Consider the following 114,905-nt stretch of genomic DNA (forward strand, 5'->3'; position numbering starts at 1 on the left):
GGGGGGGCCCCCCCCCCCGGGGGGGGGGGGGGCCCCCCCCCCCCCCCCCCCCGCCACACCGCTTCCGAGCACATGCACCGCGACCTCCGGAGGACACCGTGAGCACCATCGACCTCAACGCAGACCTGGGCGAGGGCCTGGGCGCCTGGACCATGGGCGACGACGAGGCCCTGCTGGGAGTCGTCTCCAGCGCCAACGTCGCGACCGGCTTCCACGCCGGCGACCCGACGATCATGCGGCGCACCTGCGCGGCCGCCGCCGAGCGCGGCGTCGCCGTCGGCGCCCACGTGGCCTACCGCGACCTGCACGGCTTCGGACGGCGGGCGATGGCCGTGGCGCCGGAGGACCTGACCGCCGACGTGCTCTACCAGGTCTCCGCGCTGGAGGGCATCGCCCGTGCCGCGGGCACGCAGGTGGCCTACTGCAAGCCCCACGGGGCGCTGTACAACACCATCGCGAAGGACGCCGGACAGGCCGCTGCGACCGCCGAGGCGCTGGCGGCCTTCCGTCCGGGGCTCACCGTGCTGGGCCTGCCGGGCACCCCCTGGCAGGAGGCGGCGGAGGCGGCCGGGCTGCGCTTCGTGGCCGAGGCCTTCGCAGACCGCGCGTACACACCCGAGGGTCAGCTCGTCCCCCGCTCTCAGCCGGGCTCGGTGCTGCACGAGGTGGAGGAGATCACCGCCCGCTGCATCGCGATGGCGCGCGGTGAGGCCGTGACCGACGTCGAGGGCGGCGAGCTGGTGCTGACCCCCGGGTCGATCTGCGTGCACGGCGACACCCCCGGAGCGGTCGAGATCGCGCGGGCGGTCCGGGCCGCCCTGGAGGACGCCGGCATCACCCTGTCCCCGTTCACGGCGGAGGCCTGATGCGCCTGCTGCCGTCCGGGACCCGGGCCCTGTTGCTGGAGCTCGACGACCTCGACACCGTCCGCGCCTGGCACACCGAACTGGCCCGTCGGGCGCGCTCCGGTGCCCTGACGGGGGTGGCCGACGTGGTGCCGGCCGCCCGCACCGTGCTCGTCGTGGCGCAGCACGAGGAGGCGCTGCCGGGGCTGCGCACCGCGGTGCAGGGGCTGCTGGAGGCCGGGGCACCTGCGGGTGCGTCCGGCGCGAACGGGACCACCGCGACCGGCGCCGGTGCAGGTGCTGGCGCTGGTACCCGCGGCACCACCGGAGCGGGCACGACCACCTCGGCGGGCACGGACGACGGCGTCGTCACCGTCCCGGTGGTCTACGACGGGGAGGACCTGACCGACGCGGCCGCGGCCCTCGGCATCGAGCCCGACGAGCTGGTGCGCCGTCACACGAGCGAGGAGTGGACGGTCGCCTTCGCCGGCTTCGCGCCCGGTTTCGGCTACTGCGTGGGGCGCGAGTTCGCCTGGGACGTGCCGCGACGCGCCGAGCCGCGCACCCGCGTGCCGTCGGGCTCGGTGGCGCTGGCCGGCGAGTTCACCGCGGTCTACCCGCAGGACTCCCCCGGTGGCTGGCAGCTCATCGGTCGCACCGACATGACCCTGTTCGACCCCGCGGCCACCCCGCCGGCCCCGATGCGGGCGGGCGTGCGGGTCCGTTTCGAGGAGGTGGCCCGATGAGCCTGCTGGTGCACGCCACCGGACCGCTGACGACCGTGCAGGACCTCGGGCGACCGGGGCTGTCCGACATCGGGGTGGGCCCCTCCGGTGCCGCCGACCGGGCCGCCGCCGCGCTGGCCAACCGGCTGGTCGGCAACGAGCCGGGCGCGGCCGTGCTGGAGGTGACCTTCGGCGGTCTCGTCGTCGAGACCACGCGCGACCTGGTCGTCGCCGTCACCGGCGCTCCCTGCCCCGGCGCGCCGATGCACTCGACCACACGGCTGCGCGCCGGCGAGGTGCTGCGGCTGGGCCCGCCCTCGGTGGGTCTGCGCACCTACCTGGCGGTGCGCGGCGGCATCGGGGTGGAGCCGGTGCTGAGCTCCCGGAGCACCGACGTGCTCGCCCGGCTCGGGCCCCCTGCGGTGGCCGAGGGTGACGAGCTGCCGCTGGGCGACGAGCGGCACCCGGACCTGTACGGCGTCGACCACGCGCCGGCCCGGACGCCGGCCAGCGGCACCGTGCACCTGCCCCTGGTGCGCGGGCCGCGCGACGACTGGTTCGGCGACGCCGGCTGGGCGGACCTCACCGGGCGCACGTGGACGGCCTCGAGCCGCAGCAACCGGGTAGGGCTGCGGCTGGAGGGTGACCCGTTGCAGCGGGTGCACTCCGGCGAGCTGCCGAGCGAGGGCATGACGCGCGGGGCGGTGCAGGTGCCGCCGAGCGGTGAGCCGGTGGTGTTCCTGGCCGACCACCCGATCACGGGTGGCTACCCGGTCATCGGGTACGTGCGCGACGAGGCGGTCGACCTGGCCGCCCAGGTGCGGCCCGGGCAGGCGGTGCGCTTCAGCGGGTGAGGCGGGTGCGGGGCGGTTGAACGGGTGTGGGCCCGCCCGGGTGAGTCGGGGGTCACTCACCGCACTGTGGGTCCCAGCCGGGTCAGGTGCGGTCGCCTCAGCGGGTGAACACCACGAAGACGAGCTCCCAGCATGACGAAGAAGGCACCCCCGCCGGCGAGCAGCCAGTAGGCGCTCCCCCGAGGAGAGACCGTGGGCCAGGCAGAAGTCGGTGGGGTCCTCCGGGTTCACCAGCACCTCGGCGTCGAAGGGCACGGTGCGCAGCGGCGTACCGGAGCTCCCGACCTCGGACTCGGTCTCGTGCCGCACTCCCCGGTCGTCGGTGTAGGCCACCACCCAGAAGTGGTGGGCCGAGTCCCGGGCGGACCCGCCGACCACCTGGCCGGGACGGTGCAGCCACGTGCGCAGGCGGCGGCCGTGGATCAGGGCGTGCCAGATGGCCCACACCATCAGCAGCAGACCGAAGGCCACGGCCACCAGCCCGCCCACCAGCAGGTCGCGCGCGATCTCCGCGGAGCGCTCCTCGTAGGAACTGGTCAGCAGGGCTGATCATCCCGGCTCCTTCCGTCAATCAGTGCTGGCCGCGGGCGGTCACGTCGACCGGGCGCCGGTGTACAGGTCTGCAGACCGACTCAGCGGGCACCGGTGCGCAGGACGTCTCAGCGGGCGTCAGCGTGCAACTCGCCTCAGCGGGCGCAGTGACCCGGCCGCCTCAGCGGGCGTCGGTGCGCAGCTGCTCGGCGACCTTCTCGACCGACGCGGGCCAGTCCTCACCGGTCAGGCGGCCGAGGAAGCGCACCATCATCGCGAAGTAGGCGTGCAGGCGGCCGAACGCGACGCCGTAGCCGAGCTCGGCCCCGAGCTGCGCGAGCCGCTGCTGGCCCGGCTTGCCTCCGAGCGCTGCACCCAGCAGGGCCAGCGACTCGGCCTGGTGGGTGGCACGCTGGCGCTCCTGCTGGTCGTCGGACTCGAGCATGCGCGCCGTGAGCTGGCCGAACATGTCGTGCACCGCGCCGGCCACCTGCATGGCGTCCGGCGCCTCGCCGAGGGCCTTGCCCAGGGAGACGGGGTCCGGCAGCCAGCCGCGCTGCTCGTCGGTGAGGCTGTCCTGGCGGTCCACCAGCTCCCGGCCGACACGGAGCTGCGCGGCGTGGGCGGCCATCGCGGTGAGGAACAGGACGGCAGGCTGCCCGAGCCGGTCGCCCAGCGCGAGGACCTGCTCGTGGCTGAGGTCCGGGTTGCCCAGGACGTGCACGACGTCCTGCACCAGCTCCGCGGTGCTGGCGCGGTCGGTGGAGGATCCGGGCGTGCTCTGACTGCCGGAGGTGGCGGCGTCGGCGGCGGTGTGCGTGGCCGCGTCCTCGGCCCCTGCGTTCATGGGGCTCTGGTCGCCGGGGGTGGCGGCGTTCTCGTCGGGCTGGCTCATGTCCGGAGCCTAGCCCGGACGGCGAGGGCGGCACTGGCGGCAACGGCACCGAGGGCGCGGGCCTGGGGCCGGGCCGGGGGCCGGGCCGGGACCGCAGCACGGGGCCAGGGCAGGGCAAGGCCCCGGCTTGTGCTGACCATGGCCCGCACCGCGAGCACCGCCGACAGCAGGGCCTGGACCACAACCGTCACCCGGACCAGGAACAGCACCGGCCATGGACACCGGTGCCAGCACCTAACGCGCTCAAGGTGGGGGTAACTCGCCGTCGACGGCGAGTTACCCCCACCTTGAGCGCGTTAGGTTCGGATCGTCCGTCGTTCCCATCGCTGCACCTGCCCACGGCCCCGACGGCACCCCACTCGTCACACCACACCAGCGACCAGCGACCAGCGACCAGCGACCAGCGACCAGCGACCAGCGACCAGCGACCAGCGACCAGCGACCAGCGACCAGCGACCAGCGACCAGCGACCCTAGGCCACCCGTCGGGCACGGGCCCGGGCGTGCTCCACCATCGTGCGGACTGCCTCGGCCTGCCCCAGGTGTCGCCACTGCAGCCGCACGACCTCGAACCCGGCCTGCTGCATGGCGACGTCCCTCCTCTTGTCGCCCGCCGCCGTCTGGCCGTACCGCGTGTACTTGACCTCACCATCGAACTCGATGACGACCGGTTCCCCCTCCACGACGAAGTCCGCCCGCCCGAGGCTGCGTCCCACGGCGTCGTGGATCTCCACCTGCGAGCGCACGCGGTAGCCGAGCCTTCTCAGCAGCAGGCGGGTCCGCGTCTCCCCGACCGACTCGCAGGAAGGGTCGACCAACTCGATCGCCGCGCGGAAGCGTGCCGCCCCCGCGTGATGGCGGCGCTTCTCCACGACCGCTGCGAGGTCCGCCTCCGTGGCGCACCCGGTGGGCTCCTCACCGGGCAGGGGAACCACCACCCGACGGCGATGGAGAGCGGCATCGAGTACCACCACCGCTGCATCGATGCCGTGGAGACTCGCAACACCGAAAGCCGCGTCAGCCGCCGAGACCACCGCGCACCCGCGCAGCTGCTCCGTCGGCAGTGCCGACCCGCCCGCATGGATGCTGGCGTACGAGCTCACACGATGCGGCCCGGGCACCATGCGGGTGCCACGGATGCGTGTCGGGACCTCCAGAACCGGCAGACCGTGCAGAACCACGGCGGAGTCGTGGCTCACCGCGGTTCCGGTGGGCCAGGTGCGGGCGACCGCGACCGTCCGCAGGGCGTGCGCCTCCTCCGGCCCGGCGTCACGCAGACGCCGACCGTCAACGAAGGCCGCCCGAGCAACGCGCGTGATGACCCCGAGGGCGAGGAGCCGGTCCCGCATGTCGCGGCGCATCCCGAGGGAGCGCAGGTCGGCGGCGGTGAGGGTTCCGTGGTGGGCGTCGAGCAGGGTCAGGACCTCAGGCGGCACGGAGGGCATGAGTGCAGCGTGCCCGGGCCCCGGGCCAGCGGGCCGTCCGTCGTCCACAGGAAGGTGGGCGGGGCGGGATCAATGGGGCGGGTGGCTCGGAGCCCGGGCACGGGACATGGCCCCGAGCTGGGCACGCTTCGAGGACCGAGTTCCCGGCGATCATGCAGGCTGGTGCCGGCCGGATCCATCACCTGGGAGGTCGACGCCGGCCGGATCCGGCCCCGAACAGAGGCTGGTCCCGGCCCGTCCTGGTATCCCGCGGAGGCTGATACGGGCCGAAGCCTGCGCGCGAAGGCTCAGATCTCTCGCACCAAACGCGGCCAAGGTGAGGCGGACGCGGTGAAGGTGGGGGCAACTCGCCGTCGAGACCGCGTTGCCCCCACCTTGACCGCGTTGGGTTGTGCAAGGCAAGGCCGGACCGGGCCGTGCTGCGCTGAGGTGGGCCAGGCCAGACCGTGCTGCGCCAGACCGGGCCGGGCCGTGGTCTGGCCCCTCAGCCGCGAGCGCGGCGGGGGCCCTGCGACCGACCGCGGCCGCCAGCCGAGGCGCCACCCCGGCTGCCCGACCCGCCGGAACCGCCCGAGCCACCACGGCCACCCTGCCCGCGCTCACCGCGCACAGGACGGGAGCCGCCCTGGCCGCGGGCCGGGCGACCGCTGTCCCCACGCTCCGGGCGGGCACCCGGCGCGGAGGTGTGGCGACGCTCGCGCGGCGCACGCTCGGAACGCGGCGAGGACTCGGAGGTCCAGCGCACCGAGCCCGCGTCGCTCCCACCGCGCTGACCACGCTGACCGTCGGAACGCCCACCACGCCCGGCCCCGCCAGACCCGGCGCCGCGTCCGCGACCCTTGCCCCGCCCGGAACGGCTCTGCTGCTGGGGCGGCGCGGTCGCGGCTACCAGCTCGTCCGCCTCGCGGTACACGCGCTCCCCGGGAGCGATCTGCTGCAGCACCTCGGCCCCGGGCGCCGCGGTCGTCTGGGTCTCCGGCCGGATCTTCGCGGCCCGCATCAGCGTGCGCACCTCACCGCGCTGGTCGGGCATCATCAGCGTCACGACGGTGCCCTCGGCCCCGGCGCGCGCGGTGCGTCCCGAGCGGTGCAGGTACGCCTTGTGCTCCGCGGGCGGGTCCGCGTGCACCACCAGCGCGATGTCGTCCACGTGGATGCCGCGCGCCGCGATGTCCGTGGCCACCATGGTCGATGCGGTGCCCGCCGAGAAGGCGGCCAGGTTCCGCTGCCGCGCGTTCTGCGACAGGTTGCCGTGCAGGTCCACGCTCGGCACGCCGTTCTGGGTCAGCTGCTTGGCCAGCTTCTTGGCGCCGTACTTGGTGCGGGTGAACACCACGGTCCGCCCGGGCGCGGCCGCGAGCTCCTTGAGCACGGCCAGCTTGGCGTCCTTCTCCACCTCGAGCACGTGGTGGGTCATGGTCGCGACCGGCGACTGGGCCGAGTCCGCCTCGTGGGTGACCGGGTTGCGCAGGAACCGGTCGGCGATCACCTTGATGCCACCGTCCAGCGTCGCGGAGAAGAGCAGCTTCTGCCCGTCGCGCGGGGTCGCGGCCAGCAGGCGCTTCACGCCCGGCAGGAAGCCGAGGTCGGCCATGTGGTCGGCCTCGTCGAGGATCGCGATGCCGGCGTCGCGCAGGTCGCAGTGCCCCTGCCCGATGAGGTCCTCCAGCCGCCCGGGGCAGGCGATGAGCACGTCCACGCCCTTGCGCAGCGCGTTGACCTGCGGGTTCTGGCTGACGCCGCCGAACACGACCGCGGCGCTCAGCCGCTCGGCGCGGGCCAGCGGCTCGATGGCGCGCTCGATCTGCGAGGCGAGCTCACGCGTCGGTGCGAGCACCAGCGAGCGGGGCCGCCCGGCCACGGGACGGCGACGGTCGGCGGCCAGCCGGGCCACCAGCGGCAGCCCGAACGCGAGCGTCTTGCCCGAGCCGGTGCGGCCGCGGCCGAGCACGTCGCGACCGGACAGCGAGTCCGGCAGGGTCGCGGTCTGGATGGGGGTGGGACTGGTGATCCCGTCGTTCTCCAGCACGGAGACGAGGGAAGCGGGCACGCCGAGGTCGGCGAAGGTCTGGGGCACGGGGCACCGTCGATTCTTCTGGTTGGTCACGCAGGTCCCGGTCCGGGACAGGCGGCGTCTCGCGCGGCACGCGGCTCCGGGCACACCCGGCCACACGGGACCGGACTCAGCGGGGCCCTCTCGCAGGGCCGTGGGAGCAACGCGGCAAGTGCGTCAACCCGACAGGGGCTTGGACGTCATCGCCGAAGGGCCCGCGGCAAGACGGGGCGGGCCAGATGACGAGCAGTCTACGCCCTGCCGGGGTCCCACCGGTCCGGAGACGCTGAGACACCGCCCACGCCCCCTCACCCGAGCCCGCGCTGCGCCCGGGCGAGCCGCAGCAGCACGTGCAGCGCGAGCGCACGCCCGGCCCGTCGCCAGTCCTCCCCGAGCACCCGGTCCACCACCGTCAGCCGCTGGTACACGGTGTTCACGTGCACGCCCAGTGTCGCGGCCGCCGCCCGCGGGCTGCCGCCGGCGTCCAGGTAGGCGGTCATCGTCTCCAGCAGCGGGATGCCGCGGCGGGCCTCCTCGGCCTCCACCTCGCCGAGCGAGTGCGCGAAGGCCTCGCGCATCCGCCCGCGCCCGGCGTCCCCGAGCAGCAGCCGGTGCAGCCCCACCTCGTCGGCCGGGACGACCGCGCAGGTCTCCCCCAGCGCCCGCAGCGCCTTCATGGTCTCCACCGCCTCGGTGTACGCCCGGCGCAGCCCGGTGAGCGGCGACACCGGTGTGCTCAAGGAGGCCAGCAGGCGCGCCTCGCGCAGCAGGTCCGCCACCCGGGCCGGATCGCCGGGGCAGACCAGGATGGCGTCCTGCCGGTGCCCGAGCACGGCCGTCCCGCGGGGCAGCCGCTGCATCCACCCCGGCGGGTCGTCCACCGCGTGCGCCTGGTCGTCCACGATGACGACGACGTGCTCTCGCGAGGGGTCGAGCCCGGCCAGCCGGATCTCCGAGGACGGGGCACGGTCGTCCTCGCGCGTGGTGAGCAGCTCCAGCAGGTGCAGGTTGCGGGCCTGCCCGGCGGCCTGTGCGGTGGCCCGGTGCGCGAGCACGGTGAGCGCCACGGTGGGCGCGGCCCGGTCCAGCGTCCAGGCGGTGCCTGAACCCTCCAGCGGCCCGGCCGGTACCAGCCACCCGAGCAGCCGGCCGGCGGCCTCCACCGGTCGCACCGGGGCGCCCTCGGGGACGCGGGAGGGGTCCGGCTCGTCCCGGTTGCCCTCCGCGGTCACGAACGACACCGAGGTGCCCACGGCCTCCCCCACCTCGGCCAGCAGCTCGTCCACCCCGCCGCCCCGCAGCACCACCTCGCGCAGCCGCTCGTCCCAGGACAGGCTGCGGGCCAGGTGCTCGGAGCGCTCGTCCAGCTGGTCGCGCGCCTCGGCCAGCCGCTCCATGCGGTCGGCGTTGTCCAGGGCGACCGCCGCGTGCAGCGCCAGCGCGCTGAGCAGGGTCACCTCGGCCTCGGAGAAGTCCCGCGGGCTGCGCACCCCGGCGAACAGGGCGCCGATCACCCGTCCGCGCACCGTCAGGGGCGCCCCGAGGGTGGCGTGCATGTTCTCCGCGCTGGCGGCCGCGTCGGCCGAGGGCGAGTGGGTGAACCCCGGGTCCCGCTGGTAGTTGCTGCTCCAGCGGGGGCGTCCGTGGGCGATCACCCAGCCGACCACCCCGTGGTCCATCGCCAGCTCGACCCCCACCAGCTCGGGTGTGATGGCTCCGTCGGTCACCTCGATGCGCAGCAGCTCACCACCCCGGCCGTCGTCGCGGACGAGCGCCAGGTAGGCCAGGTCCACCCGCAGCAGGTGGTGGGCGTGGGACACGATCTCCGGCAGCAGGTCGGTGGGGCTGTGCACGCTCGACAGCCGACCCGCGACGTCGCTCAGCGCCCCGAGCTCACCGGCCCGCCGGGCGCGCTCCTGCAGCCGCGCCTTGAGCTCCAGCGCCTGCACGGTCTGCCGGCTCCCGTCGGGTCCGAGACCGCGGCCGTGGACCATGAGCGCGTCCACCGGGGCGTCGCGCAGCAGCAGGTCCAGCCATCCACCGTCCCCACTGGAGGGATCGCCCATCGCAGGGGTTGCAGAGTGGTCCATCCGACCATTGTGCGCCCTGCGGCGCCGGCCTAGCGTTCTCGCCAACCCGCGCCGGTCGGCGCACCGGCACACACAGGAGACCCCCATGACCCCACCGGCTCCCGCGGACACGCTCCGCCCGCCCGTGACCGACGACGCGCTGCAGCGCCGCACCATGCGCAAGGTCACCGCGCGACTCATCCCGTTCCTCATCGCGCTGTACTTCGTCAACTACCTGGACCGCACCAACATCGGCTTCGCCGGCCCCAACGGCATGAACGAGGAGCTGGGGCTCACGGCCACGATGTTCGGCCTGGCCTCGGGCATCTTCTTCGCCGGCTACCTGCTGCTGGAGGTGCCCAGCAACCTGGCGCTGCACCGCTTCGGAGCGCGCCGCTGGCTCGCGCGCATCATCTTCTCCTGGGGTGTGCTCGCCTCCCTGCTGGCCTTCGTGCCCAACGCCACCTGGCTGTACGTGGTGCGCTTCCTGCTCGGCATCGCCGAGGCCGGCTTCTTCCCCGGCATCATCCTGTACCTGACCTACTGGTTCCCGGCCCACGAGCGCGCCCGCGCCACGGCCCTGTTCCTGCTGGCCATCCCGCTCTCCACGGTCGTGGGCGCCCCGCTCTCGGCCTGGCTGGTCAGCGCCGGTGACGGCGTCTTCGGACTGTCCGGCTGGCGCTTCATGTACCTCATGGAGGGCATCCCGGCCGTGCTGCTGGGCATCGTGTGCTGGTTCTTCCTCACCGACCGCCCCGCGCAGGCGACCTGGCTGGCACCGGACGAGCGCGACTGGCTGTCCGCCGAGATGGACCGCGAGCGGGCCAGCACCGACCAGAAGTTCCACTACCCGCTGCGCAGGACCCTGCTCAACGGGCGCGTGTGGGCGCTGGCCTTCGTGTACTTCGGCACCACCTACGGCCTGTACGCCATGAGCTTCTTCCTGCCCAGCATCATCGCCGGCTTCCAGGAGACCTTCGGCGTGGAGTACTCGGTCATGGAGATCGGCCTCATCACCGCCGTCCCGTTCGCCTTCGCCGCCGTCGCGATGGTGCTGTGGGCCCGCCACGCCGACCGCACCGGCGAGCGCGTGTGGCACCTGGTGCTGCCGCTGCTGCTGGGCGGCGTGATCATCCCGGCCGCGCTCTACCTGAACTCCCCGTTCACCGCGATGGCCGCGGTCACCTTGGTGTGCATGTGCATCTGCGCCGCCCTGCCCAACTTCTGGCCGCTGCCCACGCACTTCCTCTCCGGTGCCGCGGCGGCCGGCGGCATCGCGCTCATCAACTCGGTCGGCAACGCCAGCGGGTTCGCCGCGCCGTACATCACCGGCTGGCTGGCCGACCTGACCGGAACCCAGAACGCGAGCATGTGGGTGGTCGGCGGTGCGATGCTGGCCGCAGCCGCCATCGTGCTGGTGCTCAAGGCCGCCCCTGCCCCCGACCGCGACCCCGAGACCCCTCTGGAGGCCACCCGATGACCGTCACCCCCACCCCGACCGAGCTCGTGACCCTGCTGCAGGACGAGCTGGCCCCGGCCCTCTCCGAGGGGGCGCTGAGCCTGGACGCCGACCTGCTGGAGACCTACTCCCGCGACCTGGCGCTGTTCTGCGCGGCCGAGGGCGCCGTCGGCCTGGTGCGTGCCCGCACCGTCGAGGACGTGCAGGCCACCCTGCGCTTCGCCCACGCCCACGAGGTGCCGGTGGTACCGCAGGGCGCCCGCACCGGCATCTCCGGCGGTGCCAACGCGGTGCCCGGCTCGCTGCTGCTGAGCGTGGAGAAGATGGACCGGGTGCTCCAGGTGGACACCGCCGAGCAGACCGTGACGGTGGAGCCCGGCATCATCAACCAGACGCTCAAGGACCACCTGCGCGAGTACGGCCTGTCCTACCCGCCGGACCCGGGCTCGGTGGCCATCAGCTCCATCGGCGGCAACGTGGCCACGAACGCCGGCGGCCTGTGCTGCGTGAAGTACGGCGTCACCCGCGACTACGTCCGCCAGCTCAAGGTGGTGCTGGCCGACGGCTCGCTCACCACGCTGGGCCCGCGCACTGCCAAGGGTGTGGCGGGTCTGGACCTGCGGGGCCTGTTCATCGGCTCCGAGGGGACACTCGGCGTCGTCGTCGAGGTGACGCTGCGCCTGGTGCCGCAGCTCTCCCCGCCGCTGACGGCCGTGGCCACCTTCCCCACCGAGGCCGCCGCGGCCGCGGTGGTGGCCGAGTTCATGGCCACCGGCGCGCGGCCGAGCATGGTCGAGCTGCTCGACGGCGCGAGCCTGGCGATGCTCAACGACTACGGCGACTTCGGCCTGGACGCCGACGCCGGCGCGATGCTGCTGGTGCAGTCCGACGGCTCCGGTGACGCCGCGACCGCCCAGCGCGAGGTGGAGGGCTTCTCCGGCATCGCCGAGTCGGCCGGGGCGCTCGACGTCGGCTTCACCGACGACCCCGCAGACAGCGACGCGATGGTGGCCACCCGCCGCCTGGCCCAGCCGGCGTTCGAGAAGTACGCCCACGCCCACGGCGGCGGCCAGCTGCTGGACGACATCTGCCTGCCGCGCGGGCGCATGCAGGAGTTCTTCGAACGGCTCGCCGAGGTGCGCCGCGACTCCGGCATGACGGTCGCGGTGGTGGCGCACGCCGGCGACGGCAACCTGCACCCGTCGGTCTTCTTCGACTCCGCCGACGAGGCGCAGACGGCCCGGGCGCACGAGGTGTTCGACAGCCTCATGGAGCTGGGGCTGGAGCTCGGCGGCACCATCACCGGCGAGCACGGCGTCGGCTACCTCAAGCGCGGCTGGCTGGCCCGCGAGCTGGACCCGGCGTCCCAGCAGCTGCACCTGGCGGTCAAGCAGGCGCTGGACCCGAAGGGCATCCTCAACCCCGGCAAGATGCTGGACGCCCTCGGCGGCTGAGGCCCACCGGGATCAGCCGTGGGAACCGTTGCTCCAGTAGAGCGACTGGGACTCCCCGGTCGTCGCCCGCAGCCAGCCCAGGACGTAGAAGCCCTCCTTGCTGGGCACGCTCCACGCCACCCGGTAGGTGACGCTCTCACCGGGCGCCAGCATGCCCGAGGGCGGCCCGACGTCCTGCGCCGAGTCGTACACCTGCCAGACGTACTGGGACTCGGCCACGCCGTACAGCGAGACCACCCGCGGGCTGAAGGACGTGTGGTGGTTGTTCGTGACGGTCACGTCCTGCACCAGCACCTCGTGCCCCTCCTGCACCCCCGCCGCGCTGCCGCTCGGCGTGAAGTCCCGCGGCTCGCTCACGGTGATCTCCGCCCCGAAGGCCTGGAGGGGCTCCCCGAACCGGACCACGGGCCCCGAGCCGGTGTTCTGACCCGACGGCGAGGACGCGGTGCCCTCGCTGCCCGCCGGACGGGTCCGCTCCGACGAGGAGGGCGCGGAGGGAACGGCCGCGTCCGTGGGCTCCGTGGACGGATCCGTTCCCGGGCTCCCGCCCGCGGCGCCGTCCTCCGGCTCCGCCCCGGTCCCCTCGGTCGGACCCGTGGTCTCGGCGTCGGCGCCGTCCGCACGCTCGCCGTCCGCGTCAGCGCTCTCCGAGGCGGCGACGGTCTTCTCGGGGTCCTCGCCACCGAGGCCACCCAGGTCGAATCGACCGAACGCGAGCAGCAGGGCACCCGCCAGGCTCGCCACGACCACCAGCACCCCGATGCACCCGACGGCGGTCCAGTCCCGACCGCCGGATGCCGGGGGCGGCCCCACCGGAACGTGCGCACCCGGGTCGTACGGGTAGCTCGTGTCGGCGCACTCGTCCGCTGCCCCCGCAGGCTGTTCGTACCCCTCGTGTCCGGACTGGTCGTACCGACCCCAACCTCGGCCGGCCCCCGCATCCCACGTCGGCGCGCTCCCGACGTGGTCGTCCCCGGGCCCGCCCAGAGGTTCCTCCGGCGGCGGATACGGCGAGTCGTCCTCGGGCGGCAGCGGCTCGTTCGGCGGTGTCCCCGTCATGATCAGCTCCCCTCCAGCCTCGCTCTCATTACACCCCATCGCAGCCCGCTCCCTGAACCTGGTCCCGAACCGCTGCAGGGCCCCGGAACGACGGGAGGGGCGGTGCTGCACGTGCAGCACCGCCCCTCCCGTCGTGGGTGACTGGGATCAGCCGTTCTTCCAGTAGTACTCCTGCTCGTCCAGCCCGCCACGGTCCGAGACCCCCTTCACCTCGAGGTCCTCCTTGGAGGGCGTGTTCCACGCGACCTTGTAGGTGACGCTGTCCCCGGGCTCCAGCGGGTCACTGGGCGGCTTGACGCCGCTCTTGGAGTCGAACCCCTGGTGGGCGTACTCATCACCCACCTTGGCCGTGAAGCTGATCTTGATGGGATCGACGGGGCTGTCACCGTTGTTGGTGATGGTGACCTCCTGCACCACGTTCACCGGGAAGTCGTCGAAGCCGGCAGCGCTGTCGCTGGGCGAGAAGGACTCCAGCTCACCGGCAGTGATCTCGACACCGCCAGCACCCTCGAGGGCCTCGCCGAAGCTGCCGTTGAGAGCACCGGCGTCGCCTCCGCCGCCGTCCGTCGGGTCGGTGCCATCGGTGGTCTCGTCGTCCGTCGACTCCCCGTCGGTCGGGTCGTCCTCAGTGGACTCCTCCGTGGTCTCCCCGTCCGTGGGCTCGTCCTCGGTCGGCTCCTCCTCCGTGGTCTCCCCGTCGGTCGGCTCGTCCTCGGTCGGCTCCTCCTCCGTGGTCTCCCCGTCGGTCGGCTCGTCGTCCGTCTCGGAGCTGGTGCTCGTGTCGTCCGAGGAGTCGTTGTCCGAGTCGTCCGACCCCAGATTGCCGAGACCGAACCAGAGAGCGGCGACCAGCACCAGCACGGCCAGCAGCCCGGCGCCGAGGCACCCGATCGGCAGCCAGTCCCGACCGCCCGACTTCGGCGGCTTGCCGCCGGGGCCGTTCCCACCCGGGGCGTAGCCGTAGGCCGACGGGTTCTGCTGGCCACCGGACTGCTCGCCGTAGGCCGGGTAGGTGGACTGCTGAGGCTGCTCACCGTAGGCCGCGGAGGCCGAGTACCCCTGCTGCGGGGCCCCGAACTCCTCGGAGAATCCCTGCTGCTGGTCCTGCTGGCCCCAGGGCTGCGAGCCCTGGCCCCAGGACGGGTCGGCGGCCCCCTCCTGGCCCGGCTGGCCCTGCTGGCCGTAGGCGTCGGAGTAGGCGGGCTGGTCCTGCGAACCCTGGCCGTACGCGTCCGAGTACGGCGACTGGTCCTGCGCGCCGCCATCGCCGTAGGGCGGGTAGGGCGAGTCCCCGTACGGCGGGTACGGCGAGCTGTCGTCGGGCTGGTTCGGGCCGGGCGGCGGTGTTGCCGACATGGTGGTCTCCCCTCAGGTGGCTCCGGGCCATTACAGCCCACGAAGCCAGCGGCTCGAACCCGACTCAGGCACGAGGATTCGAGCGCCTCCACCCCTGGTAGGGGCACCGCGCAGGTCCCCGACGGCAGCGGCTCAGACCGACGGCTCCGAGGTGCCCACGTTGAAGCCCCAGTTGATGCCGAACCGGTCGGTCAGGTCGCCGTAGACGTCGCCCCACATCTGCTTCTCCATCGGCATGTTCACCCTGCCTCCCCGGGCCAGGCCGTCGAAGTACCCGCGCAGGGTCGCCTCGTCGCTGCCCCAGAGCACCAGGTTCATGCCGCCCCGGACCACCTCGTCCTCCGGGCGCGTGCCGTCGGCCGCCATGAGCACGTAGCCGCCCTCGGTCTCGAGCTGACCGTGCATGACCGCCTCGGGCGCGCCCATGCCTTCCACCCCGGCCTCGCCGAAGGTGAGGATGCGCGGGGTGCCACCCAGGACCGAGGCGTAGAACTCCAGCGCCTGACGGGCCCGGCCGTTGAACTGGATGTACGGGGAGAGCATGTTGGTGTGCTCGGTCACGGGGACCTCCTGTGTGGGGGCGGCGCTGCCGCGGTGCGGGGCGACCGATCGGCCGCCCTCCGACCCGAGCCTAGGTGTTCTCGGCCATCAGGTTGGTGACAGTCGGCTGGTGGGTGGGAGTCCTCCCAGGGCGCTGTGGCCGCGGTCAGTGTTGTAGTGCTCCAGCCAGGGTGCAAGCGCCTCGCGGCGGGCCTGGTTGCTGGTGAAGACCTGTCGGTAGGCCCACTCGCTTGCCAGGGTCCGGTTGAAGCGTTCGACTTTCCCGTTCTGCCACGGGCAGTGCGGGCGGATGAAGACCTGCCGGGCCCCCAGGACGGCCACCGCTTGGGCGAAGACCGTGCTCTTGCGGTAGGCCAGCGCGTTGTCGCTCATCACCCGCTCGATCGTGCCGATCCCGTGGGCGGCGAAGTAGGCCGCGGCCCGGGCGAGGAATCCCGCGCAGGTGGTGGCCTTCTCGTCGTCGTGGATCTCGCTGTAGGCCAACCGGGAATGGTCATCGACCATCGAGTGCACGTAGTCGTACCCCACCGGGCCCCGCCGACACTTCGCCACCTGGGTGGCCGCCCGCCCACGGGCCCGCCACCCACCACCGTCGGGGATCTTCCCGATCTTCTTCACGTCCACGTGGACCAGCTCACCGGGACGGTCCCGCTCGTAGCGGACCGTGGTGGCCTTCGATGCCCGGATGACCTGTCCGGTCAACGGGTCGCAGTCCCGCAGCAGGGCCACACCGTGACGGTGCAGGATCCGGTTGATCGTGCGCGCTGGGACACCGACCCGGGCCGCCAGGACGTCCTGCCCGACCCGGTGACGCGCCCGGGCCGCCACCACCTCGGTCTCGATGTGCGGGGCCGTACGCCGCGGCATCGAGTGCGGCCGGGAGGACCGTGTGAGCAACCCGGCCTCACCCTCGGCGGCATACCGGGCGATCCACGTCGCCACGGTCTTGCGAGAGACACCCATCGCCGCGGCGATATGAGCCTGTTTCCACCCTGCCTGGTACCGCTGAACGATCAACCGCCTGCCATGGACAGTCAGACGGGCACTACCGTGGGACACGAGAACCTCCGCTGGTTGTGGGCCCTAGACAAGCCACATCCCAGCCGGAGGTTCTCCCACGTCCAAGCCCCTACCACTGCTACCAACCTCCTGGCCGAGAACACCTAGGGCCGGGTGGCGGCGGCGGACGCGATCTCGCGGTGGGACCCTGAGCACATGCCCACGAGCCACGACGCCGCGACGGACGAGCCCGTCGACCGCCCCCTGGTCGAGCCCCGCCTGCTGCGCCGCATCGTCCTGACGGTCGCGGGGTTGAACCTGGCCTACTTCTTCGTCGAGGCCGCGGTCGCACTGTCGATCGGCTCGGTCTCGCTGCTGGCCGACAGCGCGGACTTCCTGGAGGACACCGCGGTCAACCTGCTGATCTTCCTGGCCCTGGGGTGGCCGCTGGCCCGGCGTGCGCTGGCCGGCAAGGTGATGGCGGGCATCATCCTGGTGCCGGCGCTGGCCGCCGCGTGGGGTGCCTTCCGCGAGGCGAGTGACCCGGCCGCCCCGGACGTGCTCTCCCTGGTGCTCACCGCCGGCGGCGCGGTGGTGGTCAACGGCATCTGCGCCCTGCTGCTGATGCGGGTGCGCCACCACGGCGGCTCGATGACGGCCGCGGCCTTCCTCACCGCCCGCAACGACGTGCTGGTGAACCTGGCCATCATCACGATGGGTGTGCTCACCGCCTGGGTCGGCAACGGGTGGCCGGACCTGGTGCTGGGCGTCTTCATCATCCTGCTGAACGTCGGTGCGGCCAAGGAGGTCTGGGAGGTGGCCACCGAGGAGCGACTGGCCGCCAAGGCGCTGGCCGGCGAGGACGTGGAGGACTGAGCCCGTACGACCACGGGTTCACACCGGGGTGGAGGCGGGCCACCACCCCGGCAGGGCAACCCACCGCACGGTCCCCACCATGGTGGGAAGGACCACGACAGGCACCCGCTCTACGTTGCGAGGACGCAGCAGAACACACCCGCAGCCCGGTCCGGCCGAGCGTCGTCTGTGCCGGGGCACACCTCGCACAGGAGCATCACGTGTCACAGCCCTTCCCGCCCGCTTACGGCCCCGGCGCCCACGGTCAGCCCGGCTTTCCTCCGTACGGCTACCCCGGGCCCGGTTACGGCCCGGGTTTCCCCGGGTACGGCCCCGGCCCGCTGCCCACCCCCCGTCCGTCGGATTCCTGGAGGCCGTCAAGGACTGGATCGGTCGTCTCACGCAGTTCCACGGCCGTTCGTCGCGCAGTCAGTACTGGTGGCTGACCCTGATGAGCCTCCTGATCAGCATCCCGGCGGCGATCGTGATGGCGGTGGTCGGACTGGCCACCACGGACAGCTCCGGTGAGCCGACGCCGCTGTTCGTCGCGTGCATCATCGTCTACTACGTCTTCTGCCTCGTCATCGGCCTGGCCTTCGTCCCGGTCGGCGTGCGCCGCCTGCACGACGCCGGCTTCTCCGGGTGGTGGTACCTGCTGGGTGTCATCCCGTTCGTGAACTTCGTCGGTGCCTTCGTCGTCTTCGTCATGTCGGTCATGCCCTCGACGCTCGAGGGCGCCCGCTTCGACGGACCGACCCGGACGGTGAGCCGCAACAGCCCCTGACGGCTGGTGCATCACGATTCGGCCACGAGGGGAAGAGGGGCTAGCCGGGCCGGCCGAGGGTCCGCATCATGGCCGGGTCCCCGTGACGCAGGTCTTCATGCCGGCGGCCGGCGGCTTCATCACCTCGTTCTTCCCGCTCTTCCTGGTGGGGGCGATCTTCGGTCAGCTCATGACCTCCAGCGGCTACGCCACGGCCGTGGCCGACCTGGCCATGCACGTGCTCGGACCCCGGCACGCGCTGCTGGTGACGGTGGCGGCCACCGGCCTGCTGACCTACGGCGGCGTGAACGGGTGGGTGGTCGTGTTCACGATCTTCCCCATCGCCATGACCCTCTTCCAGGCCGCCGACGTGCCCCGCCGCCTGATGCCGGGAGCGGTCGCCTTCGGCGTGTTCACCTTCGCCAGCGCGGCCCTGCCCGGCACCCCTCAGGTGCACAACATCATCCCGACCAAGTGGTTCGGCACCGACAGCTTCGCCGCACCCGGGCTGGGCCTCCTCGGCAGTGCACTGGTGTTCGGGCTGGGCATGCTCTGGCTGACCTACCGCGAGCGCTCGCTGAAGGCGGCCGGTGAGTCCTTCCACGACCTGTCGCAGGCCGAGCAACAGGGCACCACCCGCTCGGACGACCTGACGGCGAGCTGGCGCGAGAGCCAGGAGAAGGAGCCGGGTGAGAAGGCCCCGACCAGTCGCGGGCTGCTGGCGCTGCTGCCCATCCTGGTGGTCGTCGCCGTCAACGCGCTCATGACCTACGTGGTGCTCGAGCAGATGGACACCTCGTACCTGGCCGAGGAGAAGTTCGGCGGCGTCAAGCTCTCGGCGGTCGCGGCCCTGTGGTCGGTGACCACCGCGATGGTGGCCGGCTGCCTGCTCATCGTGCTGCTCAACCACCGGCAGGCGGGACAGTTCATGGGTGACCTGTCCGAGGGTGCGCGCAACGCGGTGCTGCCGATCTTCAACACCGCCTCCGAGGTGGGCTACGGCGCCACGATCGCCTCGCTGGCGGCCTTCGCCGGCATCCGCGACGCGGTCTTCGGCGTGAGCGACAACCCGGTCGTGACGGCCGGCCTGTCCACCTCGGCGGTGTCCGCCGTGACCGGATCGGCCTCGGGAGGCCTGACGATCGCACTCGAGGCGTTCGGCGAGCAGCTCGTGCAGCAGGCGCAGGACCAGGGCATCTCTATGGAGCTGATGCACCGCGTCTCCTCGATGTCCGCCGTCAGCTGGGACTCGCTGCCGCACAACGGCGCGATCGTGACCCTGCTGCTGGTCTGCGGCATGAGCCACCGCGAGTCGTACAAGGACATCTTCGTGCTGACGGTGGCCATCCCCTTCCTGGGCGCGCTCACCGTGGCCGGGCTGGGCCTGGCCGTCGGGGCCTTCTGAGGGGGTAGCGGACAGGACGTGGGCGAATCCACCCGGTCCGCACTCAGTACTCGACCGCCACCAGGTCGGTGTGCGTGAAGTCCTCCCCGACGAACAGCAGCGGCTCCCCCGTCTGCGCCGCCAGCGCGTAGGAGTAGCAGTCCCCCAGGTTGAGCCGGGCCGGTGAGCCGCTGCCCCTCCCGAAGTCGCGGTACGCCTCGCGCGCCAGGTGGGCGTGCTCCGCCGTCAGCGGCACCAGCTCGATCCCGAGCACCTCGAACAGCTCGTCGAGTCGACGCCGGGTGGCTGCCGTGGCCCGCCGGTCCACCACGACGGCGCACTCCACGAAGGTGGCGGTCGACATCGACAGGGCCGGCGCGGTGGCCATCGCACGCAGGAGCGCCTCTGCCTCGGGCTCCCCCTGCAGCACGGCGACGATCGCCGAGCTGTCCACGATCACCGCGGCAGCCCCTCGGCGTCGTAGAGGTCCGCGAGGTCGTCACTCAGGGAGGCGCCGCCGTCGAGCACGAGCCCGCCACGGATCTGCTCCACGAGCACCGTCGCCCGCTCGAGTCGGCCCTCCCCCTCGGCCCCGGTGGCACCGTGCCGGGCGAGGTACTCCTCCAGCGCCACCTCGAGCGCCCCGGTCTGCGTGGTCCCCCCGACCTGCGCGGCCCGGCGGGCGAGCTCGTGCACCCGCTCGTTCTTGATGTTCAGCGCCATGGATACACCGTACACCTCACCTCTTACACCATGGTTCCTTCTCGTTAGGATCGCCCCATGCAGACCACGACGCGCGAGTACCGCACCGGCAGTCAGGACGTCGTTCTCGACATCACCCGCGACTGTGCGGAGTTCGTCGCCGGGCAGGGTGACGGACTGCTGCAGCTGTTCGTGCCGCACGCGACGGCGGGCATCGCCGTCATCGAGACCGGCGCCGGCAGTGACGACGACCTGCTGGCCGCGCTGGGCGACCTGCTGCCCGCCGACGACCGGTGGCGCCACGCGCACGGCACACCCGGTCACGGGCGCTCCCACGTGATGCCGGCGATCGTGCCGCCGCACGCGACCGTGCCGGTGGTGGACGGGCGGATGATGCTGGGCACCTGGCAGTCGGTGTGTCTGGTGGACCTCAACGTGGACAACCCGGTGCGCACCGTGCGGTTGAGCTTCCTGGCCGGCTGAGGGGTGGGCGGGCGCAGAGCCCGCAGGCGCCCTCATGGGCACCGTCACGGCGGGAGGCCGCGGCACAGGCGAGAAATCCCTCGACATGCACCGAATCCCCCTGCAAGGGAGAGGATCCCCTGGAGGAGGGTCCGGACCCTGAGGATGGTCGGCCCGCGAGGTCAGCACCTCCCAGCGTCTGAACGGGCCCTGCCGGCCCCGGGCTCACCCACCGCCTACTCTCGAGGAGCCCCCCCCGCACTCAACCAGACGGAGACCCTCGTGGGCGACTTCCTCGCCGACCGGTGGACGGACATCGGATTCCGCTCCTTCCAGCACGTGTCGCTGGTGGTGCAGTCCGTCGCCCTCGCCACCGTGGTGGCACTGGCACTCGCAGTGCTCGTCACGCAGGTGCGCGGGCTCGCGCCGGTGGCCAACGCACTGTCCTCCATCGGACTGACCCTGCCCTCCTTCGCCCTCCTGGGCATCCTGCTGCCCCTGGTCGGCATCGGCACCCTCCCGTCCGTGCTGGCCGTCGCCTTCTACGCGACCCTGCCGATCCTCAGAAACGCCGTGGTCGGCCTGCAGCAGATCGACGGCACCCTGGTGGAGTCCGCGCACGGCCTCGGGATGGGGTGGCTGACCACCCTGTGGCGGGTCCGCCTGCCGCTCGCGTGGCCAGTGATCCTCACCGGCATCCGGGTCTCCACCCAGATGGCGATGGGTGTGGCCGCCATCGCGGCATACGCGCTGGGGCCGGGGCTCGGCGGCTACATCTTCACCGGACTCGCCCAGATCGGCGGCGTGAACGCCCTGAACTACGCACTGGTGGGCACCGTGGGCGTGGTCGCCCTGGCCCTCCTGCTGGATGCGCTGCTGTCCGGACTCGCCCGCCTCACCACCTCCAAGGGGATCTCCGTATGAACAGCAACCACACCACCGGCGCAGAGATCGTGTTCGAGGAGGTGACCAAGCGATACTCCCCCGGTTCCCAGCCGGCCGTGGACGCCCTGTCGCTGACCGTGCCCGCGGGCGAATTCGTCATGTTCGTCGGCCCGTCCGGCTGCGGCAAGACCACCTCGCTCAAGATGGTCAACCGCCTCATCGAGCCGACCGCGGGCCGCATCCTCGTCGGGGGCGAGAACGTCCGGGAGAAGAACCTCAACACCCTGCGGCGGCAGATCGGGTACGTCATCCAGGGCGGCAGCCTCTTCCCGCACATGACCGTGGCCCAGAACATCGGCCTGGTGCCTGGCCTGCTGAAGTGGGGCAAGGCACGGACCCGGCGCCGGGCGGACGAGCTGCTCGACATGGTGGGACTGGATCCGAGCCGGTACCGCGACCGCTACCCGCGGGAGCTCTCAGGGGGTCAGCAGCAGCGCGTCGGCGTGGCCCGGGGACTGGCGGCCGACCCGCCGGTGATCCTCATGGACGAGCCGTTCGGCGCGGTCGACCCCATCACCCGCCAGCGTCTGCAGGACGAGATGATCGGCATCCAGGCCGAACTCGGCAAGACGGTCGTGTGCGTCACCCACGACATCGACGAGGCCATCAAGCTGGGCGACCGGATCCTGATCCTCCGGGAGGGCGCGCGGATCGCCCAGTACGACACCCCCGAGAACGTGCTGGCCGCCCCGGCGGACGAGTTCGTGGAGGACTTCGTCGGGTCGGGCTCCGCCCTCAAGCAGCTGACGCTGACCCGGGTGGAGGACGCCCGCATGGAGCGCCGCCCCACCGCCCACGTCGGTGAACCCGTCACCGAGGTGCGGCACCGAGTCGAGTCCGCGGGTGAGCGGAGCGTGGTACTCCTCGACGAGTGGGACCGTCCGGTGGGGTGGGTGCACGTGCGGGGGCTGCGCGGGGACCACGTGGCCGCGCCCTCCGCCGACCTCACCGTGGTGGACCGACGTGCCACGCTGCACGACGCCATGGACGTGATGCTGTCGTCCTCACACGGTGGCACCATCGTGGTGGACCGGGACGGCACGTACGCCGGGGTGGCCACCTTCGACACGGTGACCGACCACCTGCGGGCGGCCCATGCCGAGGCGGAGGAGGTCGGGCGATGACGGCAGCCGACACCGAAGACCCGACGATGGCCGGCACGGACACCACCGCCTCGACCCGACGCACACTCGACCGGGAGAGCCTCGGGCTCCTGCTGGGGATGCCCCTGCTGGCGTTGGCAACCGGCGGGGCCTGGGCCGTCTGGCGCAGCACCGCCGACCTCGACAGCATCGAGGAGCGCACCCTGGCCTGGGCGAACATCTGGTCCCTCACGCAGGAGCACGTCGTGCTCACGCTGGTGTGCACCGTCCTGGTGATGCTGACCGCCGTCCCCCTGGGGGTCGCGCTGACCCGCCCCGGGGTGCGCCGGGCCGCCCCCGTGGTCCTCGGCATCGCCAACGCAGCGCAGGCGGCCCCGGTCATCGGCATCCTCGTGCTGCTGGCCATCTGGCTCGGCTTCGGCTTCTGGACGGCCGTCGGCTCACTGACCGTGTACGCGTTCCTCCCGGTGCTGCGCAACACCATCACCGGACTGGAGGGGGTGGACCCGACGCTGGTGGAGGCGGCCCGGGGCATGGGCATGTCCCGATGGGGGGTGCTCACCCGCATCGAGCTGCCGATGGCCGTACCCGTGATCGCGACCGGCCTGCGCACCGCCCTGGTGCTGCTGGTCGGCGCCGCCGCCTTCGCCACGTTCATCGACGCCGGTGGGCTGGGCACGCTCATCGCCACCGGCATCAACCTGTTCCGCCCGTCGATCCTCGTCTCCGGCGGCCTGCTCGTGGCGCTCTTGGCCCTCGTCATCGACTGGGCCGGGCGGGTCCTGGAGTACTTCGCCCGCCCGAAGGGAATGTGAGATGAGTCCTCACCGAGAGTTGCCCCGCCGCCTGGTGCTGACCGGGTTCTCCTTGGCTGCCCTCGCCCCGCTGGCCGGGTGCGGGCTGGGGACCGCTGGTGGTCACACCCCGTCCGGCGCGCTGCAGGGGAAGCTGGCCGACATCGACCTCACCGGTGCGGAGGTGGCGGTGGGGTCCAAGAACTTCACCGAGCAGGTGATCCTGGGCAAGATGACCGTGGAGATGCTCCGTTCGGCGGGAGCGAAGGTCGCGGACTACACCGACATCCCGGGGTCCACCGCTGCGCGGCAGGCCTTGGTCGAGAACCAGGTGCAGCTGCAGTGGGAGTACACCGGTACCGCCTGGATCAGCTACCTGGGTGAGACCGAGCCCATCGCCGACGAGGACGAGCAGTTCGAGGCCGTGCGCCGGGCCGACCGTGAGAACGGCCTGGTGTGGATGAACCCCGCCCCCATGAACAACACCTACGCCTTCGCCACCCGGGCCGAGACCGCCGAGAAGCTGGGCATCAAGAAGTCCAGCGAGCTCGCGGGCCTGTCTTCGGACGACCTGAGCTTCTGCGTGAACGCGGAGTTCGCCGCCCGTGACGACGGGTTCGACCCGTGGCTCGCGGAGTACGGGCTGGCCGATGCGGTGTCCGGCAGCCAGGTGAGCGAGCTGGACACCGGCGCCGTGTACGAGGCCATCGACAGCGGGCGCTGCACCCTGGGAGTCGTGTTCGCTACCGACGGGAGGCTGGAGGCACTGGACCTGCAGGTGGTCGAGGACGACAAGGACTACTTCCCCAAGTACAACGCCGCCCTGGTGGTCACCGAGGAGTTCGCAGCGGCCCACCCCGAGGTGGAGCAGCTGTTCGCGCCGCTGAGCAAGAAGCTGACCGACGACGCGCTCATGGAGCTCAACGCCCAGGTGGACGTCGAGGGACGAGCCCCCGCCGAGGTCGCGTGGGAGTGGCTGCTGGACCAAGGATTCGTCACCGAGGCGTGACACGTTCGTCGAGACGCCGGTGAACGGAACGCTTGCTCGTTCTGTGCTCTCCGTCCACGCCCCACACATCGCCCGGCCACCTGGTGGACACCTGAGATTCCTAGCGTCGCACTGCCCTTCACACCCCCAGGAGGAACAGTGGACATCAGCAGCAACCACCCGTCGCGTCGCTCGGCCATCGCCGGCATGAGCGCGGCCGCGGCCGCCAGCATGGCCGTCCACCCGGCCAGCGCCAACACCGGCCGCGCCAGCCACCCCGTCATCGGCCGTTCCCGCCGCGGTCTGGTGCACGTGATGAGTTTCAACATCCGCTTCGACAAGGAGGGGACGCCGCCCTCCAGCCCGGACCACTGGCCGACCCGCCGCCCGGCCGTCACCCAGTTGCTGCGCACGGAGCGGCCCGACCTGCTGGGCGTTCAGGAGGCCGAGTTCACCCAGCTGCCCGCCCTGGAGGAGAGCCTGCCTCACCACCGCATGATCGGCTTCGGCCGCGAGGGTGGCTCGAAGGGCGAGTACAGCGCGATCCTCTACGACGCCCGCCGCTTCACGCTGCTGGAGTGGGACCAGTTCGCGCTCTCGGACACCCCGGACGTCATCGGCTCGGCCACCTGGGGAAACTCGGTGCCGCGCATCGTCACCTGGGGTCGCTTCTCCGACACCGAGACCGGCACCCAGCTGGTGCACGTGAACACCCACTTCGACCACGAGTCCGAGAACGCCCGCCGCCGCAGCGCCGAGGTGGTCGCCGCCCTGCGCGAGCGGTTCGCCGGCGTGCCCGTGCTGGTGACCGGCGACTTCAACGCCCTCGCCGACGAGTCGGCGCCCTACTCGACGCTGACCGCCACCTACCGGGACACCTGGCACGTGGCCGGCGAGCGCCTGACCCCGCGGTGGGGCACCTTCCCGGACTACGAGGCACCGGTCGTGGGCGAGAAGCGCATCGACTGGGTGCTGGCCACCCCCGGGGTGCGCGTGCTCGAGGTCGGCATCAACACCGCCCGTCCGCGCGGGGTGTGGCCGTCGGACCACACCCCGGTGCAGGCGCTGGTGCGGATGGGCTGAGGGCGGGGGCGCCGGGGCCGCTCGAGGGCCGACCCCCCGGCAGCACCCCGGGCCTCAGCGTCGCCCGTCGAGCACGTCGGTGACGAACATGTGGCCCGGGGCGTGCGTGATCGCCCACGGCGGGCGGGAGGCCTCGAGCACCGCCTGCGGGGTGACGCCGCAGGCCCAGAAGACGGGCACGTCGTCGGGTTCCAGGTCTGTCGCCTCCCCGAAGTCGGGACTGCCCAGGTCGTCGATGCCCAGGGCCGCCGGGTCACCGGCGTGCACCGGGGCGCCGTGCGCCAACGGCACGCCCTCGCTGACGGTGGTGGCCAGCGGCACCAGCGACAGCGGTATCGGGCGCATGGAGACCACCAGCTCCCCGTGCAGCCGACCGGCGGGGACGAGCGCACGGTTCGTCCGGTACATCGCCACGTTGCGCCCCTGGTCGATGTTGCGCACCGGCACCCCGGCGGACTGCAGCGCGTGCTCGAAGCCGAACGAGCAGCCCAGCAGGAAGGCGACCGCGTCGGCGGCCCAGTGCTCGGTCGCGTCGGGCACCTCGTCCACCACGCGGCCCTCGCGCCAGATGCGGTAGGCCGGCAGGTCGGTGCTCAGGTCGGCCCCCTCGGCCCAGGAGGTGGTCGGGTCGCCGGGGTCGGTGACGTCCAGCAGCGGCATCGGGGCCGGGTTGCGATGCGCGAGCAGCAGCATGTCGAACGCCCAGTCCGCCGGCAGCACCACCAGATTGGCCTGCGTGATGCCCGGCGCGACGCCGCTGGTGGGCCGCACCTCGCCCGCGCGGTAGCGGGCCCGGGCCTCGCGGGCGGCGGTCACGGCGGGTGGGGTGGGTGCAGCAGGCGATGTCATGGATCGAGCGTAGGCGGGGCCGTGGCGCTCGGCGCTGGGATGGTGCCGGTGGCCGACGGGGCCAACCGGCGCCCACACGCGACCCCCCTCAGAACAGCAGGTGCGCCACCGGGATGGTGATGAGCAGCGTCAGCACCACCCGCTCGAACCAGATGATCACCAGGTCGCGCATCTTCAGCGGGATCTCGGTGGCCACGATGCAGGGCACCAGGGCCGAGAAGAAGATGATCTGGCTGACGCACACCACCGCCACGGTGAACTTGGTGACCATCGGCGCCCCGGTCACCAGCGAGGCCGGCAGGAACATCTCGGCGATGCCCAGCGCGCTGGCCTTGGCCGCCAGCATCGCCTCGGGCAGGCCCAGCAGCTTGGTGATCGGGTAGAAGACGTAGCCCAGCCAGTCGAAGACCGGCGTGTACTCGGCCAGCAGCAGGCCGGCCAGGCCCACCGAGAGGATCGATGGCAGGATCGCCATGGCCATCAGCAGGCCGTCGCGCAGGTTCTCCCAGATCGCGCGCGGCAGCGACGGCGCCACGGCGGCCTGTTCCTCGGCCGCGCGCCAGGCGGCCGCGAGGCGGGAGCCCTCCGGGCGCTCCTCCGGCTCCACCTCGCGGCCCTGGTACCCCTCGTCCGGGATGGAGCTGAGCGGCCAGATGTGCACCGTCACGGCCGTGACGACGAAGGTGATGACCAGCGTGCCCCAGAAGTAGGTGTTCCAGTGGCCCATGAGGTCCAGCGCCTTGGCCACCACCACCATGAACGTTGCCGAGACGGTGGAGAATCCGGTGGCGATGATGGCGGCCTCGCGGCCGGAGTAGCGCCCTTCGCGGTAGACGCGGTCGGTGATGAGCAGGCCGAGGGAGTAGCTGCCGACGAAAGAGGCGACGGCGTCGATGGCCGAGCGCCCCGGCGTCCGGAAGACCGGCCGCATGATCGGCTGCATGAGCACCCCGACGAACTCCATGAGTCCGTAGCTGACCAGCAGCGCCAGGAAGATGGCACCGACCGGGATGAGCAGGCCCACCGAGGTGACGAGCTTCTCCCACAGGAAGGGGCCCATGCTCGGCGCGGCCAGCCACCCCGGCATCGCGTCCAAGACGATGAGGCAGCCCACCACCGCACCGATGACCTTGGCGACGCTGAACACCACGTCGGTGGTGCTGCGCCGCCACGAGCCCTGGACGAACGGCACGATCGCGCCGCCGATCACCATTGCCAACAGCACCCACGGCACCACCTGCGGCACCGCCTCCTGGACCCAGGTGACGATGTGGTCCAGCGCGATCGAGCTGGTGCCACCCACCGTGAAGGGCACGAAGAAGGCCAGGATGCCGACGAGGCTGGCCAGCAGGCTGCGCACCAGCTGGGCGGTGGTCGCCTGCGCGGACGCGTTCGGGGCCGTGGGGTCCTCGTTGGGCACCGGTGGCATGAAGTGGCTCATGCGGGTCAGCGAACCGGCCGCACCGGGGGCACGGCACGCCGCCGCGCGGCCCTTTGCGGAGTCGTGACCCGGCGCGTGCGCGAGATCCCACGGCGTGCCGGAGACCTCGAGCACCACCTGCGGGGTGACACCACAGGCCCAGAAGACCGAGACGTCACCGAGCCACCGGGGCCGGTGACGTCCAACAGCGGCATCGGTGCCGGGTTGCGGTGGGCCAGCAGATGCATGTCGAACGCCCAGGCGGCCGGCAGCACCACCAAGTTGGCCAAGGTGCCCCCCGAGGGATCAGGAGAGGTCGAACAGCCCCGCGGCATCCCAAGCCAGCCACCCACCCTCGGCCACCCGCACCGTGAGCGTGTGCTCGCCCGCGGGCAGGGTGTCAGGCAGCGTCCGCTCGAGGGCGAAGGGGGTCAGCGCGGTGCCGGGAACCGTGGCATCGCCTTCCCGGGAGCCGCGGGTGCCGCCGGCGGGCAGGTCGACGCTCTCCTGCCACGCGCCCAGCTCGACCTCCAGCCGACTGCCGAGGCGCGTCGTGTCGATGCCCCACAGCGCCACGGCGGGCTGGGACACCGGCTCCTCCACGCGCACGGTCCAGCGCAGGGTGTAGGGCCGCGAGCCGGCCCACGCGTCGCCGGGCCCGGGCAGCAGGAAGGGCCACTGCTCGGGGCCGTCTTCCGGCCCCACCGTGATCACGCCGTCGGGGTGGTCCACCGGGATCGTCTTGTAGCCGTCCGGGGCGTGGCGGAACTCCAGGCTGCGCCGGTCGAACTCCCCCATCTGGGCCACGGCGCGAGCGGTGGTCACGGAGGTCCGCGAGCGCGCCCGCACCGGAGCGGTGGGCCGCGACTCCTGGCCGGCGGCATCCACCGTCACGACCACGTGGGTCCAGTCCTCCCCCTTCGGCGAGAGTCCCTCGTGGTCGGCGTGCGGGTACAGCGTGCGGGCCGCCACCGTCTCCTCACCGGGATCGCGGAGGAAGCGGCGGGTGACCTGCGGTGTGGGCAGGGCGTGGACGCGGTGGTGGTCCACCAGCAGACCGTGTTCGGGTGCGTCCCAGGTGAGGTGGATGGCCATGAGGTCACCGGAGGCGGTCAGCCCGGTGACGGGGCGGGGGCGGGTGGTCATGAGGAGGTCCTCTCAGCGGGTGGGCAGGGGGATGCGGCTCAGGCGAACAGTCGGCGCGAGCCGGCCGGGGTGCGGAACGCGAAGACTGTGTCGGCCGGGGCGGTGTCGTCGGCCTCGATCCAGGGCACGATGACGAAGCGCGAGTGCATCTCCTGCGGGGTCAGGGTGATGTGCACGTACCCGCGGCGGGCATCCATGGCACGCACGTAGGGGTGGCTGGTCCAGTCCGAGGGGCCACCGGGGTGGCCGTCACCATCGGAGGCGATGGAGCTGCAGATGAGCTCCACGGCCACGGACTCGGCCTCCGCCTCGGGCGCGTCCGGGTCGGCCCACAGCTCGGCGGCGGCGTGGTGGTGGATGTCGCCGGTGAGCACCACGGGGTTGCTCACTCGGGCCAGCTGCTGCATGAGCCGTTGGCGGGCGGCCGGGAACCCGTCCCACTGGTCCACCCGGTCGTCGGTGACGGGCACCATCGCGACGCCGTCGGCCAGCAGGTTCCAGGTGGCCAGGGAGGTGCTCAGCTGGTCGCTCAGCCAGGCCTCCTGCTCGGCGCCGAGGATGCTGCGCTCGAGGTCGTCCAGGCGGGCCTCGTCCTCCGGCACCGGGTCACGGAACTGGCGGGTGTCCAGTAGCGACAGCCTTGCCAGGCGACCGACGTCCAGGCTGTGGTGGATGCGGCTGTGCGGACCGTCGGGCAGGGCCTGCGGGCCCAGCGGCAGGTTCTCGTAGAACGCGCGGTAGGCCACGGCGCGGCGCAGCAGGAAGTCCTGCTCGTCCAGGTCGTACTGGGATTGGCTGCCCGCGTAGTTGTTCTCCACCTCGTGGTCGTCCCAGGTGGCCACCATGGCGGCGCGGGCGTGGGCGGCCTGCAGGTGGGGGTCGGTCTTGAACAGGGAGTAGCGCAGCCGGTACTGGGCCAGCGTCTGCACCTCCTCGGCGTGCTCGGGACCCAGCTGCTCCCCCTGGCGCCACAGGTTGTCGCCGCTGCGGATGCCGTACTCGTAGATGTAGTCGCCGGTGAACACGATGAGGTCGAGGTCCTGCTCGGCGGCCATGTGCTTCCAGGCCGTGAAGTGGCCGTGGTACCAGGCCTGGCAGGAGGCCAGGCCCAACGAGAAGGACTCCACCTCCGCCCCGACGGCCGGCAGGGTGCGGAAGCGACCGGCGGGGCTGGTGTGGGGGCCGGTGCGGAAGCGGTAGTGGTACTCCACCCCGGGCTCCAGGCCGGTGACCTGCGGGTGCACCGAGTGGGCCAGCTCCGGCTGGGCCAGGGCGTGCCCGGTGGCCACGCGATCGGTGAACGCCGCGTCGCGCGCCACCTCCCAGTGCACCGACACCGGTCGGCCGGCCATGCCGCCGTGACCGTCCGCGGCCAGCGGATCGGTGGCCAGCCGGGTCCAGAGCACCATGGAGGTGGCCGTGGGCGTACCTGCCGCCACGCCCAGGGTGAACGGGGGAGCGGTCGGCGCGGGGCCGCCTGCCGCGGCGGGCGCCTCGACCCCCAGGGCCAGCGTGGTGGCGGAGAGTCCCGCGACCCCCAGGAGGGTGCGGCGGGAGACGTTGGTGACGGGCAGGGGCAGGCGCTGGGCGGAAGATGGCATGCGGGACAGGACAGGTCACGGGAGTGAACCGTGGGACAGAACGCTCTGTCTTCCGCGTGATGGCCTGGTGAACGTTGGGTTATAGGTGGTGGCCGCCCCCTCAGGCCTGCCGCACCCGCAGGAACTCCTCCGCCTCGGCCAGGTGGTCGGTGTTGATCCGGTCGACGCCCGCGTCCAGCAGCTCGCGCCAGACGTTCTCGCGCAGCCAGATCGTGTCCGGGGTGCCCCAGAAGCGCACCTCACGTCCGTCCGCGTGGGCGTCGGCCACCATGGCGTGCAGCCGCTCCCGCTGCTCGCTCGGCATCGAGCCCATGCCCATCCAGCTGAAGTGGTCGTACCAGTTGGCGGAGACCACCGGCACCTCCCCCGCATCGGCGGCGTCGGTGGTGGGGCTGTCGAACCGGCCGTCGGAGGCCACCCAGCGCTCGTCGTCCTGCCACGTGGTGTCGGCCAGCTGACCGCTGAGCACCACCTCGACCGCGCCGGCGCGCTCCTGCCCGTCCTTCCAGGAGGTGATGGCGTCCCCGTGGGCGGGCAGCTCGCGCTCCAGCACCTCCCGGACGCCCTCGCCGCCGGACTTCACGTCCACGAGCAGGCGCACGGGCTCGGCGTGGCCCTCGTACACGTCGCCGCCGTTCTCGGCGGCGATGTCCACCAGCGGGTCCACGTAGAGGTCCTGCAGCGTGCGGTCGCAGTCCGGCGCGACGTGCCCGATGCACAACTGGCCGTCCACCAGCCAGACGTCGGCCTCCACCGACGTGAAGCCGTGGGAGAGCGCGTCGAGCAGGGGGCGGTCGTGCTCGTAGTCGTTGTGGGCGTGGGCCTGCGGTAGCGGCTCGACGCCGTCGGTGACGGTCCTGGCGGACGCGGGAGCGGCAGTGGCCGCCAGGGCCAGGGCGGTGAGGGCGAGGACGGGGCGGGCGATGAGGGAGCGCATGGACGCCAGGTCACCACAGGCGGGAGAACGCGGGGTGAATGTGCCCTCAGCAGCGGGTCATGAACTCCTCCGGGTCCAGCGCGCGGGCGGCGATGCGCACGTCGCCCAGGCTGCACCGGGTGATCGCGTCGATGGCGCCGTCCCAGGTGTAGGCGCCCAGCAGCCAGCGCTCGTCCAGCGTGGTCAGGCCGCGGTTGCGGGTCAGCGGGTTGCGCACCACCGGGCAGCCCTCGACGTACATCGTCGTGTGGCGGTGGTCGTTCACCACGGCCACGTGCCACCACCGGCCCAGGCGCAGCTCGTGGCCCCAGTTGGTCAGCGAGGTGTCCAGCGAGGTCGGGTAGGCCACCCACTGCAGCTGGCGCTCGCCCGACAGGCTCAGCGTCACCACCGGCTCCTCGGCATCGCCCCCGGTCTTGCCGGCGCGCTCGGCGGCGCCCTCCCGGGAGAGCAGCGCGGTCCACGCATCGCGGTCGGTCCACTGCTCGGGCATCCGGAAGAAGGCCTCCACGGTGTAGCCACGCTCGAAGGTCTCGGTGTTCAGCGGCGCCGCGGCGACGGTGCGCAGGTGATCGCCCGAGGCCTTCTCCGGACCGCCCAGGGCGATGCTGGCGTGGCCCGGCTGCTCGGGGTGGTGGTCCTCGGTCACCTCGATGGCGTGGCCACCGGCCACCACCTCCAGGTGGTTGCCCCTGCCCGAGAGGTCGCGCACCTGCTGCCCCGGGAGCAGGGTGGCGCCGCGCTGGTCGTCCCAGCGCCAGTAGGCCACGGTGTCGCGCACCAGAACCTGCGCCGGGGACTGCTCGGGCATCTCGGGGGCCGGGGCGAAGTCGGCGAAGCGCTCGTCGAAGTCGATCTCCACGGTGAAGCGGTCCAGCTCACCGGTGACCACGAGTTCCTCAGCCATCTGCTCGTTGCGGCGCTCCGGGTCGCGCTCGGAGACCCACGGGGCCAGGGTCTCCACGTCGATGACGCCACGCTCCAGGTCGAACAGGTAGAGCCGCATCATGGCGGCGCCGCCGTAGTAGCGCTGCTGGTAGTTGGCCAGGTGCAGGTGGGTCTCGTGGCCGGCGTCGTTGGTGAGCGTGGTGCGCCCCGAGGGCCAGAAGTGGCCGTTCAGGGTGAGGAACACGTGGTCGTGGCGGCGCACCAGGCGGTCCCACAGCTGCGCCCCGTAGGGCGAGAGCTGGGCGGCGCCGTCCCCGGCATCGGCGTGGACGAGCTCGTGGGTGGTGAGGATGGTGGGGATGCGGTGACGCGTCAGGACGCGGTCGGCCCAGGCCAGGCCGGACTCCGACAGGCGCCAGTCCAGCGCCAGCACCATCCACTCCCGCCCGGCGGCGGTGAACGTGTGGGCGGTGCTGTAGCCGTCGGGGCTCACCGACAGCACGCCCGGGTCGGAGGTCGAGCGCTCGAAGGCGTCCAGGTAGGGGGTCTGCCCGCGGTCGTCGGTGGTGTCGTTGCCCACGTCGTGGTTGCCGGCCAGCAGGGAGAACGGGATGCCCGTGTGGCGCAGCCGGTCCCACGCGCGGTCGAAGGCCTCGACCTCGTGGCGCAGGCCGTTCTCGGTGAGGTCGCCCAGGTGGGCCAGGAACGCGATGTCCTGGCGGCGGCGCTCGCGCTGCAGGTACTTCAGCGAGGCGGTGAGCGGCTCGGGGTGGATGGAGTCGTCGTCGAACAGGTACTGGGTGTCGGGCATCACCGCCAGGGTGAACTGGCGGTCGCCGGCGCACTGGCCGCCGACCGGGCGGGAGGTGACCGTCTCGGCATCGGCCGGGGTGTCGGTCGCGTCGGCGGCGTGGGCGGGGCCGGACCCCAGGCCGGAGAGCACACCGGTCAGGCCGGCGGTTCCACTGCCCAGGATGACGGCGCGGCGGGACGGGGTGTCGCCGGGGGCGCAGGAGTTCTCGCGGCACATGGGGGCGAACCTAGGTGGCCCACATGACCGTTGGATGGCGCGGACGTGTCCGCGCGGGAACGGGGCGGGTTGTCCTCGGGCGCTCAGTGGATGCGCTGCTGCGGTGCGCGTCGCTTGCCCCCGAACAGGCGGACGCCGAAGAAGATCAGGAGGGCCCCGATGGCCAGCATGATCAGCAGCGCGACCATGGCGCCCATGGCATAGGACGGGTCGTTCTGCCAGATGACCGGGTTGAACACGCTGTTGCCGGTCTGCCCGTACGCGCTTCCACCGAGCTTCGCGAGCTGCAAGAGCAGGGTGCCCAGGGACCACAGCAGGCCCAGCAGGATCATCAGGACGCCAAGGATCTTCTTGAACAAGGGAACCCCTCACCGGGCGCGCGGACGGAGGGGGTCACGGTAGCGGGGCGTTGCGGTGGGTGCGGGGCGGGCGACCGCCTTGCCGCTTTCGAGGCTCTTCCGATCTGAGGGTGTAGCAGTGGTGGTGTGACCGGGCCGAGGTAGGGGTCGAGGTCCCCTGATGATGGGGGTTCCTACACCGACCCGACCAGAAGACCTCGACGTGCGTGAACTTACCTTTGATGCCCCTGATCTGACGACCTTCGCCCGCCTGGACGAGCTTGGCCTCGTTGCGGTTGGCCAGCGCGTGGAGCCTGACCGGGCGGTGCTGGAATGCCGGGTGGTCGCGGGCGATGACGACGCGTTCTGCCGGCACTGCGGGGCCGAGGGCGCCGCGCGGGGCACGGTGACCCGGCAGCTGGCGCATGAGCCGTTCGGGTGGCGGCCCACCACGCTGCTGATCCGGGTGCGTCGCTTCGGCTGTCAGGCGTGCCGGCGGGTGTGGCGCCAGGACACCACTGCGGCGGCGGACCGGCGGGCGAAGCTGTCGCGTGCAGCGGTGCGGTGGGCGCTGGTGGCCCTGGTGACCCAGCACCTGACTGTCGCCAGGTTGGCCGAGGCTCTGGGAGTGGCCTGGGACACCGCCAATGACGCGGTCCTGGCCGAGGGCCGACGGGTCCTGATCGATGACCCCACCCGGTTTGACGGCGTCACCGTGGTCGGAGTGGACGAGCACGTCTGGCGCCATACCCGAAGCGGCGAGAAGTACGTCACCGTCGTCATCGATCTGACCCCGATCCGCGACGGGACGGGTCCAGCACGCCTGCTCGACATGGTCCAGGGGCGATCGAAGAGCACTTTCAAGACCTGGCTCGCTGCCCGCACCCAGGCATGGCGCGACAGGGTGGAGGTGGTGGCGATGGACGGGTTCACCGGGTTCAAGACTGCTGCGGCCGAGGAGCTCCCCGACGCGGTCGCGGTGATGGATCCCTTCCACGTGGTCCGGCTCGCTGGTGACGCCCTGGACCGTTGTCGCCGACGGGTCCAGCAAGATCTCCACGGCCACCGCGGCCGGGCCGGCGATCCGCTCTACTGCGCGCGGCGGACCCTGCACACTGGCGCCAACCTGCTCACCGACAAGCAGGCCCGCAGGATCGAGTCCCTGTTCGCCGACGAGGAGCACGTCGAGGTCGAGGCGACCTGGGGCATCTACCAACGCATGATCGCCGCCTACCGCCACCCAGACCGGCGCGAAGGCCGGGCACTGATGACCGCCGTGATCGACTCGGTGACTCGTGGCGTTCCCACCGCCCTGAGCGAGCTCGTCACGCTCGGGCGGACGCTGACCAAGCGGGCCGAAGACGTACTCGCATTCTTCGACCTGCCGGGCACGAGCAACGGCCCGACCGAGGCGATCAACGGCCGCCTCGAGCACCTCCGAGGGTCCGCCCTCGGCTTCCGCAACCTGACCCACTACGTCGCCCGATCCCTCCTCGAAGCCGGCGGCTTCAGACCACGACTACACCCTCAGATCGGATGAGCCGCTTTCGAGCCCCTTACTCTGAGGCCTCACACACCAGAAAAAGGGGATAAGAATGCGTCGCCGCATTGCAGTTGCTGCACTGACCACCATGTTCGCCGCCACCGGACTGTCCGCCTGTGGCGGTGGCCCCGAGGCACTCTCCGAGGAGGATGCCAAGGCAGCGCTCCTGACCGAGGAGAACTTCCCCCTCGACGGGTACAAGGCCAGCAAGTCCGAGGACTCCTCCGACGAGGAATCCGGCGACTCTGACGAGCAGACCTTCGAGGATTTCATCTTCATGTTCGAAGACGTCTCCGACGAGTGCAAGGACGCCGGGAAGGCCATGGACGACCTGGGGCCGTCCAACGAGGACGACAACTCGACCGCCACCTTCAAGAAGGGGGACAAGGTTGCTGAGGTCTCTCTGAGCCCCGGCGCGGAAGAGTTCGGCAAGCGGATCGACGCCGTCGAGAAGCTGGCTGACGACTGCGGCGAGCTCTCCGGCGGGCCCTACGGCATGAAGATGGCCTTCGAGAAGCTCGAGAACGAGGACGCCCGGGGCATCAAGATGAAGATCGGCGCCATGGGCGAGACCCAGACGATGACCTTGGCAGCAGCCGAGGTGGGCGAGAACACGGTTGCTGTCAACGGTGAGCAGGTGTCCGAGGAGGACGTGCTGAAGGTGCTCGATGCGCAGAAGAAGGCCGTCGAGGACAAGTGACACCCGGCCGGTAGCGGACGAGACGGCGGTGGGCGGAGCCAGTTGACTCCGCCCACCGCCGCAGGGCAGGGGAACTCCTGCACCCGAAGAGCACCGGCACACAGGACCCCCTGCCCTCACCTCACCGCTTCCACGTGTGGCGCCAGTAGGCCTCCGCCTCCTCACGCTGGGCCTCTCGCGCTTCGAGCCACGCAGCCTGCTCGGCGCGGCGAGCGTCCTCCGCCGCCCGGCCGGACGCGATGGCACGCTCCAACAGGGGCCGGAACCGCTCCGGCTCCACGATGTCGATGCCGAGTTCACGGCTCCGTTCCACCTTGCGGTTCTCCGCGGCGCCTGGCTCCAGCACCGTGACCCGCACGGTCTCGGTCACGCGCTTGGCCTCCCGCACTCCGTGGGCGAGCGCCAACTCCCGGAGTTCCTCGAGCTCGACCGAGTCACCCACGAAGGCGACCCGCCAGTCACTCAGGATGCGCGCGTAAGGACCGGCCGTTGACTCGGGCACCGCCGCCTCCGGCAGGACCACCACGCCATCCAGGCCCAGCTCGGATGCCGTCCGCCGAACTCGCTGGTCCTCTGCCGCGCTGTGGCCGGCCCGGCCGGCCATCATCTCGGTCCACACCGGTTCGACGAGGGCCAGCAGTTCCTGCCTCGTGGCACGCAGCTCGAAGGCGTGACGAGCCAAAGTCTCCAGTTCATCGGCGAACAAGCGACCGTCGGACAAGGCATCTCGCAGTTCCCCGACGAACCGAGCGCGCTGCTCCTCATCGGGCAGGCGAGGGCGCGGCGAGTCAGGGAGTGAGTTGACCACCACGCTGAGGTCTCTCACCGGCGACTCGGTGGGCCGCACCTTCACCGGCGCCGTCGGGGCTGCGCCGGCCCCCTGCCACTCAGGCACGGGCTTGTTGAGTCGCAGGGGTGTCGGCCCCTCGTGGAGCAGCCACTGCAGCAGGTCACGAGTGGCCCGGGCGTCACCCAGGGCGCTGTGGTCGTCGTTGCGCCATCCGCCGCTCACCGTCTTGTGCAGGGACTTCAGGCTGAAGGCCTGCCCGTCCAGCTGCTCCCGCGCGGTCTCCAGGGTGCACAGGGCGAGCATGTTGGGCATCCGGCCCTTGATGCGCTTGGTCTCCGCCGCGAGGAAGCCGAGGTCGAACTCCAGGTTGTGGGCGACCAGGACCGCACCCTCGAGCAGCGAGGACAGCTCCGGCCACACCTGCGACCACGTGGGGGCACCTACGAGGTCCACATCCGTGATGCCGTGGAACTGCCAGGAGTCCTTCACCCCACCCGGTGCGGCCACGAGCGTCGTGAACTCGTCGAGGACCTCACCACGACTAGTCACCAGGACGACGGCGACCTCGACGACGCGCGCGGCAGGCGGCTCGATGCCGGTCGTCTCGACGTCCAGCACGGCGAAGACCGCGCCGGCGGGGTCGTGGTCGCGGCGCTTGCGGGTGAGTCGGGTCTGGACGACGCCGCGGGGAGTGCGATGCGAGGTGGAGGCTCGCGGCGTCGCCCGCGATGGCAACGGTTCAGGCGGGGGCGCCTCATGCCCGGTCTCCACAGCGGTCGCCGTCGGTTCCGCCCCTGAGGACTCCTGCGTCAGGTCCGACGGGAAAGTCGGTTGGCGTGCATCCTCGGACGCCGCCAGCTCAGGGCGATCGCGACGCGGAGCGGGGGAAGCGGATGGCGTGGGCACCCCCTGCCGACCGGCTCGCTCGTCACCCTGCACCCCATTCACCCCACCTGGCCACAGCCGCTTGCCCAAGAGGGTCATCCCAGCCGCGAAGAGGAGGCCGAAGACGAAGGCCCCCACGTCGCCGTCCATCAGCAAGCTGAGGGCGCCCATCCAGCACAGGAAGGCGAGCGCCAGAGTCAGACACCCTCCGACGTATCGAACCGGCCGCATACCCACGCACCTCTTCTCGCTTGGCTGCCCTCAGTGAACACCCACACTGTGCCGAGGAGCAGGCGACCACTTCACCGCAGCACGGTGTATCTGCCCGTACAGGGGGACTGCTGCACGGATAGGTGACACCGACAGGTCCTCACCAGATGGTTGGGCTGGAAGGATGTCCCCGTGACGAAGCCGTACCCCAAGGAGTTCCGCGACGATGTGGTTCGCGTCGCCAGGAACCGTGAGCCCGGTGTTGAGCTCTCCCAGATCGCCAAGGACTTCGGGATCCACTTCACGACGCTGTACTCGTGGATGAAGAAGGCCGACATCGAAGACGGTGAACGCCCCGGGACCACCGCCGTGCAGTCGGCTGAGCTGCGGGAAGCGAAGAAGCGGATCAAGACCCTTGAGCAAGAAGTCGAGGTCCTGCGGCGGGCCGCGGCCTACTTCTCCCAAGCTCATCTGCCGGGAAAATGAGCTACCCGCTCGTCCGCGACCTTGCCGCCGATGGGATCCCCGTGACGGTGACGTGCCGGGTGCTCAAGATCGCCCGCCAGCCCTACTACCGCTGGCTCGAGAATCCGATCACGACCGCCGAACTCGACGAGGCCTACCGCGCCAACGCCCTGTTCGATGCCCACCGTGACGACCCCGAGTTCGGCTACCGGTTCCTCGTTGACGAGGCCCGCGAGGCCGGCGAGCTGATGACGCCACGCACCGCGTGGAAGATCTGCTCCAGCAACGGCTGGTGGTCAGTGTTCGGGAAGCGCAAGAGCGGCACCAAGAAGCCCGGACCACCGGTCCACGACGACCTCTGCGCCGTCACCGATGACAAGGGCCGAACCCGGCACGAATTCAGCGCCGACGGGCCGAACCGGCTCTGGATCGGGGACATCACGGAGCACTGGACAAGTGAAGGAAAGCTCTCCGTGTGCGCGTTCAAGGACGTCTACTCCAACCGGATCGTCAGGTACTCCATCGACTCGCGGATGAAGTCACCTCTGGCTGTCACGGCCCTGGACAGCGCCGGCGCCCGACGAGGTGACGTCGCCGGATGCGTAGTTCACACCGATCGAGGATCTCAATTCAGGAGCCGGAAATTCGTGCACGCCCTGAACCGTCACGACATGGTCGGATCCATGGGCAGAGTCGGTGCCTGCGGCGATAACGCCGCCATGGAATCGTTCTTCGCACTGCTACAGAAGATCGTCCTCGACCGCCGCTCATGGGCCACCCGTGAAGACCTGCGGATCGCGATCGTGACCTGGATCGAGCGGACTCACCACCGACGTCGTCGTCAAGACCGTCTCAGCCGGTTGACCCCGATCGAGTTCGAGACATTCATGACCACGCCAGCTATTCAGGCTGCGTGACTAACCACTGTCACCTATCCGCGCAGCAGTCCCAAGAGGGCACCCGCCATCATCACCGGCCAGATCACCTCAGCCGGCCTCATGCCGAACTCGAGGTGCGCGTCCGGGCGGTCGAAGACCTCGAACGGGCGAAGCGCCTCTTCGATCACTCCTACGAAGCGATCTGATCTCGACGAGCGTGTGGCGCCTTCGCAGTGGCACCTTCCGTCCAGCGGAGGCGGTCCAAGGACTCCCATTCCAAACGCAAACTCGACTCGTCACGCCACACGGAGGAGCACAGAGAGACCCTCCACCCGAGAGCCGACACCACCAACATCCACAAGACCATGCCTACGCCCCAGCGGGAGGCCACGAGCAGCAGCACCAACAACAAGAGCGCCGAGGAGGCGATGAGTAGACAACCGAGGGTCCGGTTCACCCATCCGGGCGTGGCTGATGCAAACAGCTCCCTCCTACCATGTCGCCACGAATCATGGCCGAGACGAAGGATCTCAACTGAAATCCACAAGAGCCCGACGGCCGCAACGGCGAGCACCACCGACTCCATCGTGGAGGAGCCTACAACCCCTTGCGTGACGATGGTGCCAATCGTGAGTATGAGACCGAAGACGACACGCAGGGCAGCCTTCTCTCGCAAACCCCCACGCAGGCGCACACCGTCGTCACCGTTGCCCAACGTCGGGAGGTACCCCACGGGCAGCTTCACCATGAGTTCCGCCAACCTCGCACGGCGATCAGCTGCCCGCCGGCGGTAGGACCTTTCGCGAGCGTGCGAATCTCTGCCGCTGAAAATTTGGACTGGAAAGAGAACCCACGGCACGAGGACACCCAGAGCGCCGCTGCTAACACCGACCCTCTGCCAAAGGGCACTCATGTCCATAACGCTCTCGCAGCTCGAGGGGGTTTCACCGGGCCAGCAAGCCCAGACCGGCAACCACGTGTACGCGGCCAAGAAACCGCCCAGACATGTACAGAAGATGACAACTGACCATCCCCCCTTACGACCGATCCTCTCATCTTCCCGGCTGCTGTGCTGAGCCGCTGAATGGGCTAAAGCAGCGACGGCAATGGCCAAGGCCACTGGGCTGACCCCGTTTCGTAGGTCCAGTCGTTATGAGAGTCGTCCTGTTGCCCGCGGTCGCGGGCAGGGAGACTGGTCAGATCATGACGAACAGCAGGAAGCGTCACACCCCGGAGCAGGTCGTCCGTAAGCTCGGGCAGGCCGACAGGATGCTCACCGATGGTCAGGACGTCGCGGCGGTGTGCCGGGAGCTGGGGGTGTCCGAGCAGACGTACTACCGGTGGCGGAACCAGTACGGCGGCCTCAAGGCCGACGACGCAAAGCGCCTGAAGGAGTTGGAGAAGCAGAACGCGACCCTGAAGCGTCTGCTCGCGGAAGCGGAGCTGGAGAAGGCCGCGCTCAAGGAGCTGGCTGAGGGAAACTTCTAAGCCCGGACAGGCGCCGCGCCGCCGTCGATCACCTCAAGCGCAAGTTGCGGGTAAGCGAACGGATGGCGTGCCGTCTGGTCGGGCTGAGCCGCTCCGCGTACCGGCGACCGCTCAAGGGCGACACGGTCACGGACCCGGATCGGGCGCTCAGGGAGTGGCTGCGCGCCTGGGCGAAGGACCATCCCCGCTACGGGTATCGGCGGGCGTATCACGACGCCCGCGCCGAGGGGTGGGTGGTGAACCACAAGAAGATCCAACGCCTGTGGCGTGACGAAGGGCTCCGGGTCCCGCAGCGGCGTCGACGCAAGCGCGTCGGGTCCTCGACCGTCGACGCGCCGACGGCGGACGCGCCGAACGTGGTGTGGGCGGTGGACTTCCAGTTCGACGCCGACGAGCACGGACGACCGATCAAGATCTGCTCGATCGTCGACGAACACACCCGGGAGTGCATCGGCGGCCTCGTGGAGCGCTCGATTACCGCCGACCGACTCACCGCCCACCTCGAGGACCTCGTCGCCGCCCGGGGCGCCCCGGCGGTGCTCAGGTCGGACAACGGGCCGGAGTTCATCAGCGAGGCGATGGCCGACTGGGCCGGCACCCGCACCGGCCTGTCCTACATCCCTCCGGGCTCGCCGTGGCGCAACGGGTACGTCGAGTCGTTCAACAGCCGGATCCGCGACGAGTGCCTCAACATCAACAGCTTCTACTCGCTGCTGCACGCACAGGTCATCATCGGCGACTGGAAGGACGAGTACAACCACCACCGCCGGCACTCCTCGCTCGGCTACCTAACCCCAGCCGAGTACGCTCGGCAGTGCACCCATCAAATGGAAACCGACGACTCACAGAACGTCCGGACCGAATGAAGGGGGCGGCTCACCACAAGACCCGCCACATAGTCACCGGGGATTGGAGATTCAGTCAATGCGTGCCGGGCCCATGTAGGCAGCACATCGGACTGCTTCAGACCATAGAGTGCAAGCACGAACGGGGCAGCAGACATCAACCACAGGCCCGACGACTGAGAGAGCGGAAGAGCCAACTCACGGTCGACGCTCCAGGACAGTCGAGCAGTTCCATTCTTGTCTGACAGGTACTCCCACGATGAACTCGGCATGCGCATAGACATACTCGCGCGTGCCGACAACCTCCGTACTCAGCTCCGGTGCGGCGCCGCTCCACGCGGAGACCGCGCGGCTACGGTGCCGAGAGCAACCCACACCCCACGCGAGAGGTCGCCGCATGCCGCCCAAGGGCTTTGACGGCTCTTCCGATCTGAGGGTGTAGCAGTGGTGGTGTGACCGGGCCGAGGTAGGGGTCGAGGTCCCCTGATGATGGGGGTTCCTACACCGACCCGACCAGAAGACCTCGACGTGCGTGAACTTACCTTTGATGCCCCTGATCTGACGACCTTCGCCCGCCTGGACGAGCTTGGCCTCGTTGCGGTTGGCCAGCGCGTGGAGCCTGACCGGGCGGTGCTGGAATGCCGGGTGGTCGCGGGCGATGACGACGCGTTCTGCCGGCACTGCGGGGCCGAGGGCGCCGCGCGGGGCACGGTGACCCGGCAGCTGGCGCATGAGCCGTTCGGGTGGCGGCCCACCACGCTGCTGATCCGGGTGCGTCGCTTCGGCTGTCAGGCGTGCCGGCGGGTGTGGCGCCAGGACACCACTGCGGCGGCGGACCGGCGGGCGAAGCTGTCGCGTGCAGCGGTGCGGTGGGCGCTGGTGGCCCTGGTGACCCAGCACCTGACTGTCGCCAGGTTGGCCGAGGCTCTGGGAGTGGCCTGGGACACCGCCAATGACGCGGTCCTGGCCGAGGGCCGACGGGTCCTGATCGATGACCCCACCCGGTTTGACGGCGTCACCGTGGTCGGAGTGGACGAGCACGTCTGGCGCCATACCCGAAGCGGCGAGAAGTACGTCACCGTCGTCATCGATCTGACCCCGATCCGCGACGGGACGGGTCCAGCACGCCTGCTCGACATGGTCCAGGGGCGATCGAAGAGCACTTTCAAGACCTGGCTCGCTGCCCGCACCCAGGCATGGCGCGACAGGGTGGAGGTGGTGGCGATGGACGGGTTCACCGGGTTCAAGACTGCTGCGGCCGAGGAGCTCCCCGACGCGGTCGCGGTGATGGATCCCTTCCACGTGGTCCGGCTCGCTGGTGACGCCCTGGACCGTTGTCGCCGACGGGTCCAGCAAGATCTCCACGGCCACCGCGGCCGGGCCGGCGATCCGCTCTACTGCGCGCGGCGGACCCTGCACACTGGCGCCAACCTGCTCACCGACAAGCAGGCCCGCAGGATCGAGTCCCTGTTCGCCGACGAGGAGCACGTCGAGGTCGAGGCGACCTGGGGCATCTACCAACGCATGATCGCCGCCTACCGCCACCCAGACCGGCGCGAAGGCCGGGCACTGATGACCGCCGTGATCGACTCGGTGACTCGTGGCGTTCCCACCGCCCTGAGCGAGCTCGTCACGCTCGGGCGGACGCTGACCAAGCGGGCCGAAGACGTACTCGCATTCTTCGACCTGCCGGGCACGAGCAACGGCCCGACCGAGGCGATCAACGGCCGCCTCGAGCACCTCCGAGGGTCCGCCCTCGGCTTCCGCAACCTGACCCACTACGTCGCCCGATCCCTCCTCGAAGCCGGCGGCTTCAGACCACGACTACACCCTCAGATCGGATGAGCCGCTTTGACGACAAGGTCCAGTTCGTCTGGGACATCGCCGACCGTCTGCGTGGTTCGTTCAAGCGCCATGAGTACGGCTCGGTGATGCTCCCGCTGCTGGTGCTGCGCCGCATGGATGCCGCACTGGCCGACACCAAGGACGCCGTCGTGGCCCAGGCCAAGACGATGGAGACCATCGGCCCCGGCCAGGATGCGCTGCTCAAGCGCACGGCCGGCCGTCGCTTCTACAACACCTCCAAGTACACCTTCCGCACCCTTCTCGCGGACCCCAAGGACCTGCGCGACAACCTCGCCGACTACATCCATGGCCTCTCCCCCGACGCCTCGGCCATCATCGACGCCTACGACGTGGCCCCCAAGATCGAGCGCATGGCGAAGGACGACCTGCTCTACGGCGTGCTGGCGGACTTCGCCGACCTGGACGTCAGCCCAACCAGCGTCAGCAACGAGGCCATGGGCTACATCTTCGAGGAGCTGCTGCGGAAGTTCTCCGAGATGTCCAACGAGACCGCCGGTGAGCACTACACCCCGCGCGAGGTGATCTCCCTGATGGTGGAGCTCCTCCTCTCGGGCCGCACTCACACCGAGCTCCTCAACAATCCCGCCCCGGTGCGCAGCGTGTACGACCCGGCGGCTGGCACAGGCGGCATGCTCGTGGGTGCCATGGACCGCATTCGCGACCTGAACAGCCACGCCACCGTCCACGTGGCCGGCCAGGAGCTCAACGACGAGACCTGGGCCATCGCCCAGTCGGACCTGATGCTTCAGGACATCCCGCCGGAACGGATGCGCAACGGCAACTCCCTCACACAGGACGCCTTCGACGACGAGCAGTTCGACTTCATGCTCGCCAACCCGCCCTACGGCGTGGACTGGAAGAAGTACGCCGCCCCCATCAAGGACGAGGCGGAGTCCCTCGGCTCCGACGGCCGCTTCGGCGCCGGTCTGCCGCGTGTCTCGGACGGTTCGTTCCTGTTCCTGCAGCACATGATCAGCAAGATGAAGCCGGGTGGCTCGCGCATCGGCATCGTCCTCTCGGGATCGCCGTTGTTCTCCGGCCAGGCCGGTAGCGGGGAGTCGGAGATCCGTGGCTGGATCCTGCAGAACGACTGGCTGGAGGGCATCGTGGCCCTGCCGGACCAGATGTTCTACAACACCGGCATCAACACCTACGTGTGGATCCTGACCAACGAGAAGGACGAGGCCAGCCGCGGCAAGGTCCGCCTGATCGATGCCCGCGAGTTGGGCACCAAGATGCGCAAGTCCCTGGGTGACAAGCGCAAGGAACTCACGCCGGCGGCCATCGCCGAGATCGTCCGGCTCTATGGCGACGCCCTCACCGAGGATGCGGACCCCGACAAGGTCCGCGTGATGGACCGCAACGACTTCGGCTACCAGCGCATCACCGTGGAGCGTCCGCTGTGAGCCGCCCCCTTCATTCGGTCCGGACGTTCTGTGAGTCGTCGGTTTCCATTTGATGGGTGCACTGCCGAGCGTACTCGGCTGGGGTTAGGTAGCCGAGCGAGGAGTGCCGGCGGTGGTGGTTGTACTCGTCCTTCCAGTCGCCGATGATGACCTGTGCGTGCAGCAGCGAGTAGAAGCTGTTGATGTTGAGGCACTCGTCGCGGATCCGGCTGTTGAACGACTCGACGTACCCGTTGCGCCACGGCGAGCCCGGAGGGATGTAGGACAGGCCGGTGCGGGTGCCGGCCCAGTCGGCCATCGCCTCGCTGATGAACTCCGGCCCGTTGTCCGACCTGAGCACCGCCGGGGCGCCCCGGGCGGCGACGAGGTCCTCGAGGTGGGCGGTGAGTCGGTCGGCGGTAATCGAGCGCTCCACGAGGCCGCCGATGCACTCCCGGGTGTGTTCGTCGACGATCGAGCAGATCTTGATCGGTCGTCCGTGCTCGTCGGCGTCGAACTGGAAGTCCACCGCCCACACCACGTTCGGCGCGTCCGCCGTCGGCGCGTCGACGGTCGAGGACCCGACGCGCTTGCGTCGACGCCGCTGCGGGACCCGGAGCCCTTCGTCACGCCACAGGCGTTGGATCTTCTTGTGGTTCACCACCCACCCCTCGGCGCGGGCGTCGTGATACGCCCGCCGATACCCGTAGCGGGGATGGTCCTTCGCCCAGGCGCGCAGCCACTCCCTGAGCGCCCGATCCGGGTCCGTGACCGTGTCGCCCTTGAGCGGTCGCCGGTACGCGGAGCGGCTCAGCCCGACCAGACGGCACGCCATCCGTTCGCTTACCCGCAACTTGCGCTTGAGGTGATCGACGGCGGCGCGGCGCCTGTCCGGGCTTAGAAGTTTCCCTCAGCCAGCTCCTTGAGCGCGGCCTTCTCCAGCTCCGCTTCCGCGAGCAGACGCTTCAGGGTCGCGTTCTGCTTCTCCAACTCCTTCAGGCGCTTTGCGTCGTCGGCCTTGAGGCCGCCGTACTGGTTCCGCCACCGGTAGTACGTCTGCTCGGACACCCCCAGCTCCCGGCACACCGCCGCGACGTCCTGACCATCGGTGAGCATCCTGTCGGCCTGCCCGAGCTTACGGACGACCTGCTCCGGGGTGTGACGCTTCCTGCTGTTCGTCATGATCTGACCAGTCTCCCTGCCCGCGACCGCGGGCAACAGGACGACTCTCATAACGACTGGACCTACGAAACGGGGTCAGCCCAGCTGCACCGCCGCTGGGAGGCGACGGCCGATGCCGTGGGCGATCTCGAGGGACTCGACCACCTGGTGGGCTGCACCTTCGACTCCGAGAAGGCGCTGAAGGACGAGCTGAAGTCGCTGGACACCAAGGCCCGCAACGCCTTGGTGAAGGCCGCCGCGGTCACTGACCCCGAGGCGCCAGTGGTGATGGTCAAGGGCGAGCCCGCACCGGACCCTGACCTGCGCGACCACGAGAACATCCCCCTGCCGCAGGGGTGGATGGACCTGCCCGACGGCAAGCGCTTCACGGCGCTGGAGGATGCGGCGGAGAAGCACCTCGAGAGCGAAATCCACCCCTACGTGCCCGATGCGTGGCTGGATTACAGCAAGGCGAGGGTCGGTTTCGAGATCCCCTTCACCCGCCAGTTCTACGTCTACGAGCCCCCGCGCCCCGTGGAGGAGATCGCCGCGGAGATCAAGGACCTGGAGGAGCAGATCCAGGGCTGGATGACGGGGCTCGGACTGTGAAGACGGTCCCGCTGCGCCGGGTTGCCACGGTGCTCAACGGCGGCACTCCCACCGCTGACCCGATGAACTGGGAGGGTGAAGTTCCGTGGGCCACACCGGTGGACCTCCGACCGGTGAACGGCGGCCACGTGACGGAGACCCAGAGGCACTTGTCACGACAGGGCGCCCGCACCGGCAGCACTATCGCCCCCGCTGGCTCAGTGCTGATTTCGAGCCGCGCACCTATTGGCTACGTCGCCACGACCACGCGAGCAATGGCCTTCAATCAAGGCTGCAAAGCGCTCGTGCCACTACCTTTGGTTACGCACGCCCGCTTCCTGCAGTTCTATCTCATGGTCGCGACAGCAGACCTGCAGGCATCCGGGAGCGGCTCCACCTTCATGGAGCTTTCGAGTGAGGCCGTGGGCAGCACTCCCGTAATGTCACCCCCACTCGAGGAACAGGAGCGCATCGCGAACTTCCTCGACGACCGCGTGGGCCACATCGACCGCATCATCGCCGCCCGAGAGCGGCAGCAGGTTCTTGCCGACGAGTCCTACGAGGCATGGCTAGACACCACTTGCGCCGAACTGCGGGCCCGATGTGGAGAGGCCCCTCTGAGGCGGCTACAGCTCACGATCGAGCAGGGCTGGAGCCCCCAGGTTGACGCGGCGCCTGCGCTCACGGGGGAACCCGGTCTCCTGAAGTTGGGATCCGTGAGGCGAGGCGAGTTTCGCCCGGACCAGAACAAGGCGTTCCCCGAATCGGTGACTCCTCGCGAGGAGTACCGCATCAGACATGGGGACCTACTCATCACTCGGGCCAACACACCAGCGCTCGTCGGCGACGTCGCAGTTGTGGACGAAGTGGGTGACTGTCCGCTCTATCTCAGTGATCTGATCTACCGCGTCAAGCCTCAGCAGGCGGATCCGCGCTTCATCTCGACGTGCTTGCGGACCTCTGCCGCACGACAGGAGATTTCGGTTATCGCCCGGGGGACATCCGGGTCGATGCCCAAGCTCCGCGGGGAGGACCTCCGCGGGCTCTCCGTCCCAAACGCCCCACTTCCAGACCAGCGCGCGCTTGGTTTGTCCGACAAGAGGCAACGTCTCGACTTGGTGGCTCGCACCGCCGCCCTCACCCGCTCCATCGACCTCCTCACCGAGTACAAGCAGTCCCTCATCACCGCTGCCGTGACCGGGCAGTTGGACGTGACCACCGCCAGCACCCGCATTCCGGAGTGACGCCATGTCGAACACCACCGAGTCCACCTTCGAGGGCAACATCGAGGCCCACCTGTTGGCCAACGGGTGGCAGTCCCTGGCCCCGGACGGGTACGACCACAAGCTCGGGCTCTTCCCCGACGAGGTGACGACCTGGCTGGCCGAGAGCCAGCCCAAGCAGTGGGAGCACCTCTCGGCGCGGCACGGCGGGGAGGTGCTCGCGCGACAGAAGGTCGTGCAGGCAGTGGCCGACGCCATCGACCACCGCGGCACGCTGAGCGTGCTGCGGGACGGCCTCAAGAACTCTGGCGTGAACATCGACCTGGCCACCTTCAAGCCGGCCAGTGGCCTGAACCCCGACACCGCCGTGCGGTACGCCGCCAACCGGGTGGCCGTGGTGCGCCAGCTGCACCACTCGGAATCGCGCCCCCTGGACTCGGTGGACCTGGCGCTGGTGGTCAACGGCATCCCGGTGGCCACGGCCGAGCTGAAGAACCCCTTGACCGGGCAGGGCCTGGAGCAGGCCATCAGCCAGTACCGCACCGACCGGAACCCGCACGACCTGATCTTCCGCGCCCGCACACTGGTGCACTTTGCCGTCGACCCGCACCACGTGGCCATGACCACTTGTCTGGCAGGCCAGGACACGCGCTTCCTGCCCTTCGACCAAGGCAGTGCCGGCCCGGGCAACCCGGGCACCTCCGGCAACCCCGCTGCCTCGGGTTACGAGACGGCCTATCTGTGGGAGGAGGTGTGGCAGCGGGACAACTGGCTGGAGCTGCTCGACTCGTTCATCCAGCAGCGCAAGGACAAGAAGACCGGCACCTGGCAGGTGCTCTTCCCGCGCTTCCACCAGTGGCACGCGGTGCGTTCCATCCTGGAGGCGACTGCGCGGGACGGCGCAGGCGTGGACCGGCTCATCCAGCACTCGGCCGGCTCGGGCAAGTCCAACACCATCGCGTGGAGCGCCCACATGCTCAGCCGCCTGCACGGGGTGGACGAGACCCCGATCTTCGACAAGGTGGTGGTGATCACCGACCGCAAGGTGCTGGACAGGCAGCTGCAGGCCACGGTCGCCGGGCTGGAGCACACCGAGGGCACGGTGGTGCGGGTGGACAAGAACTCCGCCCAGTTGAAGGCGGCTCTGGAGGGCAACGCGGCACGCGTCATCATCACCACCCTGCAGAAGTTCCCGGTGGTGTTGGAGATCGCCCGCGACGCTCAGCGCAACGGCAAGGACGCCGGCAGCATCGCCGGCCAGAATGAGCCGCCCCCTTCATTCGGTCCGGACGTTCTGTGAGTCGTCGGTTTCCATTTGATGGGTGCACTGCCGAGCGTACTCGGCTGGGGTTAGGTAGCCGAGCGAGGAGTGCCGGCGGTGGTGGTTGTACTCGTCCTTCCAGTCGCCGATGATGACCTGTGCGTGCAGCAGCGAGTAGAAGCTGTTGATGTTGAGGCACTCGTCGCGGATCCGGCTGTTGAACGACTCGACGTACCCGTTGCGCCACGGCGAGCCCGGAGGGATGTAGGACAGGCCGGTGCGGGTGCCGGCCCAGTCGGCCATCGCCTCGCTGATGAACTCCGGCCCGTTGTCCGACCTGAGCACCGCCGGGGCGCCCCGGGCGGCGACGAGGTCCTCGAGGTGGGCGGTGAGTCGGTCGGCGGTAATCGAGCGCTCCACGAGGCCGCCGATGCACTCCCGGGTGTGTTCGTCGACGATCGAGCAGATCTTGATCGGTCGTCCGTGCTCGTCGGCGTCGAACTGGAAGTCCACCGCCCACACCACGTTCGGCGCGTCCGCCGTCGGCGCGTCGACGGTCGAGGACCCGACGCGCTTGCGTCGACGCCGCTGCGGGACCCGGAGCCCTTCGTCACGCCACAGGCGTTGGATCTTCTTGTGGTTCACCACCCACCCCTCGGCGCGGGCGTCGTGATACGCCCGCCGATACCCGTAGCGGGGATGGTCCTTCGCCCAGGCGCGCAGCCACTCCCTGAGCGCCCGATCCGGGTCCGTGACCGTGTCGCCCTTGAGCGGTCGCCGGTACGCGGAGCGGCTCAGCCCGACCAGACGGCACGCCATCCGTTCGCTTACCCGCAACTTGCGCTTGAGGTGATCGACGGCGGCGCGGCGCCTGTCCGGGCTTAGAAGTTTCCCTCAGCCAGCTCCTTGAGCGCGGCCTTCTCCAGCTCCGCTTCCGCGAGCAGACGCTTCAGGGTCGCGTTCTGCTTCTCCAACTCCTTCAGGCGCTTTGCGTCGTCGGCCTTGAGGCCGCCGTACTGGTTCCGCCACCGGTAGTACGTCTGCTCGGACACCCCCAGCTCCCGGCACACCGCCGCGACGTCCTGACCATCGGTGAGCATCCTGTCGGCCTGCCCGAGCTTACGGACGACCTGCTCCGGGGTGTGACGCTTCCTGCTGTTCGTCATGATCTGACCAGTCTCCCTGCCCGCGACCGCGGGCAACAGGACGACTCTCATAACGACTGGACCTACGAAACGGGGTCAGCCCAAGAACTTCGCGGTGATCGTGGACGAGGCCCACTCCTCCACCAGCGGGGCGGCCATGGGCGAGCTCAAGACCGTGCTCAGTGGCGACGCCGCGCTGGACGAGGCCGAGCGGGCCGAGGCGACCGACGGCAACGCCACGTCCGAGGAGGAGGACGCGCTGCTGGACAGCGCCACGGCGCGAGGCAAGTCGAGCAACATCTCGTTCTTCGCGTTCACCGCGACACCCAAGCCGAAGACGTTGAACGTGTTCGGGCAGACCGGCCAGGACGGCATCAAGCGCCCGTTCCACACGTACTCGATGCGGCAGGCGATCGCCGAGGGGTTCATCCTCGACGTGCTGGCGAACTACACGACCTACGCCGTCTACTACAAGCTGGCCAAGACCCACCCGCGCAACGACCCCTCGGTGGAGGTCCGCAAGGGCAAGGCCATGCTCGCGCGGAACGCCTCACTGCACAGCCACATGATGGAGGCCAAGGCCGAGGTGATCGTGGAGCACTTCCGCGAGAAGACGGCCCACAAGATCGACGGGCGGGCCAAGGCCATGGTCGTGACGCGTTCACGGCTGCACGCGGTGCGCACCCACAAGGCGATCCAGGACTACATCTCGAAGATGGGTTATGACCGGGGACCCGATGCGATGAAGGCGCTGGTGGCCTTCTCCGGCACGGTGAAGGATTCGGACGCGCCCGACGCCCCCGGTGTGACCGAGGCACAGCTCAACGGATTCTCCGAGGGGGAGCTGCCCAAGAAGTTCCACGCGGACTACCAGGTGCTGGTGGTGGCCGAGAAGTACCAGACCGGCTTCGACGAGCCGCTGCTGCACACCATGTACGTGGACAAGAAGCTCTCCGGTGTGGCGGCGGTGCAGACGCTCTCGCGGCTGAACCGGATCCACGACGGCAAGGACGACACATTCGTACTCGACTTCGCGAACACGGCCGAGGAGATCGAGAAGGCGTTCAACCCGTTCTACGAGCAGAGCCTGGCCGAGACCACGGATCCGCAGGTGCTGGCCACCATGGAGCACGACCTGCTGACCGCGGGCGTGCTGGTGCCCGAGGAGATGGAGCGGGTCGTCCAGCTGCTGTTGGCTGGAGAGCCGTGCACGCAGGGCGAGATGTACTCACTGCTGGGGACAGCGACCGGGCGGTTCCTGCAGCTGGGTGAACGGGACGAGGAGGCCGCGGAGTCGTTCCGCGGGACGCTGGACTCGTTCTGTCGCGCGTACTCGTTCCTGGCACAGGTGATGCCGTGGACCGACCGCGACATGGAGCGCCTGTTCCTCTACGGACGGCTGTTGCTGGCCGAGCTGCCCGCCCGCGAGAGCGACCCCATGCCGCAGGTGAGCAAGTCCGTGCAGCTGAGTCACCTGCGCATCACCGCGACCTCGTCCGGCGCGATCACACTGGAGGGTGATGAGGAGCCGGTGCCCGCGCTGCCAGGTGGTGGCAAGGGATCGGGAACCGAGCCGGTGACGGACAAGCTCTCGGCCCTCATCGCGGTGATGAACGAGAAGTACGGCGCCGACCTGGGCGACGCCGACCGGGTGTGGATGGACCAGCAGTGGACCGTGGTCATGGACGACGACGACCTGCGGGACGTGGCACGGCACAACGACAGGTCGCAGTACGAGGCTGTGCTGGACGACCGGGTGGGCGAAATCATCCTTGACCGCGAGGAGGCCAACGGGGAGTTGCTCTCCATGTTCTTCGGGAACTTGGAGTTCCGAAAGCATGTGGTGTCGTTCTTGGCGGGGACGTATGACGAGTTCCGTCGGGCTGGTTGATTACTCCTGACGGCATCGCAGCGAAGGAGATCTCCAAAGGTGACGCCAGTGCAACCTCGCAGCAGCACGGGAACCATATGAACGGGCACCGCGACACCATCTTCAGCGATCGGGACCGGTCTGACCCCTCACCCTCCCGGTGGAACGAAGGCTCTTTCAGCTTTCTCGACCGCGTCAGTGGCCAGTACGGGGCGCAGGTCCGCGATGTGGCCGAAGCTTGGTACCGGGAGTACCCGAGGCAGGGGCGATCAGATCTCCGCGAGCGGCTGAGGGAGAACACCCAAGTCGGCGCAGCCGCCCTCCTCGAACTCTTCCTCCACGAGATGCTCCGCCGTGGTGGATTCAAAATGCTTCCACACCCAGATCTCATGGATAGCCCCACCACCCTGATTTCCTGGTGTCAGGCCATGGTGGCTCATCCGATCTGAGGGTGTAGTCGTGGTCTGAAGCCGCCGGCTTCGAGGAGGGATCGGGCGACGTAGTGGGTCAGGTTGCGGAAGCCGAGGGCGGACCCTCGGAGGTGCTCGAGGCGGCCGTTGATCGCCTCGGTCGGGCCGTTGCTCGTGCCCGGCAGGTCGAAGAATGCGAGTACGTCTTCGGCCCGCTTGGTCAGCGTCCGCCCGAGCGTGACGAGCTCGCTCAGGGCGGTGGGAACGCCACGAGTCACCGAGTCGATCACGGCGGTCATCAGTGCCCGGCCTTCGCGCCGGTCTGGGTGGCGGTAGGCGGCGATCATGCGTTGGTAGATGCCCCAGGTCGCCTCGACCTCGACGTGCTCCTCGTCGGCGAACAGGGACTCGATCCTGCGGGCCTGCTTGTCGGTGAGCAGGTTGGCGCCAGTGTGCAGGGTCCGCCGCGCGCAGTAGAGCGGATCGCCGGCCCGGCCGCGGTGGCCGTGGAGATCTTGCTGGACCCGTCGGCGACAACGGTCCAGGGCGTCACCAGCGAGCCGGACCACGTGGAAGGGATCCATCACCGCGACCGCGTCGGGGAGCTCCTCGGCCGCAGCAGTCTTGAACCCGGTGAACCCGTCCATCGCCACCACCTCCACCCTGTCGCGCCATGCCTGGGTGCGGGCAGCGAGCCAGGTCTTGAAAGTGCTCTTCGATCGCCCCTGGACCATGTCGAGCAGGCGTGCTGGACCCGTCCCGTCGCGGATCGGGGTCAGATCGATGACGACGGTGACGTACTTCTCGCCGCTTCGGGTATGGCGCCAGACGTGCTCGTCCACTCCGACCACGGTGACGCCGTCAAACCGGGTGGGGTCATCGATCAGGACCCGTCGGCCCTCGGCCAGGACCGCGTCATTGGCGGTGTCCCAGGCCACTCCCAGAGCCTCGGCCAACCTGGCGACAGTCAGGTGCTGGGTCACCAGGGCCACCAGCGCCCACCGCACCGCTGCACGCGACAGCTTCGCCCGCCGGTCCGCCGCCGCAGTGGTGTCCTGGCGCCACACCCGCCGGCACGCCTGACAGCCGAAGCGACGCACCCGGATCAGCAGCGTGGTGGGCCGCCACCCGAACGGCTCATGCGCCAGCTGCCGGGTCACCGTGCCCCGCGCGGCGCCCTCGGCCCCGCAGTGCCGGCAGAACGCGTCGTCATCGCCCGCGACCACCCGGCATTCCAGCACCGCCCGGTCAGGCTCCACGCGCTGGCCAACCGCAACGAGGCCAAGCTCGTCCAGGCGGGCGAAGGTCGTCAGATCAGGGGCATCAAAGGTAAGTTCACGCACGTCGAGGTCTTCTGGTCGGGTCGGTGTAGGAACCCCCATCATCAGGGGACCTCGACCCCTACCTCGGCCCGGTCACACCACCACTGCTACACCCTCAGATCGGAAGAGCCGCCATGGTGTTCGGTTCTACCTCGAAGCAACCACCATGAACGCTGCAGACGCTGACGGCGGGCGGGGCAGACGCCGCCAAGACTTCTTGGACTCCTTGCAACGATCCACGAACAAGGACTTCTACCTGTGGGTCGAACAGCTCACCGTCGGCGATCGGCCCGCAGCAGGGCGGAGATTGCGCGCCGCTATCGATCAGTGGTTGTCGTCCTTAGACCCGGACACAGAAGGCGCCGTGGAGCAGCGCCCAAGAATGACCTGGTCCGATGAGGGCTGGACCACCACCGTGTCTGCCTTCCCCGCCGGTCGCGACTGCCGGGGGCGGGAGGACCACTCCATCGTGGGCATAGTCTCGGACGGCGGTGTTCAAATCGTCGACCATGCTCCCACCCTGCGCAAAGTCGTCCGGAAGAAGGCCGGCGCCTACGGCCAGCTTGACGCCCCACTCGTCATCGCCGTTGGAACTCATATTCTCGATCACGATCACTGGCATACCACGAACACCCTCTACGGCGAACTGGAAATACCCCTCACAGAACACGACGGCGCGCTGGCTGCTGACGAAGCGAGAAGGGTCAATAGCGGGCTCTTCACCCCTCCCCCACCAATGCTGGGGAAGGACGTCGAGGGGGTTCTGATCGTGGACGGCATCACCCCATCCTCCTTCCACAAGGCACGACTGGACCGCTGGCAGAATCCGGCACAGAAGACGACATTCCTGCCCCTGCACCGCTACCTACCCATCACCGACTGGACACCGCAAGAGGGCCAGGTCATCCCGCACCACAGTGACATCGATCCTCTTGGACACATTGGCCTGGACTCGCCTTGGCCCCAGGTTGAGCCATTCCCACGGCGCGAGTAGGTGACTAGCCGCTGGACCCATGGGCCGCACCGCAGGGGGCGTGGTCGCTTCGGCGCCCACCAGTGCGTGGCAGTAGACCTGTGAGTCCCTCGATTACCGTGAGAGCCCGCAAGGTTGTCGGAGCCTTCTGCTTACCTGCAGACATGGCAGACGTGACCATGAGCCCGAACGAATGGATCAAAGCATGGGAACTGGGTTCAGGCGTGCTCTTGGCCGGCGTGAGCTGGATCAGCAGACGACGGCCTTGGAGCCCCGAGGATCTCAACGACATCGTTTCGGATCTCGCCAAGGAACGGCGTCGAATCACGCTAAGCCCAGCATCGCTCAACGCCCAGCAGGCTCGAGATCGCACTGCGGCCGTAGATAGACGGGCCGTTGAGCGATGGCTGAACGCAGACCTGATGAGCCCCGGCATGAGAGTCAGAGCACACCTCACCGCGAGCCTCTGGCTGGCCCTTGTCGCGGTGGCCGCAGCGGCCGGAGGGTACTTCTGGGCTGACCCCGGAAGCGCTCCGGCGGCGAGAGCCCTCATCACACTGAGCCATGCCCTCATAGGTCTGGCGCTTGTTCGCTACCTCATCGGCGTCATAAAATTCCTCGCAGCATCCTGCTCTTCCTCTCGCAGGCAGGCCTACTACCGGGCCCTCGATGGCCTACTCCGGGCTCATCACTTCAATCCCGACGGGAGCCCCACCGCGAAATCCGAACCCAAATCCAGCGGTTGGCGACAATTCCTTCGGAGCCTCCTGTGAGTCGTTGGTAGGCCCGCGTCACCATCAACTCTGCTCAACATCGGGTTCGGCGTCGCACCACTGCGTCCCCCCTCACCCACTCCCGACCCAACGCCACCACCGCCCACACGCCTGCCCCGACGGCCAACCCGACGATCACCGCGACCAACCCACCCCACCCCATCCCGGTAAAGGCGAACCCACCGGCGTACCCGACCACCGAGCTCCCCGCGTAGTACGCCAGCGTGTAGAGCGACGTGCTCTGCGAGCGTCCGTGCTCGGCCGCGGCCCCGGCCCACCCGGACGCGACCGAGTGCGCCCCGAAGAAACCGGCGGTGAACAGCACCAACCCCACGATCACCATCGGCAGCCACACCGCCAGCGTCACCAGCGCCCCGGCCACCATGCACGCCGTCGACCCGAGCATCACTGGCAGCCGCCCCCAACGCCCGGCCAGCCCGCCAGCCACCCGCGCCGACCAGGTGCCCGACAGGTACGCCAGGAACAGCAGGCTCGCCGCACCGACCGACAACCCGTACGGCGCCCCCTCCAGCCGGAAGGTCAGGTAGTTGTACATGGCCACGAACCCGCCCATCAGCAGGAACGCCTGCGCGTACACGGCCACCAGCCCCGGCCGGTGCAGGTGGTCCCGGCAGATGCCCGCCACCCGCCTCACGGACGACCGCTGCGCCCGGAACCCCTGCGGCTGCGGCGGCAGCACGAAGAACGCGATGACCGCCACCGCCGCCAGCCCGGCCACGGACGAGACGCCGGCCCGCCACCCGAGCCAGTCACCCACCGGGGCGGCGACGATGCGCCCCATCAGGCCGCCGAGGCTGGTGCCGGCCACGTAGGTGCCTGCGGCCACCGCAGCCGCGCTCGCGGTGACCTCCTCCCCCAGGTAGGCCACCGCGAGCGCCGCCACCCCGCCCAGGGCCGCGCCCTCGAGCACGCGGAGCACGAGCATCAGCTCGAACCACGGACAGAAGGGCACCACCATCCCCAGCCCGGTGCCGCCCACCAGGGCGATACGGATGGAGGTGAGCCGCCCGATCCGGTCGGCCACCAGCGACCACGGCAGCACCGAGAGCGCCAGCCCGATGGTGGCCGCCGAGACCGCCAGTGAGGCCTGCGAGGCGGTGACGCCCAGGTCGACCGCCAGCAGCGGCAGCACCCCCTGCGGGGAGTAGAGCTGGGCGAAGCAGGCGACCCCGGCGGCGAACAGCGCCCACTGCATGCGGCGGTACTCCGGCGTGCCCTTCTCGTGCCCCTCCCAGGTGGCGGCGGCGGAAGAGGTGGTCACGCGGCCGACCATAGCCAGCGGCCCTCCGGCGGAGACCGGGGTGCTCCCGGAAGCGGTCGGCCCCCTCCCGGCACGAGCCGCCCGCTCGGCCACGACCACGCCACCCACACCACATTGCCAACCCCGCACCCCGCAGCACGCCCCCGCCTGCATGGTCATTCACCCCAATGGATTACCATTCCTCCATGAACGAGCCCACCCGCCAGACGCTGTCGACCGCGCGCCGCGTGGTCGTCAAGGTCGGCTCCTCCTCACTCACCGCCCCCGGCGGTGGCGTCGACGGGGCGCTGCTGCACTCCATCGCCGGGGTGCTGGCCCGCCGCGTGCGCGACGGCGGCCAGGTGGTGCTGGTCTCCAGCGGTGCGATCGCCGCCGGCCTGCCCGGCCTGGGCCTGGAGCGCCGCCCGAGCGACCTGGCCACCCAGCAGGCCGCCGCGAGCCTGGGCCAGGGCGCCCTGATGTCCGAGTACACCCACGCGCTGGGCCTGCACCGGGTCCGCGCGGGCCAGGTGCTGCTGACCGCCGCCGACCTGCACCGCCGCAACCACTACGTGAACGCCTCGCGCACCCTGGAGCGCCTGCTGGAGCTCGACGTCCTGCCGATCGTCAACGAGAACGACACGGTGGCCACCGACGAGATCCGCTTCGGCGACAACGACCGCCTGGCCGCCCTGGTGGCACAGCTGGTGGACGCCGACGCCCTCGTGCTGCTCTCGGACGTGGACGCCCTGTACGACGGCCACCCCGACGAGCCCGGCACCCAGCGCATCCCGCACGTCGCCGGGCCCGATGACGTGGGCGGCGTCGATGTCTCCCGCATCGGCTCGGCGGTGGGCACCGGCGGCATGGCGACCAAGCTGTCCGCGGCCCAACTGGCGGCCGAGGAGGGCATCCCGGTGGTGCTGACCAGCGCCGCGCAGGCCGAGCAGGCCCTGACCGGCGAGGACGTGGGCACCTTCTTCACCCCGACCGGCCGGCGCAGCCCCGCCCGCCGCCAGTGGATCGCCCACGCCACCCGCAGCACGGGCCGGCTGGTGCTCGACGGCGGCGCGGTCGAGGCCGTGGTCGCCCGGCAGACGTCGCTGCTGCCGGTGGGCATCACGCGCATCGAGGGGCGGTTCCGCGCCGGCGACACCGTCGACCTGTGCGCCCCGGACGGCCACGTCGTCGCACGCGGGCTCTCCGGCTACGACGCGCTCGAGCTGCGCCCGCTCATCGGCCAGCGTCTGCCGCACGGGCTGGACGTCGGACGACCGCGCGGCGTGCCGGCCAGCCGACGCCCGGTGGTGCGCCGCGACGACCTCGTGGTGCTCTGAACCGCGCCGCGACCACCGGCCGCGCCGACAGCACGCCACCGGCCTGCGCCGACTCGTACCACCCGACGCCCGGACGAACCCCGCGCGCGAACCCCCGAACCGCGCACCCGCACCCGAGGAGCCCCGCGATGACGAACACCGCCCCCATCGACCCCGCGGTCACCGAGCAGGTGCACGAGGTGGCCCGCCGCGCCCGAGTGGCCGCCCGCCGCCTCGCGCTGCTGACCCGCGCGGAGAAGGACGCCGCCCTGATGGCGCTGGCCGATGCCGTCGACGCCGCCGCCGAGCAGGTGGTCGCCGCCAACGGCGAGGACCTGGCGCGCGGCCGTGAGCAGGGCCTGGCGGAGAACCTGCTGGACCGGCTGACGCTCGACGTCGACCGTGTGCACGCCGTGGCCGCGGCGCTGCGCGACGTCGCCGGTCTGCCCGACCCGGTCGGTGAGGTGGTGCGTGGCTCCACGCTGGCCAACGGCCTGCAGATCCGGCAGCTGCGCGTGCCGATGGGCGTGGTCGGCATGATCTACGAGGCCCGCCCGAACGTGACCGTCGACGCCGCCGGGCTGGGACTCAAGAGCGGCAACGCGGTGATCCTGCGCGGCGGCTCGGCCGCCGCCCGCACGAACGCCACCCTGGTGGAGGTGCTGCGCGCCGCGCTGTCCGAGCTCGACCTGCCCGCCGACGCGGTGAACCTGCTGAACGACGGCGGCCGCGACGCCGCCCGGGCGCTCATGACCGCCCGCGGACTGGTGGACCTCGTGATCCCCCGCGGCGGCGCGAGCCTCATCCAGACGGTGGTCACCGAGTCGACCGTCCCCGTCATCGAGACCGGCACCGGCAACTGCCACGTCTACGTGGACGCGGCGGCCGACCCGGCGATGGCGGTCGCGATCGTCACCAACGCCAAGACCCACCGGAACTCGGTGTGCAACGCGGCCGAGTCGCTGCTGGTGCACCGCGACGCCGCCGAGGCGACGCTGCCGGGCATCATGGCCGAGCTCGCCGCCGCCGGGGTGACCGTGCACGGCGACGAGGCGATGCAGGGGTACGCGCGGGCGGCCGGCGCGGAGTACGTGCCGATCTCGGACGAGGACGACGACACCGAGTTCCTCTCCGCGGACATCTCGACGCGGGTGGTGGACTCCCTCGATGCCGCCATCGCCCACGTGCAGGAGCACACCAGCGGGCACAGCGAGGCGATCGTCACCGGCGACCGGGCCGCCGCGCGGCAGTTCACGGCCGAGGTGGACGCCGCCGCCGTGCTGGTGAACGCCTCCACCCGCTTCACCGACGGCGGGGAGTTCGGCTTCGGCGCGGAGATCGGCATCTCCACCCAGAAGCTGCACGCCCGCGGCCCGATGGCACTGCCCGAGCTGACGACCACCAAGTGGGTGGTGGAGGGCGACGGCCAGGTGCGCTGAGCGTCAGGGGGTTCCGGACAGCCTCCGGACGAGGTACTGGTTCAGGCTGAGGTGCTCCTGGGCCGCCCCCATGGCCAGCTGTCGGTGCAGGTGCTCCCCCAACCGCAGGTTGAGCTTGCCCGAGTACCGGCGGGTCGCCAGCGGCTCGGGCACCTCCTCACCCTCGGCCACCATGTCCTCGACGGTCTCGGCGACCACCTGCCGGAGCCCGGCAAGCGCCTCTTCCTGCGTCTCGGCCAGCCACGACAGGGACGGCATCTCCCAGCAGGTGGCCACGAACTCCTGGTCCTCCTCGGACCAGGCCACGGTGTACCCGTAGTGCGTCACGTCGGGAACCGTCTTCATGCTCCTGCCTCCTTCTTGTCGATCGCGGCGAGGACCTGCCGCACCTGGTAGGTCTTCGCCTTCCCTCGGTCGTCCTGGATGTTGACGCGGGGGTCACCCGGCCACGGGGTCTTGAACACCGCATGCAAGCCGCCCGACCTCCGCGGGGGCCCGAAGTGGTGCTCGCACACCTTCATGAGGTCGGCATACCGCACGTTGCGCGGGACTGGCCCCCGGCGGTGCCGACCACCACACTGGGAGGCCCGCCCGAAGGAGCCGCGATGACCCTGCTGGCCGATGCCGAGGCCCTGGCCGACGACCTGACCGCCCTGCGCCGCTCGCTGCACGCCGACCCGGAGGTGGGCCTGCAGACGCCGCGCACGCAGCAGCAGGTGCTCGACGCCCTGGACGGCCTGCCGCTGGAGGTCACCACCGGGGAGTCGCTCACCAGCATCGTGGCCGTGCTGCGCGGTGAGCACCCGGGCCCGGCGGTGGTCCTGCGCGCGGACATGGACGGCCTGGGCATGGCCGAGGACACCGGGCTGCCCTTCGCCTCCACCAACGGCGCGATGCACGCCTGCGGGCACGACCTGCACACCGCTGCTCTGGTGGGTGCCGCCCGGCTGCTGGCCGAGCGCCGCGACGAGCTCCATGGCTCCGTGATCCTCATGTTCCAGCCGGGCGAGGAGAGCGTCGGCGGGGCGCGCCACATGGTGCGCGAGGGGCTGCTCGACGCCGCCGGCGACGAGGTGACCGGCGCCTACGCGCTGCACGTCTTCCCCGGCGAGCGCGGCACCGTGCAGTACCGCACCGGCCCGGCCATGGCCGGCAACAACCAGTTGCACGTCACCTTCCACGGCCGCGGCGGCCACAGCTCCGAGCCGAGCGGGGCGATCGACCCGGTGCCGGCGCTCTTCGACTTCGGCTCCCAGCTGCAGGTGGCGATCACGCGGCGCATCAGCGTGTTCGACCCGATGGTCGCCTCCATCACACAGGTGGACGTCAGCGGCGGGGCGATCAACGTCATCCCGCCCGAGGCGTCGCTCTCCGGCACGGTGCGGACCCTCTCCCCTGAGGGACTGGAGGCCGCCCGCGAGCTGGTGCGCGACCTGGCCGAGGGGATCGCCGCCGCGCACGGCTGCACGGTGACTGCCGAGCTGCGCGAGCAGTACCCGGCCACCCTCAACGACCCCGCGCAGACCCTCGCGGCCGTCGAGCGCGTGCGGGCGCTGCTGGGCGCCGACCGCGTGACCGAGCGCGAGACTCCGCGGATGAGCTCGGAGGACTTCAGCTTCGTCGCCCAGGAGGTGCCCGGCACCTTCCTCTACGTCGCCGCCAGCCCCGACGGCGTGGACCCCGCGACGGCCGCGTTCAACCACTCCCCGCAGGTGCTGTTCGACGACGCGGCGCTGCCCACCATGGCCGCGATGCTGGCCGACCTGGCGCTCGGGCACCTGGCCGCCGAGCCCCGCACCTGGGGCCGGGCGGCGCCCCGCGTGGCCGTGGGCGGGTGCTGCCTGCCGATCCCGCTGGGCTTCTTCACCCTCGTGGCCGCCGGTGGCCTGGCCGCCCAGCACCTCCTCGGCGGCGGCACCCCCAGCTGAGGCCACTCGCCGCGTAATCTCTGGGCATGGACAGCCCGGACGACCTCCCCCGCTCGACGCCCGCGGAGCGCCGCCAGAAGCGGGTCGCCGGCGCCAGCATCGCCGCACTCGTGGTCTTCTTCCTCTCCTGGTGGGTGCTGGGTGGGCACTGGCCCTCCTTCCGCAGCACCGAGGGGTGGGGCTCGCTGATCATCTGCGCCGGCCTGGCGGGCATCACCCTGGCGGTCGGCCTCGCCCTGCAGGACCCGGAGGAGATCGAGCCCGACGAGGAGGAGCGCGGCACCGTCTGACCGCGCCACCACCGCGCGCCGTCGCCGGCCGCCCAGCCCGCACGGATGTGGCACCTGCCACATGGTCATACGCTCTCGCGTAACAATTCAGTCACGAGGCCGGCTCCGGGCACCACCCCTCCTGCTCCAGCCCCCAGACTCGGGGTTCCCGAGCAGAAGGAGCACCCATGAGCCTCCTGTCCGACGCCGATGCCCTGACCGACGACCTGGTCGCCCTGCGCCGCGCGCTGCACGCCGACCCCGAGGTGGGGCTCGACCTCCCCCGCACCCAGCAGCGCGTGCTCGACGCCCTGGCCGACCTGCCGCTGGAGATCACCACCGGTGACTCGCTCAGCAGCGTGGTCGCCGTGCTGCGCGGCAGCCACCCCGGCCCCGCGGTGATCCTCCGCGGCGACATGGACGCGCTGCCGGTGACCGAGGAGAACGACCTGCCCTACCGCTCCACCAACGGCGCGATGCACGCGTGCGGGCACGACCTGCACGTCGCCGGCCTGGTGGGCGCGGCCCGTCTGCTGGCCGCGCGCCGCGACGAGCTCCACGGCAGCGTGGTGTTCATGTTCCAGCCGGGCGAGGAGATCCTCGGCGGCGCCAGGTACATGCTGGACGAGGGCCTGCTCGACGCGGCCGGCGACGAGGTGACCGGCGCCTACGCCCTCCACGTCTTCCCCGGCCCGCGCGGCCACCTGCAGTACCGCACCGGCACGGCGCTGGCCGGTGCCAACGAGCTGCACGTCACCTTCCAAGGCCGGGGCGGTCACGGGTCCACCCCCACCGAGGCGGTCGACCCCGTGCCGGCCCTGCTCGACTTCGGCTCCCAGCTGCAGGTGGCCGTCACCCGGCGCATCAGCGTGTTCGACCCGGTGGTCGCCTCCATCACCACGCTCTCGGCCGGTGAGGCGATCAACGTCATCCCGCCGTCGGCCACCCTCGGCGCCACCGTGCGCACCCTCTCGCGCGAGGGTCTGGAGACCTTCCGCGAGGAGGCCCAGCACCTGGCCGAGCGCGTGGCCGAGGCCCACCACTGCACGGCGACGGTCGACTTCATCGAGGAGTACCCGGTCACCGTCAACGACCCGGCCCAGACCACCCGCGCCGTCGCCGGCGCGCGCGAGCTGCTGGGCGCCGAGCGCGTGATCGAGCGCGACACCCCGCTGATGGGCTCGGAGGACTTCAGCTTCGTCGCGCAGGAGGTGCCCGGCACCTTCCTGTTCCTCGGCGCCAGCCCCGACGACGTCGACCCCGCGACCGCCGCCTACAACCACTCCCCGCTCGTGCTCTTCGACGACGCGGTGCTGCCCACCCAGGCGGCCGTGCTGGCCGACCTGGCCCTGAACCACCTCGCACAGGAGCAGTGACATGGAAGCCATCTACGCCGCAACGGCCATCCTGGGCGCCATCGCGCTCGGTGAGGTCGTCTCGATCGTCACCCGCGCCCGGGTGCCGTCCATGCTGGTGGCCCTGCTGGCCCTCGTCGTGGCCGTGCAGCTGGGCCTGTTCCCCAAGGAGATCGTCGAGTCCTCCTCGCTGGTGGCGATGAGCGCCATCCTGACCCCGGCGGTCATGGTGCACATGGGCACGCTGCTGCCCCTGTCGGTGCTGAAGACCAACTACAAGTCCGTGCTCATCGCCGTCGGCGCGATGGTGGGGGCCTGCGCGCTGATCCTGCCGATCGTCACGATGTTGTTCGGCTACGGCGCGGCCGTGGCGGGCGCCGGTCCCGTGGCCGGCGGCACCGTCTCCACCCTGCTGACGGTGGAGGGCCTGAACTCGGCCGACCGGGCCGCGCTGGCCACCATCCCGCCGCTGATCCTCATGCTGCAGTTCCTGCCGGCCATGCCGCTGTCCAACCTGCTGCTGCGCCAGTACGCCCAGCGGATCGTGCGGGGCGGCCCGGAGGTCTCCGAGGGTGCCCCGGCCGGGTTCAGCCTGGAGGAGACCGACGACTCGCGGCTGAAGATCCCCGCCAGCTTCGTCGCCAGCCAGCCGATCCTGTTCTTCCTGGTGGTCGGCGTCGGTGCGGTCGCCTGGTGGGTCGGTGAGCTGACCGGCATCAGCTACAGCCTCTGGGGCTTGGGCGCCGGCATCCTGCTGGCCTGGCTGGGTCTGCTGCCGCAGCGCGCCCTGGACCGCGCGAACGCCTTCACCCCGGCCATGACCGGTGTGATCGCGGCGGTCATGGCGCCGCTGGCCCTGGCCTCGATGCAGGAGATCGTCGACTCGCTGGCCGCCGTGGTGGCCATCCTGCTCCTCGGCCTGCTGGGCGTGGTGCTCGGCGGCTTCGTCGTCTCCCGCCTGGTGGGCTGGGACTGGCGGCTGGGCGTGCCGGTGGCCCTCACCACGATGATGGGCTTCCCCGGCGACTTCATCGTCAGCCAGGAGGTCTCGCGCAGCGCCTCGGACGACCCGGAGGTGCAGGATCGCGCGCTCGGCCAGATCCTGCCGCCGATGCTGGTGGGCGGGTTCACCTCGGTGAGCGCCGGCTCCATCGTCATCGCCAGCGTGCTGGTCTCCACGCTCTGAGCTACCCGCACGAGGGGCCCGTCACCGGTGTGTTGACGGGCCCCTCGTCGTGCGCGGGAGGCCGCCCTCAGGCGGTCGCCACCTCAAGGCCGTGTTTCCAGACGCGCAGGTCCCCGGCCCGCAACTCGCCGATGCGCTCCAGGTCGGCCTCCGGCAGCGCCACCAGGTGCGCCGTCGCGTCGGGGCGGATGCGGCCCAGGTCGTCGCGCTGCAGCAGCTCGGCCGCGGTCGCGGTGGAGGCGGTCAACACGTCCTCCAGGGACATGCCCACCTCCTGCAGCAGGCCGAGCTCCTCGAGGTTGGTGCCGTGCACGCCGACGCCCGCGTCGGTGCCCATCGCGATGCGCACGCCGCTCTCGACGGCCCGGGCGATGGACTCCTTGTGCGTGTCCACCACCCGGCGGGCCTTGGCGACCACCGCAGGCGCCAGCGACACCGCCCCGGACTCGGCGCCGCGGATGACCTCCAGCGGGGCCTGCAGGGTGGGCACCAGGAAGGCGTCCTTCTCCAGAAACAGGTCGATCGCCTCGTCGTCCAGGTAGATGCCGTGCTCGACGGAGCGGACCCCGGCGCGCAGGGCGTTCTTGATGCCCTCGCTGCCCTGGGCGTGGCTCATGACGTAACTGCCCTGGGCCGTCGCCTCGGCCACCACGGCCTCGATCTCGGCCGGAAGCATCTGGCTGTGCCGCGGGTCGTCGGTGGGCGAGAGCACGCCACCGGTGGTGCACACCTTGATCTGGTCAGCGCCGGCGCGGAAGAGCTCCCGGGCGAGCTTGAGGAAGTCGTCCGGCCCGTCGGCGATGCTGCGCGGCCGCCCCGGGTGCTGCTGGAAGAAGGGCAGGTCCGCCCCCGAGACCGCGCGGTGGTCGCCGTGGCCGCCGGTCTGGCCGATCACCTGCACGGCGACGGCGAGCTCCGGCCCCTCGACGAGCCCCTGCTCGACGGCACGCTTGACGCCGAGGTCGGCCCCGCCGGCGTCGCGGGCCGCGGTGATGCCGGTGGCCAGCGTGTCCCGCAGGTTGCGCACGGCTTGGAAGAACTCCATCGAGAACGGCTCGTGGACCGCCTCCAGGGAGCCGGCGCGCTCGGCGTTCACGTGCACGTGGCAGTCGATGAGACCCGGCAGCACCACCTGGCCGGTGGCGTCCACGCGCGGCTGGTCGGCTGCGGTGGCGTCGCCGGTGCCGCTGGCGGGGTCGCCGGCGGTGGGCTGCACGGAGGTGATGCGACCGTCGGCCACCACGACGTCGTGGGGACCGTCGAGGAACCGCGTGCCGTCGAACACGCGGCCCCCGGTCAGGACGAAGGTTGCATTCTGCTGGGACACGGCGGCCTCCTGTGGGCGTGATCCGGGTGGATCCTTCGCACCATAGTCCGGCCTGCCGGGGCGCGAGCTCCCGCAGCTACGGCGCACGCACCCTGGGACAGGAGATCGCCTCCCGCGCAGGCGTTCCGCTGGAGAGCTGAGCCCCCGGCCCTCTCCCCCCCCCCCCCCCCCCCCCGGAGGACCCCCGGCCCCGTTCCTGCGACCGTCGTCGCAGGGGCGGGGCGCCGCCGTTGACTAGTGTGCCCAGAAGCACATCACAGGGGCCGGGAGGACGACGGATGCATTTGGTGGTGCTGGGCCCCCTCGAGGCCCGGCGGGGGGACGGGGAGAACCACGCCTTCCCCCTGCGCGAACGACGGTTGCTGGAGCTGCTCGCCGCCGCCGAGGGCCGTCCCGTGCCGGTGCCCGAGATCATCAACGCCCTGTGGGGCGACAACCCGCCCAAGAGCGCCGACAACCAGGTGCAGGGGTGCTGCTCCCGCATCCGCCGGGCCTTCCCGGACGACGGCTCGGTCGTCGTGCACACCGCCGGCGCCTACCGCCTGGGCGACGGGGTGCACGTGGACCTGGAGGACTTCCGCGCCCACCACCGCCGCGGGCAGGAGGCCCTGACGCAGGGGCGCCCGGCCGAGGCACGGGCCGAGTTCGAGGCCGCCCTGGCCCTGTGGCGCGACGCCCCCTTCCCCGACGCCGCCCCCGGCACCCGGGCCGCCGGCCTGGCGGTGCAGCTGGAGCGCACCCACCTGGCGCTGTGCGAGACCTACTGGGAGCTCGTCGGCACCACCGAGCCGTCCCGGGCCGTGGCCGAGCTGGAGCGCCTGGTGGCGCTGAACCCGCTGCGCGAGAACGCGTGGTCGGCGCTCATGACGGTGCTCGCCGGGGCCGACCGCCGGGCCGAGGCGCTGGAGACCTTCTCCCGCCTCCGCAGGACCCTGCGCGACGAGCTGGGCGTGCACCCCTCGCAGGAGATCCTGGCCCTGCACACCCGCATCCTGCGCGGGGAGACCGGACCGAACGCGGGCGACCCCGGGGCCGACGACCAGCCCCGCGGGCACCTGCCGCCGCCGGTCCCCATCTTCGTCGGCCGCACCTGGCACCTGGACCAGATGGAGCGGGCCCTCTCGTCCAGCACCGCCCGGGTGGTGCTGCACGGCCCCTTCGGCATGGGCAAGTCCGCGCTCGCGGTGCAGGGGGCCCACCGGGTGAGCTCGGGCTTCCCCGGCGGCGTGTACTACGTCTCCGCCCACGGCGGGCGCCCCACCGAGCAGTCCGCCGCCGAGGTGCTCGAGGACCTGCTCGCGCAGTCCGGCATGCCGCGCCAGGCGGTGCCGGAGAGCCTCATCGCCCGCCAGGCGGCCTGGCGCAAGGCGCTGGCCACCCGTCGGGCGCTCGTGGTGATCGACGACGTGCCCGGCCCCGGCTTCCTGGAGCAGGTGATGCCCCGCGGGGCAGGCGTGGCCCTGGTGACCAGCCAGCGCGCCTTCCCCGGGTCCGGCGGCGTGCAGCACGTGCCGGTGGGGCCGCTGGAGACCACGGACTCGCTGGCCCTGCTCGAGGCCGCGCTCGGCTCGGAGCGGGTGACGCCGCAGGAGGACCGGGCCCGCGCCGTGGCCGAGGCCTGCGGCAACCACCCCGTGCTGCTGCAGCTGGTGTGCAGCAAGCTGCGCGCGAACCCCGGCTGGGACCTGGCCCGGGTGCTGGACCTCGTGGAAAGCACCGACCTGCTGCTGCCCCACCTGGCCGCCAGCGGTCTGGACCTGGGCTCCGGCATCGAGATGCTGCTGGCCGACCTGCCGCCGCTGGCGCGCACCACCTTCGACCTGCTGCCGCTGCTGGACGAGGACTCCTTCCCAGGCTGGGCCGTCGGCGCCCTGACCGGCACCCGGCAGTGGTTCACCGTCGTGGAGGCCCTGGTCGAGGCGAACCTGCTGGTGGAGGTCGGCTCCGCGGCCCCGGGCTACGCGCGGTACACGCTGCAGACGCTCACCCGGGCGGTCGCGCGGGACCGGGCCTCCCGCCTGGACCCCGAGGTGGTGCGCACGGCCACCCGGCGCCTGGTGAGCACCTGGTGGGCGCTGGCGCACCAGGCCTCCGCCTCGCTGCCGCCCAGCCTGCACGACCCGCTGCTGCTGGACCCCGCCGCCGACGAGCGCGTCCCGGCACCGGCGACCGACCTGAACGCCGGGACCCTGCGCTCGCTGCAGGACCCGCGCACCTGGATGCGCACCGAGCGCCACGGCCTGGCCGGCGCGGTGGAGCTGGCCGCCGAGCAGGGCTGGCCGGAGCTCGCGGCATCGCTCACCGGCGCGATGCTGCCCTTCCACGACTACGAGTGGCTGCACACCGACTGGGGCCGCACCACCGAGGTCTCGCTGGCCGCCCTGGAGCGCGTGCCGGAGGCCGAGCGCACGGCCGGCATGCGGATCGCGCGCGCCCGCATGATCCGCGCGCGGGCGCACCTGCAGCTGTACCGGACCCGCCACGAGGCCGGGGAGATGCTCGCCCGGCAGGCGCTGGAGCTGTTCACCGCCGAGGACGACCACCGCGGCGTGTGCCTGGCCCGCCTGCACCTGGTGACGGCGGCCCGGGAGCTGAACCGCCCCGAGGAGGCCCTGGAGCACGCGGAGGCGGTGGCGGCCAGCACGGTCCCCCGCATCCGGGCTGCGGGCCTCTCGGTGGCCGGTGGTCTGCACGTGGCCGCCGGGCGCCACGAGGAGGCGCTGGAGAGCTACGAGGAGGCGATCGTCGAGGCCGCACGCGGCGAGGACGACCACCGCCTCGGGCTGGCGCTGCGCGGCCGGGGGCAGACCCTGGCCCTGCTGGGCCGGGTGGACGAGGGCGCCGCGGACCTGCAGCGGGCGGTGGGGCTGCTGCAGGAGATCGACGACCCGGGCTGCGTGGCCCGGGCCCTGCGCGACCTGGTCGACCTGTACGCGGCACAGGGCGACCAGGAGGCGGAGCGCTCCGCGCAGGAGCGCTCCGAGGCGTTCTACGCGTCGGTCGGGCGGCCCGGTACGCGCGGGCCGTACGACGCCACGGCACCCCGGCTGTGGACCCCCGGCGAGCGGATCGACGAACGCTGACCGCCGCCGGGGACCGGGGCGGGCCCGGTCAGGCGACCGTGGCGCGCGGGGCGCCGATGCCCGGGTCGATCCTCGGCACCTCACCGGCGGTGGGCCGGATGTCGATGTCGAAGATCTCGGTGGGCAGGTACACCGTGGCGCAGGCGTTCGGGATGTCCACCACGCCCGAGAAGCGGCCCTCGATCGGCGCGGCGCCGAGCAGCAGGTAGGCCTGCTCCTTGGACCAGCCGAAGGTGCTCAGGTAGTCGATCGCGTGCAGGCAGGCGCGCTGGTAGGCCAGGTGCGAGTCGAGGTACTTCTGCTCGCCCTCGAGGGTCACCGAGGTGCCGGAGAAGCTGAGCCACTCGCTGTAGCGCGGCTCGACGTTCCCGGGCATGAAGATCGCGTTCTCGGTGACGCCGTACTTCTCCATGCCGCCGGGGATGACGTCGACGTGGAAGTCGATGTAGCCACCCATCTCGATGCCGCCGCAGAAGGTGATCTCGCCGTCGCCCTGGCTGAAGTGCAGGTCGCCGACGGAGAAGTTCGCGCCGTCGACGTACACCGGGTAGAAGACGCGGGTGCCCTTGGAGAGGTTCTTGATGTCCTGGTTTCCACCGTTCTCGCGCGGCGGGGCGGTGCGGGCGGCCTCGCCGGCGACGCGGTCGTGGTCGCCCTCCGGCACGCCGCCGAGGATCGCGTCCTTCGGCTGCGGCGGCAGGGCCAGCGGCGGCACGCGCTCGGGGTCGGTGGCGATCAGCGCGGCCTCGCGGGTGTTCCACTTGCCGAGCAGGTCGGCCGAGGGAGCGGTCCCCATCAGGCCCGGGTGGATGATGCCGGTGAAGCTGACGCCCGGCACGTGGCGGGAGGTCGCGGTCTGGCCGGTGAAGTCCCAGACGGCCTTGTACGCGTCGGGGAACTCGTCGGTGAGGAAGGAGCCGCCGTTCTTCTTGGCGAAGATGCCGGTGTAGCCCCAGCCCTGGCCGGCGAGCGGGCCCTCCTCCTGCGGGATCGGGCCCACGTCGAGGATGTCGACCACCAGCAGGTCACCGGGCTTGGCGCCCTCGATGCGGAACGGACCGGAGAGGGTGTGCACCTTGTCCAGCGGGGCGTCGCGGATGTCCTCGGCCGAGTCGTCGTTCTTCATGAAGCCGTCGAACCACTCGCGGCAGTCCACCCGGAAGGTGTCGCCGGGCTTGACGGTGACCACCGGCGGGATCTCCGGGTGCCAGCGGTTGTGGCCCAGCTTCTCCTGCTCGGTGAAGGACTTGGCGGAGTCCAGCGGGAAGATGTTCTTCGGCATCTCGTGCTCCTTCCGGGGGCCGCCCCGGGGTCCCGAGGCGGAGTTCTGGGGACTCAGGGCCTCGGCAGCTTCGCGTGGCGCGGGTCCTGGCTGACCGGCGTGGGGCGGCGGTTGCCGGCGCCCGGGACCGAGCTGACCACCTGCGGGTTCTGCGCCGTCGCCTCGGTGGACTCGATGAGGCGGGCCCTCGGATCGCTGCCCCGGCCCAGGCGCGGGGAGGTGAACAGCCGGCGGGCGGTGGCGCCGCAGTCGGGGCAGGCGATCGGGTCGTCGGCCTGCGCCAGCGGGATGGTCACCTCGGACTCGTGCGACTCCGCGCAACGGACGGCGTACAGCGGCACGACGGGCTCCTCCCGGTGGTGGGCTTCGTCCTCCCGAACCTAGACCCGGGTGGGGTTCGCGGCAAGCGCGTGCCGGGGCGGGTTGGGTGGGGCCCGGCGCGGGACGGCCCGGCAACCCGGAGCGGCAACCCGGCACCCCGTAACCCAACGCGGGAAAGTGCGGGCCGACGCGGCGTCCACGGCGAGTCACCCCACACCTTCCCGAGCTACCCCGCACTCCACCGCGTTGGGTTCAGGATCCGCTGCCTTGGGACAGGCCCCGGAACGCCGGTTTCGGCACGTCGGCGTGGTTTACGCACCGCCCGGCACCGAGGAGCCACCCGCCCGATGTGTGGGAGGCGGAGAGCCATCCGCCCCACCCCGTGCCTGCCCACAGTCCATGCGCGCTGCCCGGCACCGCCCAGTCCCCGCGGCTCGCCCCGGGCGCCACCCGGCACCGCCCAGTCCACGCGCGGGAAGCGAGGGCGCGGCCTCGCTGTACGGGCTGGACGCCCGGCGCCCTCAGTCCACGCGGGGGAAGCTCCCGACCAGCTTGAAGAACACCGCCTGGTCGCGCAGCTCCGCCAGCGCCGAGGCCACGGTCGGGTCCTCGGCGTGGCCGTCCACCTCCAGGTAGAAGAGGTACTGCCACAGCACGCCGCGCATGGGCCGGGACTCGAGCTTGGTCATCGAGACCCCGTGGGCGGCAAGCGGCTTCAGCATGTCCAGCAGCGCGCCGTCGCGGTCCGTGCGCGGCGGGGAGACCACCAGGCTCGTGCGGTCGTGCCCGCTCGGCGGCGGCGACTCGTGCCCCAGCACCAGGAAGCGGGTCGTGTTCTCCGGGTCGTCCTCCACCCCGGACTGCAGCACGTCCAGCCCGTACAGCGCGGCCGCGCCCTCCGGCCCCAGCGCCGCCACGTCCGTGACGCCCCGCGCCGCCAGCTCGGCCACCAGCCGCGCGGCCTCGGCGTTGCTGCTCACCGGCATCCGCTCCGCGGCGGGCAGGTGCCGCGTGAGGAACTCCTGGCACTGCGCCAGCGCCTGCGGGTGCGCGTAGACCCGGTGCACCCCCTCGGCCGGACCGAGCCCCATGAGGTGGTGGACGATCCGCAGCCGCACCTCGCCCACCGCCTGCAGCGGGCTGCGCGCCAGCAGGTCCAGCGCCCGCCCGACGGCGCCCTCGGTGGAGTTCTCCACCGGCAGCACCGCGTAGTCGGACTGCCGGGCCTCCACCTCGCGCAGCACCTCGTCCAGGCTGGCCGCGGGCACCGGCCGCGCCGCCCCACCGAAGTGCCGCACGGCCGCCTGCTCGGTGAACGTCCCGGCCGGCCCGAGGTAGCTCACCGTCAGCGGACGCTCCACGGCCAGGCACTCGCTCATCACCTCGCGGAACACCCGCCGCACCGCGTCGTCCGGCAGCGGGCCCGGGTTGCGCTCCACCAGCCCGCGCAGCACCTGCGCCTCGCGCTCAGGCCGGTAGGCCGCGCCGGTCCCCTTCAGCGTGCCGATGGCGCGCGCCTGCGTCGCCCTCTCGTTCACCAGCCGCAGCAGCTCGCGGTCGATGCGGTCGATCTCCGCCCGGTGGGGGGCCAGCCGCTCGGCCAGCTCGTCCGGGTCCGCCGGACCGGTGGGCGGCAGCGGCCCCTCGCCCCGACGGGCCCGGGCGCCCAGCACCTCGCCGGCCTCGTCACGCGCCTCGGCCCGCTGCGCCTTGGCCGCCGCGAGCAGCCCCCGGCTCTCGTCCAGGAACGCCTCGGAGTGGCCGGCGAAGTACTCGCGCACGGCCTCGAACTCCTCCAGGAAGGCGTCCCGGTCGCCGGCCCGCAGCTTCTGCACGACCTCCCCCAGCGTGGTGTGGAAGTGCTGCAGCAGATCGAGGTTCGCGTCGCTGGCGGTGATGATGTCGTGGTACAGCCCGGCGTCCTGCGCGAACAGGCGGGCCACCATCATCAGCTCGGTGCGGTAGATGGGCGAGGAGAGCGCGAGGAGCGCGTCCAGGTCCGCCCCCTCGCGGCGCAGGTCGGCCCCGTAGGCGAAGGTCACCGTGTGCCGCAGCGCCTGCACCACCCCCATGAGGCGGTCGTGCTCGGGCGCCTCGACCGTCTCCACGCGGCAGCCCCAGCCCTCGATGCGGTCCAGCAGCCACTGCACGTCGCCGCGCCCTGGACTGTGCACGACCACCTCGCCGGCCGGGCTCGCGACGTCCGGCCCGAACATCGGGTGCAGCCCGGCGACCGGGCCCGGGTGAGCCTCCAGCATCGCCTGCAGGGCCGGGGCCTTCACCGAGGTGACATCGGCCAGGAGAGCGTGCGGGGCCAGCGGCGGCAGGTCGGCCACCACCTGCTCGACGGCGAAGATCGGCACCGCCACGAGCACGAGGTCCGCGGCGGCCAGGGCGGCGGCGTCGGCCTGCGGGTCGGGCACCGGGATGGCCACGGGCAGGCCGTCCGGTCCAGGTCCCGCGGGGGCTGCGGGGTCGATGACCTGCACCAGGTCGCCCTCGGCGCGGAACCACTCCACGAACCGGGAGCCGAGCGCACCCGCTCCTCCCACGACGACGGTGCGGCGGGCGGGCTGGGTCGGCTCCATGCCGGGAGTCTAGGAGGCCGGCTCGTCCTCCAGCGCCACGTCCAGCCACCGGGCCGAGTGCGTGAGGGCACCGGAGGAGAGCACGTCCGCACCGGCCTCGGCCAGCGCCCGGGCGCGCCCGCCGACAGTGACCCCGCCGGACACCTCGACCACCGGGTGCAGGTGCGCCTCGCGCAGCAGCTCCACGGCGTGACGCACCTGGTCAGGGCCCATGTTGTCGAGCAGCACGACACCCACGAGCGGGCGGGAACCGGCCTCGATGCGGGCAGACTCGAAGGCCGCCAGCTCCTCCAACTGCTCGAGGGTGTCGACCTCCACCTCGACGGTGACCATGTGGCCCGGGGCGTCGGGCCCGTCAGCCAGCCGCTCCAGCACCGCGGTCACACCGCCGGCCAGCGCGATGTGGTTGTCCTTCACCATCACCGCGTCGTGGAGCCCGAGGCGGTGGTTCACCCCGCCACCGTGCCGCACCGCCCGCTTCTGCGCGGCGCGCAGGCCGGGGACCGTCTTGCGGGTGTCGGCCACGCGGGTGCCGGTGCCAGCGACCTCGTCGACGAGCCGTGCCGTCGCCGTGGCCACGCCGCTGAGCAGACCCAGGAGGTTCAGCGCCACCCGCTCACCGGTCACGATGCCGCGCGAGGGGCCGGCGACCCGTGCCAGGGCGGTTCCGACCGCGACGCGGTCGCCGTCGGCGGCGAGCAGCTCGACCTGCACCCGCGGGTCCACCTGCTCGTAGGCGGCGACGACGAAGTCGAGCCCCGAGACCACGCCCTTCTCGCGAGCCACGACCAGCGCCGCGCCCGTGGCACCGGCCGGGATGGTGGCGCGCGCGGTGACGTCCCCGCCGGCGCCGAGGTCCTCAGCGAGCGCGGCGGCCACGACGGCGTCGACCTCGCGCGGGCGCGGGGCGGCGGTGTTGGAGGGTGAGGCCGGGGCGCTGGGGAGCGAAGTCCGGGCGCGGGCGGGGGGGCGGGGGGGGCGAGAAGGGCTGCATCGGGCCGCCCCCGGAGTCGCGAGCTCCGCGGCGTGCGGGGCGGCCGGGGCCTCCGCCCACCGGTGACCGCCGACGGACCCGGTGCGCCGCAGCGCCGAACGGAGCAGCAGCCGGCCGAACAGCGCGTCCGGGCCGGGCCGGTGCGCCAGCGCCCGGAGGGCGGCGCTCACGCCCTCCGGCGTCCGGGCGACCCCGGCGTGCGTGGAGAGCAGCTGCGAGACGAGCGCGTCGGCGGCCAGCGGGTCGGTGGTGGGCGGGTCGGCGGCCAGCGGGTCGGCGGCCAGCGGGTCGGTGGCCCCCTCGGCGGGGGTGCCCTGGGCGGCGAGCACGAGGTCGTCGGCGTCCGGGACGATCGTGCGCTCGGGATCCAGCGGGGGCTCCTCCTCCGGCTCGGCGGGGTCGCCGAAGGGCCAGCTCGCGCCGGGGCCACGATCGCTGCCGCACTCGGTGCCAGGACCGGCGCCGCGGCCGTCCGGGCCAGCACCCACGACGTCCGCCGCGGTGGCGGCCCCGGTCACGACGGCCTCGAGCAGCGAGTTGGACGCCAACCGGTTGGCACCGTGCAGCCCGGTGCACGCGACCTCGCCGACCGCCCAGAGCCCGGGCACGTCGGTGCGCCCGCGGCGATCGGTGAGCACGCCACCCATCGTGTAGTGCGCAGCGGGGCAGACGGGCAGGCCGTGACGGCGCGGGTCCAGCCCGACGGCGGCCGCGGTGGCCGCCAGCGCCGTGAAGCGTTCGAGGCCGTCGACCCGGCGGCAGTCGAGCTCGACCCGACGACCCGCCAGACGCTGGGCGTGCACGGCGGCAGCCACGACGTCGCGGGGTGCGACCTCGTCGACGAAGCGCTCACCGTCCGCGCGCAGCACCGCACCGGCGCCGCGCAGGGCCTCGGTGAGCAGTGGGAGGCGACCGGCCGGGGTCGACGGCGAACCCCCGTCGACGCCGGGGCCAGCTGCCGGGCCGCCCGCGTCCGGGCCCGCCGGGGTCGCGGTGAGATCCAGCGCGGTCGGGTGGAACTGGACGAACTCCAGATCCGCCAGCCGCGCCCCGGCCCGGGCGGCCAGCACCATGCCCCGTCCGCGGTTGCCGGCCGGGTTGGTGGTGTCGCGGAACAGCCCGGCCGCCCCGCCGGAGGCGAGGACGACCCGCTCGGTCGCGATCCGCTGCAGGCCGGGCCGGTCGGACCGGTCGTTCGGGCCGACCCCCTGACCCGAACCCGCACCATCAGGCTCCGTGGCGCGCACCACCACGCCGGTGACGCTTCCTGCCTCGACCACCACCTCGACGACCTCGCCGGCCAGGTGGGTGACGTGCCCGGAGAGGGCCACGGCCTCGGCCAGCGCGGCGGCGATGACGGCGCCGCTGCGGTCTCCCGCGTGCACGATGCGGTGGCGCCCGTGGCCACCCTCGCGGCCCAGGGCCCAGGCAACCCCTGCCCCGGCGGCGCCCCGGCCGTCCGCGCCCGCCCCCTCGGCGTCCGCCCCGGACCCGGCGCGGTCCCAGGCGACGCCGAGGTCCGCCAGCAGCCGCACGACATGCGGCCCGGCGGCCGTGATGCGCCGCACAGTCGCCGCGTCGCACAGCCCGGCCCCCGCGGTGAGCGTGTCCGCGGCGTGGTCCGCGGGATCGTCCCCGGCACCGACTGCTGCAGCCAGCCCGCCCTGCGCGAGCTCGGTGGACCCACCCCGCCCCGGCGCCTGCGGGGAGACCAGCACGCACGGGTGCGGCGCGACCCGCAGGGCGGCCACCATCCCGGCCAGCCCGGCCCCGACCACCACGACGGGCGTGGTCACGAGAGCTCCAGCATCCGCTCGACGGCGCGCCGGGCGCCCTCGGCCGTCCCGGGGTCCAGCACCACCTCGGGGCCGCCAGTCTCCAGCGCGGCACGGATGCCGGCCAGCGTGGAGCGTCGCATGTGCGGGCAGAGGTTGCACGGCTGGACGTACTCGGTCTCCGGCTGCGCGGCGCGGATGTTGTCCGCCATCGAGCACTCGGTGATGAGCGCGACCTGTGCCGGCTTCTCGGTGCGCACGTGGTCGAGCATCTGGGCAGTGGAGCCGGCCACGTCAGCGGCGGCGACCACGTCCGGGTGGCACTCGGGATGAGCGATGACCGTGATGCCCGGGCGCTCGGCGCGGATCTGCTCCACGTCGGCCACCGAGAAGCGCTCGTGGACCTCGCAGCGCGCGGGGTGGGTGATCACCTCGACGCCGGTGGCCTCCGCGACGTTGCGCGCGAGGTACTCGTCCGGCACGCAGATGATCCTCTCGGCCCCCAGGTGGCGGACGATCCTCTCCACGTTGCCGGACGTGCAGCAGACGTCGCTGACCGCCTTCACCGCGGCGCTGGAGTTCACGTAGGTGACCACCGGCACGCCGGGGTGGGCGGCGCGCAGGCCCTGGACGTCCTCGACGGTGATGCCGTCGGCGAGCGAGCAGCCGGCGCCCGCATCGGGCACCAGCACGGTCTTGCCGGGGTTGAGCAGCTTGGCGGTCTCGGCCATGAACGGCACGCCGGCCAGCACGATGGTGGAGGCCTCGACCTCCTGCGCCATCCGCGCCAGGGCCAGGGAGTCGCCCACCAGGTCGGCGACGCCGTGGAAGATCTCAGGGGTCTGGTAGTTGTGCGCCAGCACCACCGCGTCGCGGGTGCGCTTGAGCTCGCGGATGGCCACGACGTCCTGCGCGAAGGTGGCCCACTCGGCCTCGGGCACCACGTGGCGGACGCGCGCGTACTCCTCGCGGGTGGCCTCGACGGCGGCGGCGACGTCCAGGTGCTCGGCGGTGCTCGCGCGGCGGCGGACGCGGGGCGTGGCCAGCGGCGTGGGGGTGGTGGCGGTCATGGACCCTCCCTTGTGTTCATGGTGAGAACATTCTCAGAGTGAGCACAAGGGTAAGGCACGAGCGGAGGTGAGGTGCACGCATGAGGGTGGGCGGGTGCACGTGGTGCGGGCGGGTGGCGCACGTGGGAGTGGGGGCGCACCTGTGCCCCGGTCGCCCTGATGCCGACGCCCGGCCGGCCCCGGGTCAGCGGACCTTCGGGCGCGGCAGCTTGGTGCCCACGTGGCGGCGCTCGGCGTGGACCTCCCGCCGGAAACGGTACAGCTGCGCCGGCCGCCCACCGGTGGCGCGGGAGGTGCGGCCCGTCGGCTCCACCAGCTGCGCCTGCTGCAGCACCAGCCGTCGGAAGTTCGGCTTGTGCACGCCCTGCCCCGCGAGCGCCTCGACCGTCGCCTGCAGGTGGCCGAGGGTGAACTCCTCGGGCAGCAGCTCGAAGATGAGCGGCCGGTACTGCAGCGTCGAGCGCAGCCGCGCCAGCCCCGTCGCCAGGATGCGGCGGTGGTCGTGCACCATCGGGCGCCCGGTGGCCCCCGGTGCGTCCTCCCCGGCGGACTCGGCCACCAGCCCCACCTGCCAGAGCAGCTCGTAGCGCTGCAGCACCAGGTCCGGCTGCCACGGCTCGCCGCCCAGCCCGAAGGTGTGCGCCACCCTGGCCCGGGCCTCCTCGTCGTCGCCCGCCCAGCGGCGCAGCGCGTCCTCCACCCCGGCGTCGAGGCCCGCCCCCGACGCACGGCGGTCCTCCCACGGCAGCAGCTCGTAGAGCTCCCGCCAGCGCGGCGAGTCCGTCGCGTGCGTCAGCCCGAGATAGCTGATGGCGACGGTGCGCTCCTGCGTCGCACGCCCCCGGTCGGCGAAGGTGTAGAGCTGCTCGACGTAGCCGAGCTCCACCGCGCTGTGCTCCCGCACCCACGAGCGCACCCCCGCCTGCAGCGAACGGTGCGCCGGCTCCAGCGGTCCGTGCGGCAGGGCGTCGTCCTCCGCGGCACCGAGCACCACCGGGGCACCGCCCTCGACGCCGATGACGACGGCGACGAGCTCGGCGGCGACGAGGGAGGACACGCCTCCCATTCCAGCACGACCACCCGACGGGGGCCCCACCGGGCCGGCCGCCCCCCCCCCCCCGGGCCCACCCGCCTGCCCCGCCCCGATGAGGCCACCGACCACCCGACGCACCACGACCACGGCGCCCCGGCTCGCTCCGGGGGGAGCCCCGTCCCGGCGTTGCTCGGCCTGGCCGCGCTGGTGGTGCTGGGCGCCGGCATCCGCACGCAGGCCGCCCTGCTCGGCCCGATGTTCCTGGCCCTCACCCTGGTGATCACCGCCTACCCGATGGTCTCTTGGATGCGCCGCCACCGGGTGCCCGGACCGCTGGCCTCCCTCGCCTCGCTGGTGGTCATCTACGCGGTGCTGGCCGCCATCGCGTGGTCGATGGTGTGGTCCGTCGTGCGGCTGGTGGAGGTCATGCCGCGGTACGTCGAGCAGGGCGACGCGCTGTACCGGCAGACGATCGACCTGCTCGCCGACCTCGGCGTCGACGAGAACCGCCTGCGCGGCCTGTCCTCCAGCATCGACCCCGGGCAGGTCGCCGGGGTGGCCCGGCAGGTGGCCGGACAGCTCTCCGGCGGCGCCTCGCTGATGGGGCTGCTCGTCATCGGCCTGATCTTCCTGGTGCTGGACACCGGCAGCATCGAGGACCGGATGGCCGCCCTGCGCCGTGAGCGCCCGGCCGCCGCGGCCGCGTTCGGCGACTTCGCCCGCCGCGTGCGCTCCTACTGGCTGGTCACCACGGTCTTCGGCCTGGCCGTGGCGCTGGTGGACGTGGTGTTCCTGTGGGCGCTGGGCATCCCGCTGGCGCTCACCTGGGGCGTCTTCAGCTTCGTCACCAACTACATCCCCAACGTCGGCTTCGTCCTCGGGTTGGTGCCGCCCACCCTCGTCGCCCTGCTGGAGAAGGGGCCGCTGGTGGCGATGGCCGTGGCCGTCGGCTACTGGGCCATCAACTTCGTGTTCCAGACGATCATCCAGCCGCGCGTGACCGGCGACATGGTGGGCCTGAACGCGACGGTCATCTTCGTCTCGCTGATCCTGTGGTCCTACCTGCTCGGCGCCCTGGGTGCCCTGGTGGCCGTCCCCGCGACCATCCTGGTCAAGGCCGTGCTGGTCGACCACGTGCCGGGCAACCGGTGGATGGCGACGCTGCTGGGCGAATCACCCAGGGAAAGCGTCGAGCGGGCCGGAAAGTAACCTCTCCGGCCCGCTCGACCACCCCATCGACGCCCTCTACGTGTCCCGTTCCTTCGCCGATGGAGCACTCACACACCACGGGGAGATCCCGGCCCCTGTGGTGCGCACCATCGTGACCCGTCCACGGGCCCCGCGTCGCACCGAGTCCCGGTTACGGGGGAAACCTTTACCCACCAGCCGCCCACGGGGATTCGAGAGCGGGCTCCTCCTCGCCCGGCCCCGGGTCAGATCGCTCCCGCGGTCGGGCCCGACGCCCTCCTAGGGTGGGCCGCATGTCCCCCGACGACGCCGCCGCGACGCCCCCTCCCCACATCCCGGACGGGCCCCCGCTGCCCGAGGGGGTCGAACTGCGCCCCAGCGGGTCGGGTGCCGGGGAGCTGGTGGCTCGCACCTCCACCTGCTCGCTGCGGCTGGACCTGCAGGGTGCGCACCTGCTCTCCCACGTGCCGGCCGGCGGCACCGACCTGCTCTGGGTGAGCCCCGGGGCGGTGCGTGCCCCGGGGGCGGCGGTGCGCGGTGGCGTCCCGGTGTGCGCGCCGTGGTTCGCCGGCGGCCCCGAGGGCGACCGCTCCCCCAACCACGGACCGGCCCGCACGCAGACGTGGCAGCTGGAGACGGCGACCGTCGCCGAGGACGGCACCGTCGCGCTGGCCCTGACCACGCGCGCCGAGGGCGTGGACCTGCGGCTGGAGATCGCGGCCGGCCGGCAGCTGCACGTGGACCTGACGCTCGCCCTGCCACAGGACGCGGGGCCGCGCCGCGTGGAGGCCGCGCTGCACAGCTACCTCGCGGTCTCGGCCGTGGGCGACTGCGCGCTCGACGGGCTGGACGGCGCCGGCGTCGTCGACAAGCTCACCGGGCAGGTGGTGGAGCAGCACGGCCTGCTGCGCCCGGACGGGGCGATCGACCGCATCCACCGGCTGGCGGGGCCGGTGCGGCTGGACGACGCGCGCCGCAGCATCACCATCGAGTCACAGGGTGCCGCGGACACCGTCGTGTGGAGCCCCGGCGGGGAGCTCTCCGACGTGCCGGCCGAGGCGTGGGACGGGTTCCTGTGCGTGGAGTCGGCCTGCATCGGCGAGCGCGCCGACGGGGTCGACCACTCCATCCACCTGGAGCCCGGCGGCGCGCACACGCTGGGAGTCACGTACACGGCGTCGGACGCCGGCCGGGCAGGCGCATGAGGCCCCGCCTCGGGCTCGTCCGGGTGCCGCTGCGCCCGGCGGACGCGGACGTCATCGTCATCGGCGCCGGGATGGCCGGGCTGACGGCGGCGGCGGAGCTGACCGCGGCCGGGCGGCACGTGGAGGTGCTCGAGGCGGACGTGACCGTGGGCGGTCGCGTGGGCTCGGCGCTGGTGGACGGGTTCACGGTCGACCACGGGCTGCACCTGCTGCGCGCGGACTCGCCCGGGCTGTCACGGCACCTGGACCTCGAGCTGCTGGCGCTGCAGCCGCTGGACGAGGACCGGGAGGTGCTGGCCGACGTCGGCCCCGAGGGGGCGGTGCTCCTGCGCGAGCCGCTGGGCGACCACGACCCGACCGGGCTGCTCGGCACCCCGGCGGGCGGTCGGCTCGCGCTGCCCGGGCACGGGATGGTGGGGCTGCCGGTGCAGCTGGCCGGGCGGTTGGAGCAACCGGTGCGCACGGAGAACCACGTGGAGTCGGTGCGGCGGCGCGGGGGCTCGTGGGTGGTGGTCGGCGACCACGGGACGTGGAGCGCGCCGCAGGTGGTGTTCGCGACGCCGCCGCAGGTGACGGCGGACCTGCTGCACGGATCGCGGGTGGAGCTGCCCGGGTCGCCCGGCTGGCAGGGGGCGAGCACGTGGTGGTTCACCTGTGCCGAGCGGCCGGCGGCGTCGCGGGCGCTGCGGGTGGACGGTCGGCAGGTGCGCGGGCCCGTCGTGGCGACCCTGCTGGTCTCGCAGGTGGCGCCGGGGTACTCCGGGGGCGGGCGGCCGCTGGTGGCGGCGGTCGTCCCGCACCCGGCGGGCGGGCCGGCCGGGACCGAGGCCGCGGTGCGCGTGCACCTCTCCGAGTTGTGGGACGGCCCCGCGTTCGACTGGGAGGTGGTGGCCCACCAGGAGGACCGCTGGGCGGTGCCGGACCTTGGAACCGGGGACCCGGGGGACGCGGCGCTGACCCCGACGTCCGGCCTCGTGCTGGTGGGCGACCACCGGCGTCCCGGGATCGAGGGCGCCATGGCCTCCGGCGCGGCCGGCGCAGAGCTCCTGCTGGCCGAGTCCCGCTGACGCGCGGGGCGAGGCAGGCCGCGACCTCGTCGGGCACGTTGGAGACGATGGGCCCACGACCCGCCCCCGAGGAGTACCGATGACCGAGATCCAGACCGCCTACCTCTACGACGCCGTGCGCACCCCCTTCGCCAAGCTGGGTGGTGCGCTGGCCGAGGTGCGCCCGGACGACCTCGCGGCCACGGTGGTGCGCGAGCTGGTTGGACGCTCCGGCGAGCTGGACCCGGCCCGCATCGACGAGGTCGTCTTCGGCGCCGCGAACCAGGCCGGTGAGGACAACCGCAACGTGGCACGCATGGCCACCCTGCTGGCGGGGCTGCCGGTGAGCGTGCCCGGGTCCACCGTGAACCGGCTGTGCGGCTCGTCGCTGGACGCCGCGATGGTGGCCAGCCGCACCATCGAGACCGGCGACGCGCAGCTGGTGCTGGTGGGCGGCGTCGAGTCGATGAGCCGTGCGCCGTGGGTGATGTCCAAGCCCGAGAAGGCCTACCCCGCCGGCAACGCCGAGATGGCCTCGACCACCCTCGGCTGGCGCCTGGTGAACCCGGAGATGCCGACCGAGTGGACCGCCAGCCTCGGTGAGTGCAACGAGCAGGTGGCCGACTCCACCGGCATCGACCGCACGCGGATGGACGAGTTCGCCGCCCGCTCGCACGAGCTGGCCGCGGCCGCCTGGGAGGACGGCTTCTACGACGAGTGGACCTGCGCGGTGCCCGGTGTCGACGCCGAGGACCTGCCCCGCGACGAGACGATCCGCCCCGGCTCGACGGTGGAGAAGCTCGCGGGGCTGAAGACCGTGTTCCGCCCCGACGGGCGCATCACCGCGGGCAACGCGTCGCCGCTGACCGACGGCGCGGCCGGCGTGGTGCTGGGCTCCCGGGAGGCCGGTGCGCTGCTCGGCCGCGAGCCGATGGCGCGCATCGCCGGGCGCGGCACGCACGCCGTGGAGCCGCAGCGCTTCGGCCTGGCGCCGATCGAGGCGGCGAACAAGGCGCTGGAGCGCGCCGGCATCGGCTGGGACGAGGTCGGCCTGGTGGAGCTCAACGAGGCGTTCGCCGTGCAGTCGCTGGCGTGCGTGGACGCGTGGGGCATCGACCCGGGCATCGTGAACACCCGCGGCGGTGCGATCGCGATCGGGCACCCGCTGGGTGCGTCCGGCGCGCGCGTGCTCGGGACCCTCGCCGCCGCGATGCGGGCCGACGGCGTGCGCTGGGGCGTGGCCGCGATCTGCATCGGGGTCGGGCAGGCCCTGGCCGTGGTGCTGGAGAACGAGAGCGCCTGAGGCGGGCCCGGCGGCCCGGTGGCCCGGGCGCTGCGCCGGGCTCGGCCGCCGAGTCGCCGGTCGCCGGGCATTGGCGTTACCCGCAGCGGACATGTCATCCGGCACAGCGGCTCCCAGCGGCCCAACGCGCCGAAGGGCTCAGCAGCCCGGCGGCAGACGTGGCCCGGTGGCCTGGCAGCGGACGTGGGCACAGCGGCTGACGGGACCGTTCCGGATGCTCGGGGCTCGGGGCTCGGGGCTCGGGGCTCGGGGCTCGGGGCTCGGGGCTCGGGGCTCGGGGCTCGGGGCTCGGGGCCATGCTGGGTGGGGTGACTCGGGAAAGTGCGGGGTAACGCGCCGTCGACGCCGCGTTGCCCCCACCTTGACCGAGTCAACTCGGGAAAGTGCGGCGTCACGTCAGCCAGGGTCGGCCGCCGAGCAGGGCCGGACCGCCGGGCTCCCTCGCACCTGCAGCAACACGACGCAGCAGACACCCGAGGACCCGGCCGGCCAGGCAAGGGAACCGGCGCGGGGCGCCCTGCGACCCGCCCCGACCCGGGCGCGCCAGCCCCGCTCAGCGCGCGGCGAGCGCCTTCCGGGCCTTCCGCGGCAGCAGCCGCTTCACGCTCCAGCGCGCCCCGGCGGCCACCGAGCGAACGGGCTGACGCCGCAGCCCGTCCCAGGCCCCGTTCGGCAGCGCGTAGCGAAAGATCTTGCCCCAGGCACTGGCCAGCTGCACCGGCAGCGGCCCGGTCACGTAGTCGAACCCGTACCGGTCGAACAGGTCCCGCACCTGCGGCGCGATCTCCGCGTACCGGTTGCTCGGCAGGTCCGGGAAGCAGTGGTGCTCGATCTGGTGGCTCAGGTTGCCGGTCATGATGTGCATCAGCGGCGAGCCAGAGATGTTCGCCGAGCCCAGCATCTGCCGCAGGTACCACTCACCGCGGGTCTCCCCCACGGTCGAGGCGCGGCTGAAGGTCTGCACGCCGTCCGGGAAGTGCCCGCACAGGATCACGCCGTTGCTCCACAGGTTGCGCACCAGGTTGGCGGTCCAGGTGGCCAGCAGCGTCGACTTCCAGCCCGGCCCGGACAGCGCCGGGGTCACCACGTAGTCCTTGGTCATCTGCTTGGAGACCTTCTTGCCCACGGCCAGCAGCCCGGGCACGGCGGGCTTCCACGCCTTCAGCGGCTTGCCCGCGTACCGGCCGAGCTCCAGGTCGTACAGCGCGATGGAGTACTCGAAGGTCACCGCGTTGATCGCGTTCAGCAGCGGCTGCCACACCATCCACGGCTTCCACGGTTGGTCCGGGTCCACGCGCGCGATGCCGAAGCCCAGGTCGTTGTCGCGCCCGATGACGTTCGTGTACGTGTGGTGCAGGTCGTTGTGCGAGTGCTTCCACGCCTCGGCGGTCGACGCGTGGTCCCACTCCCAGGTGCTCGAGTGGATCCGCGGGTCACGCATCCAGTCCCACTGCCCGTGGAGGACGTTGTGGCCGATCTCCATGTTCTCCAGGATCTTGGCCACCGACAGCGCACCGGTGCCGACCAGGAACCCGACCTTGGTGCGGCTGCCCACCAGCAGCACCAGCCGACCGCCCAGGTCCAGCGCCCGCTGGGTGGCGATGACGCGGCGGATGTACGCGGCGTCGCTCGCCCCGCGTGAGTCGATCACCGACTGGCGGATGGCGTCCAGCTCGCGCCCCATCTCCTCGATCTGGTCGATCGACAGGTGCGCGGCCGGGTCGTCGCCGCCGGAGCGCTTGGGCTTCCAGTGCCGCTCGGGCGCCTCGGTCGACCGCACGCGGTTGACGGTCCGACGGGTGTCGCGACGAGACCGGGCGAACTGCTTGTTGACCCGCATCGAGTCGCTGAAGCCGCTGGGCGTCACGCGCGAACGGGCGCCCCCGGGGCGGGTCGGGTCGTTCTGGGTGCTGCGGGCGGGGGTGATCGTCATGCCGGTACCTCCAGGTGGCAGTCGCCTGCGGCGGTCGTGACGCAGGTCTGGACGAGTGCGGGGTCCTCGGGGGTCGCGAGGGTGAGCGAGCCGTCACGCAGGTCGCGCACGGCTCCCTCGGTGAGGTTCAGGACGCAGGAGTGGCAGATGCCCATGCGGCAGCCGCTGGGCAGCAGCAGCCCGGCCTCCTCGCCCGCGTCGAGCAGGCTCGTGGAGCCGTCGGCATCCACCTCGGTGGCCGAGCCGTCACCGGCGAAGGTCGCCAGCCCGCCCTCGCCGGGGGTGATCTCGACGGTGCGGAAGCGCTCGGTGAGCAGCTGGTCACGCAGACCCGCTGCCTCCCAGTGCTCCTCGCACTCGTCCAGCATCGAGGCCGGTCCGCAGGCCCACACGGTGCGCTCGCGCCAGTCGGGCACCTCGGCGTCCAGCTCGTCGAGGCCGAAGCGCCCCTCGGTGGCCGTGTGGCGGGTGATGAGGCGGATGCCGAAGCGCTCGGCGATGGCGGGCAGCTCGTCGGCGAACAGCTGCTCCTCCGGCGTGCGGGCGGACTGCACCACCACCACGTCCGGGGCGTCCGGGCCGTGCCAGCGGTGCCCGCGCAGCAGGCCCATGATCGGCGTGATGCCCGAGCCGGCGCCCAGGAAGAGGATCTTGCCGGGGCGCGGGTCGGTCATCGTGAAGTTGCCGTCGGCGGCGTCCAGGTGCACCACGTCGCCCACCTCGGTGCGGCGGACGAGCTGCGTGCTCACCAGGCCGCCGGGCACCTCGGTGACGGTGATCTGGAGAAGTCCTTCCTCGCCGCGCGTGCCGGCGGGCGCCGGGCGGCTGGTGAGGCTGTAGGTGCGCCAGTGGCGCACGCCGTCGACGTCCACCCCGATGCGGATGTACTGCCCGGGACGGTGGGCGCGCCAGAGCACCCCGGGACGGAGCCACAGCGACACGGTGCGGTCGGTCTCCCGGCGCACCCGCTCCACCTTCGCCATGAGCTCGACGCGGGACTGCAGCGGCGCGACCATGTCCACGTAGTCGTGCGGAACCACCGGGGTCGTGACCACGGTGGCGGCCTCGATGAGGCGCTCCACCCAGGCGGGGCGAGGGGCCACGCGACGCTCGGAAATCGTCATGGGATCCATACTGACTGCTCCGAGGGAACTATCGATCCACTGTCGGCGTGGAGTTCCACCCCTCGATTTGTGCGCTGAGTACAACAGCCGGACACTCTCCCCATGGACGAGGCCGTTTCCGGAACGCTCTGGACCCCCGAGGTCGTCACCGCTCTGCGCGCCGTGGTGGACGACGCCTCGCAGGAGAGCGTGACCGCGATCATGCAGGACGTCGCGGTCTACTCCGACGAGTTCCGCCACGGTCGCTCCGCGGTGCTCAAGGAGGCAGTCTCCATGGCGCTGCACGGCTTCCTCGACCTCATCGAGGCCCCCGGCCCGGCCACCGGACCGACCCCGGCCACCACGCTGGGTGCGCGCTCGCTGGGGCGCTCGGAGGCCCGGGCCGGTCGCACGGTCGAGGCGGTGCTCGCGGCCTACCGCGTGGGAGCCCGCGTGTGCTGGGTGACCTTCTCCGACGTCGCCCTGGAGCACGGCTTCGCCGCCCGTGACCTGCAGGCCTTCGCCGGCCTGACCTTCGCCTACATCGACGATCTGTCGGCCGCCACGGTCGCCGGGCACACCGAGGAGCGCTCCCGCAACGACCGCCGCCGCAACCAGGCCCGCGCCAACCTGGGGCTGCTCATCGTCCGTGGTGCGCGCTCGGCGGAACTGGACCACCATGCCCGGGCCGCCGGGCTCAGCGCGCCGCAGACCGTGGCGCTGCTCATCTGCCGCACCGAGGACGTCGGGGCCCTCACCTCCCGCCTGCCGCTGCGCACGCTGGTGATCGACCAGGTGGGCCTCGGCCCGGAGGGGTCCGGCTGGAGCACGCTCGTGGTGCCCGATCCGTCGACCGAGGAGGTCGACCACGCCCACACCGCGCTGACCAAGGCGTCCGTGCACTGCCTGGTGACACCGGCCGTCGACCGTGCCCGCGCCCCGGAGACCTGGCGCCTGGCCAGCCGCTGGGTGGCGATGCCCCCCGAGCCGCTGCCCGGCCCGGCCGGACCGCAGGATCTGGCCCGCGTGCTTCCGCACCTGGTGGTGCACGGTGACGCGGTCGCGGCCCGGGAGCTCACGACCTCGGCGCTGGAGCCGCTGGCCGACCTGCCGACCACCACCCGGGAGCGCCTGGTGGAGACCCTGCGGCTGTGGATGCTGCTGCGCGGGCAGCGCTCGCTGGTGGCCGAGCAGCTGGGCGTGCACCCGCAGACGGTGCGCTACCGCATGAACCAGCTGCGCGAGCTCTTCGGCGACGACCTCGACGACCCGCGCCGGGCCGCGGAGATCCTGCTCGGCACCCTCGTCTCACCGGAGCTGCGCACCCCGGCCTGAGCCCGCACCCGGGGCCTCGTGGCGTCAGATGCGGTGGCGCTGCTCGCGCAGCCGCTCGACGTCGAGCTCGGCCACGGTGGGTCGCTTCGGCATCCGCCCGTCCCCCGACGAGCGCCCCGTCAGCCGGCGCTCGACCCACGGGCGCAGGTGCAGAGCGACCCACTGCCGGTTCGCCTGCATCGACTCCCACCGGGTGAGCGGCGGAACCGGGGTGAGGGGCGCGTCCCAGGCCCGCTCGGTGGCGCCCTCGACCTGCAGGCCGAGCGTCCAGGCGGCCTGCTGCGCCACCCGCCGGTGCCCCTCGGTGGAGAGGTGGATGCGGTCCGGCGCCCACATGCGGGCGTCCCGCAGCGAGCGCAACGTCCAGATGTCGGCGACGTGGCAGTCGTAGCGCTGCGCGATGCCCCACACGTTGGCCGTGAACTCGGCGAACCGGGGCGAGGCCCGGCGCAGCACAGGGATGCGACTGATGTCCGGGGAGGTCACCAGCAGCACGTCCGCCCCGGTCTCCCGGATGCGGGCGACCGCGTCCTCCAGCTGGTCCACCACGGCGTCGCGGTCCACGCGCGGGCGGAGGTAGTCGTTGCCCCCGGCGTTCAGGCTCACGAGGTCCGGGGTGAGGGTGAGCCCCTCGTCCAGCTGCTCGGTGGTCACCTGCCCGATGAGACGCCCGCGGACGGCCAGGTTGGCGTAGCCGAACGGCTCCGGTGCCGGTTCGCCGTCGGGGCCGCTGAGGGCGGCGTTGCGCAGCGCCAGCCGTGCGGCCAGGCGGTCGGCCCAGCCGTGGTGCACCTCGGGGTCGTCGTCGGTGGGGTCCACCATGCCCTCGGTGAACGAGTCCCCCAGGGCGACGTAGCGCTGCCAGATGCGGCCCTCTCGGGAACGGTCGAACACGGGTCCTCCTCGGTCGGGCTGGCGGGGACGGGCTGCCATCCTGTCGCACGCCGTGCGACCGGGAGGACGCGGGGCCCACACGACGGCGCACCGCCCGCCGGAAACCGGCGGACGGTGCGTCGAGATGGCAGAACGCGTGCGGCGTCACCGCACGTGTCGGTAGGTCACAGCGCGTGGCGCAGGTCCTTGTTCAGCTGGCTGATGACGTCCAGCGGGATGCCCTTGGGGCAGACCGCCGCGCACTCACCGATGTTGGTGCAGCCGCCGAAGCCCTCCTCGTCGTGCTGGTTGACCATGCTCACCACGCGGGAGTCACGCTCCGGCTGGCCCTGCGGCAGCAGGCCCAGGTGGGTGACCTTCGCGCCCAGGAAGAGCATGCCGGCCGCGTTCGGGCAGGCCGCCGCGCAGGCGCCGCAGCCGATGCAGGTGGCGGCGTCGAACGCGCGGTCCGCGTCCTCCTTGCGCACCGGCACGGTGTTGGCGTCCACGGCCGCACCGGTGTTCACCGAGATGTAGCCGCCGGAACCGATGATGCGGTCGTACGAGGAACGGTCGACAACCAGGTCCTTGACGATCGGGAAGGCGTCCGCCCGGAAGGGCTCCAGGGTGAGGGTGTCGCCGTCCTTGAACGAGCGCATGTGCAGCTGGCACAGCGTGGTGCGCTCCGGACCGTGGGCGATGCCGTTGACCATGAAGCCGCAGGCGCCGCAGATGCCCTCGCGGCAGTCGGACTCGAAGGCCACCGGCTCGTCGCCGGCCTCGGTGAGCTCCTCGTTGAGGACGTCCAGCATCTCCAGGAAGGACATGTCCTCGGTCACGCCGTCCACCTCGTAGGTGGCGAACTGGCCCTTGTCGCCGGCGCCGGCCTGGCGCCAGATCTTCAGTGTGATTCTCACTTGTAGCTCCGCTGCTTCATCTCGATGGCGTGGTACTCGAGCTCTTCCTTGTGCAGCACCGGCTCCTGGCCGGCACCGGTGTACTCCCAGGCCGCGACGTACGCGAACTCGTCGTCGTGGCGGAGCGCCTCGCCGTCCTCGGTCTGGGACTCGGCACGGAAGTGACCGCCCGCGGACTCGGTGCGGTGCAGTGCGTCGACGCACATGAGCTCGCCCAGCTCCAGGAAGTCGGCCACGCGGCCGGCCTTCTCGAGCGACTGGTTGAGGGTGGCGGCGGCACCCGGCACCCGGACGTTGGTCCAGAACTCCTGGCGGAGCGCCCGGATCTTGTCGATGGCGGTGCGCAGACCGGCGTCGGTGCGCTCCATGCCGCAGTACTCCCACATGATGCTGCCGAGCTCGCGGTGGATCGAGTCCACCGAGCGCGTGCCGTTGATGCTCAGCAGCTTCTCGACCCGGGCCTCGACGTCGCGCCGCGCCTCGACGACCTCCGGGTGGTCATGGTCGACCACCGAGTGGCCCTGCTTGGCCAGGTAGTCGTTGATCGTGTTCGGCAGCACGAAGTAGCCGTCGGCCAGGCCCTGCATCAGCGCGGAGGCGCCGAGGCGGTTGCCACCGTGGTCGGAGAAGTTGGCCTCACCGGCCACGAACAGGCCCGGGATGCTGGACTCCAGGTCGTAGTCGACCCACAGGCCACCCATCGTGTAGTGCACGGCCGGGTAGATGCGCATCGGCACCTCGTAGGGGTTCTCCCCGGTGATGCGCTCGTACATGTCGAAGAGGTTGCCGTACTTGGCGGTGACGGCGGCCTTGCCCATGCGCTCGATGGCGCTGGCGAAGTCCAGGTACACACCGCGGCGCACCATCCGCTCCTCGCCGTCGGGCGAGGTCTCGGCCACGGCCGGGCCGACGCCGCGGCCCTCGTCGCACATGTTCTTCGCCTGGCGGGAGGCGATGTCACGCGGCACGAGGTTTCCGAACGAGGGGTAGATGCGCTCCAGGTAGTAGTCGCGCGCCTCCTCCGGGATCTCGCGCGGGTCCTTGTCGCAGTCCGCCGCGTCCTTCGGCACCCAGATGCGGCCGTCATTGCGGAGCGACTCCGACATCAGGGTCAGCTTGGACTGCTTGTCGCCGTGCTGCGGGATGCAGGTCGGGTGGATCTGCGTGTAGCAGGGGTTGGCGAAGTAGGCGCCCTTGCGGTGCGCGCGCCAAGCGGCGGTGACGTTCGAGCCCATCGCGTTGGTGGACAGGAAGAACACGTTGCCGTAGCCACCGGTGGCCAGCACCACGGCGTCGGCGAGGTGGGTCTCGATCTCACCGGTGCGCAGGTTGCGGGCGATGATGCCGCGCGCCCGGCCCTCGACGATGACGAGCTCCAGCATCTCGTGGGCGTTGAACATCTCCACGGTGCCGGCGCTGATCTGGCGCTCCAGCGCCTGGTAGGCGCCGATCAGCAGCTGCTGACCCGTCTGGCCGCGGGCGTAGAAGGTGCGCTGCACCTGCACGCCACCGAACGAGCGGTTGTCCAGCAGGCCGCCGTACTCGCGGGCGAACGGGACACCCTGGGCCACGCACTGGTCGATGATGTTCGCGGACACCTCGGCCAGGCGGTACACGTTGGTCTCGCGGGAGCGGTAGTCGCCGCCCTTCACCGTGTCGTAGAACAGGCGGTAGACCGAGTCGTTGTCGTTCTTGTAGTTCTTCGCAGCGTTGATGCCACCCTGCGCGGCGATCGAGTGCGCACGGCGCGGCGAGTCCTGGTAGCAGAACGACTTGACGTTGTAGCCGGCCTCACCGAGCGTCGCGCCGGCCGAGGCGCCGGCCAGACCGGTGCCGACGATGATGACGTCGATCTTGCGGCGGTTGGCCGGGTTCACCAGCGCGGTCTCGAACTGGCGGCGCTGCCACATCGTCTCGATGGGGCCGCCGGGGGCCTTGGTGTCGGCGATCGGCTCGCCGACGCGCCAGGGGCCGTTGCTGTCCGAGGCGGCCTTGTTCACCGGACGCTCGTCCAGGGCACCAGCAGCGGTGGCACCGGGCTGGCCCTGCTGGACGGCCTCCTGCCGGAGCGCCTCGGCGTCGGCCTGCTGGTCGTCGCGCTTGCGCTTCCAGGGGGCGTTGTCGCCAAAGAGTGTTGCCATGTTTCTGCTCCTCCTGGGGCGCGTCAGTTGACGAGGTCGAAGAACACCGCGAAGGGCGGCACGAGGAAGCCGATGACCACGATCGCGGCCAGGACGGCGCCGGTCGTGCGCATGGCCGGGATGTTCTTGGTCTTGGTCCAGCCCAGCGTCTGCATCGCCGAGAAGAAGCCGTGGAAGATGTGCATGCCCAGCGCGATCATCGCGACCACGTAGATGAGCAGCACCCACCAGATCTCGAAGCTCTGCACGTAGTTGGCGGCCGGGCTGGCCAGCTCGCCCTGCGGGTGGATGGTCTTGGTGGTGAAGTGCAGGATGTGGAAGATCACGAACAGCAGCAGCGCGATGCCGCCCCAGCGCATGGTGCGCGAGGCGAGGCTGGAGGTGACGGCCTTCTTCACCGCGTAGCGCGTGCTGCGGCCCTTGCCCGCGCGGCCCCACATCTTGAAGGCGAGCACCGCGTGGGCCAGCACGGCGGCCAGCAGCACGATGCGCACGATCCACAGCGCGCCCTCGTGGGGCAGGATCGGCTCCCCCATCACGCGCAGGTGGTGCGCGTAGGAGTCGAACGCCTCATGGGACTGGAGGATCTTCAGGTTGCCGAGCATGTGCCCGAGCACGAAGAGGATGAAGAGCAGGCCGGTGACCGCCATGAGGATCTTGTTCCAGATCGTCGTGGTGGTGGCCGACCTCTTTACCGGAGCCGCGTTGTCAAGTGCCACGGGCCGGATTCTACGTCCGCGCCTCAGACTCTTGGGTGAGGCTTGCCTTCATCCGCCGGGAGGACGCACGGCACGGCCCTAGGATGCGGGCCATGTCCCCCACTGCCGGTGCCGCGAAGGCGGCCGCCCCGGACCTCGAGCAGCAGCTGCACGAGGACCTGCTCGGCCCCCTCGCCCGGCGGGGGGCGCTGGCACGGCGCATCGCGCTGTGGGCGTGGATCGGGCCGCTGCTGTGCATGGTGGTCGGCGGGGGTCTGCGGGTGTGGCAGCTCGACCAGCCCCATCAGCTCGTGTTCGACGAGACGTACTACGTCAAGCAGGCGTGGTCGCTGGCCGAGTGGGGCTACGAGCGGGACAAGCCCGACGGCATGGAGGAGCCGGACGAGCACTTCACCACCGGCAACTGGGAGACCGTCTACGACGACAAGGCCGACTTCGTCGTCCACCCGCCGGTCGGCAAGTGGGTGATCGCCGCGGGCGAGGAAGCCTTCGGCATCGAGTCCTCCTTCGGGTGGCGCGTGTCCGTGTGGGTGCTCGGGACGCTGTCCATCCTCGTCGTGGGCCGGGTGGCCTGGGAGCTCTTCGGCTCGGCCACGCTGGCGACGCTCGCCTCGTTCCTGACGATGCTCGAAGGGCACCACTTCGTCCACAGCCGCACCGGGCTGCTCGACATCGTGCTCATGTTCTTCGTCCTCGTGGCCTTCTGGATGCTGCTGCTGGACCGGTCGTCCTCCCGGCGCATCCTGGCGCGCAAGGTGGCCGCGCGGTACCACGGCGACGCGTGGCGGTGGGGCGTCCGGCGGCCGGTGGTCGGGACCGTCTACGGGCCGTGGCTGGGGCTGCGGCCGTGGCGCTGGGCGGCGGGACTGAGCCTGGGGCTGGCCGCGGGCGTCAAGTGGTCGGGGCTCTACGCCCTCGCGGCGTTCGGGCTCATGACGGTGCTGTGGGACGTGTCCGCGCGCAAGCGGGCCGGCATCTCGCAGCCGTGGTCGGCGGGGCTGGTGCTGCGTGACGGGCCGTTCGCGTTCGTGGCGGTCTGCGGTGCGGCGCTGGCGGCCTATCTCGCCTCGTGGGTCGGGTGGTTCCGCAGCACAGACGGGCACATGCGCCAGTGGGCTGCCGAGAACCCGGGGCAGGGCGTGCAGTGGTTGCCCGGGCCGCTGCGCTCGCTGTGGGAGTACCACCTGAAGATCTACGACTTCCACGTCGGGCTGACGAGCGACCACACCTACCGCTCGAGCCCGTGGAGCTGGCCGCTGCAGCTGCGCCCCACCTCGTTCTTCTACGAGACCAAGAAGCTGGGCGAGGAGGGCTGCACCGTCGAGAAGTGCGCCAAGGCCATCAACTCGGTGGGGTCGGTCTCCATCTGGTGGGTGGCGACGCTGGCGTTCTTCGTGCTCGTCTTCTGGTGGGCGACGCAGCGCGACTGGCGCGCCGGGGCGATCGCGCTGGGCATCCTGTCGGGGTGGCTGCCGTGGCTGCCGGTCCAGCACCGCACGATCTACCAGTTCTACTCGATCGCCTTCGAGCCGTTCATGGTGCTGGCCGTGGTGTTCCTGCTCGGGCTGCTGCTGCGGCACCGCTGGGGCGTCTGGGCGGTGGGGGGCTACCTGGCGCTGGTGGTGCTGAACTTCTGGTACTTCTGGCCCATCTGGACCGCGCAGGTGATCCCGCACTCGGCCTGGCAGGACCGCATGTGGTTCGCCAGCTGGATCTGACGGCAGCGCGCCCCTCCCGCTCGAGCCGCCCTCTTCTCTTCCGAGCCGCCCCCTTCCCCGATTTGGTCCCCTGACGTGGTCCACCTTGGGGCGACACGCCGAGTTCCCCGGCGAACCGCAGTCATCAGGAGACCAAATCGGGGAAAGGGAAGGGGCACGACGGGGACGGCAGGCGAGCGCAGGCGCTTGGTCCACCTGGGCAGGGGTTCATCACCTTGACCGGGGTCGACTCACCACGCTTCAGGACCAACCCCGGGCCAACCGGACCAAGCCCCTGCCAGCCGGACCAAGCCTCCACCAAGCGAACCAGGCTCACACCAACAGGAACGGTTCACACCACCCCGCACGCAGCGATCACCCATCGGCTGAAACGCACGCCAGCGCGGGCGTTCCTCTTGCCCCGATCAACCGCCCCCGGCAGGGTCCCTCCCACCCCGCCTCTCCCCATTCGGCCCCCTGATGTGGTCCACCTTGGGACGACACGCCGAGTTCCCCGGCGAACCGCAGTCATCAGGAGACCAAATCGGGGAAAGGGAGAGGAAGGGGAAGGCGCGCGCCTCAGAAGGGGCGGGCGCGCGCCTCAGAAGGGGGGGGCACACGGGGCGCCTCGGAAGGGAGAGGGGCGCACGGGGCGGGCAGAGCACCTCAGGCGGGGCGGGAGAACTGGCCGACCAGGTCCGGGGAGACGGCCCGCATCATCGCGACCGCGTCGGGCACGGGCACGTTGGGCACCTCGTAGGACTCGTCCCCACCGGCCACCGTGGCCACGGCGTCGCACAGGTCCAGCCGCCGCTGGAAGAAGGACTGCCGCAGGTTCCAGCTCAGCACCCCCTCGCACTCCAGCGCCAGGTGCCGCCGCAGCACCGCGCCCTCCCGCACCACCAGGTGCCGATCGGTAACCGCGTGCCCCAGCGAGCGCCAGGCCGGCCACACCGGTGCGAGCATCACCACCCCGACGAGGACCGTCCACGCCAGCAGCCAGGCCCACTGCCACGGGCCACCCCAGCCGAGGGGATCGACCACCCCGTAGTGCCGCAGCGGCACCATCGCCGCCACCACGGGCAGCAGCCCCACCCACAGCGTCGCGAGCAGCGCGCCCACCACCATGCGCCGCAGAGCCCGCAGACCGTGGGAGCGCAGCGGCATGGTGAACAGGTCCGCCGGCACGGGGTGGCTCTCCCCGCTGCCGAGCACGTCGACGGCCACCGCCCGCGCCGTCCGCCGGGGCACGGTGGGCAGCAGCTCGACGCTCCCTTCCTCGGCCCCGGTCACGACGGCGCTCAACGACGCGCCCCGCTGCCAGCGCTGCTGCCACGGCTCGGTGACCATGACGCCGCGCACCTTGCGCTCCTCCAACGTGGCCGAGCGGGTGGTGGTCAGCCCCCGCGTGACGTGCAGCGTGCCGTGGCCGCTCCGCGTGACCCGCAGCCCCCACCAGCCGATGACGTAGGCGATGAACGAGGTGAGCAGCGCCAGCGCCGCGGTCCCGACCACCACCAGCCCGATGGAGCTCGCCACGCCCAGCCCCTCGACGAGGTGCAGGAGCCGCCCGCCGAGCCGCTGCACGAACGCCGACTCCGCCAGCTCCCCGGAGAACTGGCTGCCGAAACCCATGACGGCACCGGCGACGATCAGCCCGCTGGCCCCCAGCGGGGCGAAGCGCAGCCAGCCCGTGTCCCAGGCGACCAGGGGCCGCTCCTCGGCGGCCCCCTGCTCCGATTCGGTGACGGCACCCGCAGCCCCAGCTCCACCGTCCGCGGACGCGCCCGGCCCCGCCTCGAGACCCCCTGCGCCCCGGACCGCCGCGCCCTCCCCGGGCGCCACCCCGGGCCCGCGACCGCCCTGCACCTGCCGGGTGCGCCGCAGCAGCTTCTCGCGCAGCTCCCGGGCGTCGGCGGTGCGCAGCCCCTCGAGCTCCACCTGGGTGTCGTCCACCCCGGTGCCGATCTTCACCGTGCGCAGGTCGAGCAGGCGCATCAGCAGGTCGCCCTCGACGTCGATGGTGCGCACCCGCTCCAGCCGCGCGGTCTTGGTGGAGCGGAAAAGCCACCCCTGCCGCACCTCGACCGTCTCCTCCCCCACCCGGTAGCGCAGGGTGAGGAACTGCACCAGCGTCAGCACCACCGCGAGCACGGCGGCCAGCCCGGTGCTCAGGACCTGGAACCAGCCCTCACCCTGGCCTCCGACCAGGGCCACCACCAGCAGCGGCAGCAGCTGGCGCAGCAGCTTCACCGGGTGCACCAGGAACATGCGCGGGTGCTGGCGGTGCCACGCGCCCGTCGCCTCCTCCGGCGGGGCGGGCGCCTCCGGGGCACCGGACGTCACACCGGGTGCGCCCGGGCCCAGCCCGGGCTGCTCACCCGCGCCGCCGGCCGCGCCGACCACCTCGCCCGCGTCCTGCCGGCTCCATCCCATCGGGGTGCTCACGTCCCGTCCCCCCGCACGGCGCTCGCGGCCCGGGTGAGCTGCTCCAGCAGCACCTGCGCGCGGGCGTCGTCCAGCGCCTCGATGGTGATGTCCCCCGCCGAGGAGGCCGTCGTGATCTTGACGTCGGTCAGGTCGAAGTGGCGCATGATCGGGCCGCGGGAGACATCGACCGTCTGGATGCGGGCCAGCGGCACCATCCGCCGCTCGATGCTGAGCCACCCGCGGCGCGTGTAGACCGCATCGGGCGTGGCCTCCCAGCGGGCCCAGCGGTAGCGCAGCCGCGGGGCGACCAGCAGCGTGACCAGCTCCAGCAGCAGGATCGCCCCCACGATCGCCCAGGCCCACCACGGCGGGGCGCCCTCGCCGAGCACCCACCAGGTGCCCAGGACGCCGGAGGCGATGACGGCGGTGATCACGAGCCCGACGACCTCGTTGACCCGCCAGTACGCCGGCGCCCGTTCGGAGACCCGATGACGCGGCTCCTCCAGCACGGCCACCTCGGGGCGGCCGGGGTCGGCGACGAGCACTTCGGACGTCGGCTGCTGGGTCACCGGGCCATTGTGGCGGATGCCCCACCGGCAGACGGCCTCCCGCCCCGGGGCCGACCAGAGGACGTGCCCGTGCCCCTCCGCCGGTCCCCTTCGGCACCCGGCCCGCATACCGTGGCGACACCGTCCCCCGAGAGGAGCCACCCGTGGACGTTCGCGCAGTGCAGCGCCGGGCCGCCCGGCGCACCGAGGAGCTGCCCGGGGCGGACCTCACCCACCCGTTCGGGGAGGACTGGGACGTGTGGAAGGTGCGCGGCAAGGTGTTCATGCTGCAGTCCGAGATCACCGGTGAGCCGCTGGTGATCCTGAAGGCCGCCCCGGCCGACGGACGCCAGCTGCAGGAGGCCTTCGAGCAGGTGACGCCCGGTTACCACATGAACAAGCGCCACTGGATCTCCCTGCACCCCGGCGACGAGCTGGACGCGCAGCTGGTGGACGACCTGGTGACCGAGTCCTACCTGCTGGTGGTGGCCAAGCTGCCGCGCCGCGAGCGTCCGGTGGACCCGGACACCTTCGGCCAGCCGGGCTGACCGCCCGCCCCGACCAGGGCCGCCGTGACCGGCGCTCCTGCAGCGCCCGTCGCAGAGCGGGCCGCCGGCACCTCGATGAGGCGCCCGTCGCGCAGGACCGTGGAGCGGGTGGCGGTCATGTCCGCCAGCGCCGCGACGGCGTCCACCGGGACGCCCTCGGCCCCGTCGGCCACCCAGGCCAGCCCGGAGACCACGACGGCCGCGAGCAGCAGGTGCACCAGCGGGTCGGCGAACTGCTGCAGGAAGCGCCTCCAGGCCGGGTCCTCGTCCACCGACCGGAGCTCGTTCGGGCCGTGCTGCGCCAACCGGTCGGCGGCCTCGGCGGCGGTCAGGCCGCACTCGGGGTCCACCCCCTGCCGGGCGGCCACCTCGGAGGCCTCGAGCAGGGACGGCGGGGAGGGCACGGGGGACCGTGTCGCCGGACGTCATGAGCACCCCCTCCGGATGCGGCGGATCCGTCATCACCGGTGACCGGCATCCCGGCCAGCAAACACCCCGCACGGCCGGATGTGTGGTGGGTCACGCCCAGCCGCTAGTGTCTGCCCACACACACGTCGAAGGGGTCTGTGAACACCATGCTCGGAAACCGGTCCGGAGCCGTCCTGCTGTCCATGACCGCGGCCTCCCTGTTCGCCATGTTCTTCGGGGCCGGCAACCTCGTCTTCCCGCCGATGCTGGGCGCCCAGGCCGGAGACGGCTTCACGTCGGCCCTCATCGGCTTCATGCTCACGGCGGTGGCGCTGCCGATCCTGGCCGTCATGGCCATCGCGTTGACCGGCAACGACATCCGCGACATGACCTCACGCGGCGGCCGCACCTTCGGCGTCCTCTTCCCGGTGCTGGTGTACCTGTCCATCGGCGCCGCCTACGCCCTGCCCCGCACCGGTGCGGTGAGCTATGCCTCGAGCGTCCCGCCGCTGACCGGTTGGGACTCCTGGACTGCCAAGGCGATCTTCGCGGTGGTCTTCTTCGGCCTCACCTACCTGCTGGCCATGAACCCCGACGGGATCATCGACACCATCGGCAAGTACCTGACGCCCGCCCTGGTGGCACTGATGGTGGTGCTGGTGACCCTGAGCATCTTCACGATGGACCGTCAGCCCACCCCCGCGAGCGGGGAGTACGCCGAGCAGCCCTTCGTCACCGGCTTCCTCGAGGGGTACCTGACGATGGACTCCCTGGCCGCCCTGGCGCTGGGCATCATCGTGGTGTCCTCGCTCTCGAACGCAGGAGTGAAGCCCGGGCCGACCCTGGTGCGCAGCGTGTCGCTGGCCGGGCTCGCGGCAGGTCTGATGCTCGGCGCGGTGTACCTGGGTCTGGCGATGATCGGTCAGCGCCTGCCGAACGGACAGGCGTACAGCGACGGCGCCACGATGCTGTCCGACGCCGCCGAGCAGACCATGGGCACCACCGGCACGGTCATCTTCGCGCTCATCGTGATCCTGGCCTGCCTGACCACCTCGGTGGGCCTGCTGGGCGCGACCTCCTCGTTCTTCTCCCGCCTGGTGCCGTCGGTCTCCTACCGCACCTGGGCGATCCTCTTCACGGTCGTGTCGCTGCTCATCTCCACCTCCGGGCTCGAGCAGGTCATCGCCGTCGCCGCGCCGATCATCGGCTTCCTGTACCCGCCCGCGATGGCCCTGATCTTCCTGACCCTGCTGGAGCCTCTCCTGCGGGTGCGTCTGCACCTGGCCTTCGTGTTCGCGCTGACCATGGCGCTCCTCTGGTCGGCATTCATGACGCTCAGCTCGCTGGGCTGGGGCAGCTCGGTCATCGAGCCGCTCATCGACTGGGCGCCGGGCCATGCGCAGCAGCTCGGCTGGACCCTGCCCACCCTGGCCGCGGCCATCGTGGGCGGCGTGCTCGACCTGGTGCGCGGTGTGCCGGAGCGCCCCAAGCGGGAGGTCGATCCCACCCGGGACGAGGTCGCCGCTTCGGCCGCCTGACCGCCGCTGCCGATCGGGCCAACGACTGGCTCGCACCGACACCACCGACTCCCTGCTGGGGGTCGGCGGTGTCGCATGAACACGCCGAAATCGAGGGCCTGAACAGGTCTGGACTCGAAGCGCCGGGGGGCTCTCCGAGGGGTTCCTCCCCTCACCATCCGTTGACGGACCGGTGAGAGGGACTGCGGCGCCACTACCGTCGCGACCTTCCTGACTTCACCGACGAGGCCTTCGACGCCGCACTGGCCCGCGTGAGCACCAGCACCGACCTGGAGCAGGCCGTCGCCGGCGCGCTGCAGGTACTGCGCCACGGTGACCCTGCTCCGGGTCAGGCAGTTCAGTCGCTCGTCCAGCGCGGTGAGCTCTCGGGACAACTCCACCAGGAGTTTCTGGCACGGTTCGCTGCTGTTCATCGCCCTGTTCGTGGTGGGCCTCACGGCCATGTCCCTGTCCCCGACCACACAGACCCGCATGCTGGACGTCCTGCCCGAGAGCCCCGGCCTGGCCGGATCGCTCAACCAGGGGCGCCATCAACATCGACAACAGCCTGGGCGCCGTCGTCGGCGGCAGCACCATCGCGGCCGGCTACGGGTACACCTCCCCAGCCTGGGCCGGGATGCTCCTGGCTGGCGCGGGCTGCACCCTCGCCTTCCTGAGCTTCTTCCTCGAGCGGCGCGGGAACCACGGACTCGTCACCCGCTGAGGACGACGCCCGGGTCGATGTGCCCGGTCACAGGAGAAGGCCCCCTCCGAAGAGGGGGCCTTCTCCTGTGACCACTGGTGGAGCTAAGGGGATTCGAACCCCTGACCTTCTCATTGCGAACGAGACGCGCTACCAACTGCGCCATAGCCCCGTGTGCGACCGCCGACTATAGCAAGCACCCCGGCACGTGGCCAAGACGGCCACGCGCCGGGGTGCTCGGCGTCAGGCGGCGATGCGGCGCTGGGCCGGTCGCCGGCGGGCACCGGCGGTGCCTCGCGATGCCGGCCGACCGGTCGGGGCGTGACCGGTCCGGGCCACCCTGCGGCTGCGCTGGGCGCGGACGGGCGCCGAGCTGCGGGGCCGGTACGTCCGGGCCACACGGGCCCGCCCGGACCCCGAGCGGCCACCCGCCGGGACCTCGCGCGCGCCCTGGCGCACCGGGGAGGGGCGAAGACCCTGGCCGCGCAGCTGCGCCTCGGCGCAGACTCGGGACCAGACGACCGACGCGCTCAGCGCCAGCACGCAGAGCACCACCCAGAACCAGCTGACCCCGCCGGCCAGCGCGCCGACGAACGAGACGAGCAGCCCCAGGGCCGGGGCGAGCAGGAGGCCGGCACGCACCGGCTTGGAGGCGAGCAGCTCCCGCACCGTGCCTGGGCTGAACAGCTCCCCCTCGGCCGCACCGCGGGTGCCCTCGGCCTGGCGGGCGCGCACCCGGGCGATGTCCGCGGCGTCCCGGCGCGGCTTGACGGTGACGGTCGGCTCCGCCGGGGCGCTCGGGGAGACCCACTGCGCCGGACGGTGATCGATTCCCCCACGCGGCTCCGGCACCTGCACGGAGTGATCCAGCGCGTCCATCGCGTCCAGGAAGGCGTCCATCGACTTGACGGTGCGCAGGTGGTCGCGGCGACGCCACCACCACTGCGCGCCGAACCCGACCCACACGAGGACGACGAGGACCAGGACGAGGAGGCTGGGCGGCATGGTCGCAGTCTAGAAACACACCGGTGTGATTCGGGGGGCTCAACACGCCCCGGAAGCACTTCAGCAGGTGACGTCCGGGCGGCGGCACCACTCCGAGGCCGTCACCGCGAACACCCGGTGGTCGCGCCACGCACCGTCGATGAAGACCGCCTCGCGTCGCACCCCCTCCTCGCGGAGCCCGAGGGCCTCCACCATCGCCAGCGAGGCGTGGTTGTGGACCGCGACGGCGACCTCCACCCGGTGCAGGTGCACCTGCGTCAGCGCGTGGTCCACGGCCAGCAGCAGCGCGGTGCGACCGATGCCGCGTCCGGTCACCGCGCGGTCCACCCAGTACCCGGCCGAGGCCGAGCACTGCCCGCCCCAGCGGATGTCGTCCAGCACCATCTCCCCGGCCAGCGCGCCCCGGTGCTCGATGCCCCAGTGCAGCACCTGACCGGAGACCGCCCGGGAGCGCGCGGAGCGCACCATGCGCAGGAAGGCCGAGCGCACCGGCGGCACGGCACCCAGCCCCGGGGCCCGGGGGTCGTCGGCCGTCCCCGGGGTCAGGTGGTCCAGGTTCTCCTGCCGCAGCCGCTGGTAGGCCGGCCAGTCCGCCCGCACCAGCGGCCGCAGCCGCACCGGATCACCCGCAACCGTCCGCCCCTGGAGACGGACCGGCCAGCTCAGCCTCGGACCCACGTGTTCCTGCCGGTCGGGTGGCGGGGCTCAGCCCTGTGCGGGGGCGTCCAGCGACTGGACGTACTCCCGCAGCCACTGGTCGAACTCGTCGCCGAACTCCCCGTGCCTGCGCGCCAGGCGCACCATCGCCTTGAGGTAGTCCAGCCGGTCGCCGGTGTCGTAGCGGTTGCCACGGAAGACGACGCCCCACACACCGCTGCCCTCACCCTCGGCGGTGGCCCGCTCCTCCAGCGCGTCGGTCAGCTGGATCTCGTTGCCACGCCCCGGGGGGAGCTCCTCGAGCACGTCGAAGATGCTCGGGTCCAGCACGTAGCGGCCGATGATGGCCAGGTTGCTGGGTGCGTCGGCGGGGTCCGGCTTCTCCACCAGACCGGTCACGCGCACCACGCCGTTCTCGTCCGGCTCGCCGTCGATGGCGGCGCAGCCGTACATGTTCACCTGGTCCTGCGGCACCTCCATGAGGGCCACGACCGAGCCACCGCGCTGCTCCTGCGTCGCGATCATCTGCTCCAGCAGGTGCTCGTCGGCGCCGATGAGGTCGTCGCCCAGCAGCACCGCGAAGGGCTCGTCACCCACGTGGGCACGACCGCAGAGCACGGCGTGCCCCAGTCCCTTCGGCTCGCCCTGGCGCACGAAGTGGGGTGCCCCCATCTCGTTCGACTTCTGCACCCGACGCAGGCGCAGCTCGTCGCCCTTCTTCTCCAGGGCCTGCTCGAGCTCCCAGTGGCGGTCGAAGTGGTCCTCCAGGGCCCCCTTGTTGCGGCCGGTGACCATGACGATGTTGCCCACCTGCGCGCGCACCGCCTCCTCCACCACGTACTGGATGGCCGGCTTGTCCACCACCGGCAGCATCTCCTTGGGGATGGCCTTGGTGGCCGGCAGGAAGCGGGTTCCCAGTCCTGCCACGGGGATGACGGCCTTGCGGACCCGACGTTCTGTGCTCATGGGCTCACAGTAGGCGACCCCGCCACCCGGTGCGCGAGCACTCCCGGGGTCCGAACGCAGTCCTGACCCTCTCCGGCCGAGGAGGCGAGCGGCCCTGGCCCTGACGGGATCCCGGCGAGCGGGGATACTGCTGGGCATGGCCGATCCCACCGCTCCCCTGGACCTGCCCGCCGACAAGCCGGGCGCCCGCTGGGCCGTCCGCACCGCCCGCCGGGCCTGGGCCGCCGAGGGCCGGCACGCCGAGGACGGTGCCGCGGTCGCCCGCCACGGCCTCGCCCTGGTGGACGAACAGGGTGCCCGAGTGGTCACCCTGTTCACCGCATGGGCCACCGAGCCCCCCACCGCACGGTTGGCACGGGGCCTGCTCGAGGCCGGGGTCCGCGTGCTGCTGCCGGTGACCCTGCCCTCGCTCGACCTCGACTGGGTGGAGCTCCGCGAGCTCCCCGAGGGGGAGGTCGTCCCCGAGGACGCGCTGGGCACCTCCGAGCCGCTCGGTCTCGACGGCATCGCGCAGGCCGACCTGGTGCTGACCCCCGGGCTGGCCGTCGGACGGGACGGCATGCGCCTGGGGCAGGGCGGTGGCTGCTACGACCGCACCCTCCCCCGACGCCGCAGCGGGGTGCCCGTGGTGACGCTGCTGCACGACACCGAGCTGGTGGCCTCCGTGCCGTCCGAGGAGCACGACCGGCCGGTGGACGGCGTCCTCCGCCCCGCGGGCGTCACCTGGTTCTGAGCCGACCGCCGGGCGCAGCGGACCGACCGGCCGCCGGACCGTCATAAGATCCCGCCATGCCCACCTACTCGTACGCCTGCACCGAGTGCGACAACGCCTTCGACATCGCGCAGAAGTTCACCGACGACACCCTGACCACCTGCCCAGCGTGCGAGGGCCGGCTGCGGAAGGTCTACGGCTCGGTTGGCGTGAGCTTCAAGGGCGGTGGCTTCTACCGCAACGACAGCCGTGGGCCGATGTCCTCCGGCAGCGACTCGGGCTCCTCCGGCGACTCGGGCTCCTCCGGCGACTCCGGCGGCTCCGGGGGTTCGAGCGGCTCAGACGACTGAGCGGCTGAGGGCAGGGCCCCGGCCCCGTCACCCCGTCCACACCCCGACCGGCTCCGCACACCGTGCGGGGCCGGTCGTCGTCGACGCTGCTCCCGACGACCTCGGGAGGAACCATGGACCTGCTGGACCGACTGCGACGACGCGGGAGCACCCCTGCGCCCAGCGACCGCCCCACGGCGCACCGGATGCGACGCTGGCGGCGGTTCGGCGCGATCGGGTGCGCGGCCCTGGCCGTGGGCACCTGCGTGCAGGCCGTCTCACCGAGCCCGCCGGAGACCACCCGGGCCCTGGTGGCCGGTGAGGCGCTGGCGGCCGGGACGGTCCTGACCGACGAGCACCTGCAGACGGTGGAGCTGCCCGCCGAGGCGGCCGGCTGGGGCGGCTCCGCTGACCGGCTCGTGGGGCGGACGCTGGCTACTCCGGTCGAGCAGGGGGACCCGCTCACACCGCGGTCGGTGCTGGGCGAGGACCAGCTGCCCGACGGGAAGGAGCTGCTCTTCCTGCCGGTGCTGGACGCCCCCGTGCTCGACGCCGCGCGACCGGGCGGGACGGTGCGCCTCATCGACCGCGCGACCGGCGACACCCTGGCCCCGCACGCGGTGGTCCACGGGGCCGCCGGCGCGGACCCGGAGTCACCGGAGGCCGTGGGGGGCCTGTGGGTGGCGCTGACCCCCGAGGAGGCCGACGAGGTCTCGCTGGCCGGAGTGCAGCAGACCGGTACCGAGACCCCCGTGGCCGTCACCCTCGTGCGCCCGGAGGAGAAGGGCTCCTAGCAGGGCGGGAAGACCCCGTCGGAAAAGTGACGCAGAGCGCACGGTGATGCGTCATCCACCCTGCCGGGACCCGGTAATCTTCCGCCCCTCGGCCCCGCTCGTGGGGCCCACACACATTTCGCAAGGAGCACCCCATGCAGGGTTTCAAGGAGTTCATCCTCCGCGGCAACGTGGTCGAGCTGGCCGTCGCCGTCGTCATCGGCAGCGCCTTCGCCGCCGTCGTCACCAAGGTCGTCGAGAACCTCATCAACCCGATCCTGGCCGCCGTCGGCGGCGCCGACGCCTCCGGTCTCGGCTTCCACCTGCGCGCCGGCAACCCGGCCACGTTCATGGACTTCGGCGCCATCATCACGGCACTGATCACCTTCCTGATCACGGCCGCCGTCGTCTACTTCATCTTCGTGCTGCCGATGAACACGTTCAACGAGCGCCGCGGTTACGTCGCCCCGCAGACCGACTCCGAGGTGCTCGCCGAGATCCGCGACCTGCTCCGGGCCAACCGCGGCCTGTGACCCGTCCGGTCACCTCTCAGTGACCCCGCGCCCCCGGCGCCGACCTGAGAGTGCCGCAGCCCCGGTGGGGCTGCGGCACTCTCGCGTGCGAGCAGGGTGGTGGGCCCGTGTGGATCACCCCCAGTGGGGAGGGCGGTCCTCCAGCCAGCGGCGGTCGGCGGCGGACAAGGGGCGATCGCTGACCACCCGGCGGGTCCCCGTGCTCTGCTGGGCGGTGGGGGCCGGCCGTGCGGGCTCCGGCTCCCGCGGGGGCCGTGCGGTGGGCGTCGAGTCCTCCCAGTCGCGCGTGGCGTCCGCGGCCGTGGGGGGAGCCTGCACCCGACGGTGGCGCCGGCGCCCCGTCACGCGTGACGCCCGTGCTGCTGGGCCGAGGCCCGCAGCACCGCGTTGCGCACGCGCATCGCCTCCCGCCCCAGGTCCCGGTGCAGGTCGAGGCTCGAGACGGACTCCACCAGCCACCCGGCCCGGCGCAACTGCTCCGGCCACACGCGCACGTGGGCGTCGATCTCCAGGCCCTCACGGGTGACCGGCTCGTCGAAGAGCACCGTGGTGATCTCCGGCCGCCCCACGCCCGGGGCCACGTGCACCATCCACCCCAGGAGCGGGTGGTGCACGGGGCGGACCACCAGGCCCTCGGCCCGCATGCGCCGCACGAAACGGGCGTGCAGCGGCGGCAGGTCGGCCTCCGGCACCGTCTGGTCGCCGACCGACGGTGCGTCGAACCAGCGGGTGATCAGGCCACCGGCCGAGTCCGGCACCGAGCGGGCTCCCCGCAGCTCGCGCTCGGAGGACCGCGTGACCACCAGCTCCAGCGACCGGCGGGCCCGGCGCAGCACCGGCAGCACGTCGACGTCGCTGCCCTGCCGGGTGACCGTGGAGCCCAAGTGCTCCCCGTGGCCGTCGGCGAGCACCACGACGACGTCGGCCGTCGTCCGGTGCGCGCGGCGCCAGGGCAGCACGACGACCTGGCTGCGCACCCCACCGGTGTAGTGGTCACCGGCCAGGTGCCGGTCCAGCCGCTGGCGCCACCAGACGGCCTCGGTGTCGGTGGGGGTGGCCAGCAGCACCGACCGGCTCCCCGACGGCTGGGCCAGAGCACCCCGCACCAGGTTCCACACGGCCTGAGGCACGCCCTCCTGCTCCACCACGTGCCGGTGACGGGCGCGCGGCTGCAGGCCGGGCACGGCGGCCAACGGGGCCCGCCCCGGGACCGGCGGCTCCAGGTCCGCCGAGAGCGGGCGCCACTGGGTGGTGAGGGTCAGCTGGGGCACGCGGCGCGAGAGCACGGTCCAGGCCGAGTCACCGGGAGCGGGCGCCACCGGCTCACCCGGCGTGCTGGGCTGCGGCTCCCGGGGACGGGACACCTCCGGGTCGCCGAAGCCGACGAGCGTGCCGCCCCGGGCCAGCACGCCGGCCAGCCGGGCCGGGGTCGCCCCGGACACGTCGTCGACGACCACCAGGTCCACGCGGGCCGAGGGGGGCAGCGCATCGGCAACCACCCACGGCGAGACCACCACCACGGGGGTGAGCGCCCGCATCACGTCCGGGGCACGGCGCCACCACTCGGCCAGGCTCCACGGGCCGTCCCGGCGGGCGGCCTCCAGCAGGGCCGTCGCGCGGCGGGTCCGGGCGACCGAGGAGCGCGCCCGGTGCACGGCCTCGGCCACCGCCTCGCGGGCCGCGGCCTGCGAGTCCGCGACCGCCTGCTCCAGCTCGGCCAGGGCCTCCTGCGAGGTCTCCCGGTCGTGGGTAGCGAGCGCGGGCTGCTCCCGCTCCAGCAGCGCCAGCACCGCGCGGATCCACACGTGCTCGAGCTCGGCGGCCACCCGGTCGGTCGGCAGCGCACGGCGGGCGAACTCCCGCAGCACCGGCTCGTGGCCACGACCGACCAGCTCGCGCCACCGGGGCGAGACCTGCGGCAGCACCCGGGCACCCTCGTGGTGGGCGACCATCCGCTCCAGACGCTGCTGGACCTCCTGCACGTCCGCGCGCAGCAGGTCGTCCCCCCGCCCCGCGCCCTCGAGGTGCTTCTCGAACCACACGAGGTCGTCATAGAGCGCCTCGAAGTGCTCCGAGACCTCCGTGAGCTCCTGCCCCAGCTGGTCCACCGGCGCCCCGGGACGACGGCCGGGCCACGCCGCGAGCCGCTGGTCGGTGCTGACCGCCTGGGCCACGGCCGCAGCCGCACCGTCCTCCGGCTCGGTGCCGCGGGACTCCAGCAGCGAGCGCACCCGCGACCGGACGCGACGCGTCTGCAGCGGGCCGAGGGACTGCGTGGAGCGCCCGCCGAAGGCCGCCGACCAGGTGTCGAGGTCCTGCTCGAACACGTCCTGGCCGAAGCGGCGCAGGGCCATGCGCGCCGACCGGGCCAGCCGCAGCAGCCGCAGCCCCTCCTCCAGCGTCCGGGCCTGCGGCACCGAGAGCGCCTTGGCCACGGCCGCGAGGTCGTCGCGCGTGCGCTGCAGCCGGCCACCCGAGATCTCCTCGGCGAGGGACAGCAGGCGGGCGGCCTCCGGCTCGTCGTCGGCGTGCACGTCGAACCACGGGTTGTCCCGACTCGGCAGGGTCCACGCTCCACGGCGGGCGAGCTCGGTGACGTCGTGCTGCAGACCGGGCAGGTCGGCGACGGTCAGGTGCGTCACCACCTCGTCCTCGAGCGGGACGACGATCGACGGCGGGTTCGGCAGGCTCGCCAGGGCCGCGAGGCGCTGGTGCAGGTCGTGCACGCTGACACCCCACGGGTGCCGCTTGTCGTGCACCATCGCGGTGTGGTCCAGGTGCTGGCCCAGCGCGCGCTCGACCTCGGACCACGAGGCGCCGGCCGTCCGCTGCGGCGCCGGGTCCCTGCCCTCGATGACGCGCTCCAGCGCAGCGACCAGGCGGGCGTGCTGGTCCGACTGCTCCTGGCGGGTGCGCGCGACGTCCCACGCGACGGGAACCTCGGTGTCCGCCCAGTTGTCGACGACGGCCGCCACCTGCCGGCGCACGGTCTCGTCGGCTGCCGCGACGAGCACGGTCTCCCCGCGGCTCACGGCATCGGCCACCAGCGCCGAGCGCAGGCTGGTGCGGCCCGTGCCCGGACGCGCCTCGACGAGCACGTCCTGCCCGGCGGCCACGAGGTCCACGACCTGCAGCTGGGCGGCATCCAGCGGGCAGACGACGCCGCGCCGGACCCCCGCCACGCGCGGCAGGTGCGGGGCCACCGGGCCCGAGCTGCGCCCGGCCGCGGCCGAGGCCAGCAGCATCAGCAGACGGGAGGGGGCGGCGGTCACCTCGGCGAGGTCGGCGATGCCGGCGTCCTTTGCGAGCGTGACACCGGCCAGGTGCTGCCCGGAGCGCACCGTGAAGCCCGGCACCGCGCGGCAGAGGGACTCCAGGTGGCGCAGCAGGGGCTCGTCGGTGCGGGCGTGCAGCCGGTCGACCATCTCGGCCAGCACCACCGGGTCCAGGTCGACCCCGTGGGAGACGCGCAGGAAGCGCAGCAGCGCCGGGTTCACCTGCGGGATGCCCGTCAGCGCGATCTCGACCTCGGTGCGGCGGTCGTCCACCACCGTCACGTGGGCGGGGCGCAGGACGACCGGGGCCGCCGGGGGTCGGGTGCCGGGCACCTGCCAGGAAGCGACGCCGGAGGTGACGAAGCAGGTGGCCAGCCCCCAGTCGGCCTCCATCTCCTCGGCGCGGTCGGCGATCGCGAGGCACGTGGTGAGCGCACGTGTCCGGGGGCCGGGTGCTCGGACGAGGTCGCTGAGCAGGACGGCCTGCCCCGACAGCAGCTTGGCCACGCCACCGGGGTGCGCGGCCACGAGGTCGAGGGACAGGCCGGGGGCAGTGCCCCAGATGAGGCTGTTGCGCCCTCCGGCATCGGCGAGGGCAGAGGACCACGTGGACGCGGTGGCGCGCCCGATGGGGGCCTGGGGCTGGGACACGGTGCTCACCCCAGCAGGGTAGTTGCCCCGACCGCCGTAGACTGTGCCACCGCGCTCATCGCGCCCGCCCTCGTAGCTCAGGGGAAGAGCACTTCTCTCCTAAAGAAGGTGTCGCAGGTTCGAATCCTGCCGGGGGCGCACGTGAAGGCCCGTCGTTCCGCCGTTTTCTCGGCGGTCGACGGGCCTTCGTGCACCTGCCGTGCGCTCTGCGTGCGGTCAGCACGCCGCCACGGGGGGCGCCGGTCCTTCCGGTGAGGGTGCTCCGGGGCGGGTGGAGCGCCCTCGGCTGGCTCCGGGTCAGTCGACCTCGGCGGCCAGCTTCTCGAGGGAGTCCTCGAGGCCCTCCTGGGGCACGAGCGGGAAGCCGACCTTCTCGAGCAGCGCCTGGTCGGTGACCTCGCTCCAGTCGTAGACCACGGTGACGTGCGTCGACTCCGGGCCCTGCGACTCGAGGACCCAGGTCCACTCCCAGCCGGGCGGCTCGGTGCCGGCCGGGGCCGTCCTCCAGGCCACGCGCTGGTTCTTGGAGTACCCGGTGACGTGGTTGTCGGTCTGGTACTCGCCGCCCATGTGCTCACCCTCCATGTTCATGGTGAACACCTGCCCCGTCTCGGTGATGCGGTCACCGTGGTCCACGGATCGGACGTAGCCGGAGCCATCGAGCTTCACGTGGTTCTCCGGCAGGGTCAGGACGTCGAAGATCGCCTCGGTCGAGGCCGGGATCTCCCGCTGTGCGCTGATGCTGGTGGTCTGGTCGTTCATGAGCACCTCCTGGGTGTTCGTCCGGACGTGCCCAGCACGCCCGGCCCCGCTGTCGGCGAGGAATCCCTTCCACGCTAACGCCCGTGTCCGATGCGGGCGACCGGTACCGCCCGCCCCGGTCATCCTCGCCGGTCACCCACCACTCAGGCGCCGGCTGCCGTCCGCAGGTCCTCGACCGTCCGCACGACGGCCCCGGCGATGCCGTCGTACCGTCCCGGGAAGCAGGTCAGCAGGATCACCTGGGCGTCCGCCCCGGCCCGCTGCAGCGCCCGCGTCATCCGTCGGAGCCGCTCGGGGTCCGACCAGCCGAGGGCGTCGTCGAGCACGACGGGCATCCCCTCCTCGCCGTCCACCACGCGGGAGACGGCGAGCCGCGCCAGGACCGCCAGCTGCTCCCGCGCACCGGTGGAGAGGGCCTCCACCGGCACCGGGGCCCCGCCCACGGAGCGGGACACGATCGTGAGGTCCGGCGCCACCTCCACGGCGAAGTCCTCCCCGTGGAGCACCGAGCCGAGCTCCTCCAGGGCCTCCCGGTAGGGGCGCACGTAGCTAGCCTGGGCCTCGGCGCGACGGGCCCGCAGGGTCTCCAGCAGCACCTTCAGCGCGTCGGCCCGGGCCTGCACCCGCACCACCGCCTCGGTGGCGTGCTCCAGGGCCGCCTCGGCCTCCGCGAGCACCTCCGCGCGGCCCTCCTGCCCGGCCTGCGCGAGCACCGTCTCGGCCCGCACGAGATCCTCACGGGCCCGGGTCCGGCGCACCTCGGCCTGCTCCGCGGCCACCCGCGCGGCCTCGAGGTCGTCCTCCTCCACCGAGCCGGCCTCCTGCAGGGCCTCGCTCCGCCGGGCGAGCAGCTCACGGGCCTCGTCACGGGCGGTCACGGCCCCGGCGAGCGCCTGCTCGACGGCCTCGTCGTCGGCGAGTTCCCGTGCCGCGGCCACGCGCTCCCGCACCCGGGTGGCCGCGGCGACCGCTGCGTCACGCTGCACCTCGGCCCGGTCCACCGCCGCACGGCGAGCGTCCCGCGTCTCCCGCGCGGCGGCCTCCTCGGCACGCACCTGCTCGGCCGCCTCGCGCTGCCGTTCCTGCTCGGCCCGGGCGGTCTCCAGGCGCTGCTCGGCCTCCTCCGGATCGGGCAGCCCGTCTGCGGCGCGGTCCACCCGGGACCGTGCCTCCTGCCGGGCGTCCCGCCACTCCTCCAGCGTCCGTCCCTCGCGGGCGGCCTCGAACTGCTGGTCGAGCTCGACGCGGTCGGCCTCGGCCCGCTGCACCGCAGCGTGCAGGCGGTGGGCGTGCGCGACGTCCTCGGCCCCGACCGTCCGCAGCAGCTCGCCCAGCTCGCGCTCGGCCGTCTGCACCTCGGAGTCGTCCGCCCCGCGGGGCGGCAGCAGCTCGACCTCCACGCCCGAGACGCCGATGCGGGTCGGGTGCGTCACGGCCCGCTCCCACGGCCGGTCACCGGTGAGCTCCTCGCCGTCGACGGTCACGGGCACGGACGCGTCCCCGCCGATGCGGACCCGCGGGCTCGTCGCGTCCCGACGTGCGGTGGCCGAGCGCAACGCGTCCTGGGCGGCGGTGATCCGCTCCAGCGCTTCGTCGTCCACGACCTCGCCGGTAAGCCGCTCGGCGACCTCCCGCTGCCGCGTCACCAGGGACTCCAGCCGCTCGACGGTGCGCTCCAGGGCGGTTAGCTCGGCGCCGGCCCGGGCGGTCGCCACCAGCGACTCGGCCTCCCGCAACTCGGTGCGGGCAGCACCCTCGGCGTCCTCCGCGGACTTCCGCCTCCGGCCGGCCTCCTCCAGCGCCTTCCGTGCCCGCTCGTGGGGCCCGGTGGCCTCCTCGAGTGCCTCCTGCGCCGTCCGCTCGGCGGCCATGGCCTCCTCGAGCTCCGCCACCAGCACCACCCGCGCCCGCTGGTCGGCCTCGGCCCGGGCGTGCTCGCGGTCGGCCCGCTCCAGCGCCTCCCGCGCCGCGGCCTCCGCGGTGCGCTCGGCCTCGGTCTCGGTCCAGCGACGGGTCAGGTCCTCCTGCTCCGCGCGGGCCGTCCGGTGCCTCTCCTCCGCGCGCTCGGCGGCCGCGGCCAGGTCGGCGGCCCGCCGCACGTCGCCCTCGATCTCGGTGACCGCGGCCCGGGCCGCCTCCTCGCGTGCGGACGCCGCGGCGTGCTCGTCCTGCAGGCGCTTGAGCTCCCCGGTCGGCCGGAAAGTGGGCGTCCAGTAGGCCGCGGCGTCGGCCTCGACCCGCTCCACCAGGCTGGCGGCCTGGTCCACGTCCTGACCGGTGTCACCACCCGACGCGGCGTCCAGGGCCGCGGCGAGGCTGCGGGAGCCGTCCAGGCCGGAGAGGGTCAGGGCCCCCTCCTGCAGCAGCTGCATCGCGCGGCGGAGGGTCTCGTCGCCGTGCTCCTCCAGCAGGGCGCAGACGTGCTTGTGCGCGTCGTCGCCGGTCAGCTGGCGACCACCGGGGCCGTGCCCGCGGAACTCGGTGCGGACCTGGCGCAGCCACTGCTTGGTGTAGGTGAACCGCTGCCCGCCCACGGTCAGCTCCGCGGTCACCCGCGGCGCCTCGTCGCGCCCGATCGGTTGGGCGTCCTTCACGTACTGCTTGCGGGAGGTCGCCTTCTCCGTCAGCAGCATGTCCAGCGCCCGGACCAGGGTGCTCTTGCCGGCCTCGTTGGGTCCCTCGACCACCAGCACGCCGCTGTCGGGCACCTCCAGCGCGTAGTGGTCGATGCCGCGGAGGTCCTGCACCTCGATGCGGTGGATCCTCATGCCCGCTCCCCTGCCGTCGCGTACCGGTACAGGAGCCGCAGCGCGTCGGAGGCCGCCGCGGCTCCCTCGCCACCGGACTCCGCCTGCTCCTCGAGGTCCGCGGCCGCGCGGGCCACGTACCCGCCGATGCCGACGTCCGTCAGCTCGGCGTCCTGCGGCACGACGACCACGTCGGTGTGCCGCTCCCACGGGAAGGCCGCCGCGAAGGTCTCCGAGGCCCACTCCAGCAGCTCCTGCAGGGCCGCGTCGTCGGCCAGCGAGAGCGTGCCGGTCAGCGCGTGACGCAGCACCACCGTGGCCTTGTCCTCCAGGGCCGTCCACTCCGCCCGCAGCGCGGCGACGTCCTCCGCCGACCCGACCTCGCGGGCCACCCGCAGCATGCGCCAGGTGCCGACGTGCACCGGCTCGGCCGTCGGCTCGGCGGCCGTGTCCTCCCCGAGGTCCACCACCAGCACGTCGCCCACCGGGTCGTCGCGGAAGTCGGTCACCTCCACCGCCCCCGAGTAGTGGATGCGCCCCGAGGAGTCGCTCCAGCGGGAGTGCCGGTCCCCCAGGGCCACCCAGTGCACCAGCCCGTCGTCCAGCGCCCGGCGCATCCGGTCCCCGTCCAGCGCCGAGACGCGGTTCCCGGGGTCGAGCTCGGCCAGCTGCCCGTGCGCGACGAGCACCCGACGCACCCCGTCCGCGGGCGCCTCCAGCGCGTCGAGCACCTCGGCGACGACGTCGTGGTCCGGCTGGTTGGTGGTCAGCGGCACACCCACCAGCTCCATCCCGGGGGCCGCCTCCACCGGCTCGCTGTCCCGCAGCACGTGCACGTGGTCCAGTCCCGCCTCGGTGAAGGCCTCCTGGTCGTAGACCGAGGCCGCGTCCAGCGCGTCGTGGTTGCCGGGCAGCAGGTAGACCGGCACCGGCACCTGGCGCAGCGCCTCCATCGCCCGGCGCACCGTCTCCCGCCCCAGGTGGTTGGAGTCGAAGACGTCCCCCGCCACCACCACGAAGGCGCAGTCGTGCTCGGCCGCCACCTGACCGGCCCGCTGCACGGCCTCGTTGCGGGCCTGCGTGAAACGCGCCTGGTCGGCCGTCGAGAGCCAGCGGCGGGTCATGCCCCACTGCCAGTCACTGGTCTGCAAGAACCTCATGCGGGCAGAGTAGGGGCGGCCACCGACAGGGTCGCCGCGCAGCGTGCGGCCCCCGCCGCGAGCAGCCAGGTGGCCACCGCCAGCACCAGCGCCACCGAGCGGTCCCCCGCCCGCCAGCGGCGCACCACCTGCACCACCGCGGTCGACCAGGTGCTCAGCGCCCCGGCCAGCCCCGCGCCCAGCAGCCACCACTGCCAGCCCAGCACGGGTGCGGCGAGCGGGGAGGGCGTCGCGGCGGCGGGCACGGCCTCGGGCCCCAGCAGCACGTCCCCCGCGGCCAGCCAGCCGAGCAGACCGCTGGCCGCGACGTTGGCGACCAGCACTCCGGTCTCCGCGACCGACGGGCTCCAGCGCCGCCCGGCGGCGTCGGCCAGCCAGCGCAGCACCGCCCCGAGCGCCCCGCCGACGGCGACGCACAGCACCACCCAGCCGCTCACGACCACGACGCACCGCCCGTCCGGCCCATACGCTCCCCGAGCTGCATCCCGGCCCACGCCAGCAGGAGCCCGGCGGCCAGCAGCACCGGTCCGGTCCAGAACCAGGTCCAGGACCCGGCCGTGAGCACCGCCCAGGCGCTCACGCTGGTGAAGCCGCCCAGCACCCCGGTGCCGCAGAAGGTGAGCAACAGCGGACGCCGCCCGCGCCAGAGCGCCTCGGCCAGGCCCAGCAGCAGGGCACCGAGGAGGTTCACCAGGAGCAGTCCCGCCTCAGCGCCCCAGACCTCCGAGAGCAGCACCCGGGCCACGGAGCCGAGCGCGCCGCCCAGCGCCACCAGGCACAGCGGCCGCCACACCGGACCGGGCCCTCAGCGACGGCGCCGCAGCCGGCGCCCGGTCCCGGCGGCCACCACCAGGCCGTCGGTCTCGTCGTCGAACTGGCCCAGGATCTGCTCGAGGATGTCCTCCAGCGCGACCATGCCCACCTTGCGCCCGGCCGGGTCGGCGACCATCGCGAGCTGGGCCCGGTGCTGACGCATCAGCGCCGCGGCGTCGATGAGCGGCAGCTCCCGCCGCAGGGTCGGCATCTGCTGGCGCAGCTCGGCGACGCTCGGGTCGGACCCGGTCGCCAGCGCCGTCACCGCGTCGCGCACGTGGACCAGCCCGACGTGGCGCGTGCCGTGGGTGACGATCAGGCGCGACCGGCCGGTCTCCCGGCTCAGGCGCTCGACCTCCGTGGCCGACGCGTCCACGCCGATGGTCACCAGCTCGGACACCGGGCGGGTGATCTGCGAGAGGTCCTGGTTCTCCAGCCGGAAGGCGCCGGCCAGCAGGCGGGCGTCCTCGTCAGGCAGCGAGCCGGCCTCCTGCGAGGAGGACATCAGGCGCTGCAGCTCGGCCGGGCCGTGCTCCTCCTCGATGGTGTCCACGGCCTCCACGCCGACCAGCTTGAGCAGCAGGTTGGTGAACTCGTTGAGCAGCCAGATGAACGGCTTGGTGATCATCGCGAACAGCCGGAAGGGCAGCGCGATGCCGATGGCGGCGGTCTCCGGGTGGGCGATCGCCCACGACTTCGGCGCCATCTCGCCGACCACCATGTGCAGGTAGGTCACCAACGTCAGCGCGATCACCAGCGCGATCGGGTGGGTCAGCGCGTGCGGCACGTGCAGCAGCTCGAGCACCGGCTCCAGCAGGTGGGCGATGGCGGGCTCCGCCATCGCGCCGAGGCCCAGCGTGGCCAGCGTGATGCCCAGCTGGCTGGCGGCCAGCATGAGCGAGAGCTCCTTGCTGGAGGCCACCGCGGCCCGGGCGGCCCGGCCCCCGGTCTCCGCGCGCTCCTCCAGGCGGTGGCGCTTGGCGGCCATGATGCCGAACTCGGCGGCCACGAAGAAGCCGTTCACGCCGAGCAGCAGCACCGAGAGCAGGATCTTCTCCACGTCGCCCATCAGGCCACCTCCTCCACGTCCTCGACCGACACCGGGGCGAGCACCACCTCGTCGGGCACGTGCCGCGCCACCGACACGACCTCCAGCGAGGTGCTCGCCCGCATGGGCGCCCCGTCGGCGTCGCGCACGATCCAGCTGAGCTCGGCCACGTCACCGGACTCGACCACCCGGCCCAGCGTCTTGAGCACCAGGCCGGAGAGGGTGTCGTAGTCCTCCCCCTCGGGCAGCCCGATCGAGGT

The 114,905-nt window shown here is 72.1% G+C and carries 97 protein-coding genes and 2 tRNA genes (1 of these 99 running past the window's edge); 47 read left to right on the forward strand and 52 right to left on the reverse strand.

Features of this window, described 5'->3' with window-relative positions; genetic code table 11:
* Window positions 1–98 precede the first annotated feature (98 nt).
* The 3 genes from ACY8FT_RS08050 to ACY8FT_RS08060 are packed head-to-tail and all read left to right on the forward strand — an operon-like array spanning window position 99 to window position 2,424.
* Window positions 99–866, forward strand: coding sequence for a LamB/YcsF family protein (locus ACY8FT_RS08050; RefSeq protein ID WP_462418419.1), 768 nt, complete (start codon window positions 99–101; stop codon window positions 864–866).
* A complete protein-coding gene (locus tag ACY8FT_RS08055) occupies window positions 866–1,591 on the forward strand; it encodes a 5-oxoprolinase subunit B family protein (RefSeq protein ID WP_462418420.1) in 726 nt (241 codons plus the stop codon). The genes ACY8FT_RS08050 and ACY8FT_RS08055 overlap by 1 nt, the downstream gene beginning before the upstream one ends.
* Entirely contained in the window at window positions 1,588–2,424 is an 837-nt protein-coding gene (locus ACY8FT_RS08060; protein ID WP_462418421.1) for a 5-oxoprolinase subunit C family protein, read from the forward strand. The genes ACY8FT_RS08055 and ACY8FT_RS08060 overlap by 4 nt, the downstream gene beginning before the upstream one ends.
* A gap of 712 nt (window positions 2,425–3,136) precedes the next feature.
* Here ACY8FT_RS08060 and ACY8FT_RS08065 read toward each other — a convergent pair.
* From ACY8FT_RS08065 to ACY8FT_RS08080, 4 genes are all read right to left on the reverse strand, one after another.
* On the reverse strand, window positions 3,137–3,850 hold the full coding sequence (locus tag ACY8FT_RS08065; RefSeq protein ID WP_462418422.1) for a hypothetical protein: 714 nt from the start codon (window positions 3,848–3,850) through the stop codon (window positions 3,137–3,139).
* 472 nt (window positions 3,851–4,322) lie between these two features.
* Window positions 4,323–5,294 carry a DUF559 domain-containing protein gene (locus tag ACY8FT_RS08070; protein ID WP_462418423.1) on the reverse strand — a complete coding sequence of 324 codons (972 nt, stop codon included), beginning with the start codon at window positions 5,292–5,294 and terminating at the stop codon, window positions 4,323–4,325.
* A gap of 484 nt (window positions 5,295–5,778) precedes the next feature.
* A complete protein-coding gene (locus ACY8FT_RS08075; protein ID WP_462418424.1) occupies window positions 5,779–7,371 on the reverse strand; it encodes a DEAD/DEAH box helicase in 1,593 nt (530 codons plus the stop codon).
* 284 nt (window positions 7,372–7,655) lie between these two features.
* Window positions 7,656–9,437: a helix-turn-helix domain-containing protein gene (locus ACY8FT_RS08080; RefSeq protein ID WP_462418425.1), complete on the reverse strand. Its 1,782-nt coding sequence runs from the start codon at window positions 9,435–9,437 to the stop codon at window positions 7,656–7,658.
* A gap of 85 nt (window positions 9,438–9,522) precedes the next feature.
* Here ACY8FT_RS08080 and ACY8FT_RS08085 point away from each other — a divergent pair, with 85 nt between their 5' ends.
* Entirely contained in the window at window positions 9,523–10,896 is a 1,374-nt protein-coding gene (locus ACY8FT_RS08085) for an MFS transporter (RefSeq protein WP_462418426.1), read from the forward strand.
* Window positions 10,893–12,329: an FAD-binding oxidoreductase gene (locus ACY8FT_RS08090; RefSeq protein WP_462418427.1), complete on the forward strand. Its 1,437-nt coding sequence runs from the start codon at window positions 10,893–10,895 to the stop codon at window positions 12,327–12,329. The genes ACY8FT_RS08085 and ACY8FT_RS08090 overlap by 4 nt, the downstream gene beginning before the upstream one ends.
* A 12-nt stretch (window positions 12,330–12,341) precedes the next feature.
* On the opposite strand, the gene ACY8FT_RS08095 is transcribed toward ACY8FT_RS08090, so the two are convergent.
* From ACY8FT_RS08095 to ACY8FT_RS08110, 4 genes are all read right to left on the reverse strand, one after another.
* Window positions 12,342–13,388, reverse strand: coding sequence for a hypothetical protein (locus tag ACY8FT_RS08095; RefSeq protein ID WP_462418428.1), 1,047 nt, complete (start codon window positions 13,386–13,388; stop codon window positions 12,342–12,344).
* Between the two features lie 147 nt (window positions 13,389–13,535).
* Window positions 13,536–14,744 (reverse strand): hypothetical protein, encoded by a 1,209-nt coding sequence (locus ACY8FT_RS08100; RefSeq protein WP_462418429.1) that lies wholly within the window; start codon window positions 14,742–14,744, stop codon window positions 13,536–13,538.
* A gap of 132 nt (window positions 14,745–14,876) precedes the next feature.
* Window positions 14,877–15,305, reverse strand: a complete 429-nt coding sequence (locus ACY8FT_RS08105; RefSeq protein WP_462418430.1) for a VOC family protein — start codon at window positions 15,303–15,305, stop codon at window positions 14,877–14,879.
* Window positions 15,306–15,392: 87 nt separating this feature from the next.
* Complete coding sequence (locus tag ACY8FT_RS08110; protein ID WP_462417950.1) at window positions 15,393–16,364, reverse strand: IS481 family transposase; 972 nt, start codon at window positions 16,362–16,364, stop codon at window positions 15,393–15,395.
* 156 nt (window positions 16,365–16,520) lie between these two features.
* Between ACY8FT_RS08110 and ACY8FT_RS08115 the strand changes: the two genes are divergently transcribed.
* The 3 genes from ACY8FT_RS08115 (at window position 16,521) to ACY8FT_RS08125 (ending at window position 19,327) form a co-directional block, all read left to right on the forward strand.
* On the forward strand, window positions 16,521–17,180 hold the full coding sequence (locus ACY8FT_RS08115) for a cation transporter (protein ID WP_462418431.1): 660 nt from the start codon (window positions 16,521–16,523) through the stop codon (window positions 17,178–17,180).
* Between the two features lie 79 nt (window positions 17,181–17,259).
* A complete protein-coding gene (locus ACY8FT_RS08120; protein ID WP_462418432.1) occupies window positions 17,260–17,943 on the forward strand; it encodes a DUF805 domain-containing protein in 684 nt (227 codons plus the stop codon).
* A gap of 82 nt (window positions 17,944–18,025) precedes the next feature.
* A complete protein-coding gene (locus ACY8FT_RS08125) occupies window positions 18,026–19,327 on the forward strand; it encodes a GntP family permease (protein WP_462418433.1) in 1,302 nt (433 codons plus the stop codon).
* 43 nt (window positions 19,328–19,370) lie between these two features.
* Here ACY8FT_RS08125 and ACY8FT_RS08130 read toward each other — a convergent pair whose 3' ends face one another.
* Together ACY8FT_RS08130 and ACY8FT_RS08135 are read right to left on the reverse strand one after the other, a co-directional pair.
* Window positions 19,371–19,766 (reverse strand): type II toxin-antitoxin system VapC family toxin, encoded by a 396-nt coding sequence (locus tag ACY8FT_RS08130; protein WP_462418434.1) that lies wholly within the window; start codon window positions 19,764–19,766, stop codon window positions 19,371–19,373.
* A complete protein-coding gene (locus ACY8FT_RS08135; RefSeq protein ID WP_462418435.1) occupies window positions 19,763–20,029 on the reverse strand; it encodes a type II toxin-antitoxin system VapB family antitoxin in 267 nt (88 codons plus the stop codon). Before ACY8FT_RS08135 ends, ACY8FT_RS08130 begins: the two co-directional genes overlap by 4 nt.
* A gap of 57 nt (window positions 20,030–20,086) precedes the next feature.
* Between ACY8FT_RS08135 and ACY8FT_RS08140 the strand changes: the two genes are divergently transcribed.
* The 6 genes from ACY8FT_RS08140 (at window position 20,087) to ACY8FT_RS08165 (ending at window position 25,383) form a co-directional block, all read left to right on the forward strand.
* The gene (locus ACY8FT_RS08140) at window positions 20,087–20,491 is read left to right on the forward strand and encodes a YjbQ family protein (RefSeq protein WP_462418436.1); all 405 of its coding nucleotides are present in this window, start codon (window positions 20,087–20,089) and stop codon (window positions 20,489–20,491) included.
* Between the two features lie 261 nt (window positions 20,492–20,752).
* A complete protein-coding gene (locus ACY8FT_RS08145) occupies window positions 20,753–21,394 on the forward strand; it encodes an ABC transporter permease (protein ID WP_462418437.1) in 642 nt (213 codons plus the stop codon).
* A complete protein-coding gene (locus ACY8FT_RS08150) occupies window positions 21,391–22,539 on the forward strand; it encodes an ABC transporter ATP-binding protein (protein WP_462418438.1) in 1,149 nt (382 codons plus the stop codon). The genes ACY8FT_RS08145 and ACY8FT_RS08150 overlap by 4 nt, the downstream gene beginning before the upstream one ends.
* Entirely contained in the window at window positions 22,536–23,333 is a 798-nt protein-coding gene (locus ACY8FT_RS08155) for an ABC transporter permease (protein ID WP_462418439.1), read from the forward strand. Before ACY8FT_RS08150 ends, ACY8FT_RS08155 begins: the two co-directional genes overlap by 4 nt.
* Before the next feature lies 1 nt (window position 23,334).
* Window positions 23,335–24,321 carry a glycine betaine ABC transporter substrate-binding protein gene (locus ACY8FT_RS08160; RefSeq protein WP_462418440.1) on the forward strand — a complete coding sequence of 329 codons (987 nt, stop codon included), beginning with the start codon at window positions 23,335–23,337 and terminating at the stop codon, window positions 24,319–24,321.
* 138 nt (window positions 24,322–24,459) lie between these two features.
* Window positions 24,460–25,383, forward strand: a complete 924-nt coding sequence (locus ACY8FT_RS08165) for an endonuclease/exonuclease/phosphatase family protein (RefSeq protein ID WP_462418441.1) — start codon at window positions 24,460–24,462, stop codon at window positions 25,381–25,383.
* Between the two features lie 54 nt (window positions 25,384–25,437).
* Here ACY8FT_RS08165 and ACY8FT_RS08170 read toward each other — a convergent pair whose 3' ends face one another.
* The 7 genes from ACY8FT_RS08170 to ACY8FT_RS08200 form a co-directional block, all read right to left on the reverse strand.
* Window positions 25,438–26,232: a putative hydro-lyase gene (locus ACY8FT_RS08170; RefSeq protein ID WP_462418442.1), complete on the reverse strand. Its 795-nt coding sequence runs from the start codon at window positions 26,230–26,232 to the stop codon at window positions 25,438–25,440.
* 88 nt (window positions 26,233–26,320) lie between these two features.
* Window positions 26,321–27,673: a YjiH family protein gene (locus tag ACY8FT_RS08175; RefSeq protein ID WP_462419080.1), complete on the reverse strand. Its 1,353-nt coding sequence runs from the start codon at window positions 27,671–27,673 to the stop codon at window positions 26,321–26,323.
* A 285-nt stretch (window positions 27,674–27,958) separates the two neighbouring features.
* Window positions 27,959–28,798 (reverse strand): polysaccharide lyase family protein, encoded by an 840-nt coding sequence (locus ACY8FT_RS08180; protein ID WP_462418443.1) that lies wholly within the window; start codon window positions 28,796–28,798, stop codon window positions 27,959–27,961.
* A gap of 38 nt (window positions 28,799–28,836) precedes the next feature.
* Entirely contained in the window at window positions 28,837–30,399 is a 1,563-nt protein-coding gene (locus ACY8FT_RS08185) for an alkaline phosphatase D family protein (protein ID WP_462418444.1), read from the reverse strand.
* 100 nt (window positions 30,400–30,499) lie between these two features.
* Entirely contained in the window at window positions 30,500–31,336 is an 837-nt protein-coding gene (locus ACY8FT_RS08190) for a PI-PLC domain-containing protein (RefSeq protein WP_462418445.1), read from the reverse strand.
* Between the two features lie 46 nt (window positions 31,337–31,382).
* Window positions 31,383–33,254, reverse strand: coding sequence for a LamG-like jellyroll fold domain-containing protein (locus tag ACY8FT_RS08195; protein WP_462418446.1), 1,872 nt, complete (start codon window positions 33,252–33,254; stop codon window positions 31,383–31,385).
* Between the two features lie 83 nt (window positions 33,255–33,337).
* The gene (locus ACY8FT_RS08200) at window positions 33,338–33,613 is read right to left on the reverse strand and encodes a hypothetical protein (RefSeq protein ID WP_462418447.1); all 276 of its coding nucleotides are present in this window, start codon (window positions 33,611–33,613) and stop codon (window positions 33,338–33,340) included.
* A 163-nt stretch (window positions 33,614–33,776) separates the two neighbouring features.
* Here ACY8FT_RS08200 and ACY8FT_RS08205 point away from each other — a divergent pair, with 163 nt between their 5' ends.
* Window positions 33,777–35,132: an ISL3 family transposase gene (locus tag ACY8FT_RS08205; RefSeq protein ID WP_462418377.1), complete on the forward strand. Its 1,356-nt coding sequence runs from the start codon at window positions 33,777–33,779 to the stop codon at window positions 35,130–35,132.
* A gap of 91 nt (window positions 35,133–35,223) precedes the next feature.
* On the forward strand, window positions 35,224–35,835 hold the full coding sequence (locus ACY8FT_RS08210; protein ID WP_462418448.1) for a hypothetical protein: 612 nt from the start codon (window positions 35,224–35,226) through the stop codon (window positions 35,833–35,835).
* A 121-nt stretch (window positions 35,836–35,956) separates the two neighbouring features.
* Here ACY8FT_RS08210 and ACY8FT_RS08215 read toward each other — a convergent pair whose 3' ends face one another.
* Window positions 35,957–37,360, reverse strand: coding sequence for a 3'-5' exonuclease (locus tag ACY8FT_RS08215; protein WP_462418449.1), 1,404 nt, complete (start codon window positions 37,358–37,360; stop codon window positions 35,957–35,959).
* 552 nt (window positions 37,361–37,912) lie between these two features.
* Between ACY8FT_RS08215 and ACY8FT_RS08220 the strand changes: the two genes are divergently transcribed.
* From ACY8FT_RS08220 to ACY8FT_RS08235, 4 genes are all read left to right on the forward strand, one after another.
* Window positions 37,913–39,102 (forward strand): IS3 family transposase gene (locus ACY8FT_RS08220; protein WP_462418450.1). Its coding sequence is split into 2 segments (ribosomal slippage): window positions 37,913–38,197 and window positions 38,200–39,102, totalling 1,188 coding nucleotides; the frame shifts between segments, so codons are not numbered across the junction.
* Window positions 39,103–40,266: 1,164 nt separating this feature from the next.
* A protein-coding gene (locus ACY8FT_RS08225) for an IS3 family transposase (RefSeq protein ID WP_115306721.1) occupies window positions 40,267–41,417 on the forward strand; the annotation gives its coding sequence in 2 pieces (ribosomal slippage) (window positions 40,267–40,537 and window positions 40,537–41,417; 1,152 coding nt in all).
* Window positions 41,418–41,885: 468 nt separating this feature from the next.
* Complete coding sequence (locus tag ACY8FT_RS08230; RefSeq protein WP_462418377.1) at window positions 41,886–43,241, forward strand: ISL3 family transposase; 1,356 nt, start codon at window positions 41,886–41,888, stop codon at window positions 43,239–43,241.
* A complete protein-coding gene (locus ACY8FT_RS08235) occupies window positions 43,238–44,668 on the forward strand; it encodes a type I restriction-modification system subunit M (protein ID WP_462418451.1) in 1,431 nt (476 codons plus the stop codon). Before ACY8FT_RS08230 ends, ACY8FT_RS08235 begins: the two co-directional genes overlap by 4 nt.
* Window positions 44,669–44,678: 10 nt before the next feature.
* On the opposite strand, the gene ACY8FT_RS08240 is transcribed toward ACY8FT_RS08235, so the two are convergent.
* Window positions 44,679–45,829, reverse strand: a protein-coding gene (locus tag ACY8FT_RS08240; protein ID WP_115306721.1) for an IS3 family transposase whose coding sequence is annotated in 2 segments (ribosomal slippage) — window positions 44,679–45,559 and window positions 45,559–45,829 — 1,152 coding nt in all. Because the reading frame shifts where the segments join, the coding sequence is not laid out codon by codon here.
* 117 nt (window positions 45,830–45,946) lie between these two features.
* On the opposite strand from ACY8FT_RS08240, the gene ACY8FT_RS08245 reads away from it, so the two are divergent.
* From ACY8FT_RS08245 to ACY8FT_RS08255, 3 genes are read left to right on the forward strand one after another with little or no spacing between them, the layout of a single operon-like run.
* On the forward strand, window positions 45,947–46,417 hold the full coding sequence (locus ACY8FT_RS08245; RefSeq protein ID WP_462418452.1) for a hypothetical protein: 471 nt from the start codon (window positions 45,947–45,949) through the stop codon (window positions 46,415–46,417).
* Window positions 46,418–46,446: 29 nt separating this feature from the next.
* Window positions 46,447–47,640 (forward strand): restriction endonuclease subunit S, encoded by a 1,194-nt coding sequence (locus ACY8FT_RS08250; protein ID WP_462419081.1) that lies wholly within the window; start codon window positions 46,447–46,449, stop codon window positions 47,638–47,640.
* A 4-nt stretch (window positions 47,641–47,644) separates the two neighbouring features.
* Entirely contained in the window at window positions 47,645–48,919 is a 1,275-nt protein-coding gene (locus ACY8FT_RS08255; protein WP_462418453.1) for a type I restriction endonuclease, read from the forward strand.
* On the opposite strand, the gene ACY8FT_RS08260 is transcribed toward ACY8FT_RS08255, so the two are convergent.
* Window positions 48,896–50,046 (reverse strand): IS3 family transposase gene (locus tag ACY8FT_RS08260; protein WP_115306721.1). Its coding sequence is split into 2 segments (ribosomal slippage): window positions 48,896–49,776 and window positions 49,776–50,046, totalling 1,152 coding nucleotides; the frame shifts between segments, so codons are not numbered across the junction. The two genes, ACY8FT_RS08255 and ACY8FT_RS08260, sit on opposite strands and share 24 nt — an antisense overlap.
* Window positions 50,047–50,140: 94 nt before the next feature.
* Here ACY8FT_RS08260 and ACY8FT_RS08265 point away from each other — a divergent pair.
* Together ACY8FT_RS08265 and ACY8FT_RS08270 are read left to right on the forward strand one after the other, a co-directional pair.
* Window positions 50,141–51,916, forward strand: coding sequence for a type I restriction enzyme subunit R domain-containing protein (locus ACY8FT_RS08265; protein ID WP_462418454.1), 1,776 nt, complete (start codon window positions 50,141–50,143; stop codon window positions 51,914–51,916).
* A 77-nt stretch (window positions 51,917–51,993) separates the two neighbouring features.
* On the forward strand, window positions 51,994–52,344 hold the full coding sequence (locus tag ACY8FT_RS08270) for a hypothetical protein (RefSeq protein ID WP_462418455.1): 351 nt from the start codon (window positions 51,994–51,996) through the stop codon (window positions 52,342–52,344).
* Here ACY8FT_RS08270 and ACY8FT_RS08275 read toward each other — a convergent pair.
* On the reverse strand, window positions 52,332–53,687 hold the full coding sequence (locus tag ACY8FT_RS08275; RefSeq protein ID WP_462418377.1) for an ISL3 family transposase: 1,356 nt from the start codon (window positions 53,685–53,687) through the stop codon (window positions 52,332–52,334). The two genes, ACY8FT_RS08270 and ACY8FT_RS08275, sit on opposite strands and share 13 nt — an antisense overlap.
* A gap of 106 nt (window positions 53,688–53,793) precedes the next feature.
* On the opposite strand from ACY8FT_RS08275, the gene ACY8FT_RS08280 reads away from it, so the two are divergent.
* Both ACY8FT_RS08280 and ACY8FT_RS08285 read left to right on the forward strand, forming a co-directional pair.
* Window positions 53,794–54,621, forward strand: a complete 828-nt coding sequence (locus ACY8FT_RS08280) for a hypothetical protein (protein WP_462418456.1) — start codon at window positions 53,794–53,796, stop codon at window positions 54,619–54,621.
* 143 nt (window positions 54,622–54,764) lie between these two features.
* On the forward strand, window positions 54,765–55,373 hold the full coding sequence (locus ACY8FT_RS08285) for a hypothetical protein (RefSeq protein ID WP_462418457.1): 609 nt from the start codon (window positions 54,765–54,767) through the stop codon (window positions 55,371–55,373).
* A 34-nt stretch (window positions 55,374–55,407) separates the two neighbouring features.
* Here the strand turns inward: ACY8FT_RS08285 and ACY8FT_RS08290 are convergent, their stop codons facing one another.
* Complete coding sequence (locus ACY8FT_RS08290) at window positions 55,408–56,655, reverse strand: MFS transporter (RefSeq protein ID WP_462418458.1); 1,248 nt, start codon at window positions 56,653–56,655, stop codon at window positions 55,408–55,410.
* 185 nt (window positions 56,656–56,840) lie between these two features.
* Between ACY8FT_RS08290 and proB the strand changes: the two genes are divergently transcribed.
* Together proB and ACY8FT_RS08300 are read left to right on the forward strand one after the other, a co-directional pair.
* Window positions 56,841–57,971 carry a glutamate 5-kinase gene (gene proB / locus ACY8FT_RS08295; protein ID WP_462418459.1) on the forward strand — a complete coding sequence of 377 codons (1,131 nt, stop codon included), beginning with the start codon at window positions 56,841–56,843 and terminating at the stop codon, window positions 57,969–57,971.
* 128 nt (window positions 57,972–58,099) lie between these two features.
* Window positions 58,100–59,389 (forward strand): glutamate-5-semialdehyde dehydrogenase, encoded by a 1,290-nt coding sequence (locus ACY8FT_RS08300; protein ID WP_462418460.1) that lies wholly within the window; start codon window positions 58,100–58,102, stop codon window positions 59,387–59,389.
* 3 nt (window positions 59,390–59,392) lie between these two features.
* Here the strand turns inward: ACY8FT_RS08300 and ACY8FT_RS08305 are convergent, their stop codons facing one another.
* Window positions 59,393–59,734, reverse strand: coding sequence for a type II toxin-antitoxin system HicB family antitoxin (locus tag ACY8FT_RS08305; protein WP_462418461.1), 342 nt, complete (start codon window positions 59,732–59,734; stop codon window positions 59,393–59,395).
* A complete protein-coding gene (locus tag ACY8FT_RS08310) occupies window positions 59,731–59,853 on the reverse strand; it encodes a hypothetical protein (RefSeq protein WP_462418462.1) in 123 nt (40 codons plus the stop codon). The genes ACY8FT_RS08305 and ACY8FT_RS08310 overlap by 4 nt, the downstream gene beginning before the upstream one ends.
* Window positions 59,854–59,994: 141 nt before the next feature.
* Between ACY8FT_RS08310 and ACY8FT_RS08315 the strand changes: the two genes are divergently transcribed.
* The 4 genes from ACY8FT_RS08315 to ACY8FT_RS08330 all read left to right on the forward strand — a co-directional run bounded on the left by ACY8FT_RS08315 (window position 59,995) and on the right by ACY8FT_RS08330 (window position 64,127).
* Window positions 59,995–61,317 (forward strand): M20 metallopeptidase family protein, encoded by a 1,323-nt coding sequence (locus tag ACY8FT_RS08315; protein WP_462418463.1) that lies wholly within the window; start codon window positions 59,995–59,997, stop codon window positions 61,315–61,317.
* Window positions 61,318–61,343: 26 nt separating this feature from the next.
* Window positions 61,344–61,607, forward strand: coding sequence for a hypothetical protein (locus tag ACY8FT_RS08320; RefSeq protein ID WP_462418464.1), 264 nt, complete (start codon window positions 61,344–61,346; stop codon window positions 61,605–61,607).
* Between the two features lie 167 nt (window positions 61,608–61,774).
* A complete protein-coding gene (locus ACY8FT_RS08325; RefSeq protein ID WP_462418465.1) occupies window positions 61,775–62,962 on the forward strand; it encodes a M20 metallopeptidase family protein in 1,188 nt (395 codons plus the stop codon).
* 1 nt (window position 62,963) lies between these two features.
* Window positions 62,964–64,127: a hypothetical protein gene (locus tag ACY8FT_RS08330; RefSeq protein ID WP_462418466.1), complete on the forward strand. Its 1,164-nt coding sequence runs from the start codon at window positions 62,964–62,966 to the stop codon at window positions 64,125–64,127.
* A gap of 67 nt (window positions 64,128–64,194) precedes the next feature.
* On the opposite strand, the gene ACY8FT_RS08335 is transcribed toward ACY8FT_RS08330, so the two are convergent.
* Window positions 64,195–65,454 (reverse strand): metal-dependent hydrolase family protein, encoded by a 1,260-nt coding sequence (locus tag ACY8FT_RS08335; protein ID WP_462418467.1) that lies wholly within the window; start codon window positions 65,452–65,454, stop codon window positions 64,195–64,197.
* Between the two features lie 278 nt (window positions 65,455–65,732).
* Between ACY8FT_RS08335 and ACY8FT_RS08340 the strand changes: the two genes are divergently transcribed.
* Window positions 65,733–68,537, forward strand: coding sequence for an AfsR/SARP family transcriptional regulator (locus ACY8FT_RS08340; RefSeq protein WP_462418468.1), 2,805 nt, complete (start codon window positions 65,733–65,735; stop codon window positions 68,535–68,537).
* A gap of 28 nt (window positions 68,538–68,565) precedes the next feature.
* Here ACY8FT_RS08340 and fmdA read toward each other — a convergent pair whose 3' ends face one another.
* From fmdA to ACY8FT_RS08370, 6 genes are all read right to left on the reverse strand, one after another.
* Complete coding sequence (gene fmdA, locus ACY8FT_RS08345; RefSeq protein ID WP_462418469.1) at window positions 68,566–69,819, reverse strand: formamidase; 1,254 nt, start codon at window positions 69,817–69,819, stop codon at window positions 68,566–68,568.
* A 53-nt stretch (window positions 69,820–69,872) separates the two neighbouring features.
* A complete protein-coding gene (locus ACY8FT_RS08350) occupies window positions 69,873–70,160 on the reverse strand; it encodes an FmdB family zinc ribbon protein (RefSeq protein WP_462418470.1) in 288 nt (95 codons plus the stop codon).
* 501 nt (window positions 70,161–70,661) lie between these two features.
* Window positions 70,662–72,728, reverse strand: coding sequence for a bifunctional chorismate mutase/prephenate dehydrogenase (tyrA, locus tag ACY8FT_RS08355; protein ID WP_462418471.1), 2,067 nt, complete (start codon window positions 72,726–72,728; stop codon window positions 70,662–70,664).
* Window positions 72,729–72,737: 9 nt separating this feature from the next.
* Window positions 72,738–75,518, reverse strand: a complete 2,781-nt coding sequence (gene nadC / locus ACY8FT_RS08360) for a carboxylating nicotinate-nucleotide diphosphorylase (RefSeq protein WP_462418472.1) — start codon at window positions 75,516–75,518, stop codon at window positions 72,738–72,740.
* Entirely contained in the window at window positions 75,515–76,567 is a 1,053-nt protein-coding gene (nadA, locus tag ACY8FT_RS08365) for a quinolinate synthase NadA (protein ID WP_462418473.1), read from the reverse strand. The genes nadC and nadA overlap by 4 nt, the downstream gene beginning before the upstream one ends.
* 184 nt (window positions 76,568–76,751) lie before the next feature.
* On the reverse strand, window positions 76,752–77,624 hold the full coding sequence (locus ACY8FT_RS08370) for an NUDIX hydrolase (RefSeq protein ID WP_462418474.1): 873 nt from the start codon (window positions 77,622–77,624) through the stop codon (window positions 76,752–76,754).
* A 162-nt stretch (window positions 77,625–77,786) separates the two neighbouring features.
* Between ACY8FT_RS08370 and ACY8FT_RS08375 the strand changes: the two genes are divergently transcribed.
* From ACY8FT_RS08375 to ACY8FT_RS08390, 4 genes are all read left to right on the forward strand, one after another.
* Window positions 77,787–78,809 carry an AI-2E family transporter gene (locus ACY8FT_RS08375; protein ID WP_462418475.1) on the forward strand — a complete coding sequence of 341 codons (1,023 nt, stop codon included), beginning with the start codon at window positions 77,787–77,789 and terminating at the stop codon, window positions 78,807–78,809.
* A gap of 272 nt (window positions 78,810–79,081) precedes the next feature.
* Complete coding sequence (locus ACY8FT_RS08380; protein ID WP_462418476.1) at window positions 79,082–79,993, forward strand: aldose epimerase family protein; 912 nt, start codon at window positions 79,082–79,084, stop codon at window positions 79,991–79,993.
* Window positions 79,990–81,060 (forward strand): FAD-dependent oxidoreductase, encoded by a 1,071-nt coding sequence (locus ACY8FT_RS08385; RefSeq protein ID WP_462418477.1) that lies wholly within the window; start codon window positions 79,990–79,992, stop codon window positions 81,058–81,060. Before ACY8FT_RS08380 ends, ACY8FT_RS08385 begins: the two co-directional genes overlap by 4 nt.
* Before the next feature lie 79 nt (window positions 81,061–81,139).
* The gene (locus tag ACY8FT_RS08390; RefSeq protein WP_462418478.1) at window positions 81,140–82,342 is read left to right on the forward strand and encodes a thiolase family protein; all 1,203 of its coding nucleotides are present in this window, start codon (window positions 81,140–81,142) and stop codon (window positions 82,340–82,342) included.
* Window positions 82,343–82,895: 553 nt separating this feature from the next.
* Here ACY8FT_RS08390 and ACY8FT_RS08395 read toward each other — a convergent pair.
* Complete coding sequence (locus ACY8FT_RS08395) at window positions 82,896–84,275, reverse strand: fatty acid desaturase family protein (protein WP_462418479.1); 1,380 nt, start codon at window positions 84,273–84,275, stop codon at window positions 82,896–82,898.
* Complete coding sequence (locus ACY8FT_RS08400; RefSeq protein ID WP_462418480.1) at window positions 84,272–85,399, reverse strand: ferredoxin reductase; 1,128 nt, start codon at window positions 85,397–85,399, stop codon at window positions 84,272–84,274. Before ACY8FT_RS08400 ends, ACY8FT_RS08395 begins: the two co-directional genes overlap by 4 nt.
* Window positions 85,400–85,501: 102 nt before the next feature.
* On the opposite strand from ACY8FT_RS08400, the gene ACY8FT_RS08405 reads away from it, so the two are divergent.
* Window positions 85,502–86,713, forward strand: a complete 1,212-nt coding sequence (locus ACY8FT_RS08405; RefSeq protein ID WP_462418481.1) for a helix-turn-helix domain-containing protein — start codon at window positions 85,502–85,504, stop codon at window positions 86,711–86,713.
* A gap of 24 nt (window positions 86,714–86,737) precedes the next feature.
* On the opposite strand, the gene ACY8FT_RS08410 is transcribed toward ACY8FT_RS08405, so the two are convergent.
* From ACY8FT_RS08410 to ACY8FT_RS08425, 4 genes are all read right to left on the reverse strand, one after another.
* Window positions 86,738–87,607 carry an SGNH/GDSL hydrolase family protein gene (locus ACY8FT_RS08410; RefSeq protein WP_462418482.1) on the reverse strand — a complete coding sequence of 290 codons (870 nt, stop codon included), beginning with the start codon at window positions 87,605–87,607 and terminating at the stop codon, window positions 86,738–86,740.
* Window positions 87,608–87,771: 164 nt separating this feature from the next.
* Window positions 87,772–88,503 (reverse strand): succinate dehydrogenase/fumarate reductase iron-sulfur subunit, encoded by a 732-nt coding sequence (locus ACY8FT_RS08415; RefSeq protein WP_462418483.1) that lies wholly within the window; start codon window positions 88,501–88,503, stop codon window positions 87,772–87,774.
* Complete coding sequence (locus tag ACY8FT_RS08420; RefSeq protein ID WP_462419082.1) at window positions 88,500–90,413, reverse strand: fumarate reductase/succinate dehydrogenase flavoprotein subunit; 1,914 nt, start codon at window positions 90,411–90,413, stop codon at window positions 88,500–88,502. Before ACY8FT_RS08420 ends, ACY8FT_RS08415 begins: the two co-directional genes overlap by 4 nt.
* A gap of 254 nt (window positions 90,414–90,667) precedes the next feature.
* Window positions 90,668–91,363, reverse strand: coding sequence for a succinate dehydrogenase cytochrome b subunit (locus tag ACY8FT_RS08425; RefSeq protein ID WP_462418484.1), 696 nt, complete (start codon window positions 91,361–91,363; stop codon window positions 90,668–90,670).
* 92 nt (window positions 91,364–91,455) lie between these two features.
* Here ACY8FT_RS08425 and ACY8FT_RS08430 point away from each other — a divergent pair, with 92 nt between their 5' ends.
* Window positions 91,456–93,081 (forward strand): dolichyl-phosphate-mannose--protein mannosyltransferase, encoded by a 1,626-nt coding sequence (locus ACY8FT_RS08430; protein WP_462418485.1) that lies wholly within the window; start codon window positions 91,456–91,458, stop codon window positions 93,079–93,081.
* A gap of 645 nt (window positions 93,082–93,726) precedes the next feature.
* Here the strand turns inward: ACY8FT_RS08430 and ACY8FT_RS08435 are convergent.
* The gene (locus tag ACY8FT_RS08435; RefSeq protein ID WP_462418486.1) at window positions 93,727–95,508 is read right to left on the reverse strand and encodes a PH domain-containing protein; all 1,782 of its coding nucleotides are present in this window, start codon (window positions 95,506–95,508) and stop codon (window positions 93,727–93,729) included.
* Complete coding sequence (locus ACY8FT_RS08440) at window positions 95,505–96,059, reverse strand: PH domain-containing protein (protein ID WP_462418487.1); 555 nt, start codon at window positions 96,057–96,059, stop codon at window positions 95,505–95,507. The genes ACY8FT_RS08435 and ACY8FT_RS08440 overlap by 4 nt, the downstream gene beginning before the upstream one ends.
* Before the next feature lie 143 nt (window positions 96,060–96,202).
* On the opposite strand from ACY8FT_RS08440, the gene ACY8FT_RS08445 reads away from it, so the two are divergent.
* The gene (locus ACY8FT_RS08445) at window positions 96,203–96,586 is read left to right on the forward strand and encodes an MmcQ/YjbR family DNA-binding protein (protein WP_462418488.1); all 384 of its coding nucleotides are present in this window, start codon (window positions 96,203–96,205) and stop codon (window positions 96,584–96,586) included.
* On the opposite strand, the gene ACY8FT_RS08450 is transcribed toward ACY8FT_RS08445, so the two are convergent.
* Complete coding sequence (locus tag ACY8FT_RS08450) at window positions 96,511–96,990, reverse strand: cation-transporting P-type ATPase (RefSeq protein ID WP_462418489.1); 480 nt, start codon at window positions 96,988–96,990, stop codon at window positions 96,511–96,513. The genes ACY8FT_RS08445 and ACY8FT_RS08450 overlap by 76 nt on opposite strands.
* A 171-nt stretch (window positions 96,991–97,161) precedes the next feature.
* Here ACY8FT_RS08450 and brnQ point away from each other — a divergent pair, with 171 nt between their 5' ends.
* Complete coding sequence (gene brnQ, locus ACY8FT_RS08455; protein WP_462419083.1) at window positions 97,162–98,532, forward strand: branched-chain amino acid transport system II carrier protein; 1,371 nt, start codon at window positions 97,162–97,164, stop codon at window positions 98,530–98,532.
* Window positions 98,533–99,310: 778 nt separating this feature from the next.
* Here the strand turns inward: brnQ and ACY8FT_RS08460 are convergent.
* The 4 genes from ACY8FT_RS08460 to galU all read right to left on the reverse strand — a co-directional run bounded on the left by ACY8FT_RS08460 (window position 99,311) and on the right by galU (window position 101,842).
* Window positions 99,311–99,386 (reverse strand) — tRNA-Ala (locus ACY8FT_RS08460).
* A gap of 71 nt (window positions 99,387–99,457) precedes the next feature.
* Entirely contained in the window at window positions 99,458–100,219 is a 762-nt protein-coding gene (locus tag ACY8FT_RS08465) for a hypothetical protein (protein WP_462418490.1), read from the reverse strand.
* A gap of 60 nt (window positions 100,220–100,279) precedes the next feature.
* Window positions 100,280–100,837 carry a GNAT family N-acetyltransferase gene (locus ACY8FT_RS08470; RefSeq protein ID WP_462418491.1) on the reverse strand — a complete coding sequence of 186 codons (558 nt, stop codon included), beginning with the start codon at window positions 100,835–100,837 and terminating at the stop codon, window positions 100,280–100,282.
* An 87-nt stretch (window positions 100,838–100,924) separates the two neighbouring features.
* Window positions 100,925–101,842, reverse strand: a complete 918-nt coding sequence (galU, locus tag ACY8FT_RS08475) for a UTP--glucose-1-phosphate uridylyltransferase GalU (RefSeq protein ID WP_462418492.1) — start codon at window positions 101,840–101,842, stop codon at window positions 100,925–100,927.
* 136 nt (window positions 101,843–101,978) lie between these two features.
* Between galU and ACY8FT_RS08480 the strand changes: the two genes are divergently transcribed.
* The 4 genes from ACY8FT_RS08480 to mscL all read left to right on the forward strand — a co-directional run bounded on the left by ACY8FT_RS08480 (window position 101,979) and on the right by mscL (window position 104,189).
* Entirely contained in the window at window positions 101,979–102,575 is a 597-nt protein-coding gene (locus ACY8FT_RS08480) for a 5-formyltetrahydrofolate cyclo-ligase (protein ID WP_462418493.1), read from the forward strand.
* A 56-nt stretch (window positions 102,576–102,631) separates the two neighbouring features.
* A complete protein-coding gene (locus tag ACY8FT_RS08485) occupies window positions 102,632–102,904 on the forward strand; it encodes an FmdB family zinc ribbon protein (RefSeq protein ID WP_462418494.1) in 273 nt (90 codons plus the stop codon).
* A 113-nt stretch (window positions 102,905–103,017) separates the two neighbouring features.
* Window positions 103,018–103,677 (forward strand): SAF domain-containing protein, encoded by a 660-nt coding sequence (locus tag ACY8FT_RS08490; RefSeq protein ID WP_462418495.1) that lies wholly within the window; start codon window positions 103,018–103,020, stop codon window positions 103,675–103,677.
* A gap of 134 nt (window positions 103,678–103,811) precedes the next feature.
* Entirely contained in the window at window positions 103,812–104,189 is a 378-nt protein-coding gene (gene mscL, locus ACY8FT_RS08495) for a large conductance mechanosensitive channel protein MscL (protein WP_462418496.1), read from the forward strand.
* A 341-nt stretch (window positions 104,190–104,530) separates the two neighbouring features.
* Here mscL and ACY8FT_RS08500 read toward each other — a convergent pair whose 3' ends face one another.
* Window positions 104,531–108,124 carry a hypothetical protein gene (locus tag ACY8FT_RS08500; RefSeq protein ID WP_462418497.1) on the reverse strand — a complete coding sequence of 1,198 codons (3,594 nt, stop codon included), beginning with the start codon at window positions 108,122–108,124 and terminating at the stop codon, window positions 104,531–104,533.
* A gap of 57 nt (window positions 108,125–108,181) precedes the next feature.
* Here ACY8FT_RS08500 and ACY8FT_RS08505 point away from each other — a divergent pair.
* Window positions 108,182–108,253: transfer RNA gene (locus ACY8FT_RS08505), tRNA-Arg, on the forward strand.
* A 159-nt stretch (window positions 108,254–108,412) separates the two neighbouring features.
* On the opposite strand, the gene ACY8FT_RS08510 is transcribed toward ACY8FT_RS08505, so the two are convergent.
* The 7 genes from ACY8FT_RS08510 to ACY8FT_RS08540 form a co-directional block, all read right to left on the reverse strand.
* Window positions 108,413–108,877 carry an SRPBCC family protein gene (locus tag ACY8FT_RS08510; RefSeq protein WP_462418498.1) on the reverse strand — a complete coding sequence of 155 codons (465 nt, stop codon included), beginning with the start codon at window positions 108,875–108,877 and terminating at the stop codon, window positions 108,413–108,415.
* 143 nt (window positions 108,878–109,020) lie between these two features.
* Window positions 109,021–111,645 carry an AAA family ATPase gene (locus ACY8FT_RS08515; protein ID WP_462418499.1) on the reverse strand — a complete coding sequence of 875 codons (2,625 nt, stop codon included), beginning with the start codon at window positions 111,643–111,645 and terminating at the stop codon, window positions 109,021–109,023.
* Complete coding sequence (locus ACY8FT_RS08520; RefSeq protein ID WP_462418500.1) at window positions 111,642–112,784, reverse strand: metallophosphoesterase family protein; 1,143 nt, start codon at window positions 112,782–112,784, stop codon at window positions 111,642–111,644. Before ACY8FT_RS08520 ends, ACY8FT_RS08515 begins: the two co-directional genes overlap by 4 nt.
* On the reverse strand, window positions 112,781–113,221 hold the full coding sequence (locus ACY8FT_RS08525) for a CrcB family protein (RefSeq protein WP_462418501.1): 441 nt from the start codon (window positions 113,219–113,221) through the stop codon (window positions 112,781–112,783). The genes ACY8FT_RS08520 and ACY8FT_RS08525 overlap by 4 nt, the downstream gene beginning before the upstream one ends.
* Window positions 113,218–113,577, reverse strand: a complete 360-nt coding sequence (locus ACY8FT_RS08530; protein ID WP_462418502.1) for a CrcB family protein — start codon at window positions 113,575–113,577, stop codon at window positions 113,218–113,220. The genes ACY8FT_RS08525 and ACY8FT_RS08530 overlap by 4 nt, the downstream gene beginning before the upstream one ends.
* Before the next feature lie 12 nt (window positions 113,578–113,589).
* Complete coding sequence (locus tag ACY8FT_RS08535; protein WP_462418503.1) at window positions 113,590–114,666, reverse strand: hemolysin family protein; 1,077 nt, start codon at window positions 114,664–114,666, stop codon at window positions 113,590–113,592.
* Window positions 114,666–114,905 carry the end of a hemolysin family protein gene (locus ACY8FT_RS08540; RefSeq protein ID WP_462418504.1) on the reverse strand. The gene runs 1,116 nt beyond the window's last position, so 240 of the gene's 1,356 nt are visible here — the last part of the coding sequence; its start codon lies off the right edge, out of view; its stop codon occupies window positions 114,666–114,668. The genes ACY8FT_RS08535 and ACY8FT_RS08540 overlap by 1 nt, the downstream gene beginning before the upstream one ends.

The organism is Kytococcus sp. Marseille-QA3725, assembly GCF_054950055.1.

Excerpts from the sequence above, each read along its gene's own strand:
- ACY8FT_RS08055 (WP_462418420.1), top strand. The coding sequence starts at position 866 with ATGCGCCTGCTGCCGTCCGGGACCCGGGCCCTGTTGCTGGAGCTCGAC.
- ACY8FT_RS08060 (WP_462418421.1), top strand. The coding sequence starts at position 1,588 with ATGAGCCTGCTGGTGCACGCCACCGGACCGCTGACGACCGTGCAGGAC.
- ACY8FT_RS08065 (WP_462418422.1), bottom strand. The coding sequence starts at position 3,850 with ATGAGCCAGCCCGACGAGAACGCCGCCACCCCCGGCGACCAGAGCCCC.
- ACY8FT_RS08070 (WP_462418423.1), bottom strand. The coding sequence starts at position 5,294 with ATGCCCTCCGTGCCGCCTGAGGTCCTGACCCTGCTCGACGCCCACCAC.
- ACY8FT_RS08080 (WP_462418425.1), bottom strand. The coding sequence starts at position 9,437 with ATGGACCACTCTGCAACCCCTGCGATGGGCGATCCCTCCAGTGGGGAC.
- ACY8FT_RS08085 (WP_462418426.1), top strand. The coding sequence starts at position 9,523 with ATGACCCCACCGGCTCCCGCGGACACGCTCCGCCCGCCCGTGACCGAC.
- ACY8FT_RS08090 (WP_462418427.1), top strand. The coding sequence starts at position 10,893 with ATGACCGTCACCCCCACCCCGACCGAGCTCGTGACCCTGCTGCAGGAC.
- ACY8FT_RS08095 (WP_462418428.1), bottom strand. The coding sequence starts at position 13,388 with ATGACGGGGACACCGCCGAACGAGCCGCTGCCGCCCGAGGACGACTCG.
- ACY8FT_RS08100 (WP_462418429.1), bottom strand. The coding sequence starts at position 14,744 with ATGTCGGCAACACCGCCGCCCGGCCCGAACCAGCCCGACGACAGCTCG.
- ACY8FT_RS08115 (WP_462418431.1), top strand. The coding sequence starts at position 16,521 with ATGCCCACGAGCCACGACGCCGCGACGGACGAGCCCGTCGACCGCCCC.
- ACY8FT_RS08120 (WP_462418432.1), top strand. The coding sequence starts at position 17,260 with ATGGTGGGAAGGACCACGACAGGCACCCGCTCTACGTTGCGAGGACGC.
- ACY8FT_RS08135 (WP_462418435.1), bottom strand. The coding sequence starts at position 20,029 with ATGGCGCTGAACATCAAGAACGAGCGGGTGCACGAGCTCGCCCGCCGG.
- ACY8FT_RS08140 (WP_462418436.1), top strand. The coding sequence starts at position 20,087 with ATGCAGACCACGACGCGCGAGTACCGCACCGGCAGTCAGGACGTCGTT.
- ACY8FT_RS08150 (WP_462418438.1), top strand. The coding sequence starts at position 21,391 with ATGAACAGCAACCACACCACCGGCGCAGAGATCGTGTTCGAGGAGGTG.
- ACY8FT_RS08155 (WP_462418439.1), top strand. The coding sequence starts at position 22,536 with ATGACGGCAGCCGACACCGAAGACCCGACGATGGCCGGCACGGACACC.
- ACY8FT_RS08160 (WP_462418440.1), top strand. The coding sequence starts at position 23,335 with ATGAGTCCTCACCGAGAGTTGCCCCGCCGCCTGGTGCTGACCGGGTTC.
- ACY8FT_RS08170 (WP_462418442.1), bottom strand. The coding sequence starts at position 26,232 with ATGACATCGCCTGCTGCACCCACCCCACCCGCCGTGACCGCCGCCCGC.
- ACY8FT_RS08175 (WP_462419080.1), bottom strand. The coding sequence starts at position 27,673 with ATGAGCCACTTCATGCCACCGGTGCCCAACGAGGACCCCACGGCCCCG.
- ACY8FT_RS08180 (WP_462418443.1), bottom strand. The coding sequence starts at position 28,798 with ATGACCACCCGCCCCCGCCCCGTCACCGGGCTGACCGCCTCCGGTGAC.
- ACY8FT_RS08185 (WP_462418444.1), bottom strand. The coding sequence starts at position 30,399 with ATGCCATCTTCCGCCCAGCGCCTGCCCCTGCCCGTCACCAACGTCTCC.
- ACY8FT_RS08190 (WP_462418445.1), bottom strand. The coding sequence starts at position 31,336 with ATGCGCTCCCTCATCGCCCGCCCCGTCCTCGCCCTCACCGCCCTGGCC.
- ACY8FT_RS08195 (WP_462418446.1), bottom strand. The coding sequence starts at position 33,254 with ATGTGCCGCGAGAACTCCTGCGCCCCCGGCGACACCCCGTCCCGCCGC.
- ACY8FT_RS08205 (WP_462418377.1), top strand. The coding sequence starts at position 33,777 with ATGGGGGTTCCTACACCGACCCGACCAGAAGACCTCGACGTGCGTGAA.
- ACY8FT_RS08210 (WP_462418448.1), top strand. The coding sequence starts at position 35,224 with ATGTTCGCCGCCACCGGACTGTCCGCCTGTGGCGGTGGCCCCGAGGCA.
- ACY8FT_RS08230 (WP_462418377.1), top strand. The coding sequence starts at position 41,886 with ATGGGGGTTCCTACACCGACCCGACCAGAAGACCTCGACGTGCGTGAA.
- ACY8FT_RS08235 (WP_462418451.1), top strand. The coding sequence starts at position 43,238 with ATGAGCCGCTTTGACGACAAGGTCCAGTTCGTCTGGGACATCGCCGAC.
- ACY8FT_RS08255 (WP_462418453.1), top strand. The coding sequence starts at position 47,645 with ATGTCGAACACCACCGAGTCCACCTTCGAGGGCAACATCGAGGCCCAC.
- ACY8FT_RS08270 (WP_462418455.1), top strand. The coding sequence starts at position 51,994 with ATGAACGGGCACCGCGACACCATCTTCAGCGATCGGGACCGGTCTGAC.
- ACY8FT_RS08275 (WP_462418377.1), bottom strand. The coding sequence starts at position 53,687 with ATGGGGGTTCCTACACCGACCCGACCAGAAGACCTCGACGTGCGTGAA.
- ACY8FT_RS08280 (WP_462418456.1), top strand. The coding sequence starts at position 53,794 with ATGAACGCTGCAGACGCTGACGGCGGGCGGGGCAGACGCCGCCAAGAC.
- ACY8FT_RS08285 (WP_462418457.1), top strand. The coding sequence starts at position 54,765 with ATGGCAGACGTGACCATGAGCCCGAACGAATGGATCAAAGCATGGGAA.
- proB (WP_462418459.1), top strand. The coding sequence starts at position 56,841 with ATGAACGAGCCCACCCGCCAGACGCTGTCGACCGCGCGCCGCGTGGTC.
- ACY8FT_RS08300 (WP_462418460.1), top strand. The coding sequence starts at position 58,100 with ATGACGAACACCGCCCCCATCGACCCCGCGGTCACCGAGCAGGTGCAC.
- ACY8FT_RS08305 (WP_462418461.1), bottom strand. The coding sequence starts at position 59,734 with ATGAAGACGGTTCCCGACGTGACGCACTACGGGTACACCGTGGCCTGG.
- ACY8FT_RS08315 (WP_462418463.1), top strand. The coding sequence starts at position 59,995 with ATGACCCTGCTGGCCGATGCCGAGGCCCTGGCCGACGACCTGACCGCC.
- ACY8FT_RS08320 (WP_462418464.1), top strand. The coding sequence starts at position 61,344 with ATGGACAGCCCGGACGACCTCCCCCGCTCGACGCCCGCGGAGCGCCGC.
- ACY8FT_RS08325 (WP_462418465.1), top strand. The coding sequence starts at position 61,775 with ATGAGCCTCCTGTCCGACGCCGATGCCCTGACCGACGACCTGGTCGCC.
- ACY8FT_RS08330 (WP_462418466.1), top strand. The coding sequence starts at position 62,964 with ATGGAAGCCATCTACGCCGCAACGGCCATCCTGGGCGCCATCGCGCTC.
- ACY8FT_RS08340 (WP_462418468.1), top strand. The coding sequence starts at position 65,733 with ATGCATTTGGTGGTGCTGGGCCCCCTCGAGGCCCGGCGGGGGGACGGG.
- fmdA (WP_462418469.1), bottom strand. The coding sequence starts at position 69,819 with ATGCCGAAGAACATCTTCCCGCTGGACTCCGCCAAGTCCTTCACCGAG.
- tyrA (WP_462418471.1), bottom strand. The coding sequence starts at position 72,728 with ATGGAGCCGACCCAGCCCGCCCGCCGCACCGTCGTCGTGGGAGGAGCG.
- nadA (WP_462418473.1), bottom strand. The coding sequence starts at position 76,567 with ATGACCGCCACCACCCCCACGCCGCTGGCCACGCCCCGCGTCCGCCGC.
- ACY8FT_RS08380 (WP_462418476.1), top strand. The coding sequence starts at position 79,082 with ATGTCCCCCGACGACGCCGCCGCGACGCCCCCTCCCCACATCCCGGAC.
- ACY8FT_RS08385 (WP_462418477.1), top strand. The coding sequence starts at position 79,990 with ATGAGGCCCCGCCTCGGGCTCGTCCGGGTGCCGCTGCGCCCGGCGGAC.
- ACY8FT_RS08390 (WP_462418478.1), top strand. The coding sequence starts at position 81,140 with ATGACCGAGATCCAGACCGCCTACCTCTACGACGCCGTGCGCACCCCC.
- ACY8FT_RS08395 (WP_462418479.1), bottom strand. The coding sequence starts at position 84,275 with ATGACGATCACCCCCGCCCGCAGCACCCAGAACGACCCGACCCGCCCC.
- ACY8FT_RS08400 (WP_462418480.1), bottom strand. The coding sequence starts at position 85,399 with ATGACGATTTCCGAGCGTCGCGTGGCCCCTCGCCCCGCCTGGGTGGAG.
- ACY8FT_RS08405 (WP_462418481.1), top strand. The coding sequence starts at position 85,502 with ATGGACGAGGCCGTTTCCGGAACGCTCTGGACCCCCGAGGTCGTCACC.
- ACY8FT_RS08420 (WP_462419082.1), bottom strand. The coding sequence starts at position 90,413 with ATGTGGCAGCGCCGCCAGTTCGAGACCGCGCTGGTGAACCCGGCCAAC.
- ACY8FT_RS08430 (WP_462418485.1), top strand. The coding sequence starts at position 91,456 with ATGTCCCCCACTGCCGGTGCCGCGAAGGCGGCCGCCCCGGACCTCGAG.
- brnQ (WP_462419083.1), top strand. The coding sequence starts at position 97,162 with ATGCTCGGAAACCGGTCCGGAGCCGTCCTGCTGTCCATGACCGCGGCC.
- ACY8FT_RS08465 (WP_462418490.1), bottom strand. The coding sequence starts at position 100,219 with ATGCCGCCCAGCCTCCTCGTCCTGGTCCTCGTCGTCCTCGTGTGGGTC.
- galU (WP_462418492.1), bottom strand. The coding sequence starts at position 101,842 with ATGAGCACAGAACGTCGGGTCCGCAAGGCCGTCATCCCCGTGGCAGGA.
- ACY8FT_RS08480 (WP_462418493.1), top strand. The coding sequence starts at position 101,979 with ATGGCCGATCCCACCGCTCCCCTGGACCTGCCCGCCGACAAGCCGGGC.
- ACY8FT_RS08485 (WP_462418494.1), top strand. The coding sequence starts at position 102,632 with ATGCCCACCTACTCGTACGCCTGCACCGAGTGCGACAACGCCTTCGAC.
- ACY8FT_RS08490 (WP_462418495.1), top strand. The coding sequence starts at position 103,018 with ATGGACCTGCTGGACCGACTGCGACGACGCGGGAGCACCCCTGCGCCC.
- mscL (WP_462418496.1), top strand. The coding sequence starts at position 103,812 with ATGCAGGGTTTCAAGGAGTTCATCCTCCGCGGCAACGTGGTCGAGCTG.
- ACY8FT_RS08510 (WP_462418498.1), bottom strand. The coding sequence starts at position 108,877 with ATGAACGACCAGACCACCAGCATCAGCGCACAGCGGGAGATCCCGGCC.
- ACY8FT_RS08515 (WP_462418499.1), bottom strand. The coding sequence starts at position 111,645 with ATGAGGATCCACCGCATCGAGGTGCAGGACCTCCGCGGCATCGACCAC.
- ACY8FT_RS08520 (WP_462418500.1), bottom strand. The coding sequence starts at position 112,784 with ATGAGGTTCTTGCAGACCAGTGACTGGCAGTGGGGCATGACCCGCCGC.
- ACY8FT_RS08535 (WP_462418503.1), bottom strand. The coding sequence starts at position 114,666 with ATGGGCGACGTGGAGAAGATCCTGCTCTCGGTGCTGCTGCTCGGCGTG.